This is a genomic window from Caulobacter sp. BE254, from assembly GCF_031457295.1.
GTDB lineage: Bacteria > Pseudomonadota > Alphaproteobacteria > Caulobacterales > Caulobacteraceae > Caulobacter.
On record NZ_JAVDWJ010000004.1, the window covers coordinates 167,687 to 279,876 of the forward strand.

At 68.8% G+C, this 112,190-nt stretch carries 100 protein-coding genes, 2 tRNA genes and 2 pseudogenes (2 of these 104 running past the window's edge); 56 read left to right on the forward strand and 48 right to left on the reverse strand.

The window, feature by feature from the left end:
• Positions 1-811: the 3' portion of an ammonium transporter gene (locus tag J2X41_RS09710; protein ID WP_310081466.1), read on the forward strand. Its footprint begins 713 nt before the window's first position; only the last 811 of its 1,524 coding nucleotides appear in the window; its start codon lies beyond the left edge, outside the window; its stop codon occupies positions 809-811.
• Positions 812-1,015: 204 nt separating this feature from the next.
• Here J2X41_RS09710 and J2X41_RS09715 read toward each other — a convergent pair whose 3' ends face one another.
• The 3 genes from J2X41_RS09715 to J2X41_RS09725 form a co-directional block, all read right to left on the reverse strand.
• A complete protein-coding gene (locus J2X41_RS09715; protein ID WP_310081468.1) occupies positions 1,016-1,897 on the reverse strand; it encodes a 4-(cytidine 5'-diphospho)-2-C-methyl-D-erythritol kinase in 882 nt (293 codons plus the stop codon).
• 61 nt (positions 1,898-1,958) lie between these two features.
• Positions 1,959-3,680: a tetratricopeptide repeat protein gene (locus tag J2X41_RS09720; protein ID WP_310081471.1), complete on the reverse strand. Its 1,722-nt coding sequence runs from the start codon at positions 3,678-3,680 to the stop codon at positions 1,959-1,961.
• 99 nt (positions 3,681-3,779) lie between these two features.
• Positions 3,780-5,453 (reverse strand): electron transfer flavoprotein-ubiquinone oxidoreductase, encoded by a 1,674-nt coding sequence (locus tag J2X41_RS09725; RefSeq protein WP_310081474.1) that lies wholly within the window; start codon positions 5,451-5,453, stop codon positions 3,780-3,782.
• A 162-nt stretch (positions 5,454-5,615) separates the two neighbouring features.
• On the opposite strand from J2X41_RS09725, the gene J2X41_RS09730 reads away from it, so the two are divergent.
• From J2X41_RS09730 to J2X41_RS09740, 3 genes are all read left to right on the forward strand, one after another.
• On the forward strand, positions 5,616-6,437 hold the full coding sequence (locus J2X41_RS09730; RefSeq protein WP_310081477.1) for a uracil-DNA glycosylase: 822 nt from the start codon (positions 5,616-5,618) through the stop codon (positions 6,435-6,437).
• A gap of 69 nt (positions 6,438-6,506) precedes the next feature.
• A complete protein-coding gene (locus J2X41_RS09735) occupies positions 6,507-8,072 on the forward strand; it encodes a lytic transglycosylase domain-containing protein (RefSeq protein ID WP_310081478.1) in 1,566 nt (521 codons plus the stop codon).
• A 142-nt stretch (positions 8,073-8,214) separates the two neighbouring features.
• Entirely contained in the window at positions 8,215-8,880 is a 666-nt protein-coding gene (locus J2X41_RS09740) for a hypothetical protein (RefSeq protein ID WP_310081479.1), read from the forward strand.
• A 39-nt stretch (positions 8,881-8,919) separates the two neighbouring features.
• Here the strand turns inward: J2X41_RS09740 and J2X41_RS09745 are convergent, their stop codons facing one another.
• The gene (locus J2X41_RS09745) at positions 8,920-9,405 is read right to left on the reverse strand and encodes a glycosyltransferase (protein WP_310081482.1); all 486 of its coding nucleotides are present in this window, start codon (positions 9,403-9,405) and stop codon (positions 8,920-8,922) included.
• Between the two features lie 74 nt (positions 9,406-9,479).
• Here J2X41_RS09745 and J2X41_RS09750 point away from each other — a divergent pair, with 74 nt between their 5' ends.
• Complete coding sequence (locus tag J2X41_RS09750; protein WP_310081483.1) at positions 9,480-10,130, forward strand: HAD-IA family hydrolase; 651 nt, start codon at positions 9,480-9,482, stop codon at positions 10,128-10,130.
• Between the two features lie 173 nt (positions 10,131-10,303).
• Here J2X41_RS09750 and J2X41_RS09755 read toward each other — a convergent pair whose 3' ends face one another.
• Positions 10,304-11,395, reverse strand: a complete 1,092-nt coding sequence (locus J2X41_RS09755; protein ID WP_310081485.1) for a PA0069 family radical SAM protein — start codon at positions 11,393-11,395, stop codon at positions 10,304-10,306.
• A 202-nt stretch (positions 11,396-11,597) separates the two neighbouring features.
• Between J2X41_RS09755 and J2X41_RS09760 the strand changes: the two genes are divergently transcribed.
• From J2X41_RS09760 to J2X41_RS09795, 8 genes are all read left to right on the forward strand, one after another.
• Positions 11,598-11,750, forward strand: a complete 153-nt coding sequence (locus J2X41_RS09760) for a hypothetical protein (RefSeq protein WP_155856575.1) — start codon at positions 11,598-11,600, stop codon at positions 11,748-11,750.
• A gap of 311 nt (positions 11,751-12,061) precedes the next feature.
• Complete coding sequence (locus J2X41_RS09765) at positions 12,062-12,610, forward strand: AraC family transcriptional regulator (RefSeq protein ID WP_310081487.1); 549 nt, start codon at positions 12,062-12,064, stop codon at positions 12,608-12,610.
• A gap of 76 nt (positions 12,611-12,686) precedes the next feature.
• Positions 12,687-13,664: a S1C family serine protease gene (locus tag J2X41_RS09770; RefSeq protein ID WP_310081488.1), complete on the forward strand. Its 978-nt coding sequence runs from the start codon at positions 12,687-12,689 to the stop codon at positions 13,662-13,664.
• A gap of 116 nt (positions 13,665-13,780) precedes the next feature.
• Positions 13,781-14,200 carry a DUF2946 family protein gene (locus tag J2X41_RS09775; protein WP_310081489.1) on the forward strand — a complete coding sequence of 140 codons (420 nt, stop codon included), beginning with the start codon at positions 13,781-13,783 and terminating at the stop codon, positions 14,198-14,200.
• Between the two features lie 142 nt (positions 14,201-14,342).
• On the forward strand, positions 14,343-16,394 hold the full coding sequence (locus J2X41_RS09780) for a TonB-dependent receptor domain-containing protein (protein ID WP_310081490.1): 2,052 nt from the start codon (positions 14,343-14,345) through the stop codon (positions 16,392-16,394).
• Between the two features lie 23 nt (positions 16,395-16,417).
• The gene (locus tag J2X41_RS09785; protein ID WP_310081491.1) at positions 16,418-17,755 is read left to right on the forward strand and encodes a PepSY domain-containing protein; all 1,338 of its coding nucleotides are present in this window, start codon (positions 16,418-16,420) and stop codon (positions 17,753-17,755) included.
• Between the two features lie 2 nt (positions 17,756-17,757).
• Positions 17,758-18,222: a copper chaperone PCu(A)C gene (locus tag J2X41_RS09790; protein ID WP_310081492.1), complete on the forward strand. Its 465-nt coding sequence runs from the start codon at positions 17,758-17,760 to the stop codon at positions 18,220-18,222.
• Entirely contained in the window at positions 18,222-18,803 is a 582-nt protein-coding gene (locus tag J2X41_RS09795; RefSeq protein WP_310081493.1) for an SCO family protein, read from the forward strand. The genes J2X41_RS09790 and J2X41_RS09795 overlap by 1 nt, the downstream gene beginning before the upstream one ends.
• A gap of 21 nt (positions 18,804-18,824) precedes the next feature.
• Here the strand turns inward: J2X41_RS09795 and J2X41_RS09800 are convergent.
• The 3 genes from J2X41_RS09800 to J2X41_RS09810 form a co-directional block, all read right to left on the reverse strand.
• A tRNA-Cys gene (locus J2X41_RS09800) sits at positions 18,825-18,898 on the reverse strand.
• 99 nt (positions 18,899-18,997) lie between these two features.
• On the reverse strand, positions 18,998-20,089 hold the full coding sequence (locus tag J2X41_RS09805; RefSeq protein ID WP_310081494.1) for a class I SAM-dependent methyltransferase: 1,092 nt from the start codon (positions 20,087-20,089) through the stop codon (positions 18,998-19,000).
• A gap of 39 nt (positions 20,090-20,128) precedes the next feature.
• Positions 20,129-21,355: a class I SAM-dependent RNA methyltransferase gene (locus J2X41_RS09810; protein ID WP_310081495.1), complete on the reverse strand. Its 1,227-nt coding sequence runs from the start codon at positions 21,353-21,355 to the stop codon at positions 20,129-20,131.
• A 251-nt stretch (positions 21,356-21,606) separates the two neighbouring features.
• Here J2X41_RS09810 and J2X41_RS09815 point away from each other — a divergent pair, with 251 nt between their 5' ends.
• A complete protein-coding gene (locus J2X41_RS09815; protein WP_310081497.1) occupies positions 21,607-22,254 on the forward strand; it encodes a hypothetical protein in 648 nt (215 codons plus the stop codon).
• A gap of 81 nt (positions 22,255-22,335) precedes the next feature.
• Here the strand turns inward: J2X41_RS09815 and J2X41_RS09820 are convergent, their stop codons facing one another.
• Positions 22,336-23,067 carry a TlyA family RNA methyltransferase gene (locus tag J2X41_RS09820; RefSeq protein WP_310081498.1) on the reverse strand — a complete coding sequence of 244 codons (732 nt, stop codon included), beginning with the start codon at positions 23,065-23,067 and terminating at the stop codon, positions 22,336-22,338.
• Between the two features lie 100 nt (positions 23,068-23,167).
• Here J2X41_RS09820 and J2X41_RS09825 point away from each other — a divergent pair, with 100 nt between their 5' ends.
• Positions 23,168-24,619 (forward strand): amidase, encoded by a 1,452-nt coding sequence (locus tag J2X41_RS09825; RefSeq protein ID WP_310081499.1) that lies wholly within the window; start codon positions 23,168-23,170, stop codon positions 24,617-24,619.
• A 159-nt stretch (positions 24,620-24,778) separates the two neighbouring features.
• Here J2X41_RS09825 and J2X41_RS09830 read toward each other — a convergent pair whose 3' ends face one another.
• A complete protein-coding gene (locus J2X41_RS09830) occupies positions 24,779-26,554 on the reverse strand; it encodes a class I adenylate-forming enzyme family protein (RefSeq protein WP_310081500.1) in 1,776 nt (591 codons plus the stop codon).
• Between the two features lie 1,086 nt (positions 26,555-27,640).
• Between J2X41_RS09830 and J2X41_RS09835 the strand changes: the two genes are divergently transcribed.
• Positions 27,641-28,885: a serine hydrolase domain-containing protein gene (locus J2X41_RS09835; protein ID WP_310081501.1), complete on the forward strand. Its 1,245-nt coding sequence runs from the start codon at positions 27,641-27,643 to the stop codon at positions 28,883-28,885.
• A 127-nt stretch (positions 28,886-29,012) separates the two neighbouring features.
• Positions 29,013-29,429, forward strand: a complete 417-nt coding sequence (locus J2X41_RS09840) for a hypothetical protein (RefSeq protein WP_310081502.1) — start codon at positions 29,013-29,015, stop codon at positions 29,427-29,429.
• 228 nt (positions 29,430-29,657) lie between these two features.
• Here the strand turns inward: J2X41_RS09840 and J2X41_RS09845 are convergent, their stop codons facing one another.
• From J2X41_RS09845 to J2X41_RS09885, 9 genes are all read right to left on the reverse strand, one after another.
• A complete protein-coding gene (locus J2X41_RS09845; protein ID WP_310081503.1) occupies positions 29,658-32,381 on the reverse strand; it encodes a valine--tRNA ligase in 2,724 nt (907 codons plus the stop codon).
• 144 nt (positions 32,382-32,525) lie between these two features.
• The gene (locus J2X41_RS09850; RefSeq protein ID WP_310081504.1) at positions 32,526-33,056 is read right to left on the reverse strand and encodes a DUF2497 domain-containing protein; all 531 of its coding nucleotides are present in this window, start codon (positions 33,054-33,056) and stop codon (positions 32,526-32,528) included.
• A 118-nt stretch (positions 33,057-33,174) separates the two neighbouring features.
• Positions 33,175-34,692, reverse strand: coding sequence for a TolC family outer membrane protein (locus tag J2X41_RS09855; RefSeq protein WP_310081505.1), 1,518 nt, complete (start codon positions 34,690-34,692; stop codon positions 33,175-33,177).
• A gap of 145 nt (positions 34,693-34,837) precedes the next feature.
• A complete protein-coding gene (locus tag J2X41_RS09860) occupies positions 34,838-35,410 on the reverse strand; it encodes a protein-L-isoaspartate O-methyltransferase (RefSeq protein ID WP_310081506.1) in 573 nt (190 codons plus the stop codon).
• A gap of 109 nt (positions 35,411-35,519) precedes the next feature.
• On the reverse strand, positions 35,520-36,899 hold the full coding sequence (locus tag J2X41_RS09865) for a DUF6880 family protein (RefSeq protein WP_310081507.1): 1,380 nt from the start codon (positions 36,897-36,899) through the stop codon (positions 35,520-35,522).
• 22 nt (positions 36,900-36,921) lie between these two features.
• Positions 36,922-37,440: a hypothetical protein gene (locus tag J2X41_RS09870; RefSeq protein WP_310081509.1), complete on the reverse strand. Its 519-nt coding sequence runs from the start codon at positions 37,438-37,440 to the stop codon at positions 36,922-36,924.
• Between the two features lie 118 nt (positions 37,441-37,558).
• Positions 37,559-39,073 carry a tryptophan 7-halogenase gene (locus J2X41_RS09875; RefSeq protein ID WP_310081511.1) on the reverse strand — a complete coding sequence of 505 codons (1,515 nt, stop codon included), beginning with the start codon at positions 39,071-39,073 and terminating at the stop codon, positions 37,559-37,561.
• Positions 39,074-39,084: 11 nt separating this feature from the next.
• Positions 39,085-40,623 carry a tryptophan 7-halogenase gene (locus J2X41_RS09880; RefSeq protein WP_310081513.1) on the reverse strand — a complete coding sequence of 513 codons (1,539 nt, stop codon included), beginning with the start codon at positions 40,621-40,623 and terminating at the stop codon, positions 39,085-39,087.
• A 155-nt stretch (positions 40,624-40,778) separates the two neighbouring features.
• On the reverse strand, positions 40,779-43,856 hold the full coding sequence (locus tag J2X41_RS09885) for a TonB-dependent receptor (RefSeq protein ID WP_310081770.1): 3,078 nt from the start codon (positions 43,854-43,856) through the stop codon (positions 40,779-40,781).
• Positions 43,857-44,534: 678 nt separating this feature from the next.
• On the opposite strand from J2X41_RS09885, the gene J2X41_RS09890 reads away from it, so the two are divergent.
• From J2X41_RS09890 to J2X41_RS09915, 6 genes are all read left to right on the forward strand, one after another.
• Positions 44,535-45,557, forward strand: a complete 1,023-nt coding sequence (locus J2X41_RS09890; protein ID WP_310081515.1) for a LacI family DNA-binding transcriptional regulator — start codon at positions 44,535-44,537, stop codon at positions 45,555-45,557.
• 58 nt (positions 45,558-45,615) lie between these two features.
• Positions 45,616-47,865, forward strand: coding sequence for a beta-glucosidase (locus J2X41_RS09895; protein ID WP_310081516.1), 2,250 nt, complete (start codon positions 45,616-45,618; stop codon positions 47,863-47,865).
• Positions 47,866-48,072: 207 nt separating this feature from the next.
• Positions 48,073-48,147: transfer RNA gene (locus tag J2X41_RS09900), tRNA-Asn, on the forward strand.
• A gap of 511 nt (positions 48,148-48,658) precedes the next feature.
• Positions 48,659-51,847, forward strand: coding sequence for an efflux RND transporter permease subunit (locus tag J2X41_RS09905; RefSeq protein ID WP_310081517.1), 3,189 nt, complete (start codon positions 48,659-48,661; stop codon positions 51,845-51,847).
• Positions 51,840-53,018: an efflux RND transporter periplasmic adaptor subunit gene (locus tag J2X41_RS09910; RefSeq protein ID WP_310081519.1), complete on the forward strand. Its 1,179-nt coding sequence runs from the start codon at positions 51,840-51,842 to the stop codon at positions 53,016-53,018. Before J2X41_RS09905 ends, J2X41_RS09910 begins: the two co-directional genes overlap by 8 nt.
• The gene (locus tag J2X41_RS09915; protein WP_310081520.1) at positions 53,005-54,414 is read left to right on the forward strand and encodes an efflux transporter outer membrane subunit; all 1,410 of its coding nucleotides are present in this window, start codon (positions 53,005-53,007) and stop codon (positions 54,412-54,414) included. The genes J2X41_RS09910 and J2X41_RS09915 overlap by 14 nt, the downstream gene beginning before the upstream one ends.
• On the opposite strand, the gene J2X41_RS09920 is transcribed toward J2X41_RS09915, so the two are convergent.
• From J2X41_RS09920 to J2X41_RS09930, 3 genes are all read right to left on the reverse strand, one after another.
• Positions 54,411-55,856, reverse strand: a complete 1,446-nt coding sequence (locus J2X41_RS09920; RefSeq protein ID WP_310081522.1) for a heavy metal sensor histidine kinase — start codon at positions 55,854-55,856, stop codon at positions 54,411-54,413. The two genes, J2X41_RS09915 and J2X41_RS09920, sit on opposite strands and share 4 nt — an antisense overlap.
• On the reverse strand, positions 55,856-56,536 hold the full coding sequence (locus J2X41_RS09925; RefSeq protein ID WP_310081524.1) for a heavy metal response regulator transcription factor: 681 nt from the start codon (positions 56,534-56,536) through the stop codon (positions 55,856-55,858). Before J2X41_RS09925 ends, J2X41_RS09920 begins: the two co-directional genes overlap by 1 nt.
• A 365-nt stretch (positions 56,537-56,901) precedes the next feature.
• Positions 56,902-59,232 carry an acetamidase/formamidase family protein gene (locus J2X41_RS09930; RefSeq protein ID WP_310081527.1) on the reverse strand — a complete coding sequence of 777 codons (2,331 nt, stop codon included), beginning with the start codon at positions 59,230-59,232 and terminating at the stop codon, positions 56,902-56,904.
• A gap of 444 nt (positions 59,233-59,676) precedes the next feature.
• Between J2X41_RS09930 and J2X41_RS09935 the strand changes: the two genes are divergently transcribed.
• From J2X41_RS09935 to J2X41_RS09945, 3 genes are all read left to right on the forward strand, one after another.
• Positions 59,677-62,049, forward strand: coding sequence for a TonB-dependent receptor (locus J2X41_RS09935; RefSeq protein ID WP_310081528.1), 2,373 nt, complete (start codon positions 59,677-59,679; stop codon positions 62,047-62,049).
• A gap of 66 nt (positions 62,050-62,115) precedes the next feature.
• Positions 62,116-63,513: an amidohydrolase family protein gene (locus J2X41_RS09940; protein WP_310081530.1), complete on the forward strand. Its 1,398-nt coding sequence runs from the start codon at positions 62,116-62,118 to the stop codon at positions 63,511-63,513.
• A 207-nt stretch (positions 63,514-63,720) separates the two neighbouring features.
• Positions 63,721-65,010 (forward strand): MFS transporter, encoded by a 1,290-nt coding sequence (locus tag J2X41_RS09945; protein ID WP_310081532.1) that lies wholly within the window; start codon positions 63,721-63,723, stop codon positions 65,008-65,010.
• Positions 65,011-65,038: 28 nt separating this feature from the next.
• Here the strand turns inward: J2X41_RS09945 and J2X41_RS09950 are convergent, their stop codons facing one another.
• Positions 65,039-65,962 carry a helix-turn-helix transcriptional regulator gene (locus J2X41_RS09950; RefSeq protein WP_310081535.1) on the reverse strand — a complete coding sequence of 308 codons (924 nt, stop codon included), beginning with the start codon at positions 65,960-65,962 and terminating at the stop codon, positions 65,039-65,041.
• Between the two features lie 425 nt (positions 65,963-66,387).
• Between J2X41_RS09950 and J2X41_RS09955 the strand changes: the two genes are divergently transcribed.
• On the forward strand, positions 66,388-67,035 hold the full coding sequence (locus J2X41_RS09955) for a DsbA family oxidoreductase (protein WP_310081536.1): 648 nt from the start codon (positions 66,388-66,390) through the stop codon (positions 67,033-67,035).
• Positions 67,036-67,115: 80 nt separating this feature from the next.
• The gene (locus tag J2X41_RS09960) at positions 67,116-67,721 is read left to right on the forward strand and encodes a sigma-70 family RNA polymerase sigma factor (protein ID WP_310081537.1); all 606 of its coding nucleotides are present in this window, start codon (positions 67,116-67,118) and stop codon (positions 67,719-67,721) included.
• Between the two features lie 31 nt (positions 67,722-67,752).
• Here the strand turns inward: J2X41_RS09960 and J2X41_RS09965 are convergent, their stop codons facing one another.
• From J2X41_RS09965 to J2X41_RS09975, 3 genes are all read right to left on the reverse strand, one after another.
• Positions 67,753-68,694: a DUF808 domain-containing protein gene (locus tag J2X41_RS09965; protein WP_310081538.1), complete on the reverse strand. Its 942-nt coding sequence runs from the start codon at positions 68,692-68,694 to the stop codon at positions 67,753-67,755.
• A 66-nt stretch (positions 68,695-68,760) separates the two neighbouring features.
• Complete coding sequence (locus J2X41_RS09970; protein ID WP_310081539.1) at positions 68,761-68,967, reverse strand: hypothetical protein; 207 nt, start codon at positions 68,965-68,967, stop codon at positions 68,761-68,763.
• A gap of 5 nt (positions 68,968-68,972) precedes the next feature.
• Positions 68,973-69,188, reverse strand: coding sequence for a hypothetical protein (locus tag J2X41_RS09975; protein WP_310081540.1), 216 nt, complete (start codon positions 69,186-69,188; stop codon positions 68,973-68,975).
• 187 nt (positions 69,189-69,375) lie between these two features.
• Between J2X41_RS09975 and J2X41_RS09980 the strand changes: the two genes are divergently transcribed.
• Both J2X41_RS09980 and J2X41_RS09985 read left to right on the forward strand, forming a co-directional pair.
• Positions 69,376-70,452: an alkene reductase gene (locus J2X41_RS09980; RefSeq protein ID WP_310081542.1), complete on the forward strand. Its 1,077-nt coding sequence runs from the start codon at positions 69,376-69,378 to the stop codon at positions 70,450-70,452.
• 106 nt (positions 70,453-70,558) lie between these two features.
• On the forward strand, positions 70,559-70,993 hold the full coding sequence (locus J2X41_RS09985; protein WP_310081544.1) for a hypothetical protein: 435 nt from the start codon (positions 70,559-70,561) through the stop codon (positions 70,991-70,993).
• Positions 70,994-71,206: 213 nt separating this feature from the next.
• Here J2X41_RS09985 and J2X41_RS09990 read toward each other — a convergent pair whose 3' ends face one another.
• The 4 genes from J2X41_RS09990 to J2X41_RS10005 form a co-directional block, all read right to left on the reverse strand.
• On the reverse strand, positions 71,207-71,644 hold the full coding sequence (locus J2X41_RS09990; protein WP_310081545.1) for a VOC family protein: 438 nt from the start codon (positions 71,642-71,644) through the stop codon (positions 71,207-71,209).
• A 108-nt stretch (positions 71,645-71,752) separates the two neighbouring features.
• On the reverse strand, positions 71,753-71,935 hold the full coding sequence (locus J2X41_RS09995; RefSeq protein ID WP_310081547.1) for a hypothetical protein: 183 nt from the start codon (positions 71,933-71,935) through the stop codon (positions 71,753-71,755).
• 55 nt (positions 71,936-71,990) lie between these two features.
• Positions 71,991-73,844: an ABCB family ABC transporter ATP-binding protein/permease gene (locus tag J2X41_RS10000; protein WP_404979914.1), complete on the reverse strand. Its 1,854-nt coding sequence runs from the start codon at positions 73,842-73,844 to the stop codon at positions 71,991-71,993.
• Between the two features lie 5 nt (positions 73,845-73,849).
• Positions 73,850-74,668, reverse strand: coding sequence for a hypothetical protein (locus J2X41_RS10005; RefSeq protein ID WP_310081549.1), 819 nt, complete (start codon positions 74,666-74,668; stop codon positions 73,850-73,852).
• A gap of 115 nt (positions 74,669-74,783) precedes the next feature.
• On the opposite strand from J2X41_RS10005, the gene J2X41_RS10010 reads away from it, so the two are divergent.
• From J2X41_RS10010 to J2X41_RS10020, 3 genes and pseudogenes are all read left to right on the forward strand, one after another.
• Positions 74,784-75,413: a TIGR00730 family Rossman fold protein gene (locus J2X41_RS10010; protein WP_310081551.1), complete on the forward strand. Its 630-nt coding sequence runs from the start codon at positions 74,784-74,786 to the stop codon at positions 75,411-75,413.
• Positions 75,414-75,487: 74 nt separating this feature from the next.
• Complete coding sequence (locus J2X41_RS10015; protein ID WP_310081552.1) at positions 75,488-75,802, forward strand: CC_3452 family protein; 315 nt, start codon at positions 75,488-75,490, stop codon at positions 75,800-75,802.
• Between the two features lie 353 nt (positions 75,803-76,155).
• Positions 76,156-77,058 (forward strand): annotated as a pseudogene (locus J2X41_RS10020) (beta-1,6-N-acetylglucosaminyltransferase); the annotation flags it as partial.
• Between the two features lie 40 nt (positions 77,059-77,098).
• Here J2X41_RS10020 and J2X41_RS10025 read toward each other — a convergent pair.
• Positions 77,099-77,221 (reverse strand): hypothetical protein, encoded by a 123-nt coding sequence (locus J2X41_RS10025; protein ID WP_310081553.1) that lies wholly within the window; start codon positions 77,219-77,221, stop codon positions 77,099-77,101.
• A 256-nt stretch (positions 77,222-77,477) separates the two neighbouring features.
• Between J2X41_RS10025 and J2X41_RS10030 the strand changes: the two genes are divergently transcribed.
• Entirely contained in the window at positions 77,478-77,639 is a 162-nt protein-coding gene (locus J2X41_RS10030; RefSeq protein ID WP_310081555.1) for a hypothetical protein, read from the forward strand.
• Positions 77,640-77,865: 226 nt separating this feature from the next.
• Here J2X41_RS10030 and J2X41_RS10035 read toward each other — a convergent pair whose 3' ends face one another.
• The 7 genes and pseudogenes from J2X41_RS10035 to J2X41_RS10065 all read right to left on the reverse strand — a co-directional run bounded on the left by J2X41_RS10035 (position 77,866) and on the right by J2X41_RS10065 (position 82,932).
• Complete coding sequence (locus tag J2X41_RS10035; protein ID WP_310081557.1) at positions 77,866-78,213, reverse strand: hypothetical protein; 348 nt, start codon at positions 78,211-78,213, stop codon at positions 77,866-77,868.
• Positions 78,214-78,510: 297 nt separating this feature from the next.
• Positions 78,511-79,668, reverse strand: coding sequence for an acyl-CoA dehydrogenase family protein (locus J2X41_RS10040; RefSeq protein ID WP_310081558.1), 1,158 nt, complete (start codon positions 79,666-79,668; stop codon positions 78,511-78,513).
• A 14-nt stretch (positions 79,669-79,682) separates the two neighbouring features.
• On the reverse strand, positions 79,683-80,108 hold the full coding sequence (locus tag J2X41_RS10045) for an endonuclease domain-containing protein (protein WP_310081560.1): 426 nt from the start codon (positions 80,106-80,108) through the stop codon (positions 79,683-79,685).
• Between the two features lie 53 nt (positions 80,109-80,161).
• Positions 80,162-81,376, reverse strand: a complete 1,215-nt coding sequence (locus J2X41_RS10050) for an acyl-CoA dehydrogenase family protein (RefSeq protein ID WP_310081561.1) — start codon at positions 81,374-81,376, stop codon at positions 80,162-80,164.
• Between the two features lie 138 nt (positions 81,377-81,514).
• Positions 81,515-81,636, reverse strand: a pseudogene (locus J2X41_RS10055) (hypothetical protein); the annotation flags it as partial.
• On the reverse strand, positions 81,637-82,530 hold the full coding sequence (locus J2X41_RS10060; protein WP_310081563.1) for a nicotinate-nucleotide--dimethylbenzimidazole phosphoribosyltransferase: 894 nt from the start codon (positions 82,528-82,530) through the stop codon (positions 81,637-81,639).
• A gap of 60 nt (positions 82,531-82,590) precedes the next feature.
• Positions 82,591-82,932: a hypothetical protein gene (locus J2X41_RS10065; protein WP_310081565.1), complete on the reverse strand. Its 342-nt coding sequence runs from the start codon at positions 82,930-82,932 to the stop codon at positions 82,591-82,593.
• Between the two features lie 132 nt (positions 82,933-83,064).
• Between J2X41_RS10065 and J2X41_RS10070 the strand changes: the two genes are divergently transcribed.
• Positions 83,065-83,286, forward strand: coding sequence for a DUF1289 domain-containing protein (locus tag J2X41_RS10070; RefSeq protein WP_310081567.1), 222 nt, complete (start codon positions 83,065-83,067; stop codon positions 83,284-83,286).
• 7 nt (positions 83,287-83,293) lie between these two features.
• Here J2X41_RS10070 and J2X41_RS10075 read toward each other — a convergent pair whose 3' ends face one another.
• Complete coding sequence (locus tag J2X41_RS10075) at positions 83,294-83,650, reverse strand: hypothetical protein (protein ID WP_310081569.1); 357 nt, start codon at positions 83,648-83,650, stop codon at positions 83,294-83,296.
• A gap of 276 nt (positions 83,651-83,926) precedes the next feature.
• Here J2X41_RS10075 and J2X41_RS10080 point away from each other — a divergent pair, with 276 nt between their 5' ends.
• Positions 83,927-84,427 (forward strand): TIGR02281 family clan AA aspartic protease, encoded by a 501-nt coding sequence (locus J2X41_RS10080; protein ID WP_028037733.1) that lies wholly within the window; start codon positions 83,927-83,929, stop codon positions 84,425-84,427.
• Positions 84,428-84,434: 7 nt separating this feature from the next.
• On the opposite strand, the gene J2X41_RS10085 is transcribed toward J2X41_RS10080, so the two are convergent.
• Entirely contained in the window at positions 84,435-85,106 is a 672-nt protein-coding gene (locus J2X41_RS10085; RefSeq protein ID WP_310081572.1) for a hypothetical protein, read from the reverse strand.
• A gap of 75 nt (positions 85,107-85,181) precedes the next feature.
• Positions 85,182-86,201: a tRNA dihydrouridine(20/20a) synthase DusA gene (gene dusA, locus J2X41_RS10090; protein ID WP_310081573.1), complete on the reverse strand. Its 1,020-nt coding sequence runs from the start codon at positions 86,199-86,201 to the stop codon at positions 85,182-85,184.
• Between the two features lie 112 nt (positions 86,202-86,313).
• On the opposite strand from dusA, the gene J2X41_RS10095 reads away from it, so the two are divergent.
• Complete coding sequence (locus tag J2X41_RS10095; protein ID WP_310081574.1) at positions 86,314-86,634, forward strand: hypothetical protein; 321 nt, start codon at positions 86,314-86,316, stop codon at positions 86,632-86,634.
• 144 nt (positions 86,635-86,778) lie between these two features.
• Here J2X41_RS10095 and J2X41_RS10100 read toward each other — a convergent pair whose 3' ends face one another.
• The 3 genes from J2X41_RS10100 to J2X41_RS10110 all read right to left on the reverse strand — a co-directional run bounded on the left by J2X41_RS10100 (position 86,779) and on the right by J2X41_RS10110 (position 89,627).
• Positions 86,779-87,804 (reverse strand): alpha/beta hydrolase, encoded by a 1,026-nt coding sequence (locus J2X41_RS10100; protein WP_310081576.1) that lies wholly within the window; start codon positions 87,802-87,804, stop codon positions 86,779-86,781.
• 140 nt (positions 87,805-87,944) lie between these two features.
• The gene (locus J2X41_RS10105) at positions 87,945-88,730 is read right to left on the reverse strand and encodes an alpha/beta hydrolase (RefSeq protein WP_310081578.1); all 786 of its coding nucleotides are present in this window, start codon (positions 88,728-88,730) and stop codon (positions 87,945-87,947) included.
• Between the two features lie 138 nt (positions 88,731-88,868).
• Positions 88,869-89,627, reverse strand: coding sequence for an SDR family oxidoreductase (locus J2X41_RS10110; RefSeq protein ID WP_310081579.1), 759 nt, complete (start codon positions 89,625-89,627; stop codon positions 88,869-88,871).
• A gap of 138 nt (positions 89,628-89,765) precedes the next feature.
• Here J2X41_RS10110 and J2X41_RS10115 point away from each other — a divergent pair, with 138 nt between their 5' ends.
• From J2X41_RS10115 to J2X41_RS10155, 9 genes are all read left to right on the forward strand, one after another.
• Positions 89,766-90,653 (forward strand): LysR substrate-binding domain-containing protein, encoded by an 888-nt coding sequence (locus J2X41_RS10115; RefSeq protein WP_310081580.1) that lies wholly within the window; start codon positions 89,766-89,768, stop codon positions 90,651-90,653.
• Positions 90,654-90,892: 239 nt separating this feature from the next.
• Positions 90,893-91,324: a DUF427 domain-containing protein gene (locus J2X41_RS10120; protein ID WP_310081581.1), complete on the forward strand. Its 432-nt coding sequence runs from the start codon at positions 90,893-90,895 to the stop codon at positions 91,322-91,324.
• 28 nt (positions 91,325-91,352) lie between these two features.
• Positions 91,353-92,246, forward strand: coding sequence for a hypothetical protein (locus J2X41_RS10125; protein ID WP_310081583.1), 894 nt, complete (start codon positions 91,353-91,355; stop codon positions 92,244-92,246).
• Between the two features lie 143 nt (positions 92,247-92,389).
• On the forward strand, positions 92,390-92,848 hold the full coding sequence (locus J2X41_RS10130; RefSeq protein WP_310081584.1) for a response regulator: 459 nt from the start codon (positions 92,390-92,392) through the stop codon (positions 92,846-92,848).
• A gap of 22 nt (positions 92,849-92,870) precedes the next feature.
• Positions 92,871-94,874 (forward strand): ATP-binding protein, encoded by a 2,004-nt coding sequence (locus J2X41_RS10135; RefSeq protein ID WP_310081585.1) that lies wholly within the window; start codon positions 92,871-92,873, stop codon positions 94,872-94,874.
• Between the two features lie 180 nt (positions 94,875-95,054).
• Positions 95,055-95,651, forward strand: a complete 597-nt coding sequence (locus tag J2X41_RS10140) for a glutathione binding-like protein (protein WP_310081586.1) — start codon at positions 95,055-95,057, stop codon at positions 95,649-95,651.
• A 204-nt stretch (positions 95,652-95,855) separates the two neighbouring features.
• On the forward strand, positions 95,856-96,641 hold the full coding sequence (locus tag J2X41_RS10145) for an NAD(P)H-binding protein (RefSeq protein WP_310081588.1): 786 nt from the start codon (positions 95,856-95,858) through the stop codon (positions 96,639-96,641).
• A gap of 5 nt (positions 96,642-96,646) precedes the next feature.
• Positions 96,647-97,432, forward strand: coding sequence for an SDR family oxidoreductase (locus tag J2X41_RS10150; protein ID WP_310081589.1), 786 nt, complete (start codon positions 96,647-96,649; stop codon positions 97,430-97,432).
• Positions 97,429-98,091: a hypothetical protein gene (locus J2X41_RS10155; RefSeq protein ID WP_310081590.1), complete on the forward strand. Its 663-nt coding sequence runs from the start codon at positions 97,429-97,431 to the stop codon at positions 98,089-98,091. The genes J2X41_RS10150 and J2X41_RS10155 overlap by 4 nt, the downstream gene beginning before the upstream one ends.
• Positions 98,092-98,192: 101 nt before the next feature.
• Here the strand turns inward: J2X41_RS10155 and J2X41_RS10160 are convergent, their stop codons facing one another.
• On the reverse strand, positions 98,193-98,948 hold the full coding sequence (locus J2X41_RS10160) for an SDR family oxidoreductase (RefSeq protein ID WP_310081591.1): 756 nt from the start codon (positions 98,946-98,948) through the stop codon (positions 98,193-98,195).
• Positions 98,949-99,328: 380 nt separating this feature from the next.
• Between J2X41_RS10160 and J2X41_RS10165 the strand changes: the two genes are divergently transcribed.
• The 4 genes from J2X41_RS10165 to J2X41_RS10180 all read left to right on the forward strand — a co-directional run bounded on the left by J2X41_RS10165 (position 99,329) and on the right by J2X41_RS10180 (position 101,894).
• On the forward strand, positions 99,329-99,790 hold the full coding sequence (locus J2X41_RS10165; protein WP_310081593.1) for a carboxymuconolactone decarboxylase family protein: 462 nt from the start codon (positions 99,329-99,331) through the stop codon (positions 99,788-99,790).
• Positions 99,791-99,952: 162 nt separating this feature from the next.
• Positions 99,953-100,363, forward strand: a complete 411-nt coding sequence (locus J2X41_RS10170; RefSeq protein WP_310081594.1) for a hypothetical protein — start codon at positions 99,953-99,955, stop codon at positions 100,361-100,363.
• Positions 100,360-100,917: an AraC family transcriptional regulator gene (locus J2X41_RS10175; protein ID WP_310081595.1), complete on the forward strand. Its 558-nt coding sequence runs from the start codon at positions 100,360-100,362 to the stop codon at positions 100,915-100,917. Before J2X41_RS10170 ends, J2X41_RS10175 begins: the two co-directional genes overlap by 4 nt.
• Positions 100,918-101,054: 137 nt before the next feature.
• Positions 101,055-101,894 (forward strand): alpha/beta fold hydrolase, encoded by an 840-nt coding sequence (locus J2X41_RS10180; RefSeq protein WP_404979923.1) that lies wholly within the window; start codon positions 101,055-101,057, stop codon positions 101,892-101,894.
• Positions 101,895-101,936: 42 nt separating this feature from the next.
• Here the strand turns inward: J2X41_RS10180 and J2X41_RS10185 are convergent, their stop codons facing one another.
• Positions 101,937-103,283 (reverse strand): ATP-binding protein, encoded by a 1,347-nt coding sequence (locus tag J2X41_RS10185; protein ID WP_310081597.1) that lies wholly within the window; start codon positions 103,281-103,283, stop codon positions 101,937-101,939.
• Between the two features lie 3 nt (positions 103,284-103,286).
• A complete protein-coding gene (locus J2X41_RS10190; protein ID WP_310081598.1) occupies positions 103,287-103,973 on the reverse strand; it encodes a response regulator transcription factor in 687 nt (228 codons plus the stop codon).
• A gap of 203 nt (positions 103,974-104,176) precedes the next feature.
• Between J2X41_RS10190 and J2X41_RS10195 the strand changes: the two genes are divergently transcribed.
• Both J2X41_RS10195 and J2X41_RS10200 read left to right on the forward strand, forming a co-directional pair.
• The gene (locus tag J2X41_RS10195) at positions 104,177-107,233 is read left to right on the forward strand and encodes a triple tyrosine motif-containing protein (protein WP_310081599.1); all 3,057 of its coding nucleotides are present in this window, start codon (positions 104,177-104,179) and stop codon (positions 107,231-107,233) included.
• A complete protein-coding gene (locus tag J2X41_RS10200) occupies positions 107,226-107,861 on the forward strand; it encodes a response regulator (protein WP_404979916.1) in 636 nt (211 codons plus the stop codon). Before J2X41_RS10195 ends, J2X41_RS10200 begins: the two co-directional genes overlap by 8 nt.
• Positions 107,862-107,925: 64 nt before the next feature.
• Here J2X41_RS10200 and J2X41_RS10205 read toward each other — a convergent pair whose 3' ends face one another.
• Positions 107,926-108,672 carry a FadR/GntR family transcriptional regulator gene (locus J2X41_RS10205; RefSeq protein WP_310081601.1) on the reverse strand — a complete coding sequence of 249 codons (747 nt, stop codon included), beginning with the start codon at positions 108,670-108,672 and terminating at the stop codon, positions 107,926-107,928.
• A 186-nt stretch (positions 108,673-108,858) separates the two neighbouring features.
• On the opposite strand from J2X41_RS10205, the gene J2X41_RS10210 reads away from it, so the two are divergent.
• The 4 genes in view from J2X41_RS10210 to J2X41_RS10225 are tightly spaced (at most 33 nt apart) and all read left to right on the forward strand, a layout consistent with a single transcriptional unit that may run on beyond the window.
• Positions 108,859-110,016 carry a mandelate racemase/muconate lactonizing enzyme family protein gene (locus tag J2X41_RS10210; RefSeq protein WP_310081602.1) on the forward strand — a complete coding sequence of 386 codons (1,158 nt, stop codon included), beginning with the start codon at positions 108,859-108,861 and terminating at the stop codon, positions 110,014-110,016.
• 33 nt (positions 110,017-110,049) lie between these two features.
• On the forward strand, positions 110,050-111,000 hold the full coding sequence (locus J2X41_RS10215) for an aldo/keto reductase (protein ID WP_310081603.1): 951 nt from the start codon (positions 110,050-110,052) through the stop codon (positions 110,998-111,000).
• Entirely contained in the window at positions 110,997-111,878 is an 882-nt protein-coding gene (locus J2X41_RS10220; RefSeq protein WP_310081604.1) for an amidohydrolase family protein, read from the forward strand. Before J2X41_RS10215 ends, J2X41_RS10220 begins: the two co-directional genes overlap by 4 nt.
• On the forward strand, positions 111,875-112,190 hold the beginning of the coding sequence (locus tag J2X41_RS10225) for an MFS transporter (RefSeq protein WP_310081605.1). 944 nt of this gene lie beyond the right edge of the window; the window shows 316 of its 1,260 coding nt (coding positions 1-316); the start codon lies at positions 111,875-111,877; its stop codon lies off the right edge, out of view. The genes J2X41_RS10220 and J2X41_RS10225 overlap by 4 nt, the downstream gene beginning before the upstream one ends.

Sequence of the window (112,190 nt, forward strand, 5' to 3'; positions counted from 1 at the left end):
CTGGAGCTTCGGCGCCCTGGACTTCGCTGGCGGCACAGTGGTCCACATCAACGCCGGCATCGCGGCCCTGGTCGGCGCCATCATCCTGGGCAAGCGCCAGGGCTACGGCAAAGAGCCGATGCCGCCGCACTCCCTGACCCTGACCCTGGTCGGCGCGGGCCTGCTGTGGGTGGGCTGGTTCGGCTTCAACGCCGGCTCCAACCTGGAAGCCAACGGCTACGCCTCGCTGGCGATGATCAACACCTTCGTCGCCACCGCCGCCGCTGGCCTGTCCTGGATCGTGGTCGAGTGGGTCACCAAGAAGAAGCCGTCGGCCCTGGGCCTGGCTTCGGGGATCGTGGCCGGCCTGGTCGCCGTCACCCCGGCCGCCGGTTTCGCCGGCCCGATGGGCGCGCTGATCCTGGGCCTGGTCGTCTCGCCGATCTGCATCTTCTTCTGCTCGGTCGTGAAGAACGCGCTGAAGTACGATGACAGCCTGGACGCCTTCGGCATCCACGGCGTCGGCGGCATCGTCGGCGCCATCGGCACCGGCCTGCTGGTCAACCCCGCCTGGGGCGGCGCCGGCGTCGTCGACTACGCCAGCTGCGCCAAGGACGGCGACATCTCGACCTGCGACACGGCCGTCTACAGCCTGGCCACCCAGGTGATGGCCCAGGTCAAGGCCGTCGGCGTGACCATCATCTGGTCGGCCATCGCCTCGGCCATCGTGTTCTTCGTGATCAAGCTGGTCATCGGTCTCCGCGCTTCGCCGGACTCCGAAGAAGAAGGCCTGGACATCTCCGAACACGGCGAACGCGCCTACCACAGCTAAGGCTGGGGTCAGGTTCGGTCCAAGGAAAGGGCCCGGAAGCTTCGGCTTCCGGGCCCTTTCTCTATATTTCCTCCCCCTGTGGGGAGGTGGCCGAAGGCCGGTTGGGGGAGGATTGGGATCGTCGATCCGGGTCGTGGCCATCTGCCAACCACTCCCCCCTCCGTCGGCTTCGCCGATACCTCCCCATGGGGGAAGGACCGACGCCTAGAACGGCCCGCCCAGCCGGCAGCGCTTGACCCACCAGTCGGGCCGCATCTGCTCGATCCGTTCGGCCAGGCCCTCGGCCTCGATGTCGCCGGCGCACAGGGCGAAACAGGTGGCGCCGGAACCGGACATCCGGGCCAGCAGGGTCTCGGGCTCGCCGGCCAGCAGGTCCAGGACCTGGCCGATGCGCGGCTCCAGGGCCACGGCGGGCGCCTGCAAGTCGTTGCGCGTGAAGCCGGCCAGCCAGGCGCAGACCTCCTCGACGCTGGCCAGCCCGTCCAGCAGCGGCGGCGCGGCTTCGCCTTCGGGCGCCACGGCCGCGTCATAGGCGCGGTAGACGGCGCCGGTCGGCGACGGGACCAGAGGGTTGACCAGCACGGCGTGCAGCTCAGGCAGGGCTTGCGCTGGCGACAGGCGCTCTCCCCGGCCCTGGGCCATCACCGGCGCGCCCCACAGGCAGGCCGCGCCGTCCGCGCCGAGGCTTCCGGCGACGGCTTCCAGGTCGACGTCGGACAGGTCGGGGGCCAGGGCCTCGCGCAGCAGCCTCAGGGCCGCACCGGCGTCGCTGGAGCCCCCGCCCAGGCCCGCAGCGATCGGCAGGGCCTTGTCGAGGACCAGGCGGAACGGCGGAACCGGTCCGCCCAGCCGGGCATGCAGGGCGTTGGCGGCCCGCACCACCAGGTTGCCGTCGTCCAGGGGGACCTCGCCGCCGAACCGCCCTATCGCCTCGAAGCTGGGCGCGTCCGCCGCCTGCAGCCGCACCCGGTCACCGACATCGGCGAACAGCATCAGGCTGGAGATCGGGTGATAGCCGGCCGCGTCGGGTCCGCCGACGTGCAGGAACAGATTGACCTTGGCCGGGGCGAAGGCGTCGAGGCGCATGGCGGGCCCTTGAGCTCTGACAGTCGTGATCGCCGGGTCTATCCGGGGGATCGAAGCGGCGCTAGCCCGCTGAGGCCACCTTGGCCGGCGGACCGTCCAGACCGTCCTTCAGCTTGGCCTCGGCCTCGGCCTTCTGCTTGGCGTCGGGCTCCAGGCTCAGCACGCGCTGCCACTGGTAGCGCGCCTCGACCCGCCGGCCGATGCGCCAGTAGGCGTCGCCCAGGTGGCCGTTGACGTCCGGATCACCCGGTTCCAGCTCGACGGCCTGCTCCAGCTTGGCCACGGCGGTCTTGTAGTCGCCCTGGCGGTAGTAGCCCCAGCCCAAGGAGTCGAGCATGGCCCCCGACTGCGGGCGCGCGTCGACCGCCTTCTGGACCATGACGATGGCTTCGGGCAGGCGCACCCCGCGGTCGATCCACGAATAGCCCAGATAGTTCAGCAGGTCCGGCTCGTCCGGGCTGAGCTTGACCGCCGTCAGCAGGTCGCGCTCGGCGTCGTTCCAGCGTCCGGCCCGCTCCAGGGCGATGCCGCGCATGTAGAGCAGGCGCCAGTCGGGCTTGTCGCCCTGGCTGGCGATCAGCGGATCCAGGGCGGCCGCCGAGTCGGCCCAGCGCTCGTTGGCCCGCAGCAGGTCGGCATAGGTGATCTGGGCGTCGCGATCCTTGGGGGCGGCGACGGCCGCCTGCTGGGCCAGGGCCACGGCCTTGTCTTTTTCGCCGGCGGTCTGGTAGCTCCAGGCCAGCTTGGACTGGGCCGCCACGTAGCGGGTCGAGGTCGGCGCCACCTTGGCGTAGGCGTCGCGCGCGCCGGGCTGGTCGTCGTCCTGGGCCAGCAGGTCGCCGACCAGCAGCCAGGCGTCGTCGCGCTTGGGGTCCAGTCGCAGGGCCAGGCGCAGATAGGCCAGGCCGAACTGGCTCTGGCGCTCGCTGGCGAAGCTGGCGGCGCAGGCGACCAGCATGTGGGCCGCGCCCTGCTTTTCGGTGGGCATGGCCGGCGCCGGGCCGCGCGCCGCCGCCCGGGCCCGGGCCTTCTGCAGACCCTGATCGTCCGGGTCGCGGGCCAGGGCCTCGTCGTACAGCGCCACCGCGTCGGCCTGCCGCTTGCGGCGCTCCAGGAACGCGCCGTAGTCCTCGATGAACAGGGCCCGGGCGTTCTCGATCGCCATCAGCGCCTTGTAGTCGGTCTCGGCCTCGTCGTAGCGCTTGGCGCGCTCAAACAGCCGCGCCTGGCTCAGTTGGCCGAAATACTGCACGAACCGGTCGCCCTGCAGCTCCGGACGGACCACCGCCCCGTTGTTGTCGCCCGCGGCGGCCGCCAGCCAGGGGGCCAGCAGCACCGCGGCCGGGCGATGGGGAAAGCCCAGGGTCTCGGTCTTGAGCAGGGTCTGGGCGTCGCGGCCCTTGCCGCTGGCCATCAGGTCGACCACCCGGGTCAGGACGCCCAGGCGGCGCACCTGTTCGTTGGCGTCGGTCCCGCGCGGCGCGATGGCGGCCGCGCGCTGGACGTCGCCGGCCAGCAAGGCGGCGGTGAAGGCCCTGTCGGCCAGCACGCCCGGATCCACGTCCAGCTGGCGCGCCTCGTCGAAATAGGTCGCCGCCTGGGCGTTCGAGCCGCCCTGCAGCGCCGCCTGCCCGGCGAGGAACTGGCCATAGGCCGAGCGGCTGGAGCCCCAGCCGGGGTCCGTCGCGACGTCGCCGCGCAGGTCCGGACCGGGAGCGGTGGCGGCGCAGGCGGTCAGGGCCGAGGCCGAAACAAGGGCGAGAAGCAGCTGGATACGCGTCATGTCCGCACCCTCATCGGTTTCCGGGCGCGCCGCAACAAAAAGGCGCGGTCCGAGAGTTCGGACCGCGCCCCGCGGCTTTCAAGAGGCTTTGAGAGCCCGCTACATGTTCGGATAGTTCGGCCCGCCGCCGCCTTCGGGCGTGGTCCAGACGATGTTCTGCGACGGGTCCTTGATGTCGCAGGTTTTGCAGTGGACGCAGTTCTGGGCGTTGATCTGGAAGCGCGGATCGGTCCCCTGCTCATTATAGAGCACCTCGTAGACGCCCGCCGGGCAGTACAGCCGGGCCGGTTCGCCGTATTGGGGCAGGTTCACCGCGATCGGGACCGACGGGTCCTTCAGCTTCAGGTGGGCGGGCTGGTCTTCCTCGTGGTTGGTGGCCGAGATGAACACCGAGCTCAGCTTGTCGAAGCTGATCACGCCGTCCGGCTTGGGATAGACCAGCGGCTTGTAGTCCTTGGCCAGGCCGGTCGAGGCCGCGTCGGTCTTGTCGTGGGCGATCGTCCCGAAGAACGAGAAGCCGCCGAACAGGTGCGCCACCCACATGTCGAACATGCCCAGCGCCCCGCCCAGGGCGGTGCCGAACTTGCCCAGCAGCGGCTTGGCGTTGCGGACGACCTTCAGCTCCTTGGCCACCCAGGATTTTTCGTAGAGATCCTGATAGGCGGTGAGCTCGTCGCCGGCGCGTCCGGCGGAGAGCGCCTCGAAGGCGGCGTCCGCGGCCAGCATGCCGGTCTTGACCGCGTTGTGGCTGCCCTTGATGCGCGGCACGTTGACGAAGCCGGCCGAGCAGCCGATCAGCACGCCGCCCGGGAAGGTCAGCTTCGGCACCGACTGGTAGCCGCCCTCGGTGATGGCCCGCGCGCCATAGGCGATGCGCTTGCCGCCTTCCAGGTGCGGCTTGACCGCCGGATGGTGCTTGAAGCGCTGGAACTCGTCGAACGGCGACAGCCAGGGGTTCTTGTAGTTCAGGTGGACCACGTAGCCGATGGACACGTAGTTGTCGCCGAAGTGGTACATGAAGCTGCCGCCGCCGGTCTGGTTGTCCAGCGGCCAGCCGGTGGTGTGCTCGACCAGGCCCGGCTGGTGCTTCTCGGGCGGCACCTGCCACAGCTCCTTGATGCCGAGGCCGAATTTCTGCGGCGACTTGCCGGCGGACAGGTCGAACTTGGCGATCAGCTGCTTGGCCAGCGAGCCGCGCACGCCCTCGGCGATGAACACGTACTTGCCATGCAGTTCCATGCCGGGATTGTAGTCGGGCTTGTGGTGGCCGTCCTTGGCCACGCCGACGACGCCCACCACCACGCCCTTGACCGAGCCGTCCTCGTTCCAGACCAGGTCCGAGGCCGCGAAGCCGGGATAGATCTCCACGCCCAGTTCCTCGGCCTGGGTCGCCAGCCAGCGGCTCACATTGCCCAGCGAGGCGATGTAGCAGCCGTGGTTGTGCATGAACGGCGGCATGGCGAACATCGGCAGGCTGAGATCGCCCGAGGGCCCCAGCAGGCGAAAGACGTCCTTGGTGACCGGGGTCTCCAGCGGCGCGCCGCGGTCCTTCCAGTCGGGGAACAGCTCGGTCAGGCCCCTGGGATCGATCACCGCGCCCGACAGGATGTGGGCGCCGACCTCCGAGCCCTTTTCCAGCACGGCCACCGAGACCTCGGTCCCGGCCTTGGCCGCCAGTTGCTTGAGCCGGATGGCGGCCGACAGGCCGGCCGGTCCGCCGCCGACGATGACGACGTCGTATTCCATCGACTCGCGTTCGAGCTCTTCGCTCATGGCATCTCCCGCCCCGGGCGCACTCAGCCCGCGTTCTCGCTGTTTGAGTCGAAGCTTATCGTGAGCTGACGCACCGGTGGTCAAGAATAAACAGATGTTTTTGCTGCGATGCAGCGCAGGCCCGACGTGGCGACCCGCGAAACTTCGTACTAAGAGAAGCGCATGGACATCGCCGTCGATCCGCGCGCCGTGGAAAGCCTGCTCGCCTTCTGGGCCGATGCGGGCGTGGAGGCGTCGTACGCGGACGATCCGATCGACCGGCTGGCCGAGGGCGCGGCCCTGTTGCGGGCCCGCAAGGACCCCCCCGCCCCGGCCGCCGCCGCTCCCCTGGCCGCGCCGGCCTTCGGGCGCGGCCCCGACCTGGGCGCCGCCGTCGCCGAGGCCAGGGCTTTGGCCGCCGCCTGCGCCGACCTGTCGGCCCTGGCCGCCGCCATCGCCGCCTTCGACGGCTGTCCGCTGAAGACCCAGGGCGCCCGCCAGGCCGTGGTCTCGCGCGGCCCGGCCGACGCCCCGCTGATGATCATCGGCGAGGCTCCCGGCGCCGACGAGGACCTGCAGGGCGCGCCGTTCGTCGGCCGGGCCGGTCAACTGCTCGATCGGACGCTGAAGGCCGCCGGTGTGCTCGACCGCGCCTTCGTGACCAATACCGTCTTCTGGCGCCCGCCCGGCAACCGCACCCCCACCCCGCAGGAGCAGGCGGTCTGCGCGCCGTTCCTGGAGCGGGCGATTCAGTTGGTGCAGCCCAAGATGCTGCTGCTGGTCGGCGGCGCCTCGGCCAAGAGCCTGCTGAAGCGCGAGGAAGGCATATTGTCGCTGCGCGGACGATGGTTCGAATGGACCTCCAGCGACGGCCAAACCGAGCTTCCGGCCTTGCCCACCTTGCATCCGGCGTTCCTGCTGCGCCAGCCGGCGGCCAAGAAGAAGGCCTGGACCGACATGCTTATGCTCAGCGAGAGGCTTGATCGTCCGGAGCGTCCCAATTAGAGATTCGGGCGACCAGTTGGACACGGGACGCGTCGGGGAGCCTCGTCGAGGCAAGGGCGCGCAAACGCATTGCAGCTTTTAGCTCGCCCTCTGGCCGTGTTCTCGGCCTTCGTGCTTTGCCTCACGGTCGCTTTCAGCGTCCCCCTGAGCGCCCGCGCTTCGACGCTTGAGCCGCTGTCGGAAGCCGACGCCCGCTTCTATCGCGCCGCCTTCGCCGCCGCCGACCATGGGGATTTCGACGCCGCCGAAGCCGCCCAGGCCAACGCCCGCGACAAGAGCCTGCGCGGCGCGCTGGACTTTGCCAGGATCATGCATCCGACCGCCCACGCGGCCAGCTATGACGAGCTGACCGATTGGCTGGCGTCCTATGGCGACCAGGCCGGCGCCGAGCGAGTCTATGCCCTGGCCGTCAAGCGCAAGCCGGCCCGCGCGCCCGCCCCGAAGGTCCCAGTCCTGTTCGTCAGCGGGGCCAAGGCCTCGGCCCCGACCGACCGGGCCCGCGCCGCCCGCGAGGCCTATTATTCCGGCGAGGTGAAGAAGGCCCTGACCCTGGCCCAGGCCGCCGGCGAGCCCTGGATCGCCGGTCTCGCCGCCTTCCGCCTGCAGTCGTACGCCCAGGCCCAGACCTATTTCGAGCGCGTCGCCGACGACGAGGGCCAGGACGAATGGCTGCGTTCGGCCGCCGCCTTCTGGGCCGCGCGCTCGGCGGCCTCGGGCGGCCAGTCGCGCGACGTCGAGGACCTGCTCGGCCTGGCCGCCCGCGCGCCCAACACCTTCTACGGCATGATCGCCGCCCGCCAGCTGGCCCTGGCCGGCCAGGCCCTGGCCCAGGACGACCCGATCGCCGCCCTGCTGACCAAGGTCTCCTATGAAGGGCCGGACACCGCCTCGCTGGCCCGCCTGCTGGCCGCCGACCCGCGCGCCCGCCGCGCCGCCGCCCTGGCCCAGATCGGCCGCTGGAGCGAGGCCGGCCAGGAGCTGCGCGCCGGCCTGGCCCTGGCCAGCGACGATCCCAAGGCCCGGGGCGACTGGACCGACCTGGCCCTGGCCCTCAACGAAAAGGCCCCGCTGAACGCCGGCCGCCCGGTCAAGCGGATCGGCGGCGAGGACTATCCCCTGCCCCCGCTGACGCCGAAAGGCGGCTTCACGATCGACAAGGCCATGGTCTACGCCCTGGTGCGCCAGGAAAGCCGCTTCGACCCCTACGCCATGTCGGGCGCCGGCGCGGTGGGCCTGATGCAACTGATGCCGATCGCCGCCGCCCGCGCCGCCGGTGACGACAAGCTGCTGGCCGACACCAGCCCGCTGCTGGATCCCAGCTTCAACCTGCGGGTCGGCCAGGACTACTTCACCTGGCTGATGGACCGGGGCCTGCAGAGTCCCGACCTGTTCCGCGCCGTGGCGGCCTATAACGGCGGCCCGGGGACCCTGATCAAGACCCAGGAACAGCTGGGCGGCGCCGACTGCGACCCGCTGCTGCTGATCGAAAGCCTGCCGGCCCAGGAAACCCGCAACTACGTCGAAAAGGTCATGGCCTCGTACTGGACCTATCGCAAGCTGATGGGCGCGGAGACCAAGACCCTGGACGCCGTGGCCAGCGGCGCGCGGGTGATCGATTTTCGGCTGGATCAGTAGGGCGGCGGTGGGACTCCCCAGGCGCTGAGATCGCTTCCAACGGACTCGCTGAAGCCTCAGCTGTGGGCAGCGGGCCGCCGACCTTCGGTTGTCGCGATGCGAACCGGTTTGCATCGTCGCCCAAGCACCACGGGGTGGATTGATGCACGACGAGTTTCTGAAGCTTGTTCCAGCATATCTTCATGAGCGATCCGGGAGGGTCTTCTACTCCGGCCGCTCAGCCTTCAACGGCAAGCGCCCTCTCTATCTCCTGGGTTTGAATCCCGGCGGTGACCCCGTCAGGCAGGCGGAGGAGACCATCTCCCGATCGATCGTCGCGGCGAAAGCACGGCCCGAACACGATTGGTCCGCCTATACCGACGAGTCTTGGCGTGGACGGGCGCCAGGAACCGCGACCCTTCAGCCGAGGGTCCTCCATTTGCTCAAGCGTGTTGGCCATGATGCGCGCAGCGTTCCGGCCTCAAACGTCGTCTTCGTGCGATCCAGCCGCGAGTCTGATCTCGCACGCGATAAATCCGCTTTGCTCCATGCCAGCTGGCCGGTCCATGACCAGGTCATCCGGACATTGGGCGTGGCGGTGGTCGCTTGCATGGGCGGAACGGCTGGCGCCTGGGCGCGAGAGATGCTTTCCGCCCATGAGCCTGTGGAGCGTTGGTCTGAAGACAACGGCCGTCGCTGGACCAGTTGTACCCATCAGGCGCCATCCGGCATCCAAGTGGTGACGCTGACACACCCGAGCGTCGCCGCTTGGAACTCGTACGGCGCCGATCCGTCAGCGCTTGTCGTCGCGGCGCTGCTTCGAGCTTGATCTCCGAAACGACGAACTCATTTCGAAGAGCGGCGTATTCTAAGTGCGCAATCGCACGGCCTTCGGCTTCAAACGCCGCAGCAGCGCGCTCAGCGGATCGCCGCCAGGCTTGAAGCCGCTCGCCGCCTCGACGGATTCACGCGAAGCCAGCACCGCCAGCGGTCGTCCCGCCAAGCCCAGCATTCCCGGAGCCGCGATCCAGGCCGGCTTGCCGCCGCCGCCCGCCAGGTGCGCCTCGACGGGCGTGCGCCAGGCTTCCGGCAGGACCAGGTCCTCGCCCAGCGCCAGGATCCAGGCGCTCCGCACCGTCGCGACGCCGGCCGCCAGGCGCGTTCCGACATCGCCCTGGACCGTCACCACCCGCGCTCCGCTGTCCTCGGCGATGGCCAGGGTGGCGTCGGTGGAGCCGGCGTCGGCGAACACCACCGCCTTGACCAGGCCGTCGACGGCGGCGGGCACCAACAGGGGCAGGACGTGGACCAGGCGCGCGGCGCTGTCGCGGGTCGGCAGGACGACGGTGATCATGCCCCCTGCTTCCGATCCGACGCGGCGCAGGTCAAGGCGAGACTTGGCCGGGCGAAGCGTGGCATAGGCCGGCCATGATCCCTTCCAAGACCTACGCCGCCTTCCTGTTCGACATGGACGGCACGGTGCTCGACTCCATCGCCGTCGCCGAGCGGGTCTGGGGCGCGTGGGCCCTGCGCCATGGCCTGGAGGTCGAAACCTTCCTGCCGACCATTCACGGGGTGCGCGCCGAAGAGACGATCCGCCGGCAGAACCTGGCGAATCTCGACGTCGCCCTGGAGACCGCGGCGATCCTGCGGGCCGAGGTCGCCGATATCGAGGGGGTGATCCCCGTTCCCGGCGCCGAGGCCTTCCTGCGCGCCCTGCCGCTCGATCGCTGGGCCGTCGTCACCTCGGCCCAGCGCGAGCTGGCCCTGCGCCGCATGGCGGCCGCCGGCCTGCCCATCCCCGCCGTGCTGGTCACCGCCGAGGACGTTTCGCGCGGCAAGCCTGCTCCGGACGGCTATGTCCTGGCCGCCGAGCGCCTGGGCGTGGCGTCCGACGCCTGCCTGGTGTTCGAGGACGCCCCCGCCGGTCTGCTGGCCGGCGAAGCGGCCGGCGCTCAGGTGATCGTCATCACGGCCGCGCACCGTCACCCGTTCGAGACGGAGCATCCGAGCCTGGCCGACTATTCGGACGTCCGGGCCAAGATCGGGCCCGACGGGCTGCGCCTGTCCAAGGCCTAGGGTCTGTGGACAGTTGACGATTTTTGGACCGAATTCCTCGTCCTTCGACAGGCTCAGGATGAGGAATTCTACTGAACCGCCCTATAATTAGCCCTCATCCTGAGCCTGTCGAAGGACGAGGGCGGCGCCCCGACGCCAAACGCCTCCCTGTCCACAGAGCCTAGGGCGCGACATCAGAACAGCGACAGCTGATCGCCCGCCTTGGCCGGCACGGCGAACTGCGAGAGGTCCAGCGGCGCCAGCTTGCGATCCAGCCCGAACCGCGTCCGCGCCAGCCTGAAGCGCTGGCTCATCACCTCGGCCACGGGGCCCTCGCCGGTCATCCGCTTGCCCCATTCGGTGCTGTAGGCCGCCCCGCCGCGCATCTGGCGGACCAGGGACATCACCCGCCGGGCGCGGTCGGGATGCTCGGCCGCCAGCCATTCCTCGAACAGGTCCTTGATCTCCAGCGGCAGGCGCACGGCGACGTAGCCGGCCGTGCTGGCCCCGGCGGCGGCGGCGGCCTCGAGCACCGCCTCCATCTCATGGTCGTTCAGTGACGGAATGGATGGCGCGAACATCACCGTGGTCGGCACCCCCGCCGCCGCCAGCTGGCGCACCGCGTCGAGCCGGCGCTTGGGCGTGGCGGCGCGTGGCTCCATGCTGCGCGACAGCCGGTGGTCCAGGCTGGTGATCGACACTGCCGCCCGGGCCAGTCCCGCCTGGCCCATCGGCCCCAGGATGTCGAGGTCGCGGGTGATCAGGTTCGACTTGGTGATGATCGAGAACGGGTGGCGAAACCGGGCCAGGGTCTCCAGCACCGCCCGCGTCACCCGCAGCTGCTTCTCGTCCGGCTGGTAGGGATCGGTGTCGCCGCCGATATGGATGACCTTGGGGACGTATTTCGGCTTGGACAGTTCGCGCTCCAGCAGCTTGCCGGCCTCGGGCTTGAAATAGATCTTGGTCTCGAAATCCAGGCCGGCCGAATGTCCCAGATAGGTGTGGGCCGGCCGGGCGTAGCAGTAGATGCAGCCGTGGCTGCAGCCGCGATAGGGATTGATCGAGCTCTCGAAGCCGACGTCGGGGCTGTCGTTGCGGGCGATGATGGTCCGCGACTTCATCGGCTGCAGGACGGTGGCGATCTGGGCCGGCTCCTCCTCTTCGCCCCAGCCGTCGTCGAAGGCTTCGCTGACCTGGGACTCGAAGCGGCCTGTGCGATTGGACTTGGCCCCGCGTCCCCGCGCGCTGGACGGCGGATGACCGGGAAGATTGGCGGGAGCGACCATGGATGGATCATGGACCGAGCGCGAGAACAATTCAAGAACACAATACCGACCGGTCTGCGGAGGACCGAGCGATTTCGAGGCGCCTGGCCCGCCATTCCGCCTATCGCAACAGCCTTCGCTGACAGCCGCCCGCGTTCGTGCCAAGCTCGTCCAGAGGCACGTCGGGCGAAGGGCGCCCGGCCCTCGCATCGGGAGGCTCCCCATGACCACCAAGCCGGACGACAAGGTCGAAACCGAAGTCGAAGCTCCGCATGTCGCCAAGGTCGGCGTGATCGACACGGGCCACAACGTCACCAGCTTCAACGACGAACCGATCAACGGCCTCCTGGCCGACATCGCCGACGGCGACGCCTGATCGACGACCAAGCCGCCGCCTCGCGGTCGCGGAGCGGCGGCGCTCGACCCGGAGCCTTTGCTCAAGGCCGTCATGGATTGTCGAAAAACATCGTACTCGACCTTGAATAACCTCGATATTCTACGGAAGTGAAATCCCGGTTGTCACAAAAACCGGCGACAGGTTGAGCAATCTCGAGAGCCTGAAGCTTGGCTTCAACTGATCTCTACCCCACGCCGTTGCGGCGCGGCGCGGCCAATGCTAGCAAAATCGAAACTGGACCTGGCGACAACCGTCGCGGCGGTTTTCGGCGGAAAGGCGGCGAGCTGGACATGACTTCCCCGGACGCGAACCCCACGGCCAGCCTGCCCCGCGACCAGACGCTGATCCTGGCGCGCCTGGTCACCGGCGCCTCGCGCGCCTTCGATCGCGATCCCGACACCGCGCGGGAACTGGTGCATCGCGCCAGCGCCCTGCTGCAGGCCGAGGTCCGTCGCCTGACCCGCCCCCCGCAGACCGGCAAGCTGGCGCCCTGGCAGGCGCGCACGGCCAGGACCTTCATCGACCAGAACCGCGACCGCAACCTGCAGGTCCGCGATGTGGCCGCCGCGGTTCGCCTGAGCCCCAGCTATTTCTCGCACGCTTTCAAGCAGAGCTTCGGCCAGTCGGCCAAGTGCTACATCATCGAGCGGCGGATCGCCCGAGCCAAGCACCTGATGCTGACCACGCGGGACACCCTGGCCCACATCGCGCTGGCCTGCGGCTTCTCCGACCAGGCCCATTTCTGCCGAACCTTCGGGGGTTTGGTCGGTCAGACGCCCAGCCGCTGGCGTCGCAACCATCAGGAACACCCGATCGAGCCGGCCGCCTTGGCAGCCTAGGCGAAGTCCCGAAAGTCTCGCCCTCTTGTTCCCGCGCCGCCGAGCCCCAGATTTGAGTCTCCTAGAGGAGATCGATTTGTCTTCACCGTTCCAAGGGCACGAGGTCGAGGCGCGACTGCGTCCGACCGCCAACGCCTACCCCTTCGACCTCGACAGGGCGCTGTCCTCGGTGGTCGCCCTGGAGGCCCAGGTCCCGGCCGACGCCTTCACGGCCCGGATCCTGGGAACCGAGCGGCTGGGGAACGGCGTGGTGATCAGCGAGAACGGCCTGGTGCTGACCATGGGCTACCTGATCACCGAGGCCAACCAGGTCGTGCTGACCCTGAACGACGGCAGGCGCGTGGAGGCGCACGTGCTGGGCTTCGACAGCCAGACGGGGCTGGGCCTGGTGCAGGCGCTCGAGCCGCTTGGCCTGCCGGCCCTGCGCTTGGGCCCTTCCAAGGCGCTGGAGTCCGGCAGCCCGGTGGTGATCGCCGGCGCCGGCGGACGCGCCCACGCGGCGGCCGGCCAGGTTCTGACGCGCATGCCCTTCGCCGGCTACTGGGAATATCTGCTGGACGAGGCGATCATCACCGAGCCCGCCCATCCGCATTGGAGCGGCGCGGCCCTGATCGGCCCCGAGGGCGAGCTGGTCGGCGTCGGCTCGCTGAGCCTGGCGGGACAGTCGCACGACGGCCGCGCCAAGCCGTTGAACCTGTTCGTGCCCGCCGACCTGCTGCCGCCGATCCTGGACGACCTGGCGCGCGGCAAGCCCGCCCATCCGCCTCGCCCCTGGCTGGGCGTCTTCGCCCAGGAGACCGAATCGCACGTCGTGCTGGTCGGCGTGTCGCCCGGAAGCCCGGCCGCCCGCGCCGAACTTCGGGCCGGCGACCTGATCCTGGCCGTGGCGGGCGATGAGGTCTCCGACCTGGCGGAATTCTATACCGCCCTGTGGGACCAGGGCCCGGCCGGCGTCACGGTCTCGCTGCGGATCCAGCGCGAGCAGGACGTCTTCGAGGTCGAGATCCGCTCGGTCGATCGTAACGCCCTGCTGAAGAAGCCCCGGCTCAACTAGCCGAGCCGGATCGAGGGCCGGTTCGCCGCGCTCGTGCCCTCGCGTGGCATGGCGCGGTGAGGGTCAGGGTCACCCCTTAGTAGCCTTGTCCGCCTGCTTGGCGTAAAGGCCCGGACGTGACTTACTCGCCAAGCTTTGGCCGGACCTGGACACGCGGCGTCTTCCTGGCGCTCGCGATCCTGGCGCTCGCCCTGAAGGTCATGGTCCCGGCGGGCTTCATGACCCAGGCCGAGCCGAACAACGGCCTGCCGTTCGCGCTGGTGCTCTGCACCGGCCAAGGTCCGCTGGTGGTCCAGCCGGGCGACGCCCTGGACCCTCACGACAAGTCGCCCGCCGACAAGCCCGGCCACGACGCCCCTTGCCCGTTCGCCAGCCATGGCGCCACCGCGCCGCCGCCCAGCACGCTGGCGGTGGCCAAAGTCGAGTTCGTCGCCTATCGGCCCATGGCCCTGGCGCGGGCCGTCGAGCCCGTCCCAGGCCGCGGCCTGGCGGCGCCGCCGCTGCCGGCCCGAGGTCCTCCCAGCCTGCTGATCTAGCGTCCGGCCGCCACGGCGGCCGGCCTGCACGCGCCTGCGCCGTCCGGACGATGTCCGGGGGCCGCCTTCGCGCGTTGCGTCCTCGCACACCGTTCAGCCTGCTCCGGCCGCGTCCTGTCGCGCGCCGAAGGACCCAGATCCGATGAAGTCTCTCCTGCTGGCCTCCACGGCCGCTCTTCTCGCCCTGCCCGCCATCGCCCTCGCCGCGCCCGACGACGATCCGTCCGCCCGCCAGGTCAGCTCCGTCATCGTCACCGCCCGCCCCGACCCGGAGGACCCGCCCGTGGTCGCCGCCGCCCGCCGGCGCCTGTCCGAAACCCCTGGCGGCGTCTCGGTGATCTCCCAGGAGTCCTACGCCAGCCGCCAGGCCCTGGCGCTGGACGACATGCTGCGCGACGCCCCCGGCGTCTACGCCCAGCGCAAGTGGGGCGGCGATGTCCGCCTGTCGATCCGCGGCTCGGGCATCGGCAACGCCAGCCACAATCGCGGCCTGCTGCTGGCGCAGGACGGCGTGCCGCTGAACGAGGCCGACGGCTATGGCGACAGCCAGGTGGCCGACCCGCTCAACACCCGCTTCACCGAGGTCTATCGCGGCGGCAACGCCCTGCGCTTCGGCGGCGCCCTGCTGGGGGGCGCGATCAACATGGTCACGCCGACCGGCCGGGACGCCGGGTTCGACGAGCAGGTCCGCCTCGACGGCGGCTCCTACGGCCTGCTGCGCGAGCATGTCGCCGTGGCCCGCCAGTCGGGCGACTGGGACGTCTACGCCGCCGCCACCAACCAAACCGGCCAGGGCTGGCGCTCGCAGAGCCAGCAGAACATCCAGTTCGGGTCGCTGAACATCGGCCGCAGCTTCGGCGAGGACCGCGAGGTGCGCTTGGTCGTCAATGGCTCCAACATCAACCAGGAGATCCCCGGCTCGCTGACCCTGGCCCAGTTCGCCGCCAATCCGCGCCAGACGGCCGCCGCCAGCGTCGCCAACGACCAGGGCCGCAACCAGCGCGGCCTGCGCGGCTCGCTGCGCACCGCCTGGCGGCTGGACGACCACACCGTGTTCGAGGGCGCGGTCTATGCGGTGTGGAAGGACCTGGACCATCCGATCTTTCAGGTCATCGACCAGCAAAGCCGCAACTACGGCGCGTTCGGCCGGCTGGACTGGGAGGGCGAGCTGGGCGGCCTGAAGGCCGACGCCTATCTGGGCGCCTGGTATCGCCAGGGCGACCTGGATTCAGCCTTCTACACCAATCTCAGGGGAGCTCGCGGCGCCCTGCAGTCGCTGTCGCTGCAGAACGCCAAGGCGGCCGACGTCTTCGCCGAGGGCCGGGTGTTCGCCAGGCCGCATCTGGCCCTGGTCGGCGGCCTGACCTGGGGGACCGCCAAGCGCGACTACCGCAGCTTCGCCGTCCCCGGCGTGGCCACGACGTTCAACCTGGCCGCCGACAAGGACTACGCCTGGGTCTCGCCGCGGGTCGGCGTGCTCTGGCAGGGCGACGATGGCTCGCAGGTCTTCGCCAACGTCACCCGCTCGGTCGAGCCGCCGAACTTCGGCGCCCTGACGCCGAGCAATGTCGGTTTCGCGCCGGTGCAGGCCCAGGAAGCCTGGACCGGCGAAGTCGGCGCGCGCGGCCATCGCGGGCCGTTCACCTACGACGTGACGCTGTACCGCGCCCACCTCCAGCACGAGCTGCTGCAGTTCGCGGTCGACAGCCAGCACCCGGCCGCGACCTTCAACGCCGACAGAACGGTCCACCAGGGGATCGAGGCGGCGCTGGACTGGAAGCTGGCCCCGCGCTGGCGGCTGCGCCAGACCTGGACCCTGTCGGACTTCCGCTTCGACGGCGACGCCCAGTACGGCGACAACCGCCTGCCGATCGTGCCCAAGACCTTCTACCGCGCCGAACTGCGCTACGACGACGCCCGGGGGTGGTTCGTGGCGCCGTCGGTGGAATGGTCGGCCTCCGACCAGTGGATCGACTACAGGAACACCAAGGCCGCCCAGTCCTATGCGATCCTCAACCTCAACGCCGGCTGGACGCTGAACGACAAGGTCTCGCTGTTCGTCGACGCCCGGAACCTTGCCGACAAGGCCTATGTGTCCAACGTCCAGGCCGCCACGACCTGGACCCCCGCCACGGCCGCCATCTGGCCGGGCGACGGCCGCTCGGTGTTCGGCGGCGTCACGGTGTCGTTCTGACCGCCATGACGAACCCCGCCCCCTTGGAACGCCCCGCCGGCCAGCTCTACCGCGCCTTCTGGCGCTGGCACTTCTACGCCGGCCTGCTGGTGCTGCCGGTCCTGATGCTGATGGCCCTGACCGGCGGCCTCTACCTGTTCAAGACCGAGATCAGCGAGGTGCTCTACCGCCCGCTGCTGTTCACGCCGCAAAGCGCCGCCCAGGCGCCGCCCTCGGCCTGGATCGCCAGCGCCGAACGCGGCCTGGGCGGCAAGGTCCTGCAACTGGTCCCGCCGGCCCGATCCGACCGCTCCGTGCAGATGCTGGTCCAGCGGCCCGGCGGCGAGACGCTCAGCGCCTATGTCGATCCGCACGACGCCCGCCTGCTGGGCTCGACGCCCCAGGGCGGGGTGATGGGGACGATCAAGCGCCTGCACAGCCTCGACCTGTTCGGAACCGTCGCCAACTGGCTGGTCGAGATCGTCGCCGGCTGGGCCATCGTCCTGGTCGCCACCGGAATCTTCCTGTGGTGGCCGCGCGGCCAGTCAGGCGGCGTGGTCACGGTGCGCGGTCCGCCCCGCAAGCGGGTGTTCTGGCGCGACCTCCATGCGGTGACCGGCCTGTTCGCCGGCGCGGTGATCGTCTTCCTGGCGGCCACCGGCATGCCCTGGTCGGCCTTCTGGGGCCAGGAGGTCCGCAAGATCACCACCGAGGCCGGCCTGGGCCGTCCCACGCCGCCCGGCGGCGGCGGTCACCACGCGGTCAACGCCCAGGCCGTGCCCTGGGCGCTGCAGGGCCGGGAGGCGATGGACATGGCCGACATGCCGGGCATGGCCATGGACCATCCGACGGTCCCGCTGGGCGTCGACGCCATCGTCGCCCGGATCGACGCCGCCGGCCTGCCCAGGCCCTATGCGCTGTCCCTGCCCCAAGCTCCGGGCAAGGCCTGGTCAGCGGCCTACATGCCCGACCGGGTCGAGGCTACGCGGACCCTCTATCTGGACGCCCTGACCGGAAAGCCCCTGGCCGATATCGGCTACCGCGACTTCGGGCCCGCGGCCAAGGCCATCGAGTGGGGCATCGCCGTCCACCAGGGCCAGCAGTTCGGCCTGGCCAACAAGCTGGTCATGCTAGCCGGGTGCGTCGCCGTCTGGCTGCTGGGATTGTCGGCCGTCGTCATGTGGTGGAAACGCCGCCCCAGGGGACGGCTGGCCGCGCCGCCGGCTCCGGTCGACCGCCGCGCCTATGGCGGCCTGGCCCTGGTCGTCGTCCCGCTCGCCCTTTTCTACCCGCTCGTCGGCGCCTCGCTTCTGGTGGTGCTGACCCTCGACATCGCCCTGCGCCGGCTGATCCCGACCGCGCGCCTCAAGACGGAAGTTTGATCATGAAGCCCTTCCTCGCCGCCTTCGTCCTCGCCGCCTTGGCGATCCCGTCGCTCGCCGCCGCCAAGTCGCCGGCCGTCCAGGTCACCGACGCCTGGTGCCGCGCCGCGCCCAAGGGCGCCCTGGCCGGCGGCTGCTACGTCACCCTGACCGCCGGCGCCGACGATCGCCTGGTCGCGGTCGAGACCCCCGCCGCCGGCCGCGCCGAAATCCACACCATGTCGATGGACGGCGGGGTGATGCGGATGCGCAAGCTGGCCGACGGCGTCGCCCTGCCGGCCGGCAGGCCCGTCGCCCTCAAGCCCGGGGCCGAGCACCTGATGCTGATCGGGCCGAAGATCGCCCTGACGTCGGGCGCCAAGGTGGCCCTGACCCTGCGCTTCAAGTCCGCTCCGCCCGTCACCGTGACCGCGCCGGTGAAGGCCGTGCAGATGCCAGCCATGAGCATGCCGATGGGAGGCCACTGATGACGTCGTGGAAAGCCGCCGCCCTCGCCCTGGCCCTGGTCTGCGCGCCCCTCGCCGCCTGCGACAAGCCCGCCGAGACGGCCAGCCAAGGCTCGACGGTCCAGATCGGCGGTCCGTTCCAGCTGGTCGACATGAACGGCCGGCCGGTCACCGAGAAGACGCTGCTGGGCAAGCCCACGGCGATCTTCTTCGGCTTCACCTACTGCCCCGAGGTCTGTCCGACCACCATGGCCGAGATGACCGCCTGGCTGAAGGCGCTGGGGCCGGACGCCGACAAGCTGAACGTGGTCTTCGTCTCGGTCGATCCGGAGCGCGACACGCCCGAGCAGCTGAAGCTCTACCTGTCCAACTTCGACCCTCGCATCCAGGGCTTCACCGGCACGCCGGAGAACATCGCCAAGACCGCCAAGGCCTATCGCGTCTACTACCAGAAGGTAGCGACCGACGGCGGCGGCTACACGCTGGACCATTCCTCGACAATCTACCTGTTCGACGCCCAGGGCCGGTTCGTCGAGCCGATCGGCTATGGCGGCCCGCCGGAACGGGGCCTGGACCAGCTGAAGGCCCTGCTGAAGATCTGAGATCGCGAAAAAGGGGGAAGGTGGAGGCCCGGCCCGGAATCGAACCGGGGTGCACGGATTTGCAATCCGCTGCGTCACCACTCCGCCACCGGGCCATCCGGGTCAACGCAAGGTGCGTCGGCGAAGAGGTCGGTTCGAATACAGGAGCCCGCCGCGCTAGGCAATGGCCATGAACGGGTTGGCTGCAGGGTTTGCTATCGGGGTTTTTCGAGCAGCAGCGCCTTGGTCAGGAAGGCCTGGTCCCGTCCGGCCACGCTTAGGCCCGCCGCGCCGAACAGGGCCGGCAGGTCGGCCTGGGCGTAGGTCGAATAATAGGGCTCGTGGAAATAGGCCGGGAAGGCCTCCAGCAGCCGCGACAGGTCGGGCTCGTCGACCGGTTGCACCGAATCGGCGAAGGCCAGCACGCCGCCGGGCTTGAGCACCCGGGCGATCTCGGCGGCCACCACGGGGCGCACCCGCGGCGGCAGTTCGTGGAACAGGTAGACGCAGGTCACGGCGTCCAGGCTGGCGTCGGCGAACGGCAGGTGCTCGGCGTTGGCCTGCACCCCGCCTCGGCCCGAGCGGCTGCGGGCCGCGGCCAGATAGGCCCGCGACAGGTCAAGGCCGGCGATCGCCGCACGGGGAAAGGCCGCGTCCAGGTCGGCCAGGAAGGCGCCCGAGCCGCAGGCCAGGTCGACCACCTTGAGCCCGCGCTGGTCCTGGCCGCGCCAGCGGCGGGCCAGCAGCGACAGGGCCCGGCGGCGCATGGCCCCGGCCGCGCCGGAGAACAGCGCCTCGACCTGGGCCTCGTAGCGGCGGGCGCTGGCGTCGGTGAACCAGCCGCCGGACTGGTAGTGGAAGTTCTGCCGATAGTAGTTGGGATAGCCCTCGGTTCCGACCTCGTCGCGCACCTCGACCCCGTCGCCCCGGCGGCGGCGCTGGTCGACGGCGCGGGCGTCGGCGATGACGTCAAGCGCCTGGCGGAAAGCATCGGCGGGGTTGCGCGGACCGTCGCCGGTCGGCGGATAGAGGCCGGCGGCGACGTCGGCGGCGTCCTTGTCGAAGGCGGTCAGATAGGCCTTGCGCAGCCGGGCGGCCGAGACGGGCGGGCCCTGCGGCTCGAACCGGGCCTTGGCCTCGCCGCGCGTCGGCTGGGCCAAGGCGCGGGTGACGCCGCCGGCGGCGGTCCACCAGGCGGCCTTGACCGCCGCCCGGGCCCGCTGGCTGGCGCCGTCCAGGGCGAAGGCGCCGCGGCCTTTCGGAATGGCCTCCCGGGGCTCGCCCGACTTGCCGGATCGCTCGTCCATGACCGTCTCCCGGACGGCCCCTCGTGGAAGAGGACCGTCCTACCGCGAAAACACGCCGACCAGCTCAATATGGGGCGACCACAGGAACTGGTCCACCGGCAAGACCCGCTCCAGGCGGAAACCGGCGTCGACCAGGATCTTGGCGTCGCGGGCGAAGGTGGCTGGGTTGCACGAGACGCCGACCACGCGGGCCACCTTGGACTTGGCGATCTCGACGTGCTGCTCGTAGGCCCCGGCCCGGGGCGGGTCGAGCACGGCGACGTCGACCTTGTTCAGCTCGGTCGACAGCACCGGCCGGCGGGTCAGGTCGCGCGCCTCGGCGGTGATCGCCTTCAGCCCGTTGGCCGTGCCCAGCGCGCCCTTCAGGGCGGCGATGGCGGGCGCCGAGCTGTCGGCGGCGTGGACGCTGCCCACCTCGGCCAGGCGGAAGGTGAAGGTGCCCACGCCGCTGAACAGGTCGACGATCCGCGAGGCGCCCTGGGCCGCCTCGACCGCGAACTCGACCATGGCCTTCTCGGCCTGGGGCACGGCCTGCAGGAAACCGCCGGCCGGCAGGGCGACCACGGCCGGACCCAGCTTCACCATCGGTTGGCGGGCCATGTAGATCATCTCGCCGGCCATGGTGACCCGGGCGAAGTCGTGCTCGCCGGCGATCATCGCCGCGCGGACCCGGGCGTCGGCCGACAGCCCGCCGCTCTTGGCCTCGACGCCGGTGACGTCGATGTCCAGCCCCGTGGCGGTCAGGGTGACGTGCAGGGTCGGGGCCGACTTGGGATGCTCCAGGAACGGCGCGGCCAGGCGGGCCAGGGCCGGAAAGGCCGCGACCAGCTTGGGGTTCGACACCGGGCAGGTCTCGATCCGGGCCAGGTTCCACGACCGGCGCTCCTTGAAGCCCAGCCGCGCCCCGCCCTTGCCGCCCCGGGCGTGCAGGGCGACGCGGCGGCGCGAGGCCGGCGGCGAGGCGAAGGTCGGCAGGACCTCGGTCTCCAGCCCCTCGCGGGCCAGCTGGAAACGCACCTGCTCGCGCTTCCATTCCAGGTAGGGCGCGGCGTCCCAGTGCTGGAAGGCGCAGCCGCCGCAGACCCCGAAGTGCGGGCACGGCGGCAGGACGCGGTCGGGGCTGGGCTCCAGCACCTCGACCAGTTCGCCGCGATTGCCGCTCATCTCGGCGGTGACCCGCTCGCCCGGCAGGGTCAGGGGGACGAAAGAGCCCTCGGCGATGCCGTCGCCCTGGGCGCCGACCGCCTGGATCCTCAGTTCACGCATGGACAGTCCAATTCGACAGGCGGAACCTTCACCGGTCCGCGCCATTTTCTGTTATGATGTTCGGGACGGCGCCCGCCATGCCCGCGCCACGATCGACACGGACAAGATTTCGGACGCTCCCATAGCCTATTCGGAGCGAATGCGTGTGAACGAAGATGAACGGGTCGCTCAACGTCCGTTCATCAACGGCTTGGCAATTTAGGTGTTAAGGCGGGTCCGGCTCTCGGCGGCCCTGGTCGGAGGAGTTTCTCATGATGTTCAAGACCGTTCTCGGCGTCGCCGCCGCGGCCGCCCTCGCTGGCGCGCTGGCCCCGACGATGGCCTCGGCCCAGGCCTATGGCGCCTATGGCAACTCCGGCGCCTACGGCGGCGGCGGGAATTACGACAGTAACGGCTATTACTACGATCCCTGCCGCCGCAGCACGACGCAGCGCGGCACGGGCGGCGGCCTGGCCGGGGCCGGCATCGGCGCGGCGATCGGCAGCGGCGTGGCCGCTAAGGGCGCCCGCACCGAGGGTGCGGTGCTGGGCGGCGTGCTGGGCGCGATCGCCGGCTCGGCCATCGGCCGCAACTCGGCGGCCTGTTCGCCCGGCGCCAACCCGCCGCCGCCTCCGCCGCCGTCCTACAACCAGGGCGCCTATAACAGCTACGACCGCCCGGACGACGGCTATTACCGCGACAGCCGCTATGGCGACACCCGCTACGGCGACCGCAGCGACGACCGCCGCGGCGGCTACACCTACGAGTCCGAGCGCTCGTACAGCGTGACCGACAGCCGGACCGACGCCAACGGCTGCACCCTGGCCGAAAGCCCGATCTACCTGCCCGACGGCCGCACCCAGAAGCGTTTCGTCCGCGTCTGCCCGGACGCCTCGGGCCGCTATCAGGTCGTCGACTAGGCGATTTGGGATTTCAGTCGACCTAAGGAGCCGCCGGCGTTCGCGCCGGCGGCTTTCCTTTTGGCCGCGATAGTCTGAAAATCAGCCCTTCACCGCCCACAGCAGGTGCTCGACCTGGCCGTCGCCGCCGGTGATCGGGCTGGGGGCGACACCCTTGACCGTCCAGCCCGCCGCCTCGACGAAGGCCGAGACCGAGGCGATGCAGTCGGCGATGATCTGCGGGTCCTTGACCAGGCCGCCCTTGCCCACCCGGTCGCGCCCGGCCTCGAACTGCGGCTTGATCAGGCTGACCAGGTCCGCGCCCGGCTCGGCCAGGTGCAGGGCCACGGGCAGGCACTTCTCCACCGAGATGAAGCTGACGTCGCAGACCACCAGGTTCGGCGCCGCGTCCAGATGCCCCTCGTCCAGCACCCGGGCGTCGACGCCGGAGCGGTCGACCACGCGCGGATCGGCGGCGATGCGCGGATGCAGCTGCTCGCGGCCCACATCGACGGCGTAGACCCTGGTCGCGCCCTTCGACAGTAGCACCTCGGTGAAGCCTCCGGTCGAGGCCCCGACGTCCAGGGCGACCTTGCCCTCTACGGCGATCGGCCACAGCTCCAGGGCGTGGGCCAGCTTCAGGGCGCCGCGCCCGACCCACGGGAAGGCGGCGACGCCCTCCAGCACCGCGGTCGGCTCCAGTTCCTGCGAGGGCTTGGTCACCAGCTTGCCGTCGGCCTTGACCGCACCGGCCTCGATGGCGGCGCGGGCCTTGGCCCGGCTGTCGAACAGGCCGGTCTCGACCAGCAGGATGTCGGCGCGTTTGCGTTTCATCGCCGGGCTGTAGCACGACTTGCGGCCAGCGCGCCTTCGGGTTCACAGTGATCGCCGTTCACCGACGCGCCGCAGACGTCGGGACGCCCGAGGAAACCCGATGGACACTCGCCATGGCCTAACCGCCGCCGCCCCCGCTTCGGAGACGTCCTGGACGCCGGACGCCATGCAGATCGCCGACCGCATCCGGACCCGGGCGGTCAGCGCCGTGGAGGTCGTCGAGAAGGCCGTGCGCGACGCCGAGGCCCTGGACGGGGCCCTGGGCGTGCTGGTCACCGCCGACTTCGACCGGGCGATCGACAAGGCCCGCCGCCTGGACCAGGGCCAGGGCGACCGCGACGCGCCGTTCGCCGGCGTGCCGTTCCTGGTCAAGGACCTCAACGACTATGCCGGCCTGCCCACCCGGTCGGGTTCGCGGTCGATGCTGGGCCTGCCGCCCGCCGCCGCCCAGGACGGCTATTGCGACGCCTTCGACCGGGCCGGGCTGGTGGTGATCGGCAAGTCGGCGACGCCGGAATACGGCTTCCTGCCGACCACCGAGCCCGTGGCCTTTCCGCCGACCCGCAACCCCTGGAACCTCGCCCACAGCAGCGGCGGCTCGTCCGGCGGGGCGGCGGCGGCCACGGCGGCGGGGATCGTGCCCTTCGCCCACGCCAATGACGGCGGCGGCTCGATCCGCATTCCCGCCTCCTGCTGCGGCCTGTTCGGGCTGAAGCCGTCGCGCCACCGGATGCCGCCCAGCCGGCCGCCGTTGCGGGCCGTGGACCTGGCGGTCGAGCACTGCGTGTCGCGCAGCGTCCGCGACAGCGCCGCCCTTTTCGCGGCCACCGAACAGGCCGCCGGTCCCCTGCCCGCCGTCGGCCTGGTGGCCGGACCGAGCCAAAGGCGGCTGCGGGTCGGGCTGGTCACAGAGACCCAGCTGGGCGTCCAGCCGGACGCCGAGGTCCGCGCCGCCGCCGAGGCCGCGGCCAAGCTGATGGAGTCGCTGGGCCACCAGGTCGAGCCCGCCCGATGGCCGACCAACGGCCCGGTCTTCGCCCTGGACTTCCTGGCCATCTGGGCCAGCGGCGCGGCCGAGCTGGTCGACTTCGTGACCCAGACCCTCGGCCGCCGGCCCGACGAGACCGTGCTGGAGCCGTTCACCCTGGCCCTGGCCGAGCTGTTCGGTGGCCTGCCCGAAGGCGGACTGGCCCAATCGGTGGCCCGCCTCAACGCCGACGCCCAGGCCTATGACCGCTGGTTCGACCGCTATGACGTGATCCTCTCGCCGGTACTGGGCCAGCCGCCCGCGCCGCTGGGCTGGGTGGTGCCGACCGTCTCGATCCCCGACCTGACCGAGCGCCTGAACGCCTATGTGGGCTACACCACGCTGCACAACGTGGCCGGCGCGCCGGCGATGAGCGTGCCGCTGCACTGGACCGCCGACGGCCTACCGGTCGGCGTGCAGTTCGCCGCCCGGGCCGGGGCCGAGCGGACGCTGTTCGAGCTGGCCTACGAGCTGGAAGCGGCCCAGCCGTGGGCCTGGCGGCGGCCGGGGATCAGCGTCGGCTAGTCAGATCCTCCCCCCGTGGGGGAGGTGTCGGCGCAGCCGACGGAGGGGGGAGTAATCGGCAGGCGCCGCGACCGGGATCGTCGATCCCCAAAACTCCCCCCACCGATCGCTGCGCGATCGCCTCCCCCACAGGGGGAGGTTCTTGATTTCGCCCCCTGCTTATCCCTCCACGAACACCTTCTTCAGCTCGTTCTTCATGATCTTGCCGTTGGCGTTGCGCGGCAGGGTCTCGGGCCAGAAAAGCACTTTGATCGGCACCTTGAAGGCGGCCAGGCGGTCGGCGACGAAGGCGCGCAGCTCCGCCTCGGTGGCCTGCGCGCCCGGCTTCAAGGTCACCACGGCGGCCGGCTCCTCGCCCAGGGTCTTGTGCGGGATCCCGACGAGGGCGGCGTCCATGATCGCCGGGTGCTCGTACAGCAGGTTCTCGACCTCGATGCAGTAGATGTTCTCGCCGCCGCGGATCAGCATGTCCTTGGCCCGGTCGATGATGTAGCAGAAGCCCTCCTCGTCCAGCCGCGCTAGGTCGCCGGTGCGCACCCAGCCGTCGATGAAGGTCTGGGCGGTGGCCTCGGGCTTGTTCCAGTAGCCCTTCACCACCTGCGGGCCCTTGCACCACAGCTCGCCGACCTCGCCGGTCGGCAGCTCGCGATATGGGGCCTCCAGGGTCATGATCTTCAGGTCGGTGACCGGCACGGCCGGGCCGCAGCTGTCGGGACGGTTCTCGTAGTCCTCGGCCGAATTGCTGGTGGCGGTGGCCGAGGTCTCGGTCATGCCCCAGCCGTTGCCCGGCAGGGACTTGGGCCAGATCTCCTTGATCTTGCGCACCAGTTCGGGGGCCGAGGGCGCGCCGCCATAGGCCACGGTCTCCAGCGAGGACAGGTCGTAGTTGGGGCGGCTGGGATGCTCGATGATCTGCCAGGCGATGGTCGGCACGCCGCCCATCTGGGTCAGCTTCTCGTCCTGGATCAGCTGCATGGCCTTTTCCGGGTCCCACTTGCGGATCATGGCCAGCTTGGCGCCGGCGAACAGCGAGGGGTTCATCACCGCGAAACAGCCGGTGGCGTGGAAGAACGGCACCGAGATCAGCGACCCCTTCTGCGGGGCGGTCGGATCGGGCTGGGGCGGGACCTCGCCGCGGCGCAGGAACCCGCGAGCGCTGGCGGCGGCGGCGGCGAAGATGTTGCTGTTGACGGCCCGGTGGGTGGCCAGGGCCCCCTTCGGCTTGCCGGTGGTGCCGGAGGTGTAGAAGATCGTCGCGTCGTCCTCGGGGCCCAGTTCGACGGTCGACAGCGGCTTCTCGTCCAGCTTGATCCAGTCGTTGGGGCAGCCGATCACCTTTTCCACCCGCCGCACATAGGGATGGGCGATCTCTTCCTTGCTGCGGCTGACATAGACGGTCTTCAGCGCGGGGCAGTTGTCGAAGTGCTCGGCCAGGCGCTCGAAGCGTTCGACGTCCATCACCGCCACCGAGGCGCCGCTGTCGACCAGGCCGTATTCCAGCTCCTGGCCCGTCCACCAGGCGTTCAGCGGGGTCAGGATCGCGCCGATCGACAGGCCGGCATAGAAGGCCACCGGCCATTCAGGCAGGTTGCGCATGACCAGGGCGATGCGGTCGCCCTTCCTGACGCCGGCCGACTCCAGCTCGGCGGCGAACACCGTCACCGCGCGGTAGAAGGCCTCGAAGCTGACCCGCTCGTCCTCGTGCACCATGTAGATCTTGTCGCCATGGGCGCGGCCGACCAGCAGGGTGTCGCGCAGGGTGGGCGGGCAGTGCTTCCAGACCCGGGTCGGAACGCCGCGGATCTCGATCTCCTCCATCTCGCCGGGCGAGCCGGGGGCGGTGATCAGGGCGTAGGCCTGCTTGACCGACATGGCCGGCCACGGGACGGCGGCGGGGGTCGGGGCGGCGTTGGGCGCGGTGGCGGCCTGGGTCATCGTTACTCTCCCGGTCTATGGTCGCGCTTCGCTGGCCGAGCACGTTTCCCCACGAGAAAGCACAGGCCGAGGCGGGATGCAAACGTCTGTTCGAACCTAAGGGAACAACGATAAGTTAGAGGTGGCGGAAGACGCTTTTCAGACCCTCCCCCGTGGGGGAGGCGATCGCGCAGCGATCGGTGGGGGGAGGTTTGGGGTCGTTGATCCGGGGATCTGGCCATCGGCCGATCATTCCCCCCACCGTCGGCTTCGCCGACACCTCCCCCACAGGGGGAGGATCTTGAGTGCACGGCTTCGCCGCCTCACGCGGACCCCCGCTGAGCGAATGGGAAGGGTGCGAAGCGCCCGGGCCTCGCCCGGAGTAGCTTTGATGTTTTGTACCGTTTCGACGAAGTGCAGGCGCTCCGCGTGGAACCGTTATCCGGAAGCCTTCGGGTCGCGGATTTTTAACCCGCTCCGATGGAGGCCCCCGACGGGCAGGACGTTGGCTCCGTCCTGGACCGCACGGGCGATTTCAGCCCGCGCCTGTGGCGACCGTCTTTCGGCTCCGCGGGGATGGTCCCGCCGTCCGACCGGAAAGCCGAAGGTCCGTCCGGATCCTCCCGCCTTCCGCGCCGGCCCGACGGGCCCCGCGCAACCGGCCGACGGACACGTCCCGCTCGACCACCCCCGAAAGCCGCATCGGTCGCCGTACGTGCGCCCTCCCCATGCCTTCAGGTGAGGTCAGGATACGGCCGGTCTGGAAGGGTGGGGATCAAATCGGGTCGAGAAAGTTCAGGGCGTTGAAATCCTAAGGTTTTATCCGCTATCCGCCGAGCATAACTCGCCGGGGACGTGCTCTCACGGCAAGGCGTCGCGGATCGATCATCGGGTATCGGGTGAGTGCATGTCCCCAACGCCATCCGCGGCGTCATGAGCTTTCCGCACCGGACTCAGCGGATCCGTTGGGGACACGCACTCACAACCGGCGCCCTGCGAACCGGTCGGCGCCTTGCTGTGAGAGCGCGTCCCCGGCCGCGGACGCCCGTACGGCTTGCCGCTCCCCGAGGATCGCCCTACCTCAGGTTCAGCAAAGGGAGTCGTCGCATGCGTCCGTGGATCTCAAGCCTCGCCGTCGCCGCCAGCCTGGTCCTGGCCTCCCCCGGCCTCGCCGCACCGCCCCCAGCGCCCGCCATCGCCGCCGCGCCCGACGCGGCCCTCGACGCGCCCATGGCCGCCCGGCTGGACAAGGTGGTCGACACCGCCCTGGCCGAGCACCGGCTGGTCGGGACCGTGGTGCTGGTCGCCCGCGACGGCAAGCTGGTCTACCACCGCGCCGCCGGCCTGGCCGACCGCGAGGCCGGCCGGCCGATGCGCGAGGACGCCGTCTTCCGCTTCTCCTCGGTGACCAAGCCGTTCGTCAGCGTGGCGGTGATGAAGCTGGTCGAGGACGGCAAGTTGCGGCTCGACGACCCGGTGACCCAGTGGCTGCCCGACTTCCGGCCCAAGCTGGCCGACGGGACCGAGCCGGTGATCACCCTGCGCCAGCTGCTGAACCACACCAGCGGCCTGACCTACGGCCTGGCCGAGGCGCCGTCGCACCCCTACCACCGGCTGGGCGTGTCGGACGGCATCGACCTGTCGGGGATCACCCTGGACGAGAACATGCGCCGCCTGGGCCAGGCGCCCCTGGCCTTCCCGCCCGGCTCGGCCTGGCGCTATTCGCTGGCCATCGACGTGCTGGGCTCGGTGGTCGAGAAGGCGGCTGGCAAGTCCCTGCCCCAGGTCGTGGCCGAGACCGTCACCGGCCCCCTGGGCCTGACCGACGCCGGCTTCGTCGCCCGCGACCCGGCCCGGCTGGCGACGCCCTATGTCAACGCCCAGCCCGAGCCGACCCGGATGACCGACAACCAGGACGTCCCGCTGGGGCCCACGGCCGTCCGCTTCGCGCCCAGCCGGGCCACGGACAAGACCGCCTTCCCGTCCGGCGGCGCGGGCATGGTCGGCACGGCCGGCGACGTGCTGGCCCTGCTGGAGACCGTCCGCAAGGGCGGCGCCCCGATCCTGAAGGCCGCGACCGTCGCCGAGATGATGAAGGACCAGGTCGGCCCGCAGGCGGCGACCCAAGGCCCCGGCTGGGGCTTCGGCTATGGCTGGGCGGTGCTGGACGACCCGGCCGTCGCCAAGACCCCGCAGGCGGCCGGCACGATCGCCTGGGGCGGGGTCTACGGCCACAACTGGTTCGTGGACGCCAAGAACGGCCTGACCGTGGTGATCATGACCAACACCGCCTTCGAGGGCATGAACGGCCCCTTCACGGCCCAGGTCCGCGACGCCGTCTACGGGCGCTGATCGGGGTCGTTGAGCGAACCGCGTTCGAACATGGACCCATTTTGACCGCATCAGCGTCCAGCCGACGCCCCATTGTCACGTCAGCGTAACAGAACGTTGGGGGACATTTCGACAGATGGGAAACCGCATGCGTTCATTTCTGACCCTCGGCGCCGCCGCCGTAGCCCTCGCCATCGCCGCCCCGGCCCTGGCCCAGACCACGTCTCCGACCGCCCCGGCTCAGGACCCGGCCGCGGCGGCCCCCGCCCAGGATTCCACCACAGCCCCGACCGGAACCCCGGCCCCCACCGCTGGGACCGCCACCGCCACCGCCACCGCTCCGGTGACGGCCGGCCAGCCGGTCAAGGACAACACCGGCGCCACGATCGGCACCGTCGCCGAGGTCAAGCCGGACGCTTCCGGCAAGACGATGGCGGCGATCAAGATGGACGACAAGACCTTCGCCGTCGACGTCGCCAACCTGGCCGTCCGCGACGGCGCCACCCTGATCAACGCCAGCAAGGCCGAGATCGAAGGCATGCTGGGCGGCGCGAAGAAGCAATAGCCGGCGCTCCCCTCCCCTTCATGGGGAGGGGCATCGCCTATGATTACAGCCGGAAAAAGCCGTCATCCCGGACAAGCTCGGCAACGCCGAGCGCCGATCCGGGACCGCCGCAAGCGCTTGCGTTCACGCGTCGGTCCCGGATCTTCGCGCTGCGCGCTCGTCCGGGATGACAACCGCTTTTGGTCATAGGCGACGGCCCTCCCCGCGAGGGGAGGGAAATTCTTCGGATCAGCCCACCGCCTGTAACCGAGCCAACGCCGCTTCCAGCTTGGCCTTGGCGGCTTCCGCCTCGGCCAGGCGCTCGCGGTTCTCCTCGACCACCTCTTCCTTGGCGCGGGCCAGGAAGTCGGGGTTGCTGAGCTTCTTGCCGGTCTTCTCGATCTCGCCAACATGGCCGGCGATCTCCTTGGCCAGTCGCGCCTTCTCGGCCGAAAGATCGATGAACTCGGCGATGGCCAGGGCGCCTGTCGCCTCGCCCAGCACGATCGGCACCGAGCCCGCCGGGGCCGCGTCGGCCTCGCGGGCGCTGTCCAGGCGGGCCAGGCTCAGCAGCAGATCGCGGTGGCGGGCCAGGCGGCCCTTGGTCTCGGTGTTGGCGCCGATTACCGACAGCGGCGGCTTGGCGCCCGGCGGCACGTTCATCTCGGCGCGGATCGAGCGGATCTCGCCGACCGTGTCGACCAGCCAGCCGATCTCGGCCTCGGCGTCCGCGTCGATCCAGCTCTCGGGCAGCTCGGGCCATTTTTCGACGATCAGCATGCCCTCGCGGGGCGCGCCGAACTCGGCGGTCTTGTCCCACAGCTCCTCGGTGATAAACGGCATGACCGGGTGCAGCAGCTTGAGAATGACGTCCAGCGCCCAGGCGGCCGTGGCGCGGGTCTCGGCCTTGGCCTCGGCGTCGTCGCCGTTGAGGATCGGCTTGGCCAGTTCGACGTACCAGTCGCAGAACACGTTCCAGATGAACCTGTAGAGCGCATCGGCCGCGTCGCTGAAGGCCGGGGCCTCAAGCGCGCGGGTCACCTCGGCGGCGGTCTTGACCGTCTCGCCGCGGATCCACTTGTTGATCGGCTGCCGGACCGTCGCCGGGTCGAAGCCCTCGACGCGGACGCACTCGTTCATCTGGGCGAAGCGCGAGGCGTTCCACAGCTTGGTGCCGAAGTTGCGATAGCCCTCGATGCGCTGCTTGCTGAGCTTGATGTCGCGGGCCTGGCCCGACATCGCCGTCATGGTGAAGCGCACCGCGTCGCAGCCCAGCTCGTCGATCAGGACCAGCGGGTCCATCACGTTGCCCTTGGACTTGCTCATCTTGGCGCCCTTCTCGTCGCGGACGAGGGCGTTGATGAACACCTGCTTGAACGGGACCTCGCCCATGAAGTGGATGCCCATCATCATCATCCGGGCCACCCAGAAGAAGATGATGTCGAAGCCGGTGACCAGGGTGCTGGTCGGGTAGAACTTGGCCAGGTCCTGCGTCTTCTCCGGCCAGCCCAGGGTCGAGAACGGCCACAGGGCCGAGCTGAACCAGGTGTCGAGGACGTCTTCGTCGCGCTTCAGCACCGGGGCCTCGTCGCCATAGTGCAGGATGGCGGCGGCCAGGGCCTCTTCCTCGGTCTCCTCGACGAAGATGTGGCCGTCGGGTCCGAACCAGGCGGGGATCCGGTGGCCCCACCACAGCTGGCGCGAGACGCACCAGGGCTCGATGTTGCGCAGCCACTCGAAATAGGTCTTTTCCCAGTGCTTCGGCTCGAAGACCGTGGCCCCCTCCTCCACCGCCTTCAGGGCCGGTTGAGCCAGGGTCTTGGCGTCGACGTACCACTGGTCGGTCAGGTAGGGCTCGATGACCACGCCCGAGCGGTCGCCGTGCGGGACCATGTGGCGGGTCTTCTCGATCTCGCGCAGCCAGCCGTCTTCCTCGGCCTTGGCGACGATCGCCTTGCGGGCGGCGAAACGGTCGAGGCCGCGATAGGCTTCGGGGACCTCGTCGTTCAGCCGGGCGTCGGGCGTCAGGATGTTGATCGCCGGCAGGCCGTGGCGCTTGCCCACGCCGAAGTCGTTGAAGTCGTGCGCGGGCGTGATCTTGACCGCGCCCGAGCCCTTGGTCGGGTCGGCGTAGTCGTCGGCGACGATCGGGATGCGGCGGCCGACGATCGGCAGGACCACGTCCTTGCCGACCAGGTCCTTGTAGCGTTCGTCCGACGGATGGACCGCCACGGCGGTGTCGCCCAGCATCGTCTCCGGACGGGTGGTGGCCACGACGATGAAGTCGCGGGTCTCGAATTGCGTGGCCTTGCCCTCGTCGTCGAAGGCGACCGGATATTGGAAGGTCACGCCGTCGGCCAGGGGATAGGCGAAATGCCAGTAATGGCCGTCGACCTCCTTCTGCTCAACCTCGAGGTCGGAGATGGCGGTCTGGAACTGCGGGTCCCAGTTGACCAGGCGCTTGTCACGATACAGCAGGTTCTGCTTGTAGAGCTGGACGAACACCTTGCGGACGGCGGCCGACAGGCCCTCGTCCAGGGTGAAGCGCTCGCGCGACCAGTCGCAGCTGGCGCCCAGGCGGCGCAGCTGGTTGGTGATCGCCCCGCCGCTTTCGGCCTTCCATTCCCAGACCTTCTCGACGAAGGCCTCGCGGCCCATCTCGCGACGGCCGATATTGCCGGCGGCGGCCAGCTGGCGCTCGACGACCATCTGGGTGGCGATGCCGGCGTGGTCGGTGCCCGGCAACCACAGGGCCGACTTGCCGCGCATGCGGTGGAAGCGCGTCAGCACGTCCTGCAGCGTGTTGTTCAGCGCGTGGCCGATGTGCAGCGAGCCCGTGACGTTGGGCGGCGGGATGACGATCGTGAACGCCTCGGCGCCCGGCGCCTCGCTGGGCTTGAAGGCCCCGGAGGCCTCCCAGGCGGCGTACAGGCGGGGTTCGACGGATTTGGGATCGAAGGTCTTTTCAAGCATGGCGCGGTGGGTATGCCATCTGCGGCCGCCGGGCGAAACCTTGGGCCTTGGTTCAATGGGGATTTCAGGACGGAAAAAGGCGGCCGCCGGAGCGACCGCCTTTGAATTTTCGTGCGTCGCCGCCCAGGAGGCGAGGACGCGCCGCTATACCCCGCGGCCGCGGGCGATGCGGTGGACTTCTTCCTCGACCTTGGCCTCGACGATGCGCGGCAGGTTCTGGTCCAGCCACTCCTTGAGCAGCGGGCGCAGCAGTTCGCGCACCACGTCCTCCAGGGTGCGGCCGTCCTTGGGCATCAGCAGGGCCGAGCTCAGGCTGCCGAAGGCGCTGGCGGCCAGGCCGGCGGCGTGGTCGCCCACCAGGTTGTCGGCCACTTCGTCGCGGGAGAACGCCGACGCGGGGGCCGGTTCGGGCGGCGGAGGCGGCGGCGGGGCGGGTTCCGGCTCGGGTTCCGGCGAATAGACGTCGATGTCGCCCATCGATTCGACCGGCGCGGGCGGCTCGATCGGGTCGGTCAGTTCCAGAACGTCGTCCTCGGCCGGGGCCTCCTCGACGGGCGCGGGCTCGGGTTCCGGCGCCGCGGCGGCCTCCGTCGGCGCGTCATCTTCCGAGATGATGCGCCGGATGGAGGCGAGGATTTCCTCCATCGTCGGTTCTTGGGGGCTCTGGTCGGACATGGGTTGGGCGTCTCGAAGAGGGTACGAATCCGGAGACGCCCCGACGGACGCCTACCGCGATGGTGCAGACTTGCGCGCCTTAAGCAAGCTCAAGCATCGAAGGCGCGCCAATTGGTCCCTATTTGGCGCCGGCCTTGGCGGAGGACGCCGGCGCGGCCTTGACCGCCGTCGACGGGGCGCCGACCTTGTCGATCACGCGGACGACGGGCTCCCACGGCACCCAGCCGAAGGCGTGGTTGACCTTGTTGTACGACTTGACCGGGTCGTAGCGCTCGACCTCGGGGGCCAGGTTGGCGACGTTCAGCACGCCCATGGCCTGCAGAACGCTGGCGCTGGCCACGTATTCGTCGCGGTGGGCGACCACCAGGGCGACTTCGGCGTTGGCCAGCTCCAGCTGGGCGTTCAGCACGTCCAGGGTGGTGCGCAGGCCGACCTGCTGCTCCTGGCGCACGCCCTCGAAGGCGATGCGGGTGGCGCGGACCTGCTCCTCGTTCGACACCAGGTTGGCGCGCGAGGCCAGCAGGTTGTTCCAGGCGGTCGAGATCTGCTGCAGGGCCTGGCGCTGGGCGCTCTCGACCGAGATGCGGGCGGCGTTCTCGCGTTCCTTGGCGGCGCGGACCTGCGAGGCGTTCAGGCCGCCGGTGAACAGCGGCACCGAGGCGGTGATCGAACCGCTGAGCGCGCGGTCGTAGTCGCCGTACTGGCGACCGACGCTGTTGATCTCGCTGGCGTCCCAACCCAGGCCGGCGCGGGCCGAGACGGTGGGGCGATAGACGGCCTTGGCGGCGGCGACGCGGGCCGCGGCGGCCTGCTGGGCGTAGCGGGCGGCCTGGATCTGCGGGTTGTTCTTGTCGACCAGGTCGAAGGCCTGTTCGACGCTGGCCGGCAGCAAGGCGGCCAGGGACGGCTCGGGGGCCAGGTCGGTCGGGTTCTGGCCGACCACGGCGGCGAAGGCCGCCCGGCTGGCGGCCAGCAGGGCCTGGGTCGACGACAGGCTGGCGCGGGCCGCGGCCAGCCGCGCCTCCGACTGGGCCACGTCGGTGCGGGTGATCTCGCCGACCTCGAAGCGCGCCTTGGACTCTTCCAGCTGGCGCGTCAGGACGGTGACGTTCTCCTGGGCGATGCGCAGGCGTTCCTGGTCGCGGCGAACGTCGACATAGCTCTGGATGACGTTGCCCAGCACCGACTGCTCGACGCTGCGCAGGTCCTCGCGACCGGCCAGCACGTCGGCCTCGGCGGCGGTCAGGTTGGCGCTGGCCCGGCCGCCGGTATAGAGCGTCTGGCCCAGGTTGACCGAGGCGCCGCTGCCGGCGGAGTCGGCGTGGTCGCGGTTGGGCACCTGGACGATCTGGCCGCCGACCACCGCGGCGGTGGTGCCGGGATCGGCCAGTTCGGTGTGGGTGCCGCTGATGCTGGCCGAACCGGTGACGCTCGGACGGAACGCCGTCTTGGCCTGGACCACGCCCTCGTCGGTGACGCGCTGATTGGCGCGCTGGCCCTGCAGGGTGGGGTTGGTCTGGTAGGCCAGGGCCAGGGCGTCGGCCAGGGTCTCGGCCCGCGCGGCGGAGGCGAGGCCGGCCATCAGGCCCAGGCTGCAGGCTGCGGCCAGCAAAGCGGCCCGACGGCTATTCGACATCAAGTTCATTCCCCACGAAACCTTCGCCAGACCCGGCGCGACGCCCGCGCCCACTATGATCGGCTGTACGGCGAGAGACCATAGGCCGCTAGTTAAGCTTTTTTCACGCAGACGTTGCGCGCCCCAGCTTTCTGGACCCAAGCCGTCAGAACGCAAAGCCCTGTTCGACGGCGAAACCGGCCAGCAGCGGCGGCGTGGCGTCGAAAACCGCGCGACGGCCCACCCCGTCCTCGGCCCGGACATAGATCACCGCGCGGCCGACCGGCCCTTCGCGCTCGATCACCGCCAGGCGGCCGCCCTGGGCCAGGGCCCTGGCCCAGCTGGCGGGAGCCCGCGGCACCGCGCCCTCGCAGATGATCACGTCGTAGTCGGAGCCCGGCGCGGCCGTCAGGTCGTCGCCATCCAGGCGGGTGACCGAAACGCCCATCTGTTCCATCACCGCGGCGGCGTAGGGGGCGGCGATGGCCAGGGCCTTGTCGCCCTCGCGCGGACGCAGGTGCTGCAGCAGCTTGCCCACGTCGCGCGGCCGCAACAGCCAGCGGCCGGGGGCGTACTCGACGTCGGCGTCGGCATAGGCCAGGTAGCCCTTGCCGGCGGGGACCAGGGTCTCGCGCGGCACGACCCTCAGGGCGTCCTGCAGGGGCAGGTCGGTGACGTCGGCCGTGCGGATCTGGCTTTCGACCATGTTCAGGCGCGCGGCGGCGAAATCGGAGCTCATGGAATCCCTCGAAGGGCTGGAATTTTCAGCCCGCTTATAGGTCCGCCGCTCGGTCCTAGGCAATCGAGGGTTTTTATTAGCTAGACTGTAGAACGCCCGTGAAGCCGCCTCACCAGCGCCGATAGCCCGCCACCCGCGCGGCGAACGCGTCGGCGTCCTCGTGGCCGTCCCAGTCGGCGATGGCCGGAGCCAGGGAGGCGGCTTCCAGCAGCTGGTGCTGGGCGTCCTTGTAGCGGGCGGTGCGGGCGTAGCGGGCGGTGTCCAGGATCATCGCCCGCAGCAGCAGGGTGGCGGCCAGCGGGTGGCGGCCCTCGATGGCCCGGGCGGCGGGTTCCAGCAGCTCCGGGCGGTCGCCGTCCAGATCGCCCGGCCGGCGCAACACCAGGCGGGCGGCGCGATCCCAGGCCGGCCAGCGGATCAGGAAATCCAGGGCCGCGTGGACGTCGTGGAAGTCCTCGGCATGGGCCAGGGCCTTGTCCTCGGCCTCGACGTCGTCGAAGTCGGGCAGGCGCTTGAGATAGTCGCGCAGACGCTCGACCGACAGGCCGCGCTCGAAGCTGGCCCAGCGCATGTCCTGGGCAAGGTCGCCCTGCCCGCGCGCCTCCAGCACCTCGATATAGGCGTCCTCCCAGTCCAGGGCCCCGGGACCGGGCGGGCTGGGCCGGCCCAGCACAGTCCCGACCAACTGGACGAACGAGCCGGGCGTCGAGCGGTCCAGCGCCGCGATGGCCTCGTCCAAGCGGCCCGCCGCCGCCAGCCGCCGGGCGATCTGCGCCCCGATCGGCGGCAGAACGGCCTGGGAGTCGGTGAACTGGGCGACGTAGCCGTCGACGTCGCCCTGGGCGTCGGCCAGCACCTGGACGGCGGCCTTCAGCGCGCCGCTGACCCGCTTCTGCGCGGCCATGGTCGTCTCGACCCGGGCCCGCAGCAGGGCCACGCCCTCGGCGCCCAGCGCCGGCAAGGCGTTCTTCAGGACCCGCGGCCCCAGGCCCGCGCGGCCGTGCAGCAGCAGGTCCATCAGCTGGTCGCCCAAGGCCCTCGAGTCGGGCAAGGCCAGGGGCGCGATCGCCGCCACCGCGTCGACCGCCGCGTCGAACACCGCCTCGATCTCGCCCTTGGCGTCGGCGGTGCGGTGGGACACGCCCTCGGCCAAGGCCACGAAGCCCAGCATCATCGGCAAGGCCAGGGTCGGGTCCAGCGCGGCCAACTGGCCGGCGATCAGGCCGCGCAGCATGTCCAGCTCGCGCACGAACTCCTTGTGCTTGCGCCAGTGGATGCGGGCCCGGCTGTCGTTGACCGCCTCCAGGCGCTTGGTCAGTTCGGAGACCAGGTCGTCGGCCCCGATCGCCGCGGCCAGTTCCAGGCGCAGGCGCCGCTTGATCTGGGCGTGGCCCTCGGCGACGTCGATCAGCAGGTCGGCCAGCCGCTCGGCGCCCAGGGCGGCCAGGTTGGCCGTCGTCAGGGTCTTCTTCGAGCCCGTGCGCTTCACCGTCGCCAGCGGAGTTCTCCCGTCACGCGTCAAACCTTCCGCCCAAGCGAGTCGCCAGGTCCGGAAGCGCATCCTCTAGCACGGCGGCATAGGCCAAGGCTGCATGAGGCGCGGCGGCGCCCTGCAGCCGCCGGAAGGCGTCCTCGACCACCATGGCCTGCTGTTCGAGGTTCAGGGTCGCGAACCGCGGCCGATCCGCCAGGTCGTAGGCATAGGCGGCGGGGCCGTCGCCAGCCCGCAGCTTGGCGAAAAGCAGGTTCAAGCCGCGCTGGGCCTGCCAGACATGGACCAGTTCGTGGACGAACATCGCCTGCTCGGCCACCGGCACGTGGGGCGCCGCGAAGTCGGGCCGCATCGCCCGGACCGGCCAGACGATCAACCCGCCGCCGGCCACGAAGGCGCGGTTCCAGAACGGGATGGCCAGCAGCCGCACCCGCCCGGCGTCGAGGTTGGCGCCGAACACCTGGGCGGCCAGGTCGCGCTCGCCGTCGGTCAGGCGTCGCCAACGGCGGGTTCGCGGGGTCGTGCGGCGTGTGAACATCGGCAGACAAACGCCAGTGGTTTCAAGGGGCTCCGCCTGGAACGCGAAGAGGCCGGAGAGTATGGCGCGCCGTGGCGCCGACCGCCATCGCCGTCCCCGATGAGCGGATTGGAGAAGCCTAGGCGCTGCGCTTCAGCGGCGCCGCCGGGCAGTGCTGGCGCAGGAATTCCTCGTGGCTGGGAAGCGTCGCCACGAACTCGGCCAGCATGGGCGCGGACTTGTCCATCAGGTTCATGATCACGCTCAACGGGATGCGGTCGACCAGCTGCTGGTAGCGGTCGGGCCGCACGCCCATGCCTTCCATCACCGACTGCCAGCTGGGGGCGCGGAACATGTCGTCGACGCCGTCGCGCAGCACGCCGGCCGCCTTGAACAGGGCCATGCGCTCGCGCAGGCTCTGCGGCGGGATCACCTGCTGGTAGTCGCGCCAGAACGGCGTGTCGTCGCGCCGGGTGGTCACGTAGTGCAGGACGATGAAGTCGCGGATCTCCTCGTAGTCGGCGACCATCCGGCGATTGTACTCGGCCGCCAGGATCGGATCGGCGTCCATGTCCGGCATGAACCGCAGCAGGTAGTCCATGCCCTTGTAGATCAGGTGCAGGGCCGTGGACTCCAGCGGCTCGATGAAGCCGCACGACAGGCCGATCGAGACCACGTTCCTGACCCACGGCCGCTCGCGCACCCCGGTCTTGAACGGGATGATGTTGGGTCCCAGCACCACCTCGCCCTGGACCTGGCGCATCAGGGTGGCCGTGGCCTCGTCGTCGCTCAGGTACTTGCTGGCGAACACATAGCCGTTGCCCGCTCGATGCTGCAGCGGGATGCGCCAGCGCCAGCCGAAGTCCTGGGCCTGGACCAGGGTGTAGGGATGCGGCGGACCGACGTTTTCGGTCTGGGCCACGACGGCGCGATCGCACAGCAGGACGTCGCCCCAGTCGCGGAACGGCTCGCCCAGGGTCTTGCCGATCAGCAGGGCGCGGAAGCCCGAGCAGTCGATGAAGAAGTCGCCGGTCACTTCGCCGCCGTCCTTCAGGATCACCTTGGCCACGACGCCGTCGGGCCGGGTCGCCACCTCGGTGACGATGCCCTCGGTGCGCTTGACGCCGCGCGCCTCGGCGAACCTGCGCAGGTACAGGGCCACCAGCCGCGCGTCGACATGCAGGGCGTAGTTGGCGTTGGCGATCATCGTCCGCTGGGCCTTGGCCGGCAGCATGAACTTGCCCGTGTCGGCCATCACCGTGGCCGGGGCGAAGTCCTGGAGCTTGGACGGATGGCCGTTCTGCTTGGCCCGCAGCCAGCACTGGTAGAACTCGTTGACCTCCAGCGGCCCGCCGATCTGGCCGAACGGATGGTAGTAGACGTCGCCCTTCTCCAGCCAGTTCTCGAACCGGATGCCCAGCTTGAAGGCGGCTTGGGTTTCCTGGATGAATTCCTGCTCGTTGATGCCCAGGGTGCGGATCAGTTGGAGGAACGGCGGGATGGTGGACTCCCCTACCCCGATCGTGCCGATCTCCTCTGACTCCACCAGCTCGACCTGCGTCGGGCCGTTCTGGAAATAGTGGCTGAGCATGGCCGCGCAGATCCAGCCGGCCGAGCCGCCGCCGACGATGACGATCTTGTTCAGGTGGGCCATGCGAAGGGTTCCTACTCGGCCGCCACCGATTGCGGGCGGGCGTACTGTTCGATGAAGTCGCCGTGGGGGCGCGTGGCCGCCACCGTATCCGCCACCGCCTTGCGCATTTCGGCCAGGGCGGCCGACAGCTGGCCGGCGTCGAAGCCGTCGACGCTGAGGTCATAGGTTTCCGGCAGCAGGCCGAAACCGGCATAAATCGCCAGCCAGCTGGGCGGGGAGAACATCTCCCAGCGGTAGCGGACGAAGTGGCCCTGGGCGCGCCACAGGTCGATCTTCTTCTGAAGGGTGTCGGGGACCGCCATCTCGCGGCAGTGGGTCCAGAAGCCGGTCGGGTCTTCGGAACGCTGGTTGAGCTTGTAGTGCAGGATGATGAAGTCGCGCACGCGCTCCATCTCCAGGCGCGACATTTCGTTGAACTCTTCGACCACCGCCGGGTCGAAGTCGCGGCTGGGGAACAGCGCCTTGATCTTCTCGATGCCGGTCTCGATCAGGGCGATGCTGGTGCTTTCCAGCGGCTCCAGGAAGCCCGAGGCCAGGCCCAGGGCGATGCAGTTCCTGTTCCAGGCCTTCAGGCGGCGGCCGGGATGGAAGCCGATCTTGCGCGGCGCGTGCAGCAGGCGCTCGTCCAGCGAGCCGGTCAGGACCGCCCTGGCCTCGTCGTCGGTGGTGTGGCGGCTGGAATAGACATAGCCGTTGCCCCAGCGATGCTGCAGGGGGATCCGCCACTGCCAACCGGCCGGACGGGCGGTGACGTCGGTATAGGGCGGCGGCGCCCCCTGCCCTTCGCTCTGAACCGCCAGGGCGCTGTCGCACAGCAGCCACTGGCTCCAGTCCTCGTAGCCGGTGTGCAGGGCCTCCTCGATCAGCAGGCCGCGAAAGCCCGAGCAGTCGATGAACAGATCGCCGGCCACGGTCGCGCCGCTGTCCAGCGACACCGACTCGATGAAGCCGTCCTCGCCGCGCAGGTTGACCTTGGCTATCTTGGCGTCGAGGCGGCGCACGCCGTTCTGCTCGGCGACCTGGCGCATCAGCCCGGCGAACAGGCCGGCGTCGAAATGCAGGGCCCAGTCGAACACCGACAGGGTCGAGGGCGGGTTGCGCGAGGGGGTGGTGAACTTGCCGCCGGCGGCCAGGCTGGCGCCCAGCGAATAGTCGCCGATCGGCGCGGCCTCGCCCAGGGCCCGCAGCCGCATCCAGTAGTGGTGGAAGGCCACGCCCTTCAGGTCCTGGCCGTAAAGGCCGAACGGGTGGATGAACGAGGCGCCCAGCGTCGTCCAGTCGTTGAAGCGGATGCCCAGCTTGCAGGTGCCGCCTGTAGCCCGCAGCACGTCGATATCCGACAGGCCCATGGCCTGATAAAAGCGGCGAATGGTCGGGATCGTCGCCTCGCCCACCCCGATCGTGCCGATTTCCGAGGACTCGATCAGGGTGATGGTGACCGGCGCCGCGCCGAAGTGATGCTTCAGGCTGGCGGCCGCCATCCAGCCCGCCGTGCCGCCGCCGACGATGACGATGTCGCGGATCCGCCGGTCGCTGGCGCTGTCCTGCATGGTGGCTCCCTACCCTTGATCGAAGCTCGTGGCGGCTTCTTCTCGCGGGCTTCCAGCGCCCGTCTTGGTGGTCATGCTAGCCGCCCCGCTCGAAAAAAGAAGCCGCCGTGACAGGGGGTCACGGCGGCCCGCAGGGAAAGGGCTCTAAGTCGCGATCACCACTTGGCGCGGATGCCGAGGGTGTAGCGCGGCTCGAACTGGTTCTGGCTGAAGTACTGAGTCTTACCGTCCGCGAACTTCACGTAGTAATTCTCGATCTCGCCGCTGACGTTCGAGCCGTTGAAGTAAACCGTGATGTTGTCGCGAACGTTGTAGCTGACGTTCACGTCGACGAAGCCTGTGGCGTCCTGGAAGACGGCCAGGTTGCCGCCGACACTGCCGGTGACGCTGTTGAGGCGGTCGGTCCGGTAGTTGTAGGCGACGCGAGCCTGCAGCTTGTCGTCCTGGTACCAACCCACGAGGTTGTACTGGTACTTGGAGTTGTCGGTGAACGGCAGCTTCTTGCCGTCATAGCCGACACGCGACTCCGAGCTGGGCGAGTAGGTGGCGTTGGCGTCGACGCCGAAGTTCGAGAAGAAGCCGCCGTCCGGCAGAAGGTCGCTGAAGGCCAGCTTGGTACCCGCTTCCAGACCCTTGACCGAACCGCCGTCGCCCTGGATGGGCTGGCTGACGTTGACTTCGCGCGGCGTGCCGTCCTGGTCCTTGAAGGTGCCGCGGGTCGTGCCGCCGGTGACGAAGCTGTCGATCTTCAGCTTGAACACCGACAGGTTCACCATCGAAGCGCTGCCGAAGTAGTACTCGACCGCGCCGTCGAAGTTCGTGGAACGCCACGGATCCAGTTGCGGGTTGCCCGACGAACTGGCGCCCGTCACGCAGCGGCCCGGCTTGGTGCCGCAGTCGGCGGTGGCGATGCTGAGACCGCCGCCGTAGTTCTGCAAGTCCAGAGGCTGCATCGTCTTGGCGTAGGCGAAGCGCAGCTTCAGGTGCTCGTTGACGTCGTATGTGGCGTTCAACGACGGCAGCCAGTCGGTGTACTTGCGGCTGGTCACCGTATCGCCGACGTCCAGGTTGGTGTCGCCATAGTTCTGGGTGTCGCCGGTCAGGTTCTGCTTCACCAGCAGGTCGGTCTGGATGACGCGAAGGCCGAAGTCGCCCGACAGCTTGCCGATCTCGAAGTTGGCCGCGCCGTAGGCGCTCTGCTCCTTCAAGGTCACGTCATAGGTCACGCCCGGGATCTGATAGCGGACCGCCGCGCCGAACACCTTTTCCTGGAACGATTTGACGTCGTCGAAGTCATGCGGGTCGACCACCCAGAAGCCCGGGATGCCCTGGGTGATGGAGCCCAGATCATCCATCCAGATGACGTTGTTGTAGGCGTCGATCTTGGTCGGACGGTTGACGGTGTAGCCCTGGAAGACCGGGGCGCCGCCGGCCGGGTTGGGCACGAACTCGCCCGCCTGGCATTGGTTCTGGTCCATGACGACGTCGATGGCCTTCCACTGGGCGAAACAGCCCGCGGCTGGCACCGGCGTGCCATTGGCCTGAACGGCCCCCGGCGTGCCGCCGTAGAACGGCGAGAACAGGTGGAAGGCTTCCACGTTGACCGTGCGATCGCTCTGGCGGACGCCGGCGTCGATCTTGGTCACGAAGCCCAGGAACTTGTCGTCGAACTTGTAGTGTCCAGCGGCGCTGAACACGTTCATGTCCGAGTCGATCTCGTTGTTGCCTTCCGAGGAGAACGCGCCGATCGCGTAGCTGTCCTTGTTGGCCATGTAGTCCTTGAGCGTCTTGCCCGCCCCCAGACCACCGGCCAGCGGCCGGTCGAAGCCGCTCCAGATCGCCTTGTTGCCACCGATATTGTAGTGCAGCTGCGGGTTGGCCCCGTAACCTTGCGGGTTGGGGTTCAGGTAGCAGCCGCCGGCGCTGCCGACGACGGCATTGCTACGCTGAGCGGCCGGATACTGGGCGCAGATGGCGGCCGGGTAGAACGGCCCGCGCGTGCGGTCGGCGGCGTTGCGGAACAGGTTGAAGCGGTCCGGAGCATACTGCCAGTTGCTCAGGTCGCCCTGGGCCTGGCCGTTCATGCTGAGACGGTTGCCGTTGGCCCGCACGGCCCGCACTTCGCTCGTGAAGGCGCCGCCGTTGTCGTACTTCAGTTCGAGGTTGTAGTTCTTGGTCTCCGACTTCGTGGTGCGGTTCACCGAGAAGCTGTTCACCCACCACGCATTGATGTCGTACTCGTCGACCGCCAACCAGGGACGGCCGTTGCCGGCGGGCGGGGCCGGGCTGCTGACGCCGGTGTTCTCGAACACCGTCGGGGTGGTCCAGACGCCGAAGGCGCCGCCATCCCAGCGGTTGGAGATGTTGATGCCGGCGGCGCGGTTGTATTCGTCCAGCTTGGCGTAGAAGCCCTCGGCGATCAGGGTGAAGCCCTCGCCCAGATCCGCCTCGAAGGCGACGTTGACGCCCAGACGCTTGCGTTCCTGCTCGCGGTGGAAGCTTTCGAAGCCGTGCGGCGAGATGAAGTTGTTGGCGGCCGAACCACCCCAGTCGTTGTTGCCGGACAGGCCGACGACGCCCGACGAGTTGTTGCCGAGATTGACCTCGCTCTTGGCGGCGGCGACCAGCAGGCCGACGCGTTCATTGCGCCAGCTGAGCAGGCCGTTGACCAGGTAGTCGTTGTCCTTCGTGCGCTCGCCGCGTTGGCCTTCGAGGCCGCCGGCGAAGTGCAGGCCCTGCTCCATCTGGAACGGACGACGGGTGCGCAGGTCAACCGTACCGCTGATGCCCGACAGGGCGTTGCGCGGATCGGTCGACTTGTAGACGACGACCGAGTTCATCAACTGGGCCGGCACGTCCAGTAGGTTCGGCTGGGCCGAGCCCATGTTGCCGGCGCTCAGATACTGCTCGCCGTTCAGCAGGGTGATGACCTGCTTGAGGCCGCGAATGTTGATGGTCGCGCCTTCACCGGCGTCCCGCTGGATCTGGACCCCGGGGATGCGCTGCAGCGAGTCGGCGATGGTGGTGTCGGGCAGCTTGCCGATGTCTTCCGACGAAATCGCGTCGACGATGGCGGTTTCGCGCCGCTTGACGTCGACCGAGCGCATCTGCGAGCCGCGGATGCCGGTGACGACGATTTCGTCGACCTGGGCGGAATCATCCGGCGCGGTCTGGGCGTGGACGCCCGTGGCCAGGGCCATGGACGAGGCGCCCGCCAGCAGCGCCAGGGTCATGCCCCGCGCCCAGGCGGACTGGTTTCGTGGATTGGACAAGGTCTTCGCTCCCCAAACGTTTTTATGGCCGTTCTTGACCCCGCCGGTTTCGGCGCGGCTGCGTAGTGTCTTCCGCCTGCCGTCGAGATCGCCGGCCTGCCCGGCGAGCCCCGTCTCCAAGCGAAAGTTCGTTGGCGACCCCGGCGTCGCTCGACGCCCGCGCTGGCTCACGCCCTCCCCAGCCGTGCCTCAAGATCGACAAATGTCCCGAGCGTGTCAATCGAAATGTCAACGTTGTCATTTTGTGACGAACCGTTGAAAAACGGCCCGACAAGAAGCCTTCCGGTTTGCCTCAAGGCTCGATAATTAGCCTATATATCCTTGTTTTTAATGGCGTTATGCCGATCAACAGCGATCAAGGTCGATCAGTGGGGGTCAAAGAGCATCCAGCCGTGCTACATCCCTCGCGCGAGCGCCTGTCGAATATATATGACCAAGCCTTGCCTTTCGACACATTGATTTCGCCGCTGCAATGTCTCCAGATGGCCCGAAATGTCCGCATGAATGTCTTTTCAGGACAAATAAATGTCCCAGCCGATGACATCGTTGTCGGGCTGAGCTATGGCTTGGCGCGGGGGCGGCGGCGACCAGGACGGTCGGACGCGCGACGACCACTTGAGTCTGGATGCGACAAAGGTCATGGCGACGATCCACGATGTGGCGCTGCGAGCGGGCGTGTCGCCCAAGACCGTCTCGCGGGTGATGAACGACCACGAGAGCGTCACCGCCAAGACCCGCGAGCGGGTGCGGGCCGCCATGCAGGCCCTGGACTACCACCCTAACGCCGTGGCGCGGGGCCTGCGCGCCCAGGCCGCCCCGGCGGTCGGCATCCTGATGGGCGACCCCAGCGGCGGCTACCAGACCCGGATCCACCACGCCCTGATGGTCGCCTGCCTGCAGAACGGCCGCCACTTGTCGGCCGAATTGGTCGAGGGCGACATGGCCGGCTGGCAGGACCGCATCCGCGCCTTCGTCACCGAGGGCGGGATCCGCGAAATGGTGCTGCTGCCGCCCGAATGCGACTTCGCGCCGCTCAAGGCCCTGCTGCGCGAGCATGGCGTGCGCTGCGTGCTGATCTCGCCGACCAGCCCCGATTCCCTGTCGCCCAGCATCGTGATGGACGACAGGGCCGCCGCCCGCGAGGTGGTCGAGCACCTGTTCAGCCTGGGGCACGAGCGAATCGGCCACATCGCCGGCCATCCCGACCACGCCGCCAGCACCCTGCGCCGCAACGGCTTCAACGAGGCCTACGCCGCCGCCGGCAAACCGCGCCCCGATCCCGCCCTGATCGTGCCCGGCGACTTCAGCTTCAAGGGCGGCTTGGCCGGCGCCCAGGCCCTGCTCGACATGGACAACCCGCCGACCGCCATCTTCGCGGCCAATGACGACATGGCCGCCGCCACCTGCATGGAGGCCCAGCGCCGCGGCCTGAAGCTGCCCGACGAGCTGTCGGTGGTCGGTTTCGACGACGCGCCGATCGCCGCGGCCATCTGGCCGTCCCTGACCACCATCCGCCAGCCCTTCGACCAGATGACCCAGCGGGCCATCACCGCCCTCAACGCCTGGAACGCCAACGCGGCGCTCGGCAAGTCGGCGGCGACCATCCTCACCCAGCACAGCCTGGTGATCCGCGAATCCACCGGTCCGGTCCGCGCTAGCTAGGCCGCAATTCCAACACGCGCCGGCGGGTATCGTCGGCGCCGATCAAACGGGAGGTACTATGAACCGACAGTCCTGGCGGGGCCCGGCCCTGGCCCTCATGCTCGGCGTATCCGCCGGCGTCCTGGCCACCACAGCCTGCGCTCAGGCGCCCGCCGCGCCCGCCGCCCGTCCGTGGCTCGACCCCAAGCTGGACGCCGACACCCGCGCCGACCTGGCGGTCAAGGCCATGACCCAGGACGAGAAGCTGACCGTGATCTTCGGCTTCTTCGGCGCCGACATGGGCGACAAGTACAAGCGCATCCCCGAGTCCCTGGCCGGCTCGGCCGGCTATGTGCCGGGGATCGCGCGCCTGGGCATCCCGGCCCAGTTCCAGACCGACGCCGGCGTCGGGGTGGCCACCCAGGGCGGCGAGCCCAACAAGCGCGAGCGCACCGCCCTGCCCTCGGGCATGGCCACCACCGCCACCTGGAATCCGAAGTTGGCCCAGGCCGGCGGCGCGATGATCGGCGCCGAGGCCCGCGCCTCCGGCTTCAACGTCATGCTGGCCGGCGGCGTCAACCTGGTCCGCGAGCCGCGCAACGGCCGCAACTTCGAATATGGCGGCGAGGACCCTTGGCTGGCCGGTAAGATGGTCGGGGCCCAGATCAAGGGCATCCAGTCCAACGCCATCGTCTCGACCATCAAGCACTACGCCCTGAACGGCCAGGAGACCGGCCGCTTCGTGCTGGACGCCAGGATCGGCGAGGCCGACGCCCGCACCTCCGACCTGCTGGCCTTCCAGTTCGCGATGGAGGACTCCGACCCGCACTCGGTGATGTGCGCCTATAACCGCGTCAATGGCGACTACGCCTGCGAGAACGACTTCCTGCTCAACAAGGTCCTCAAGCAGGACTGGGGCTACAAGAACTACGTGATGTCCGACTGGGGCGCGGCGCATTCCAGCGCCAAGGCGGTCAACGCCGGCCTGGACCAGGAATCGGCCGGCGACGCGTTCGACACCCAGCCCTTCTTCAAGGGCCCGCTGAAGAACGCCCTGGCCAAGGGCGAGGTCAGCCAGGCCCGGCTGGACGACATGGCTCGGCGCGTCCTGCGCGGCCTGTTCGCCAGCGGCGTGGTCGAAAAGCCGGTCAAGATCGCGCCGATCGACTACGCCGCCCACGCCAAGGTCACCCGCGCCGACGCCGAGGAAGGCGTGGTGCTGCTGAAGAACGACAAGGGCCTGCTGCCGCTGGTCGCCGGCGCGCGGAAGATCGTCGTGATCGGCGGCCACGCCGACGTCGGCGTGCTGTCGGGCGGCGGCTCGTCGCAGGTCTATCCGATCGGCGGACGCGCCGTGCAGGGCGAAGGCCCCGCCAGCTGGCCCGGCCCGATGATCTACTTCCCCTCCTCGCCCCTGAAGGCGCTGAAGGCCCGGCTGCCGGGCGCGGACATCCAGTTCGCCGATGGCAAGGACAAGGCCGCCGCCGCCAAGCTGGCGGCCGGCGCCGACGTGGTGCTGGTGTTCGCCACCCAGTGGAATGGCGAGTCCTTCGACAGCCCCCTGACGCTGGAGAACGACCAGGACGCCCTGATCGACGCCGTGGCTACGGCCAACGCCAAGACCGTGGTGGTGCTGGAAACCGGCGGGCCGGTGCTGATGCCGTGGCTGTCCAAGGTCGGCGGCGTGGTCGAGGCCTGGTATCCGGGGTCGGAAGGCGGCGAAGCCATCGCCCGCGTGCTGACCGGCCAGGTCGACGCCTCGGGCCGCCTGCCCGTCACCTTCCCGGCCGCCCTGGACCAGCTGCCGCGTCCGGTGCTGGACGGCGACCCGAAGAAGCCCGACGACACCTTCGCGGTCGACTACACGATTGAGGGCGCGGCGGTCGGCTACAAGTGGTTCGACAAGAAGGGCCACCAGCCGCTGTTCGCCTTCGGCCACGGCCTGTCCTACACCACCTTCGCCTATGACAACCTCAAGGCCGAGGCCAAGGGCGGCGCTCTGAGCGTCAGCTTCGACATCCGCAACACCGGGAAGCGGGCCGGCAAGGCCGTGCCGCAGGTCTATGTCTCGCCCAAGGCGGGAGGCTGGGAAGCGCCCCAGCGCCTGGCGGGCTTCAAGAAGGTCGAGCTGGCGCCCGGCGCGACCACCCGGGTCACCCTGACCGTCGATCCGCGCCTGCTGGCCACCTGGGACGACAAGGCCCACGGCTGGTCGGTGGCGGCCGGATCCTACACGGTCGCCCTGGGCGCCTCGTCGCGCGACACGGCCGCCAAGGCCGACGTCACGGTGGCCGCCCGGTCCTTGCCCGTGGGCCTGATCAAGCCCTGAACCGCCGCTCCGGAGGCCATTTGGTCGCAGTCGAAATTAAGACCTGATTAACCATAAAAGCCGAATTTCGGCGGGTCTTTCTTGAAGACACCCCACATCACTGACTTTCCACAGCCCGGTCCTCGACCGGGCTGTTTTTTTGTCCGAATGCGCTTGCACCGAGTCAAACGGGCGGCTATCACCCGGCCTCTTCCTGAGGCGACCTGTTCCGCGGTAGCTCAGTGGTAGAGCAGCCGGCTGTTAACCGGCTGGTCGTAGGTTCGAATCCTACCCGCGGAGCCACCTCTGGTTTTGAGAGAAATCCGGCCCTTCGGCCGGATTTTTCGTATCCGGACCGGCGTTCGTTTCCTTCAGCAGATCAGAGCGTTGTCGGAATTCCGTCGACAGCTCGCCATTGGCCCACGAGCAGTTCGAAAGTACGAGATTCAGCAGGTTCCCCTCCCGGAGCCGCTGAAGCGGGCTCCCTCGTCTCGACGCCAAGGCTCTCCTTGGGCGCGCGCCGCAACACATCGCATGGTGACGCGTCGACTGGTCGTGCATGGCGAGGGGGATGACGCCTTCGCCAACAAGCACGGGCAGGTTGCGCCCCGGCGCGTCGAGCGCGCCCTCGGCCAGAAGCAGAACGAACCCGATCTAGTCTTCGGCGGCCTATCGCCATCCTGGTCCGCGGGCGATGGCCGGGTCGAGTCCGTTCCGCCAGTTGGCTGACAAGCTTGTCAGCCTGGTGTCAGCCTAGCGACCGCATGCGGTCGCTAGGCTGCCCCTCTTCCTTCCGCAACGACGGAAACTTGCCATGACATCCCTCGTGCGGATCGCGCTTTCACGTCCCTACACCTTCGTGGTGGCCGCCATCATGGTGCTCATCGTCGGGACGCTGGCGGTGCTGCGTACACCGACGGACATCTTCCCCAACATCCGGGTGCCGGTCGTGGCGGTGGCCTGGACCTATAACGGCCTGTCGGCGTCGGAGATGTCCGGCCGGGTGCTGACGCCCTATCAGCGGACACTGACCACGACGGTCAACGACATCGAGCACATCGAGGCCAATTCCCTGCCGGGCATCGGGGTCGTGAAGATCTATTTCCAGCCGGGCGCCGACGTGCGGCTGGCCAACGCCCAGATCACCGCCGTCTCCCAGACCCTGCTGCGTCAGATGCCGACCGGCACGACGCCGCCGCTGATCCTCAACTACAACGCCTCCACCGTGCCCATCGTCCAGTTGGCCCTGGCCGGCGAAGGCCTCAGCGAGCAGAGGTTGTTCGACTACGGGCTCAACGTTCTCCGCACGCGCCTGGTCACGGTGCCCGGCGCGGCCCTGCCTTTCCCGTTCGGCGGGCGAACGCGCCAGATCCAGGTCGACATCGATCCGCAGGCCCTGCTCTCGAAGGGACTGTCGGCGACCGACGTCGGCGCCGCCATCGCCGCCCAGACCCAGATCACCCCGGCGGGCTTCGTCAAGATCGGCGAGTTCCAGTACAGCCTCAAGCTCAACAACGCCCCCGGCACGGTCGAGGAATTGAACGACCTGCCGATCCGCACGGTCAATGGCGCCACCGTGCGGATGAGCGACGTCGCCCACGTTCGCGACGGTTCGGCGCCGCAGCAGAACGTCGTGCACGTCGACGGCCAGCGCTCGGTGCTGATGACGGTGCTGAAGTCGGGCGCCACCTCGACGATCTCGATCGTCGACGGCGTTCGCGCGGCCCTGCCCGAGCTGCAGGCGAGCCTGCCCAAGGAACTGACCATCACCCCGCTGAACGACCAGTCCGCCTTCGTGAAGGCCGCGGTGGCGGGCGTGGTCCACGAAGGCGCGCTGGCGGCGATCCTCACCTCGCTGATGATCCTGCTGTTCCTGGGATCCTGGCGCTCGACGACGATCATCGCCATCTCGATCCCGCTGGCGGTGCTGGCCGCCATCGCCGCCCTGGCGGCCTTCGGCCAGACGCTCAACGTCATGACCTTGGGCGGCCTGGCCCTGGCGGTCGGCATCCTGGTCGACGACGCCACGGTGACCATCGAGAACGTCAACTGGCACCTGGAGCAGGGCAAGGACGTCCGCACCGCCATCCTCGACGGCGCGGCCCAGATCGTCACGCCCGCCTTCGTCAGCCTGCTGTGCATCTGCATCGTGTTCGTGCCGATGTTCTTCCTGCCCGGCGTCTCCGGCTTCCTGTTCGTGCCGATGGCGCTGTCGGTGGTGTTCGCGATGATCGCCTCGTTCCTGCTGTCGCGAACCCTGGTGCCGACCATGGCCATGTTCCTGCTGCGGCCGCACGCGGCGCATGGGCCGGAAGGCCCCGCCCCCTCCTCCAAGCCGCTGGCGCGTTTCCAGCAGGGGTTCGAGCGCCGCTTCGGCCGTGTTCGCGACGGCTATGCCGGCGTTCTCGGCTCCGCCCTGGGATCGGGACGGCTGTTCGTCATCGGTTTCGTGGCCTTCGCGATCGTCAGCCTCGCCCTCGTCCCGTTCCTGGGCCGCAACTTCTTCCCGGCCGTGGATTCGGGCGCGATCGCCCTGCACGTCCGGGCGCCGGTGGGGTCGCGGATCGAGGAGTCGGCGGCGCTGTTCGACCGTATCCAGCGCCAGGTGCGCATGATCATCCCGCCGTCCGAGATCGAGACGGTCGTCGACAACATCGGCCTCAGCAGCAGCGGCATCAACACCATCTACAACGCCTCGGGCACGATCGGCTCGCAGGACGGCGACATCCTGATCGGCCTGAAGAAGGGTCATGCGCCGACGGCCGAGCACATCGCCCGGCTGCGGCGGGAGCTGCCGCGCCTGTTCCCGACCGCGACCTTCTCGTTCCTGCCGGCCGACGTCACCAGCCAGATCCTCAACTTCGGCGCCCCGTCCCCGATCGACATCCAGGTGACGGGGAACAACCTGGTCGCCAACCAGGCCTACGCCCAGAAGATCCTGCGCGCGATCCGCGGGGTCGACGGGGTGGCCGATGCGCGGATCCAGCAGCCGACCGGCGCCCCCGAACTGCGCTTCGACGTCGACCGCACCCGGATCAACGCCCTGGGCCTGGACGAGCGCGACGTCACCGCCGGCCTGGCCGGATCGGTGGCCGGCAGCGCCCAGACCGCGCCGGTGTTCTGGCTCAACCCCGCCAACGGCGTGTCCTATCCGGTCGTCGCCCAAACCCCGGAATACATGATCGACAGCCTGCAGAAGCTGGCCGCCATCCCCGTCACCGGTTCCCGGACACCCGGGCAGGGCCCGCAGGTGCTGGGCGGCCTGGGCGTGCTGAGCCGGGGCGCGACCCCCGCCGTCGTCTCGCAATACAACATCCAGCCGATGGTCAACGTCTTCGCCGCCACCCAGGGGCGCGACCTGGGCGGTGTGGCGGACGACATCCAGAAGGTCCTCAAGACCCTGGAGAAGGACAAGCCCGCCGCCGTCAAGGTGACCCTCCGCGGCCAATACCAGACGATGAACACCGCCTTCTCGGGCATGGGCTGGGGCCTGCTGGGCGCGGTCGTGATGATCTATCTGCTGATCGTCATCAACTTCCAGTCCTGGTCCGATCCGTTCGTCATCGTCTCGGCCTTGCCGGCGGCGCTGGCCGGCATCGCCTGGATGCTGTTCGCCACGGGCACGCCGCTGTCGGTGCCGGCCCTGACCGGCGCGATCATGTGCATGGGCGTGGCCACGGCCAACTCCATCCTGGTGGTCAGTTTCGCCCGCGAACGCCTGGCCGAGCACGGCGACGCCGTCCAGGCCGCCTTCGAGGCCGGAGTCACCCGCTTCCGTCCGGTGCTGATGACCGCCCTGGCGATGATCATCGGCATGGCCCCCATGGCCCTGGGCCTGGGGGAAGGCGCCGAGCAGAACGCGCCGCTGGGCCGGGCCGTGGTCGGCGGCCTGCTCTTCGCGACCTGCGCCTCGCTGCTTTTCGTTCCCTGCATCTTCGCTCTCGTCCACGGCCGCCGCGCCTCCCGCCGGGATGCGCCTTCCCAAGGTCTCGCCCATGCCTGACGCTCCCTTGCCCACGACTTCGCCCAAGCGGCTGCGCCGCGCCGCCTATGTGATCACGGCCGTGCTGGCGGTCGTCCTGGTCGCCGGGACCACAACCCGGCTGATGGCCCGGCAGGCCCTGCGCACGGCGACGAACGACAGCGCCGTGCAGTCCGTCAGCGTCGCGCGGCCTTCGCGGGGCGAGGCCGGGACGCTGGTCCTGCCGGGCCGCCTGCAGGCCTGGGCCGAGGCGCCGGTCTACGCCCGGACCAGCGGCTATCTGCGCGGCTGGTACGTCGACATCGGAACGGCGGTGAAGGCCGGCCAGCTGCTGGCCGAGGTCGACGCCCCGGAGGTCGACCAGCAACTGGTCGCCGCCAACGCGGCCCTGGCCACGGCCCAGGCCCAGCGCGACCTGGCGGCCGTGACCTCCGAGCGTTGGGAAAGGCTGGTCGGCGAGAGCGCGGTCTCCCAGCAGGAGGCGGACGAGAAGCGGGGCGACTTCGCCGCCCGCGAGGCCATGCGCAACGAGGCCCAGGCCAATGTCCAGCGCCTGCGCGCCCTGACCGGCTTCCGGCGGATCGTCGCCCCGTTCGACGGCGTGGTGACCAGCCGCGCCACCGATGTCGGCGCCTTCATCGCGGCCGGTGACGGGCGGGCCACGCCGCTGTTCACCGTCGCCGACATCCGCAAGCTGCGCCTCTATGTCAGCGTGCCTCAGAGCCTGGCCGCCGGGGTCCGCCCCGGCCTGACGGCCCGCTTCACCGTGCCCGAGCAGCCGGACCAGGTGTTCCAGGCCCGGATCGTCCGCTCGGCCGACGCGGTCGACGCCCAGACGGGGGCGATGCTCGTGCAACTGGAGTTCGACAACAGCGCCGGTCAGCTCAAGCCGGGCGCCTACGCCCAGGTGACCCTAGACCTGCAAGGCCCGGCGACGGACTCGCGGCCGCTTCGGGTGCCGTCCAACGCCCTGCTCTTCCGCAAGGAAGGCACGGCGGTGGCCCTGGTCGGACCCGACAACCGCGTCCGCATCCGGACCGTGCGGATCGCCCGCGACTTCGGGACCGACCTGGAGCTGGCCGGCGGCGTCGGGGCCGGCGACTGGGTGGTCAACAGCCCGCCCGACTCCATCGCCGACGGCGACGTGGTGCGGGCGGTCCGGCCGAAGGGCGCGCCGAATGCCGCCTCGTAGCTTCGCCGTGCTGGCGCTGGTCGCGCTGCCCGCGGCCGTCGCGGGGGGCTGCACCTTAGCGCCCGCCTACGCCCCGCCGTCCGTCGTTGTCGCGACGCCGGCCTATCGTGAAGCCGGTCCCTGGACCCCGGCCGCCCCGGCCGACGCCCAGGCGCGCGGCGCCTGGTGGCGCGTGTTCGGCGACCCGGTGCTCGACGACTTGGAGCAGCGCCTCGAAGCCGGCGGGCCAGATCTGGCCGCGGCCCTGGCCCGCTACGACCAGGCCAGCGCCCTGGCCCGCCGCGCCCGCGCCGCCCGCTCGCCGAGCGTGGACGCCATCGCCAGCGTCGAGCGATATCGCAACGCCGGCCAGAGCCGACAGGACGACAGCCTGGTCGAGGCGACGGCGGCCTACGAACTGGACCTCTGGGGCCGAGTCCGCAACCTGGTGGCGGCCGGTCGCGCCGAGGCCCAGGCCAGCGGCGCCGACCTGGCGTCGGCGCGGCTGAGCCTGCAGGCCCAGCTGGCCGACACCTATTTCCAGCTGCGCGGCCTGGACGGCCAGATCTTGGTCCTGACCCGCACCGCCGACGCCTATGAAAAGGCCCTGGCCCTGACCGACAAGCGGTTCCGCGGCGGCGCCTCCAGCGCGGTCGACGTCGGCCGGGCCCGCACCCAGTTGGCCGCGACCCAGGCCCAGTACGAACAGGCCCTAGCCGATCGGGCCCTGCTGGAGCACGCCATCGCCGCCCTGGTCGGCGAGTCCGCCTCGCGCTTCACCTTGGCGACCGCGCCCGACCTGGTCGAACCACCGAGGGTCCCGGTCGATGCGCCGTCCAGCCTGCTGCAGCGACGCCCCGACGTCGCCGCCGCCGAACGCCGGATGGCGGCCGCCAACGCCCGGATCGGCGTGGCCCGGGCCGCCGCCTTCCCCAGCCTGACCCTGGCGGCGACCGGCGGCTTCGAGTCCGCGGGCGGGGACCTGCTGTCGGCTTCCAACCGCCAGTGGGCCCTGGGTCCGGTCGCCGTCGGCCTGCCCCTGCTGGACGGCGGGGCGCGCCGCGCCGACGTCGCCGCCAGCCGCGCGGCCTTCGAGGAACAGGCCGCGCTCTATCGCAAGACCGTGCTGGACGCATTCCGCGAGGTCGAGGACCAGTTGGCGCTGGCCAATCGTCTGGCGACCGCCGAAGCGCGCCAGGCCGAGGCGGTGGACGCCGCGATGCGAACGAACGTCCTGGCCACCACGCGCTATCGCGAGGGCGCCACCAGCTACCTGGACGTGGTCATCGCCCAGACGGCCGAACTCGACGCCCGCCGCACGGCCCTGGATCTGCGGACCCGACGGCTGGCCGCCGGCGTCGACCTGATCCGCGCCCTGGGCGGCGGTTGGGACGGAACCCCGGGACCGTCGAGCTAGAGCGGGCGGACGAGTTCCGGCTCGGCCGGCGCACCGGCCGGGCGCCGGGCCGGGGCGTCCGTGCGCCCGTCGATCAGCGGCGACACGCGCCGGCGCAGGAACAGGCCGACCAGGACCTCGCCGTTCTCGCACCGGGCGAAGACGCTGCCGCCGTGCATCGACGCCACGGCCTTGACCACCGCGAGCCCCAGGCCGTGGCTGTCGCCGCTGTTCTCGCGGGCAGGATCCAGGCGGTAGAAGCGGTCGAAAAGCCGGGCCAGATGGACATCCTGTATCGGCGCGCCCTTGTTGCGCACGCCGATACAGACCTCCTCGCCATGGTCCTCGATCGTCACGGTCACCAGGCCAGGCCCGGCGCCGTGGCGAATGGCGTTGTCCAGCAGGTTGGTCAGGGCCCGCGCCAGCAACGACTCCTCGACGGCCAGGGTCGCATCGCCCACCACGCGCAGGGTCACGCCGGCCTCCTCGAACAGCACGTCCAGGAAGTCGGCGGTCTTGCGGACCAGGGCGGCCAGCGAAGCTGTCGCCAGGTTGGCCGCCATCGCGCCCTGGTCGGCCCGGGCCAGGAACAGCATGTCGTTGATGATGGTCCGAAGGCGTTCCACCTCCTCGAGGTTGGAGTGGAGCACCTCCTCCAGCTCGTCGGCCCGGCGAGGGCGCGACAGGGCCACCTGGGTCTGGCCGATCAGGTTGCTGAGCGGCGTGCGCAGCTCGTGCGCCACGTCGGCGTTGAACGCCGACAGGCGGACATAGGCGTGCTGCAGGCGGTCCAGAGCGCCATTGAAGGCGGCCATCAAGCCCTTCAGCTCCGCGGGCAGCGCCTGGGTCGGCATCCGCAGGCTGAGGTCGTCGGGGTTCAAGGCGGCGGCGTGCTGCGACAACCGGTCGACCGGCGCCAGGCCGCTCCTGGCGATGCGGCGACCCAGCAGGCTCACGACGACGACCGTCAGCAGCGAGACGGTCAGGACGCCGACCCCCAGCACCAGCCCGGAGGCGTCGAAAGGCGCGGTGTCGGCGGCGATGGTCAGGCGCACCGCCGGGCGCTCGCGATGGGGGGCCACCACCTTGGACAGGGTCATGAACCGCCGCTGGTCGAAGCGGACATAGCCCAGGCCCTCGTGGCCGCCCTGGATCCTCGCGCCCGCAGGCCAGGCGGCGCCATAGACGAAGCGGGGATCGGGGCTCTCGACCCGATAGCGGATGCTGTCGTTGGCCGGCGTGAAGGAGGTCAGCTTGTCGGCCAGCAATGGCCACTTGGCGGCGTCGCCAAGGCGCAGGACCATGGCCTGGACGATCTCGAAGCGGGCGTTCAGCTCCTCGGCCTGGTGCCGCCGCAGTTCCAGGGTCTGGAACATCAGGATCGCCACGCCGGCCAGGGCGGAGACCAGGCCGGTGGCCACGGCGAACATCAGGGTCAGGCGCCCGGCGATGGAGGTCGGCATCAGGCGGTCTCCTCGGGACGGTGTTCGAGCACGTAGCCCATGCCCCGGATGGTGTGCAGCAGCTTGGTGTCGAACCCGCCGTCGATCTTGGCCCGCAGGCGCTTGATCGCCACCTCGACCACGTTGGTGTTGGTGTCGAAATTGATGTCCCAGACCAGTTCGGTGATCACGGTCTTGGACACGATCTGCGACTGGCGGCGACCCAGCACGCCCAGCAGGGCGAACTCCTTGGCGGTCAGGTTCAGGCGCTTGCCCGCCCGGGTGGCGCGCCTCGCCAGGAGGTCCAGATGCAGGTCGCCGACCGTGATCGAGGTCGACTCGTTGCGGCCGCGGCGCGTGATCGCCTGCAGCCGGGCCAGCAGTTCGAGGAACGAGAACGGCTTGATCAGATAGTCGTCGGCGCCGGCGCCCAGGCCTTGCAGGCGGTCCTCGACGCTGTCGCGGGCGGTCAGCATGATCACCGGCGTCTGGTGGCGCTGGCGCAGGCGTTGCAGCAAGGCGACGCCGTCCAGCCGGGGCAGCATGACGTCCAGGATGACGGCGTCGTAGTCCAGGGTCTGGGCCAGGTGCAGGCCGCTCTCGCCGTCGCTGGCGAAGTCCACGGCGTAGCCCTGTTCGGTCAAACCCTTGCGCAGATAGGCGACGGTCTTGGGTTCGTCCTCGACGATCAGGATCTTCATGTCGGCGGTTCGCGCCTTCAACTCGCGGTCGGTTGGGCGGATGGAAAGTTCCGCGGGTGGGGGCACCTTACAGCTTGGAACCTCGCGCCTGAAGGTTCTGGTGAACGCCCCTGGGGGAGAGGGCGGGACGCGGCGCGAACCGACAGGGCGAGGCGGAGCGATTATGGATGTCGGTTCCGGTCCGGCCGCTGACGCGAAAATGACAAATCGGACCCGATCATCTCCCTCGACCAGGCTCCCGCCACCGGCCTCCGCGCCGGTCGGCACCGCGATCAACGGGTTCGGGAAAAGCCGGCTGGACTTGCTGGAGGCCGCTTACGCCGATCGTAAGTCCTGGACGCTGTCCCCGTAGCGCGAGAGCGCCCCTAACCGGCGAACATGGCCTTGCGGATGATGGCGTGGACGCCCCAATTGCCGTTCGCCACCTGGGTGACGCCGAAATCGACGCCCACCGACAGCAGCGAGATCGCCTCGTCCTCGCTGAGATTTCGCGTGGTCATCAGAAACCGCCGCGCCTTCCTGAACGCGTCGCGCATGGCCAGATCAAGCGAGGATTTCTTGTAGACCTCGCTCTGCGCAGACGGCCCCATTTCCTTCAGATATTCAGGATGGCTAAAGCCGAAGATCACCCATTCATCCTTGGTTTCCAGCATCGGATAGTCGAGATCCTTGAGCGGTTCGCGCGCGGTCTTGGCCGGGTGGAGGATGATCTGGATCACGGCTGTGATCGAACACTCGATGGCCGTGCCGCACAATTCGGAATCGCCTTGCGAGGCATGGGGATCACCCAGCGAAAGCAGGCCGCCAGGCACCGCCACGGGGAGAAAGATGCTGGCGCCCGCGCCCAGCCGCCAGTTGTCGATATTGCCGCCGAAATTGGAGGGCGGCACGGAGTCCACCGGATCGGGGTGATTGGGCGCCATGGCGACGACGCCGAAATGCGGCCTGACGGGCACCTCGACGTCGCGCAGAACGTCGAAATTGCGCACGACCGTGTCGAAGTTCACCGGCACGCCGGGATAGTCGATGCGATCGTGCACCACGCCGAACGGATCGGTCTGCGGCGTCCAGCGGTAGTTGTAGACGGCATGCGCGCAGGCCCGGCCGTGCTGGTGCTCGACCTCATAGATGGTCACCACCTCGCGCGGCTTGGGCTCGGTCAACAGGTCGTTATAGTGAAAGCCCCAATAGGCGGCGGCGTTGCTGCCGAAGGTCCTGCCCAGGAAGCGGCTGTTTTGGCTAGGACGCGGCGTGATTTCCAGGATCTTGACCTCCACCACATCACCGGCCTTGGCGCCGGCGATCGCGATGGGGCCCGTGCAGATGTGCACGCCAAAGCCCTCGCCCGCTCCGCGTCCTAGCGCCGAGCCGTCCACCGGTCCGGCCCCGCGCCGGTCGACCGCCTTGCCCTCCGCTGTCCAGCGAAAGACGCTTTCAGCGCCGGGGTCGCCCTCGATCATCCGCTCATAATCGTCATAGGCGTGATGGGTCAGGGTCTCGATCGTGACGTAGTCGCCGGACTCGACCTCGATCACCGGCTTGAGCGCGCGGCTGAAATAGCCCCAGTGGATGGTCTCGGGCGAGGCCGGCAGATGGTGGTGGCGCACACCGCGTCCCACGGGCGGCGCGACGACGTCCTCCTCCGCCGAGGCTTCGGCGACCTCCACATCGTCTTCCTCGGCGGGCGGGGGCAGCGGTGGGCCCCGCTTGAGTTTACGGGCCGAGGCGGGCGATCCGCGCAGCAAAACCTGGCCGCCCTCGTCATTAGCCGTCGGCGTCTTGCGGTATTCGCGCGGGCTAACGCCATACTGCTCCCGGAACGCCCGACTAAAGGAGGCGGAGTCGTTGAACCCCCATTGGAAGAGGATTTCCGAAATCGATTTTTGTGCGTGCAGCGGACTACCCAGGTCGAGCCGGCAGCGCTCCAGTCGCCGCGCCTTCAGGAAATGGCCGAAGCTCTCATCGATGGAGGCGAACAGCTTCTGCAGATAGCGCGACGATATCCCGTGCTCCTTGGCGACCTGTTGCAGATCCAGATCGGGATCACTGAGCCGCATCTCGATGGTCTGGAACACGCGATCCAACAAAGAGGCCCGCCCGCCGGCCGAGCCGCCCCGGTCCTTCTCGGCGGCGGCGTCTAGCAGGAGGGCGGCGATGAATTCGGGCAAGGCGGCTTCGACGGGGCGCATCTGGTCGGCCCCGACCTCATCGAGGGTCTCGGCGACCGAGGCCAGCAAGCTTGAGAACATGCTTCCCGAGCCGGTAGCGCCGTCCAGGTAGGTGATCGCGGCGGGAGCCGGCGCGCGCGATTTCAGCGCGGGCAAGGATTGTGGAACGCGGGTGATCAAGAGCCGGCTGTCACCGTGCAGGTCCAGGCGCGCTCCGACCAGATCGCTGCCGCAGACCATGTCGCCCTCGGCGAGGGCGCGCACTGTCGATCCGCTCGTCACGGTCAGTTCGCCACTGAGCAGCAGCACCAACCAGATGCAGGGCGTACTCTGACTGAAGTCGATCGCCAGGGCTTGCCGGGTACCGGCGACGCGGATGAACTGCATGTCCAGCGCGGAGCGGAACGAGACCAGTTCGCCATAGATCTCGGCCTGGCTGTCCAGCAGCTCGATCGATAGTCGCTGCAGCGCGAAGCGCCAAGCCTCCTGGCGCTGTTCTTTCGGGTAGGCGTTGGTCGTCAACCGCACGGGAGATGATCTCGAAGCAGATTTCCGACCTACGCGGAACTGACCACCGGCCGGACTTGGATCGACTGTTCCCTTCAAATTCGGGCGGCGCGATGCAGGGGCAATCACAAACCCTGGCGGCGGCGCAATTGTCGAGGATTGCTGCGGCTGGGTCTTCGTTGACGCCGTTTGGAGGCAAAACCCTCGATGGGCTTGCGTCTCGACGCCCTCGGTTCTTGCACGAGCACGCACGCGGCCGGCGTTGAGCGCCGATCCCGGCACGAGAGCCCGGCTCATCGTCCAACTTCCGATCCCCGCGCAAAAAGGGCGTGGGTGACGCAGCGCAAGAAATGGGGCGCCGGACGTCAAGATGAATCCGGTCCTGCGCCCCACCCTCGCAAGGCTGAAGCTTGCTCGTCTGGGCAACACCAAACTGGCTCAGCCTAATGCACAGGGGGCATGGCGATGCGTTTCCAATATCCCAGGATAGCGACCACCAAGGTCGCGTTGCTGCTGTCGGCGTCGGTGTCCGCGCTCGCGATCCTGACGACACCCGCCTCGGCGGCCGAACCGGTCGTCGACGAGCAGCAGGCCGCCCAGTTGGAGGAGGTCGTGGTCACGGCCGAACGGCGGCCGATCGACCTGCAAAAAAGCGCCCTGTCGGTCTCGGCGGTCACGGCCGAGACCTTGGCCCAGGGCAACATCACCGACATCACCGGCCTGAACGGCATGGTGCCCGGCCTGGTCGTCGCCCGCAGCGGCGGCGGCGAGCGCGTCATCTCGATCCGCGGCATCGGCTCCGAAACCCCGGAAAACACCAACACCCAGCCGGGCGTCTCCTACCACGTCGACGGCGTCTACATCTTCAACTCGATCGCCGCCAACGCCGCCTTCATCGACGTGGCCCAGGTCGAGGTGCTGCGGGGACCGCAGGGAACCATGTTCGGCCAGGGCTCGACCGGCGGCACGATCAACGTGGTCAGCAACAAGCCGACACTGGGCGACTATACCGGCTCGGCCAATCTCGGCGGCGGCAACCACGGACTGTTCAAGGGCGACGCGGCGCTCAGCGTCCCGCTCGGCGACGCCATAGCGATCCGCGGCGCGGTCCAGCGCTACAAGCATGACGGCTACGCCAAGGCGACCGGGGTCGCGGGCCAGCCGGACTACGAGCTGGACCAGGCCGACGAGACCGGCTGGAAGCTGTCGGGCCTGTGGAAGCCGACCGACGCCCTCTCGGTCACCCTGAGCACGATCCAATACAAGAGCGACACCAACGGTCCCGCCCAGAAGAACATCCTCGACCCCAATCCCGACCCTCGCGAGTTGACCCAGGACTATCCCGGCCACTCTCTGGTGGACACCAAGCTGTACTCGGCGGTGGTCAAGTACGACCTGGACTGGGCGATCCTGACCTCGATCAGCAGCTACCAGAAGCTGCTCAGCAAGCAGGCCTGGGACGCCGACGCCTTGACGGCGGATCTGTTCTACGCCGAGACCTACAGCCCACTGACCTTCGGCGGCTATCGTTACGACCACGTCCCTCTGTGGCGCAGCCGGGGCAAGTCCTACACCCAGGAATTCAACCTCACCTCAAAGACCGAGGGGCCGTTTCAGTGGATCGCCGGCGCCGTCTATCTGAAGTCGACCAATTCGCAGTACATCGTCGAGTACAACGCCGATGACAACAACCTGGTCACCCCGCCATTGCCGGAGGACACGGCGTGGAATGATCCGCGCGTGGCCGCTGTGTCCTATGCCGAACTGTCATCGATCGTCCGCAAGTCCTGGGCGGCCTATTTTCAGGGCGCCTACCAGATCACCGACACGCTCAGTCTCACCGCGGGCCTGCGCTACAACGACGACCGCTACAGCGGCGAAAGCGCCAGCAACGGCTCAGCCACGTCGGGGGCCTATCTCCAGCCCGCGCCGACCGAAGGCCTGACCACGCAGGAAACCACGGGCAAGATCGCGCTGAACTACCAGTACACCCCGGCCAACATGGTCTATGCCAGCTATACGCGCGGCTACAAGCCGGGCGGCATCAACAGCTCCGCCGCCTCCGGCAACGCCTATTCGATCAAGCCGACCTTCAAGCCCGAGATCGTCGACTCCCTGGAGATCGGTTCGAAGAACCGTTTTCTGGGCAACAGGCTGCAGTTGAACCTCTCTGCCTTTGTCTACGACTACAAGGACATGCAGTTCCTGGAGGAGGACCCGATCCTCTACGGCGAGGGCGCCAGCAACGCGCCAAGCGCCCGCATCTATGGCGTCGAGGCCGAAACCTCGTGGCTGGTGTCCAGGCACTGGCGCATCGAGGGTTCGGTCTCGTTGCTGAAGGGCGAGTTCGACAAGGATTACTATGCGCTGGACCAGGCCAAGGCCGAGGCCGCCCAGAACGCCGCCGGCTATCCCGGCTACCTGTTCTGGAGCAACTTCTTCCCCGCCGTCCTGGCCCGAGACGCCGCCCGTCAGAACATCAACGGCAACGACGTCCCCAAATTGCCCGACGTGCAGGGCTCGGTCAGCGCGACCTACACCAACCGTGCGGGCCCTGGCGTCCTGACGGCCAAGGCCGAGTACACCTACCGCGGCCAGTACCAGTACCGTCTCTTCAACGAAGGGGCGATCGACACCGTGCCCTCCTATGACGTGGTCAACCTGTTCTTCAAATACGAGCCGGACGACAGCAAGTTCAGCGCCTCGCTGTCGGTGACCAACCTGTTCGACTCCACGGGCCTGAACTCGCGCTTCAGCGACCCCTATGGCAGCGCCCAGGTGACGGACACCTTCATCCCACCGCGGCAATGGATCGCCTCGATCGGCTACAAGTTCTGATCGATCGGCGCGGCGTGGGGGCGGCCGTCAGCGGTCGCCCCCACGCCACGTCGCCTAGAGGCGCCCATGACCGAGCCCCCGCCGCGCCAGGCCGCCGACATACTGATTTCCGGCGCCTTGATCGTCACGATGGACGCCGAACGCCGCGTGATCGGCGACGGGGCGGTGGCGATCCTCGGCGACCGAATCGTCGCCATTGGCAAGCGCGAGACAATCGCGTCCCAGGTGGACGCCCATCAGACCGTGGACGGGCGCGGGTTTGTCGTCACGCCAGGCCTGATCAACACTCATGTCCACGTCACCGGCGACCCGCTGATCCGCGGTTTCATCCCCGAAGATCTCGACTTCATGGAGGTCGTGTTCGGCTGGGCGACCAGGCTGCACCAGGCCCAGACCCCGGACGATCAGCGCCTGGCCGCCCAGCTGGCGGCGGTGGAGATGCTGCGCAACGGCGCCACCTGCTTCCTGGAGGCCGGAACCATCCTGGCCCTGGACGAGGTCGCCGACAGCCTGCGCCAGACCGGTATCCGGGGGCTGATCTCGGAATGGGTGATGGACCGCGCCTTCGACCCCGCCGACGACCAGACCGCTCTGACCGACCGCGCCCTTCGCACCCTCGAGGACGAGATCGTCCGCCACCCCTTGCGCGACGACACCCTGATCGCCGCCTGGCCCAGCCTGGTCGGCCACCAGACCAATACCGACACCACATGGCGTTTCGCCAAGCAGTTGGCCGACCAGCATGGCCTGGGCGTATCGGCCCATATGAGCCCCTCGGCCCTGGATGCGGAGTGGTACCTGGCCAACACCGGACGCCGGCCCGTCGAGCATCTGGCCAAGCTCGGTGTGCTGGGGCCCAATGTCAGCCTGACCCACGCGGCGCACCTCGATGCGCACGAAGTCGCGCTGTTGGCGGCGAGCGGCGCCAGTGTCGCGCACTGTCCGATGGCGGCGCTCAAGGGCGGCTATGGCGTCACGGCGGTCGGCCTGTTTCCCGAGATGGCGGCCAGCGGCGTCAACCTGACCCTGGGCACCGACGCCGGGGTCAGCGGGGACCTGATGCGCTGCATGAGCCTGGCGGCCGGCCTCTTTCGCGATGCGCGCCGGGACAATCGCCTGTTTCCCCCTGCCAAGATCCTAGAAATGGCCACCCTCAACGCCGCCCGCACCCTTCAGATGAGCGACCGGATCGGTTCGTTGGAGGTGGGCAAGAAGGCCGATCTGGTGATGCACGACACCGACCGGCCCGAGTGGCGGCCGCTGCTCAATGTCATCGCCCAGCTGGTCTGGTCGGCCGACGGACGCGGCGTGCACAGCGTCTGGGTCGACGGCCGCAGGGTGGTCGAGGACTATCGCGTCACCACCGCGGACGAACACCGCCTCTATGCCGAGGTTCAGATCGCCGCCAAGGCCCTGATCGCCCGCGCGGGCCTCCCCGATCGGCAGGTCTGGCCTGTCCTCTGACGACTTCGCGGGTCGCCAACTGCTTCACTGGCCAACTGCTTCACTGATCGTCAAGCGATGAGGCGCGAAGCGTCAAGCGTGCGCATCCGAGCGAGCGCACCCTTCGGACGCTGGAAAAGGCGCGCCTTGTCGCGTTCGAGACCCTCTCATGCCGACGCCATGTGAGGCGCTCCGAAGCGTCAACGTTGGTGGATAAGGAGTGTAGGCATGTCGCGCGGCGTCCTGATCATGATCGTGGCTTCGCTGGGGTTCTTCTTCGTCACGGCGACGACGTTCACCTCGCTGGGATACGTGCTCTACACGATGGTGGCTGATCTCGGCTGGTCGCAGGCCGCCGCCGGCACGAGCTTCTCGTTTCTGGGCTTGGCCTGCGGGCTGAGCAGTCCCCTGGCTCCCATGATGATGAAGTGGATCGGCACGCGCCTGACGATGTTCCTCGGCGGCGTGGTGCTGGGCGTGGGCTTCCTGCTGGCGGCCGCGGTGCATGGCATCGGCGTGTTCTTCATCGCCACCACCTTCATGGGCGTGGGCTTCTCGCTCGTCGCGCCCTCGCCGGCGGTGTATCTACTGGCCACCTGGTTTCCGAAGACCTCGTCGCGGATGATCGGCTTCTATTTCATGGCCGGCGCCTTCGGCGGCGTGGTCGGCCCCCTGATGGTGGGCGCCATTGTCTCAACCACCGGCAGCTGGCGGGCGCACTGGATGGTGATGTCGATCGCCGCCTTCCTGGTCGGGCTGATCAGCCTGGCGACGATCAAGGACGCCGTCCCCGTCACCGCCGTCTCCGACGTCAAGAACGCGGGCCTGGCCGAGAAGACCGGCGACACCGAGGTCGCTCCCGAAGTGGCCCTGTGGACCGTGCGCCAAGCGCTGATGAGCCGATCCTTCCTCCTGCTGGCCCTGGCGATGATGATCGTTCAGACCGTCGTCACCACCATGCACTCCTCGCTCGTGACGCATGTCGCCAGCCTTGGTCATGGCCCAACGCCCGGCGCCCTGGCCATGAGCCTGCTGGCCTTGATGGGCACCCTGACCAAGGGTGTCACCGGCGCCCTGAGCGAGAAGGTCAATCCCAAGCTGCTCCTGGTCGGGGGCCTGGCCTTGCAGGGCGCGGCCATGGTCCTGCTTTCGGTCGGCGTCGTCCCGGGCTGGGCCTATGTCGCCGCTCTGCTGTTCGGCGTTGGCTGGGGCCTGTCCTGGCTCAGCGCCCACGTGCTGCTGCTGCGCTATTTCGGCGGGACCATCGCCGGCGACATGGTGGCGATGGCCACCATGGCGACGACCTTCGCTGTCGTCGGCCCGCTGGTGGCCGGTTGGAGCGCCGACAACACCGGCAGCTTCGTTCCGGTGTTCCTGATCTTCGCGGGCCTGCTGGCGCTGACCGTCGTGGTCACCGCCCTCTTCTTGCGGCCCCCGACGCCTCGCGCGTCCGCCCGACCGACGAGCGACAGCGAGCGCCCTCCGATAGGCGTCACGTCACTGAGCGCCGCCGAATGACGACGTCCGGCACGGATGCGCGAACGATCTAGAGGCCGATCCTGGCTTGGCGACGCATCTGGCGAGGAGAAGCGCCAAAGCGCTTGCGGAAGGCCCGGCTAAATTGCGTCGATCCCTTGAACCCCCAGCGATTGTAGATCTCCGGGATCGAGCGCGCGGCGTGCTGCGGACTCATCAGGTCCAAGCGGCAGCGTTCAAGCCGTCGCATGCGCACATAGCCGCTGAAGGTCTCGCCGTTCGCCCCGAACAGCCTCTGCACGTAGCGGGGCGAGACCCCTTCGCTGTCGGCAAGCCGGCGCAACGAAAATCCCGGGTCGGGCATCTGGCTTTCAACCGCCTGACGTAATCGGCGAAGGTTGGCGCGGCTCTCCAGGTCATGACCTTCCCGCTCGACGGTCCAAAGGGTGAAGAACTCGGTCAGCGCCATCTCAACGGGCCTGAGCTGCTGGACAGTCAGATCTCGCAGGACGTTGCCTGTCGCTCCCAACAGGCCCGACAAGATGCGGACGCTGCCTCCCGCCGTGGCGAGATGGCTCACACGCGCATCCTCTGTGGCGTCCGCTTGCAGGTCGGTGACGACCTGAGGCGCGCGAACGAACAACAGTCGGCACCCTGCTTCCAGCTTGACCCCAACGGCTTGGTCGCTAGATCCGTGGGCGATGTCGCCGGGTGACATCGCGTCACCTCGCTTATCCGAGACCAGGCTCGCCCGGCCCCTCAGCAAGGTGGCCATCCACGTGGCGCGCGGCTCCAAGCCACACCTACCGGAAATCGACTGGTTCGCCGCGTCGACGAGCATGAACTCGACGCCGAGCGGCGAGGTAAGACACAGTACCGAAGCCCCTAGGGGCTCGACGTCTGGCGGGCCGCTCACCAGCAAGCCCAAACGCTCCATCGTGTCACGCCACTGCCGCGTGCCCGTCTGGCCATCGGTGCTGAACGACCACGCCACAACGGGGGGCGCGCTTCGGTTCCAGGGCTGTCCAGAGCCCGGAGCAGCAGGCTGGTCCCTAGGCTGGGCCTTGAGCCGCTCGAGCCGTTGGACAGACGCCATCTTGAACCGCGCTCCGATCGTTTGATCCACGCTAGGAGCCGCGCTCATCTTCATCTTGCCCAGGCACGTCCAATAAGTTGTCGGCCGCCGGGCGATGAGGCCTGGCGTGCGGCATCAGCGGACTCGAGGATCGCTAGAGTTGGCGCGGAATCGCAGAGCGGTGGCGTGGATGACTTCGGGACTTCTCCGAACTCGAACTCTCGGCTGGGGGGCGCCTCCTTCTTTCCAGGAAACACCGGCCTTCGACGGCGCCGGGCCAACCCGTCGGTGCAATCTGGGCCCCGTCCCCTATATGTCGGGTCTCGCCACCACCGGACCACGCCATGACCAAGCCCCTGAAGATCGATTTCGTCTCCGACGTCTCCTGCCCCTGGTGCGTGGTCGGCCTGGGCGGGCTGGAGGCCGCGCTCGACCGGGTCGGCGACCTGGTCGACGCCGAAATCCAATTCCAGCCCTTCGAACTCAATCCGAACATGCCGCCCGAGGGCCAGAACATCGTCGAGCACATCGCCGAGAAGTATGGCGCCACGCGGGAGCAGTCCGCCGCCAACCGCCAGGCCATCCACGACCGGGCCGCCGCCGTGGGCTTTTCCATGGTCACCGACGAGAACAGCCGAATCTACAACACCTTCGACGCCCACCGCCTGCTGCATTGGGCCGGACTGGTCGGCGACCAGAAGGCCCTGAAGCGCGCCCTGTTCGAGGCCTATTTCACCGACGGCCAAAGCCCGGCCGATCCCGAGGTGCTGGTCGCCGCCGCCATGAAGGCCGGCCTGGACCCGCACGCCGCCCATCAGGTGCTGGCCTCGGGCCAGTACGCCCAGGAGGTCCGCGAGGCCGAGCGCAAGTGGCAGGCGGCGGGGATCAGCTCGGTGCCGGCCGTGGTGATCAACGACCGCTACCTGATCTCGGGCGGCCAGCCGGCCGACTATTTCGAGCAGGCCCTGCGCCAGATCGCCGCCGAGGCCTGAGGCAGATCGTCAAATATATTTACTTCGAAGCGGAGCCTTGGCGGGTCGAGCGCGTTTAATCTCCGAACGGGGAACATCGCATGATCAATCCGACTTCGACCCACATCACCACGGAACAGGCCACCTTCGAGCGCGAGCTCGTCAGCCTGATCCCGCACCTGCGCGCTTTTGGCCGTTCGCTGACCGGCAACGCCAGCCATGGGGACGACCTGGCCCAGGACGCCCTGGCCAAGGCCCTGACCTCCCGCGCCTCCTACCAGCCCGGCACCAACATGAAGGCCTGGACCTTCATGATCCTGCGCAACGTCTTCTATTCGGAAAAGCGCCGCTCGTGGCGTTCGTGCCCCCTCGATCCGGAGGTCGCCGAACGGACCCTGGTGTCCGTGACCAACCCGACGGCCGCCTTGGAACTGGACGAGATGCGCCGGGCGCTGGACATGCTGCCGCCCGACCAGCGCGAGGCCCTCATCCTGATCGGCGCCGCCGGCATGTCCTACGAGGAAGTCAGCGACGTCACCGGCGCGGCCCTGGGCACCATCAAGAGCCGCGTCAGCCGGGCTCGCGACCGCCTGGCCCTGATCTTCGCCGAGGGCAAGATCACCGAGGACCACCAGCCGGCCCACGCCGCCATGGCGGCGATCTTCCGGCGCATCGACGACTACCGGACGGCGTCGCGCGCCGCCTGACCGATCTCGAAACCAAGCGAAGGGCGGCGCCTCAGTGCGCCGCCTTTTTGCGTGGGATCAGGTGCAGCACGCCGACGATCGCGCCGCCGACGACCAGCCCCACCACCGCCGAGCCCGCCGCCGTGGCCAGCCAACCGGTGACCGGCCCGACCACCGGAGCCCCGCCGGCCCAGTGCGACGCGCCCTCGACCCAGTGCGGCACGGGGGTCAGGTGGAAATGCTCCAGGCCGTGGACGATGATGCCGCCGCCGACCCATAGCATGGCCGCCGTGCCGATCACCGTCAGGGCCTCCATCGTCACCGGCATGGCCTTGACCAGCCCGCGCCCGAAGGCCCGCGTCGCGGCGTTGGACCGTTGGGCCATGTGCAGCCCGATGTCGTCCATCTTCACGATCAGCGCGACCACGCCGTAGACGGCGATCGTCAGCGCCACCCCGATCACCGCCAGGGCCGCGGCCTGGATGGCCAGCGGCTTGTCGGCGACGTCGGCCAGGGCGATGGCCATGATCTCGCCCGACAGGATCAGGTCGGTGCGGATGGCGCCGCCGACCTTCTGGGCCTCCAGTTCCGCGCTGCTCAGGGCCAGGTCCTCTATTTCCTCGCCGGCGACCTCATGGTGAGCGAAGGCCTCGATGATCTTCTCCGTGGCCTCGAACGCCAGGTAGGCCCCGCCCACCATCAAGATCGGCGTCACCGCCCAGGGCGCGAAGGCGCTGAGGATCAGGGCGCCGGGCAGCAGGAACAGCAGCTTGTTGCGGAACGAACCGACCGCGATCTTCCAGACGATGGGCAGTTCGCGGTCGGGCGTGAAGCCCATGGCGTAGCCGGGGGTGACGGCGGTGTCGTCGACCACCACGCCCACCGCCTTCGTGCCCGCCTTGCCGGCGGCGGCGCCGACGTCGTCCAGGGACGCGGCGGCCAGCTTGGTGATGCCGGCGATGTCGTCGAGGAGGGCGGCGAGGCCGGAGGGCATGGCGGAGTCTCTGCAGCGAAGGATCAGGCTAGGCGAATAGACCGGACCGCTCGCTTCGGTCGAGCCCTAACCCTTCTTCAGAACCGCGTCGGCCTTCCGGTCGATCCGCCTTTCCTCGGCCTCGGACATCCGGCCCGCCTTCACCGCCTGGCTGGCTCGGGCCTTGGCGTTGCGGGCATGCGCCTTGTCCTCGATCGGATAGGCGCGCTTGTCCGGCTCGGCGAAAGCCTTGTCGGGCAACTTGTCGCGCTTGTCGGTGTCAAGTTCGGCCATGTGGGTCAGTCCTTCGGATGCGCTGTGCCCAGCGCCTCGACGGGCGCGTCGTCGTCGCCGCCATCGCCGTCGGGGGTGACGATCTCGGCCGGCTCGTCCTGCCGGGACAGGTCGCGGGCGCCCACGCCGCCGCCCTGCTGGATGTTGCGATTGGCCTCGACGGTCGAGGGATCGTAGGCGTCGTCGGCTTCGTCGCCGTTGGTGACGTCGGGTTGGGCCATGGAAGCTCTCCAGTCTCGTCCCAAGCCAACGACCGGCGGGCCCGGCCGTTCCCCGTCGCGCTCCCTCAGATTCCCTGCGGTGCGCGTCAGAATAAAATCAGAGCCTGTGGCAGTTGCAGTCTCCAGAGGACGCGCCAGATAAGCGGGACGCCGACGCGGGGTCGGCGCACGCTTCAGGGACTGCTTCATGCCCACTCTGTTCGATCCGCTTCGCCTTGGCGACCTCGAGCTGCCCAACCGCGTCGTCATGGCGCCGCTGACCCGCCTGCGGGCCGGCCCCACCCAGATCCCCAACGCCCTGATGGCCGACTACTACGCCCAGCGCGCCTCGGCCGGCCTGCTGATCACCGAGGGCGTGCCCGTGGTCCCGCAGGGCGTCGGCTACCAGGGCGTGCCCGGCATCTGGTCCCAGGAACAGGTCGAGGGCTGGAAGCAGGTCACCCAGGCCGTGCACGACAAGGGCGGCCGCATCTTCATGCAGATCTGGCATGTGGGGCGGATTTCCGATCCGTCGTTCCACGGCGGCGAACTCCCGGTCGGTCCTAGCGCCATCGCGGCCAAGGGCAATGTCAGCCTGCTGCGCCCCGAACGCCCCTACCCCACGCCTCGCGCCCTGACCGCCGAGGAAGTCGTCGGCGTGGTCGAGGCTTTCCGCAAAGGCGCCGAAAACGCCAAGGCCGCCGGCTTCGACGGCGTCGAGATCCACGGCGCCAACGGCTACCTGATCGACCAGTTCCTGCAGGATGGCTCCAACCAGCGCACTGACCGCTACGGCGGCTCGATCGAGAACCGCGCCCGGCTGATGCTGGAGGTCGCCGCCGCCGCCGCTTCGGTGTTCGGGCCCGGCCGGGTCGGCGTGCACCTGGCGCCGCGCGCCGACAGCCACTCGATGGGCGACAGCGACCTGGCCGCGACCTTCGGCTATGTCGCGAAGGCACTGGGCCAACGCGGTATCGCCTTCCTGTGCGCCCGCGAATATGACGGCCCCGACAGCTTGGCCGCCGAGCTGAAGAAGGCCTTCGGCGGCGTCTACATCGTCAACGAGAAATTCACCGCCGCCACCGCCCAGGCGGCCCTGGACGCGGGCAAGGCCGACGCCGTGGCGTTCGGCAAGGCCTATATCGCCAATCCGGACCTGGTGGAGCGCTTGCGCCTGGGCGCGCCGCTGAACGATCCGGACCCGTCGACCTTCTACGGCGGCGATGGTCGCGGCTATACCGACTACCCCGTCCTGAAGACGCTCGTCGCCGCCGCGGCCGAATAGGCCAAGGCGCTTGCGAAGGCGGGATTTCCGCCCAAGCCTGTATCCGCTGCGCCATTTGCCGCGTTGGGTCTTCACCAGTCGGCGCGTAGCGGATACAGGCTTAACCATGAGCGCGACCAACGATCACTGGAAGACCGTCCTGCAACGCGGCGCCAACGCCCTGGCCTTCCGGATCACCAGCCCGGCCAACGCCGCCAAGCCGGCCATGGTGGCCGAGCCCGCGCCCCAGAAGCGCGTCCTGCCCATCATGGTCTATCACGCGGTGGCCGCCTGCGCCCTGGTCGACGGCTGGGTGGCGGGCGGCGAAGGCGAGATCCTGATCGACCGCCCCGCCGTCCTCACCCGCCAGAAGCTGGTCAACGCCAAGGCCGCCGAACCGCCGGGCAGCGCCGAGTCGCCGTTCTCGACCGGCTACGCGGCCGACTACCGGCTGGAGCTGGCGCGCCTGGCCTGGCTGGCGATCATCGATGACCCGGGCCATCGCCTGGAGGCCCTGGCGGCGGCCTACGAGCCGCCGGAGCCGAGGGTGAAGCTGGTTTAGGGGCTCCGTCCGGGTACTCCTGAAGTTGTCATCCCGGCCTCGGGTCGCGCAAGCGGCCCGCCTCACGGCGGGCGGGCGCAGCGCTTGTCCGGGACCCAGGACAGCCGCACCGCATCAGCCCAGTCCCCTGGGTCCCGGACAGCCTTTGCGAGGCTTCCGGGATGACAACCTTTGAATGCGTTTGGGAACGCGTTTGGGCTGGATCGACGCCGCCTACCACGCCCCCGTATTCGGCATCGAGGCCCACGGCTCGGCCGGGTCCAGGCTGCCGTCCTGCAAGAGCTCGATCGAGATGTTGTCGGGCGAGCGGACGAAGGCCATGTGGCCGTCGCGCGGCGGGCGGTTGATCGTCACGCCCATGTCCATCAGCCGCTGGCAGGTTTCGTAGATGTCGTCGACCCGGTAGGCCAGGTGCCCGAAGTTGCGGCCGCCCTGATAGTCCTCGGGATCCCAGTTGTAGGTCAGCTCGACCAGCGGCGCCTTGCGCTCCTTGGCCAGCTCGACGTCCTCCGGCGCGGCCAGGAACACCAGGGTGAAGCGCCCCTTGTCGTTCTCCATCCGGTACATCTCGGTCAGGCCCAGGCCTTCGCAATAGAACCCCAGCGAGGCGTCGAGGTCCTTCACGCGGACCATGGTGTGCAGATAGCGCATGGGCGGCTCCTGGGGCGGTTCCCGGATCGGATCGGGCGTGGACGCAGGATACAGCCGCGGCCCGCCGCGCCGCACCCCACATTTGTCGGCTTGAACGACCCGGAAGACCTATTCGCCGGCCCGTGCGGCCGGGCCCTGCAACGCCTGCTGGGCCCGCTCGACCGCTTCCATCAGGTGGCCCAGGGCCAGGCCTTCGGGGCTGTCGGCGCGGTAGATCTCGCGCAGGGCCGGCACCCGGTCCTTGCAGGCGGCCATGGCGTCCAGGGCCCGATCGATCTTTCGCGTCAGCATGACAGTCATCGCCGTTGATGTTCTATGTTCGTTCTACAATGGCGATTTTCGGATATCAATCGACGACCGCCCCCGCCTCCACAGGTTTCTCCCGAGTCTGTCGCCGCCACAACGCCGCGTATTCGCCGCCGGCCTCCAGGAGCGTCGCGTGGCCGCCGCGCTCCACGACCTTGCCCCGGCGCAGCACGATGATCTCGTCGGCGTCGGCGATGGTCGACAGGCGGTGGGCGACGACCAGGGTAGTGCGCCCGGCGCGAGCCTTGCGCAGGGTGGCCTGGATGGCCGCCTCGGTGCGGCTGTCCAGGGCGCTGGTGGCCTCGTCCAGGATCAGCACGCGGGGATCGGCCAGCAGGGCCCGGGCGATGCCCACGCGTTGGCGCTCGCCCCCCGACAGCTTCAGGCCGCGCTCGCCGACCTTGGTCTCCATGCCCTCCGGCAGATTTCGGATGAACTCGCCCAGCTCCGCCGCCTCGGCCGCGGCCCAGACGTCCGCCTCGGAGGCGTCGGGACGAGCGAAGGCGATGTTGGCCATCAGGGTGTCGTTGAACAGCGCCACGTCCTGCGGCACCAGGGCCACGGCCCGGCGCAGCGAGGCCTGCTTCAGGGCCCTCAGGTCGTGGCCGTCCAGGGTGACCCGGCCGGCCTGGGGATCGATCATTCGCAAGGCCAGGCGCACCAGGGTGGTCTTGCCCGCGCCCGACGGTCCGACGATGGCCACGGTGGTCCCCGGCTGGGCGGTGAAGGTCACGGCCTGCAGGCCCTCCGAGCGCGCGCCATGGCGGAACGACACGCCCTCGAAGGCCACGGCCCCGCCCCGCCGATCGGCGGGCGGCGGCAGGTCGATCGCGTCGGCGGCGTCGGCCACGTCGGGCTGGGCCCGGCGCAGCTCGAGCATGGCCTCCATGTCGATGAACGACTGGCGGATCTCGCGATAGGCGAAGCCCAGGATGTTCAGCGGCCCGTACAGATTGACCAGGATCAGCACGGCGGCGGTGACGTCGCCGGGCCCGATCCGGCCCGCGGCCGCCTCGCCGCCGGCCAGGATGGCCATCACGCCCAGCCCCAGGCTCATCACCGCCGACTGCACGGTGTTGAGCAGGGTCAGGGAGTTGGTCGCCTTGATGTTGGCCGCGCCATAGGCCGTCAGGGCCGCATCGTAGCCGCCGACGGCGCGGTCCTCGGCCCCGAAGGCCTTGACCGTCTCGTAGTTCAGCAGCGCGTCCACGGCCCGCCCGGCCGCCTCGGCGTCGGCCTCGTTCATCACCCGCCGATGGCCGATCCGCCAGTCGGAGATGGCGAAGGTCACCACACCGTAGATCACCACCGTGACCACCGCCGTCAGGGCGAAGCGCCAGTCATAGGCCTTGGCCAGCACGATGGCGGCCATCACCAGCTCGACCGCGGTCGGGGCGATGTTGAACACCAGGCCACGCAGCAGGAAGTCCATCGACCGCGCGCCGCGATCGATCACCCGCGACAGCGAACCGGTGCGCTTGGTCTGGTGGAAGTCGATCGACAGCGACAGGGCGTGGGCGAAGGTCTCGACGGCCGCGCGGGTCTGGGCCGCCTGGGCCACGGGCGTGAACACCGCGTCGCGCGCCTGGGGCGCGACGGCGGCGACGAAGCGGATCAGGGCCCAGCCGCCGGCCAGGGCGGCGAAGGTCAGGCCGACCTGCACCGTTGCCCCCTGCCCCGCGCTCAGGGCGTTGACCGCCTTGCCCAGCAGCAGCGGCGCGATCACGCCCAGGAACTTGCCCGCGAAGGTGAAGACCAGGGCCAGGGTCACCCGCCAGCGCAGGCCCGGCGCCTTGGAGCGCATCACCAGGCTGAACAGGTCGGCCAGGGCTTTCCAGCCGTTGGCCTTGACCTCGGGAGGCGCGACCGTCCCGCCGCCGGTTCGCGACGCCATGCCCCTCATCGGGCGGCGCCCAGCAGTTGGGTGCTCTGCACGCCGCCGCCTGGCGTCATCCAATCGATCCGCCAGCCCGCGGCCGTGAGCGTCGAGGCCGCCGGACCGGCGGTGGGCGGCAGGGGCGGACCGACATCGACCGCCACCTGCTGCTCGCCCCCCTCGCCCGCCACCTGGATCACGTGGGTTCCGCCGGCCAGCGGCTGGTCGAGCGAGATCGAGAAGCGGCCCTCCCCGTCCACCTTGCCTTCGCCGCGCGTGACCCTGTCGACGCGCACGCCCAGTCCCGCGCCCGGCGCGCCGACGCCGGAGACCACGCTCCCGCCGCTTCGGTCATAGTCGATCGCCAGGATGCGCGGCGACGGCGAGCTCTGCCCCATCACTTCGGCCCCAGCCCCCGCGCGCAGCAGCACCGCGGTCCCGTTCGGCGCGACCATCAGATAGCCCTGGGCCTGGACGATGCGCCCTTCCATGGTCATCGACAGGCCGTAGAGCCGGGGTTCGGCGGCCAGGGGCGCCACCAGCCGCCACGCGCCCGTCGCGTCGGCCTTGCCTAGCAGCGCCTCGCCGGTCGGCGCGCCCAGCCTGACGCTGGCCAGGGGCTCGGCCTGGCCCGATAGCGCCACGGCGTCGCCCTGCCGGACCGCCGCCGCCACGCTGGGCGGCTTCAGATAGCTGTCGCGCAGTGAAACCTGCTCGGTCTTGGCCGTCGCCGGATCGTGGCGCCAGCCCTTGTCCTCGCGACCGCAGGCGCCCAGCGCCAGCATCGCCAGCGCCGCGACGGCCCAGGCCGACTTGAAACCGATCTCGCGAATCCTGATCATGGCGTATCCAACGGCCGACGACGCCCCGACGGCCCGTTTCTTGGCTGTTCACGTGCGGCGCGCCGCCCTTGGGGACAAGGACCGGCGCGCTGTTTATTTTCTGGAGTGGACGACGATGCCCGACCTGTCCAGCGGCCAAGCCGTCGCCGCGGAGGCCGCTCCGGCCGTCTGCGTCTATTGCGGCTCGTCGAACACCGCCGACCCGGCCTTCCTCCAGGCGGCGTTCGAGATCGGCGGCGACTTCGCCCGGGCCGGGCTGAAACTGGTCTATGGCGGCGGCGGCGTCGGGCTGATGGGCGCCACGGCGCGAGGGGCCCACGCGGCCGGCGGGCGGGTCCTGGGCATCATCCCCGAGTTCCTGCGCGGCCGCGAGCAGCCGTTCGACGATGTCGAGACGGTGATCGTCACCTCGATGCACGAGCGCAAGATGATGATGTTCGAGCGTTCGGACGCCTTCGTCGTGCTGCCCGGCGGCATCGGCACCCTGGAGGAGATCATCGAGCTTCTGTCCTGGCGGCGCCTGGACCTGCACCGCAAGCCGATCGTCTTCCACAATCCGGACGGCTTCTGGAATCCGCTGTTCACCCTGCTGCAACATACGATCGACCAGGGCCTGACCCCGCCCTCGCTGGCCAACGCCTGGCGGGTGGTCGAAAAGGCCGGCGACATAACGCCCGCCCTGCTGGCCTGGCTGGCGGAAATCGGCCAGGAAGAGGCCGCGTCAAACGTTCGTTTGTTGACTTAGTTGCGAAACGCAACCAATTTTGTCCCCAGCCGGCCTCCCGATGTCGGCCCTAGGGGATAATAGGAAACAAAAGCATGCGTATCTTCCTGACCGCGCTCGTCGCGGCCTCCGCCCTGTCCACTCTCGGTGTGGCGACCAGCGCGTTCGCGGCCGAAGGCGCGGTTCTCAAGCTGAAGGCGCCCGCCAAGGCGCCCACCCTGATCCAGGACGGCGCCATGTGGCGTTGCAACGGCGACGTCTGCGCCGCCCCGCAGGTCAAGTCGCTGCCGATCGGCCGCGCCTGCCGCAAGGTCGCCGCCGAACTCGGCGCGGTCGACTCCTTCAACTATCGCGGCCAGGAGCTGGACGCCGCCGGCATCGCCGACTGCAACACCGCCGCCAAGTCGTAGGACCGACGACTCGCACGCCGTGTCGAAACGATGCGGCGTGCGTCCCGGCCTGGTCCCTCGGAGCGCCGGCCGAGCGCGTCGATTTATCCGCGCCACACCCCGAGACATGATAGGACTGCCGGCAAGGCGCGCAGACGCGCCATCGGCTCGTGCGCCTCGCAGGCGGAACGGCCCGCCACGCGCCGGACATACGGGCGCTCCTCTTCGACCCTGAAAACACGACGCCGACCGGTGAGCCTCGCCGAACGTGAACATCCGCCGCCGGGCCAGGCCCGCGCGCGATGCTCCGCGCCCGGCGGCTCGCCGTCCCCAATCATTTCTTGGCGCGCATGGCGCCATCCAGGAGCGTCGCCTTGATCGCCTATCTCGTCCTCGTTCACCGCTATCCCGAGCAGTTCAAGCGCCTCTTCAAGGCCATCCACGATCCCGACAACCACTACCTCGTGCACGTCGACAAGAATTCCGGCCCGGTCCTGGAGGCCGACATCCGTGGCTTCCTGGCGGCCTATCCCAACGCCGCCGTCCTGGAGAGCAAGAAGGCCCTGTGGGGCGGCTATAGCCTGGTCGACGCCGAACTGCGCGGCATGGCCAAGCTGCTCGAGATGGGCAAGGACTGGACCCACTTCATCAACCTCAGCGGCCAGGATTTCCCGCTGATGACCCAGAAGCGGATCAAGGCCTTCCTGACGCGTCACCGAGGCCAGGAATTCATCCGGGTGCTCGACCAGGCCAAGGTCCGGCCCGACACCATGGGTCGCGTGTTGCGGCATGTGGAGGAGCTGGGCGGCCGCATCATCGACACCCTGGCCACCCGCCTCTTCCTCGACGGCGCCACGCCCTACATCGGCACCCAGTGGAAGATCGTCAGCCGCAGGTTCTGCGACTTCGTCTGTCACGATCCGTCGGTCGAGCGCTACAAGGCGTTCTATCGCAACACCTTCATCGCCGACGAAGGCTTCTTCCAGACCGTGATCATGAACACCGCCGCCCATGGCGAGGTGATCAATGACGACAAGCGGATGATCGACTGGATTCCGGACGGCGACATCAAGCTGCGCCCCCGGACCTTCACGGCCGTCGACGCCGTGTCGCTGACGACCAGCACGGACCTTTTCGCGCGCAAGTTCGACGCCGAGGTCGACGGCGAAATTCTCGACATCCTCGAGGCCCACCTGCGGACCCAGGACGTCGCCAACAGGGACCAGGCGCCGGCCAAGACCCGGATCGTGGCCGCGAGTGAGCTGCTGACCGCCTAGGACGATCCGGCGGACGGGAAACACCCGTCCGCCCTCTCGCCTACGTCTTCGAGCCCTTCGACGGTTCCGAGACCGTCGGCTTGGGCGTCCGTCTTCCTCCGACCAGCATCCCGCCCATCAGGGCGAAGGACAGCATGGCGTGGCTCATTCTGGATACGTTCATCGGCGGCGCCTCCCAGACAGGTCGTTCGGACCCAGGAGACGCGCGCGGCTTACAGGGGTTCCCCCCTCCTAGTCGTCAGCGCGTCAAGATAAAGCATGCGCCGACGGCGTCCTGACGCAACAGGAACAGTCCGAACCCTGACGAAATCCGCACACGGACGAACGCAATCGCCTTGCCGCAAAGCCCTTGCCCGCAAGGAAAAAAGCGCCCGCGATGGCCTGTCGCGAGCGCTTTCGTCTGCGAGCCTCCGTCGTCCGTGGACGGTGTTCCGCTCGACGACCACGCGCTTGAGAACTCGCTGGAATCCGCTGGCGGGCGCTGGGCTTTCGGTGATCTTGAAAACTCTCTGCGCGGCGACCTCCGCTCCGACGTCCTGGATGCGTCCTCGAACCTGCTCGGCATCGCCGTGCGCCAATAACGAGCTGGCCGGGCGTGGCTTCGCCCTGGCGGACCAAGCGCTGAACGCGGCCTTGGCCCCGCGCTCTTCGACCTGGTTGAGGAAGGCTGACCAAAACTCAGCAAAGTGATGCTCGGTGGTTCGCGGCTGGGGCGAGATCGCGCCCCGTGAAGCCGATTTGCGCCAGAAGCTTATGTTGAACTGCTGCCGGAATGCAGACTTTGCGATCGCTCCAACTGTACCCGTCTCAAGGGGCGAAGCCGTTCGCCATCCAGTCGTCATATATGGCCAACCACGCATTGGACCACGGCTGGTCAGGCGGCATCGAACCCTTTTTCAGCACCGCGAACACGCGCCGCGCGTTGGCATGGTCGGGATGCTCGGGATCGCCGCCGGGATCGGTCATCCAGTCGGGATTGTTCAGCCGAACGCCCATGGGCCGCATGCAGGCGATGTCGTCTGGCCGAAACATCGGCATGATGTCTCTGGCGAAGCTTGGTGAAGGGGGGCGATGGGTCATTTGTCCGGAGTCTCCTTTTTCGGCCCATTGTCGGTCGCTGGCGAGCCCGACGCCGGATGGGGCGAGAGCGGTCATGCCGGTTTCCGGATTCGGGTGGCCTCAGCCTGCGCGATCGGGGAGGACCCGGCCATTATGCGCGTGGTCAGGACATCCTCGACCCTGGCATAGGGCGTCCGCGACCGGACGCGGTTCGACACCCGCGCCATGCGCTCGACACGAAGCCCTCGATCTGGCGAGAGGCGAAGAGGCTCTACGGATGGATAGGGCCGCCTAGACCCCAATCCGGCCGACCTGGCGCTCAAAGGAGCGGACTTTCTTTCCAAGGACCGATCCGGCCAAGGACCAACCCGGCCGATTGGTCTCCAGGGGCCGTCAGGCCGCTTGGCTGTTCGCCGGTCCGAACGACAGCGATTCGTAGCGCTTGAGGTGATGGTCGACCGAGCCGAACAGGCCCTCGATGATCGAGGCGCGCTTGAAGTAGTGGCCGATGGCCAGTTCGTCGGTCATGCCCATGCCGCCGTGAATCTGGATGGCGTTCTGGCCGACGAACTTGCAGGCCCGGCCGATGCGGACCTTGGCGGCCGAGACGGCCTTGGCGCGCTCGTCGTCGCTTTCGTCCAGCTTGATGGTGGCCATGTAGGTCATCGACACGGCCTGCTCGACCTCGATGAACATGTCGACCATCCGGTGCTGCAGCACCTGGAAGTTGCTGATGGCCGTGCCGAACTGCTTGCGCTGCTTGGCGTAGTCCAGCGTGCCCTCGTGCAGCCTGCGCAGCACGCCCACGGCCTCGGCCCCGACGGCGGCGGTGGCCTCGTCGATCACCTTGTCAACCAGGGGCAGGCCGCCGCCCTCCTCGCCCACCAGGGCGTCGGCCGGGATCGAGACGTTCTCGAAATAGACCTCCGAGGCGCGGCCGCCGTCGACGGTGGGATAGTCGCGGGTGACGACGCCCGGCAGGCTCTTGTCGATCAGGAACACCGAAACCCCGCCGGCGTCGCGCTGGGCGCCGCCCGTGCGGGCCGTGACCACCAGGTGGGTGGCGAACGGCGCGCCGACCACCACGGCCTTGTGGCCGTTCAGGACGTAGCCCGCGCCTTCCTTCCTCGCCGTGGTCTTCAGGTCGCGCCAGGTGTAGCGGGCCTGCGGCTCGGCATAGGCGAAGGCGATGGTGGTCGTGCCGGCCACGATGTCCTCGATCACCGACGCCGCGCCGGCGTATCCCGAGTGCTTCATGAAGCCGCCGCCGATCACCACCGTGCCCAGATAGGGCTCGATGACCAGCGCCTTGCCGAACTCCTCCATGATGATCATGTTGTCGACCGCGCCGCCGCCCAGGCCGCCCAGCTCCTCGCTGAACGAGGCCCCCAGGATGCCCAGCTCCTCGGCGAAGGCCTTCCAGTAGTCGGCGCGCCAACCGCTGTCGGACGCCACGATCTTGCGACGGGTCTCGAAGTCGTACTTGTCCTGCAGGAAGCTCGCGACCGTGTCGCGGACCATCGACTGCTCTTCGGTGAAGTTGAAGTCCATGAGGCGGTTTCCTCTTATCGCTCCCCTCCCCCTTGCGGGGAGGGGTTGGGGGTGGGGGAGCCAGCGTCGAGGATCGAGATTACGCGCTGGACGGCGGTATGCGGGTCGTAGATGGCCAGCTCGTTTGGAATACGGATGACCGTATAGCCACGCGATTCAAGCCAGGATTGGCGTTCGGCGCCGCGGGACGCCACGTGGGGCAAGTCGTGAATTCCACCGTCCACCTCGATGATCACACGATGATGGTGGCAGACGAAGTCCACGACGTAGGGACCAAGGGAAGACTGGCGGCGAAAGTGCGATCCGGGAATCTCGACCTTTCGCAACGCCTTCCAGAACAGCTTTTCGGCCAGGGTCGGCTCGCGGCGCATTCGACGGGCTGCTCGATCGGCCCGCTCGGATGTGTGCAAAGGTCCTGGCGTTCGTGCTGACACCCCCACCCCCTACCCCCTCCCCGCAAGGGGGAGGGGAACTGCAAATGCTCAGGCCATGATCAAAGCCCCAGCACCATCTTGGCGATGATGTTGCGCTGGATCTCGTTGGATCCGCCGTAGATCGAGGTCTTGCGGACGTTGAAATAGGTCGGGGCGGCGCGGTGGGCGAAGTCGGGGCCGATCGGGTGGGCGTTGTCGCCGTCGTTCGGGAAGCCGCGGAAATATGGCGCCCCATAGTGGCCGGCCGCTTCCAGCACCAGTTCGGTGATCCGCTGCTGGATCTCCGTGCCCTTGATCTTCAGGACCGAGGATTCCGGACCCGGGCCCTTGCCGGCCGCCTCGCCCGCCAGGGTGCGCAGCTCGGTGTATTCCAGAGCCGTCAGGTCGATCTCCAGGTCGGCGACCTTGCGCTTGAAGGCCGGGTCGGCCAGCAGCGGCTGGCCGTCGTCGCCCAGTTCCGCGGCGGCGATCTGGCGAATACGCTCGATGCCGCGCTTGGAGCGCGCCACGCCGGCGATGCCGCTACGCTCGTGGGCCAGCAGGAACTTGGCGCAGGTCCAGCCCTTGTTCTCCTCGTAGATGCGGTTTTCGACCGGCACCTTGACGTTCTCGAGCCAGACCTCGTTGACCTCGTGCTCGCCGCCCAGGGTGATGATCGGCCGTACGGTCACGCCCGGCGACTTCATGTCGATCAGCAGGAACGAGATGCCCTCCTGGATCTTGGCGGTCGGGTCCGTGCGGACCAGGCAGAAGATCCAGTCGCCGTGCTGGGCCAGGGTGGTCCAGGTCTTCTGGCCGTTGACCAGGTAGTATTCCTTGCCGTCGTCGCCGGTGAAGCGCTCGGCCTTGGTCTTCAGGCTGGCCAGGTCCGACCCCGCGCCGGGCTCGGAATAGCCCTGGGCCCACCAGATGTCGCCCGACAGGGTGGGCGGCAGGAAGCGCTCCTTCTGCTCGGGGGTGGCGAAGGTGTAGATCACCGGCCCGACCATGTTGATGCCGAACGGCAGGATCGGCACGCAGTCGGCGCGGGCGGTCTCCTCCGACCAGATGTAGCGCTGCACCGAGGTCCAGCCCGGACCGCCGTACTTCTCCGGCCAGGCCGGCGCCACCCAGCCCTTCTTGGCCAGGACGCGGTGCCAGGAGAGAAAGTCCTCCTTGGCCATCTCCTCGCCCTCCTCCTGCTTTTCGCGCAGGCCGGCGGGGTAGTTCTCGGCGATGAAGGCGCGGACCTCGTCGCGGAACGCGACGTCTTCGGGCGAGAAATCGAGGTTCATGGCGGACTCCCGGAAATCGGCCCTCTTGGGGGACCGTCTTTGGCTTTCGGGAGTCACCTTAGAGTTCGAACGAACGTTTGGAAAGATGACCTTAGCGTCAACGTAAACAATGTTCAGGTGGCCGCTGGAACGGACAGGTCATGCGTCCTTCGAGGCCCGCGACGCGGGCGCCTCAGGATGAGGGAATCTGTGCGAGCAGCGTCACGGAGTTCCTCATCCTGAGGTGTGAGCCGAAGGCGAGCCTCGAAGGACGCAGGGCGTCACCGGACCTCGCAGGCCAGCCGCACCAGAGCCAAGGCCGTCACCCCGCCGACGCCCTCCTCCTCGGCGATGTCCAGGTTGATCAGCGGCCGCTTGCCCAGCGCCTCCAGCAGGCGGGCATGACCCTTGGCGGTTCCGACATGGCCGGCCTGGCAGTGAGCGACCAGGGCCGGATCGATCGCGTGCAGCACCGCGGCGGCGGCGGCGGCGGCATAGCCGTCCAGCAGAACGGGGACCTTCTGGACCCGGGCGGCCAGGATCGCCCCGACCAGGGCGGCGGTCTCGCGACCGCCCAGTTGGCGCAGAGCCTGCAACGGATCGGACAGGTCATCCTCGCCGGCGGCGCGGGCCACGGCGGCGGCGACCGGTTCGGGCGCGTCGCTCCAGTCCGAGGCCTCGCCGCCGAACAGGGCCAGGGCGATGGCGCCGGCGGCGCGGTCGGTCTCGGCGGCGATCACGCCGGGGATCAGCAGGTCGGGCTGCTTGGCCAGGGCCTCCATGCCGAAGGCCATGGTCGCGGCGCATTCCTTCTCGCTCATCGACGCTTTGATGGCCGCGTCGGGCGTCGGGCGGTCGATGGCCAGGTCGAAGGCTTCCAGGCCCGCGCCCTGAACGCCGGCGATGCGACAGACATTGGCCCCGCCGGCGGCCACGACTTCCAGCCGCTCGCGAGCGTAGCCGCGCGGCCCCACGCCTTGGCGCGCCCCGGCATAGAGCGCGACGACCGGGCGCAGCACCGCCGGCGGGGTCTTGCCGGTCCAGGCCGTCAGCCAGGCCGAGATCGCGGCCAGGCGATCACCGCCCTCGAGGTCCGAGGTCGGAGCGGGCGGCGCGTCGGCGGCCAGCTTGCGGATGTCGTCGAAGGGCGAGGCGGCGGATGAGGAAGCAGTCATGAGGCGCGGGCTTAAGCCAGCCCGCGCCTCATGCAAAGGGTGTCGGCGTCAGTATCGCGATCAGCTCGCGGCGGAGGCCGCAACCACGGCCTTGCAGACACCGTCACGCTCGGCGATCAGGGACGCCTTGGCGTCACCCTCGGCCTTGGCGGCCTGGTTCCTGGCGGTCTGTTCGGCGGTGTTCGCCCGATCGCGGATGAGGGGCTCACGCCCCCGCCGCTGCACCTTGACGAACGCCTCGAGAGCAGAGGCGTCCATGGCGCCCAGGCTCTCGGCCTTGGCCAAACCCAGGCATCGGGAGGCGCGCAGCAAGGCGCCGTCGCTGATGCGCTCCGCCGCCAGGGCGGGCGCCGCAACGGAAACCACGAGGGTCGCGGCGAGGGCGGCGCTCAAGATACGCATGGGGAATTCTCCTTGGCGGGATGGGTTTTCAAGATGGAGGATGGGAGACGCGGAACACATCGAATGGACGAGACGCGCTTGCGCGCCCGACCCGCAGCGGCGACATTCGGGACCATGACTTCACCCCCGCCTATGGCGCCGCCTCCCGGCGTCCGTCCTCCCCGCCCGATCGCGACGCCTTGCGTGAAGGTCTGCGCGGTGGATGGGCAAAGCGGCTTTTGCCTGGGCTGCCGGCGAACCCTTCCGGAGATCGCCGGCTGGGCTCGGCTGAGCGACGAGGAGCGGGCGGCGATCATGGCCGACCTGCCTCGTCGCCCGGACCCGATGGCCAATCTGATGATCGGCCAGGGCTAAACGGTCCCTAGTTCGCGGTGTTCATCGCCGCGCCGGTGCTCGCGCCGCCCAGCCAGGCCGAGCAAGTGGTGGAACGTTCGGCGAGCAGCTTTTCCTTCTTGGCGCCCTCGGCCTTGTCGCCTTCCTTCTGCGCGCCCGAGATCTTGTTGTTGGCCGACGCGCGGACCGGCAGTTCGCGGGCGCCGGTTTCCTGTTTCAGGAACGCATCGATGCCAGCGGTGTCGAGCTTGCCCAGGCCTTCCGAAGCGGCCAGGCCACGGCAGCGGGCGGCTTGCAGGAACTGCGTGTTGCTGATTTCGGCGGCCTGGGCCGCTCCGGCCAGCCCGGAAAGCGCAACGGCGGCGGCGATGATGACCTTCTTCATGGCGTTGTTCCCTCAACAAGCACTGATTTGATGAACAGCCATATGCCGCCGAGGCGTGCCGAATTGAAGTTAAATCGAAGTCATCTTGCACATTACTTAGACGTAACGTTAGCATTGGTAAGTATTACAGCTTTTTAATTTTCCATTCACTCGGCGGTTTGTTAACTTTACCGAACTGTGAACGCTACGATTCACCGATTGCAAACCCATTCGCGACTATTCTCCCCGCAACGGCCGTAGAAACGGCTAGCAAGCCGGTATGGCGGGGTGACTTCGATGTTCAAGTTCGCGGCCATCGCAATCGTAGGGGCGCTCTCGGCGATCGGGGCGGCGAAGGCCGTCGTGTCGCTGGACGCCCCGCGCCAGCCGGATCTGCGCGGCCCCGCTCCCGCCGTGGCGACCGCCGACGACGGCGCAGCCCAGATCGTCAAGGCCGCCGACGGCCATTTCTGGGCCGAGGCCAAGGTCGACGGGCGCGCCGTGCGCTTCCTGATCGACACCGGCGCCACCGCCGTGGCCCTCAGCCAGACCGACGCCAAGCGGCTGGGCATCGACACCAAGGCCCTCGACTACAGCTACAAGGTCATGACCGCCTCGGGCGAGACCCGCGCCGCCTCGGTCAAGCTGGCCAGCGTCTCGGTGGCCGGCGCCCAGGTGCGCGACGTCGAGGCCCTGGTCGTCGAGAAGGGCCTGGAGACCTCGCTGCTGGGCATGAGCTATCTGGGCCGGCTGTCCAGCTTCCAGGCCACGCCGCGCGCGCTGGTCCTGCGCTCCTGAGCCTGGCTTAAAACCGGTAGTTCAACCCGACCTGGACGATCGGGAAGTACTTGAAGCCCTTGGCGTCGTCGCGGACGTCGTCCTCTTCCCGCTGAAGCTCGGCCTGAAAGGTCGGATCGCCAGCCAGCGTGCCGTCGGTGGCCGTGAGGTCGACCTTGGGCTTGTCGCTGAACGAAACGCCGCCCAGCACCCGGAAACCCCAGCGGCTGTTGCGCGTGAAGGTGTTGTCCCAGCCCAGGCCCAGGAACGGCTGGGTCTTGGACATCTCGACATCGCCGCGGATCGTGCCGATCTGCTCGGGCGTGAACGTCAGGTCGCCGATCTGGGTCGGTCCCGTGGGCCGGCCGTCCAGCCGCGCCTTGCGCTCGCCGAAATAGCTGCCGCCCGACAGGAAGAAGCCGCCGCCGCCGGGATGCCAGTCGACGAAGGCGCCGCCCGTGCTGGTCTTCAGCTTGGCCGAATAATCCACGCCGCTGTAGGTGTGGTCATGATCGACGTTCATCCAGTCGCCGCCGCCCCGCACGACGAAATTGTCGCTCAGCTTGTACTGCAACTCGGCCCCCAGGCCGGGCGTGCCGATATTGGCGCCGACGGCCAGGCGGCCGTCCTGAGCCCGCGCCAAGGACGGAACGGCGGCCGTGGCGGCGAGAAACATGGCGACCAGGGGGAGACGTAACATTTCGCGACCTCGCATCAGGCTTCACCCCGACCCTGAGGTTCGTTAACCGCGCAATCGCGTCCGTTGTTCCCAGGGCTAGCTGGCGACCATGTCCAGGGCCCGGGCCTCGCGCGCGTCCATCGCCTGGCGGACGGTGGCCAGAGCGCGGTCGACCACCTCCAGCCCCGCCCCGGCCGCCACGCCCTCGACAGTCAGGATCCGGCGCCAGGCGCGCGCGCCCGGCAGACCGTGGAACAGGCCCAGCATGTGACGGCTCATCGCCGCCAGATGCACGCCCGCCGCCAGCTGGGCGGCGATGTAGGGCTTGTAGAGCTCGACCGCCTCGAACGCGTCAATATCGGCGACGTCCTCGCCGAACACCCGCCGGTCGACCTGCCCCAGCAGGCCCGGCTCATGGTAGGCCGCCCGGCCCAGCATCGCCCCGTCCACGTGCTCCAGCTGGGCCAGCGCCACGTCCAGATCGGGGATGCCGCCATTGATCACGATCGTCAGGTCCGGGCGCTCGCGCTTCAGCCGATGGACCAGCGGATAGTCCAGCGGCGGCACGTCGCGGTTTTCCTTCGGCGACAGCCCCTTCAGCCAGGCCTTGCGTGCGTGGACCACGAAGGTGGTGACGCCGGCCTGGGCCGACAGGTCGGCCAGCTCGAACAGGCTCCGTTCCGGGTCCTGGTCGTCGACGCCGATCCGGCACTTGACGGTCACCGGCACGGACACCGCCGCCGCCATGGCCGCCATGCAGTCGGCCACCAGTTGCGGCTCGCGCATCAGGCAGGCCCCGAACCGGCCACTCTGCACGCGGTCGGACGGACAGCCGACGTTCAGATTGATCTCGTCATAGCCCCAGTCCTCGCCGATCCTGGCGGCGGCGGCCAGGTCGGCGGGTTCGGACCCGCCCAGCTGCAGCGCCACCGGATGCTGGCCCGCGTCGAAGCCCAGCAGCTTGTCGCGGTCGCCGTTCAGCACCGCGCCGCCGGTCACCATCTCGGAATAGAGCAGCGCCCGGCGCGACAGCACCCGGTGCAGCGACCGGCAGTGGCGGTCGCTCCAGTCCATCATCGGGGCAACGGACAATCTATGCGGTTGAAATTTCTTCATTTTTTCGACTAAATTCAAAGCTCCGAAACGCGCCCAAGTTCGCCCCTTGTACGCCTTAGCACGACACTTTTCGCCACCCTACGCCTCTTCACTGAACACGAGGCGCACACGCTTGGCATCTATCCAAAAACTCCCGTCGGGCAAATGGCGAGCCGTCATTCGCCGTGGAGGCCAATATGCCAGCCAGACCTTCATCCACCGCAAAGACGCGGACATGTGGGCTCGACGGATCGAGCGCGAGATAGACATCGGTCGAAAGCCGACATCGAAGGCCGTCCAAGGCATACGAAATTTCGCCGATCTGATCGACTTCATATTGAAGACGCCAAAGCAGTCGGTCGCGCACCAGGACGCTCGAAGGCCGCCAGCCTGGACATGCTTCGGAAGCGGCTGGGCCGTGTTCGCCCACCGGATCTCGACCGTGAAGCCCTGATCAACTTCGGACGCCAGCGCGCGGCAGAGGGCTAGGAATCGCGCGGTTTGCTCTAGACTTTTGTTTCGCATCGCTTTTGCGGAAAACTGGCGTCCATTTTTCCGCGCGATGCTCTAGTCACGGAAGCTGACGTTCGCCGGCGGCTTAGCGACGCTGTTCTTGTCGCGCGACCGATAGAACGGCATCGGCGAAGGCCTTGGGCGCTTCCTGCGGAAGGTTGTGGCCGACGCCGCCGCTGATCAGGCGATGGCTATAGGACCCCGAGAACATCTTGGCGTAGGCTGTTGGCTCTGGATGCGGCGCGCCGTTGGCGTCACCCTCCATGGTGATCGTTGGCACGCTGACGACCGGGGCGGATGCCAGCCGCTGCTCCAGGTCGTCGTACTGCGCCTCGCCGTTCGCCAGCCCCAGACGCCAACGGTAGTTGTGGATGACGATCGCTACGTGGTCGGGATTGTCGAGCGACGCCGCCGATCGATCGAAGGTCGCATCATCGAACCGCCACCGCGGCGAGGCCATCTGCCAGATAAGCTTGGCGAAGTCGCGCCGATTGCGCTCGTAGCCGACGCGGCCACGCTCGGTCGCGAAATAGAACTGGTACCACCAGGCCAGTTCGGCGGTCGGCGGCAAGGGCGACTTGTTGACCTCTTGGTTTCCAATCAGATAACCGCTGACCGACACCAACGCCTTGCATCGTTCGGGCCACAGCGCCGCGACCACATTGGCCGCTCGCGCGCCCCAGTCGAAGCCGCCGATCACCGCCGTTTGAACCTTGAGCGCGTCCATCAAGGCGACGACATCCATGCCCAGGGCGGCCTGCTGCGCGTTGCGCGCGGTATCGTCTGATAGGAACCGGGTCGTACCATAGCCGCGGAGATGCGGCACGACGACCCGATAGCCTGCCTCCGTCAACAAGGGCGTCACCTCGACAAAGGCGTGAATGTCGTACGGCCAGCCGTGCAGAAGAATGATGACCTGGCCGTCGATAGGGCCGGCGTCGATATAGCCGATGTCCAACGCTCCAGCGCGCACCTGCCGCAGGGGGCCGAACGTTACCCCAGCGGACGGGCTCATAGCTCTGGTGACGGCGAACGGCGACATCGTCGCCGCGCCCGCCAGAGCGCCGACCTTATGAATGAAACGCCGGCGGGCGTTGGCTACCAGGGGCATTGATCTCTCCCGGAAAGAGGCGATACGGGTTGGGCGGGTCAGCGGGTCAGATGCGCGGATGCGTCGGAATTCGCTCGGCGAGCGCCTGGCGTTTCGTGGCTTGCGGGAGAATCTCCGCGGGTGACGCCGCGGGCAAGGCTTCACTGGGCCGACGCGGCGTCCTCGATCAGCGCGGCGACCTTGTCGGGGTGGGAGACCATCAGCGCGTGGGAGCCGCCCTCGACCGCGACGGTTTTGCGCGCGTGCGCCCGTTCGGCCATGAACCGCTGGGTTTCGGCGGGGATGTTGCGGTCGGCCGAACCATAGATCACGTATGACGGAAGCCGCTTCCAGGTCGGCGTGGTCGCCATGTCGGCAAGCGCGCGTCCCGTCACCGGACGCTGGGTCGCGGCCATCAGGGCGGCCTTGGCGGCCGGGACGTCGGCGGCGAACTGGGCCTGGAACTTGGCGGGCTGGATGTAGAAGTCCTCGTCGCCGTCGGGCAGCGCCACCGGCGCCAGGGCGGGAGCAAGGGTGGCGCCCGGGAACTTGCCGGACAGCGACAGCGCCGACTCCCCGGCCTCAGGCAGGAAGCCGGCGACATAGACCAGCGCCTCGACGTTGCCATTGCCGTTCGCCGCCTCGGTGATCACCTCGCCGCCGTAGGAATGGCCCACCAGGATGACCGGCCCGGGGATCGACTTGACGAGCGCCGACACCGTCGCGGCGTCCGAACCCAGGGCGCGCAGGGGATTGGCGGCGGCCACCACCCGGTAGCCGTCCCGGTTCAGCCGCGACACCACGTCGTTCCAGCCCGAGGAATCGGCGAAGGCGCCGTGGACGAGGACGATCGTCGGCTTTTCGCCTTGCGGCGCGGCTTGCGCCGCCGCCGCGCCTGACAGGGCGAGGACGGCGGCGAACGACAGGGCTTGGAAGGGCTTGCGCATCGATGTCTCCGTGGCGGCCGGGGTGGCCTCGCGCAAAGGATGCGTCGCCGGGCGGGCCCGCGCCTATCTCGCGAAAGGGCCTGCCCGCCTCCCCCCAAGGTTTAGGACGACCGCGCCGTGGGCGCGGGACCGATGGTGCTAGAGCAGAGTCATGCCGCCATCGACCTTGAGGTTGACGCCGGTAATGAAGCTGCTGGCGTCCGAGGCCAGGAAGAGCGCCGCCTGGGCCAATTCGTCGGGACGACCCAGACGACCCAGACGACCCAGCGGAATACCGGCCGCGACGGCGGTTTCGAACGCTTCGCGTTCGGACGGCGGGACGCCGAGCTTGTCCAGTATCGCGGTGTCGGTCGGGCCCGGGCTCAGGATGTTCACCCGGATCCCGCGGGTCTTGAACTCCAGCGCCCAGCCGCGCGCGAAGCCTCCCAGGGCCGCCTTCGAACCGGCATAGACCGCGTGTCCGTCCAGGGCCTTGTCGCTGGCGATCGAGCTGGTCAGGATGACCGAACCGCCGTCACGCAGAAGCGGCTGCATCTTCTGGACGCCGAAGAACACCGCCCGCGTGTTGATCGCGAACTGAGCGTCGTATTCGGCCTCGGAAACATCCGGCGACCGGGTGATCGTGTTGACCCCGGCATTGGCCATGTAGATGTCCAGGCCGCCGAAACGTGAGCGCACCAGCTCGGCGACGGCGTCGTGGTGCGAGAGATCGGCGACGTCGCCGACCAGGCCGACGGCCCGGGGACCGATCTGCGCGACCGCCGCGTCGACCACCTCGGCTCTGCGCCCCGTGATGATGACCGAAGCGCCTTCGCGCGCGAAGAGCTTGGCCGACGCCAGGCCGATGCCGCTGTTGCCGCCGGTGATCACGGCGACCTTGTCGATGAGGGTGTCCATTTTCGTGCGGCCTCCAAGGGCGTTGCTGTGCGGAGCACCCCAGATAGCCTTGACGGGAATTCAAATAAGGTGGGCCAATGGCAAAGCCTTTGTTCCATTATGGATCAGATCGTGGACCCTCTCGACAACGCCGCCGGCTTGGCGGCCTTCATCAACACCGTGGAAGCGGGATCCTTCAGCGCCGCCGCGCGGGCAGCCGGCGCGACCCCCTCCTCGGTCTCCAAAAGCGTCGCGCGGTTGGAGCGCCGGCTCGGCGTCATCCTGTTCGCGCGCTCGACCCGGACGCTGAACCTGACCCCGGAGGGCGCCGCCTATTTCGAGCGGATCACGCCGCTGCTGCGAGCCCTGGCCGAGGCGCGGGACACCGTCCAGACGGCGGCGGCGGCCGAAGGGCGGCTTCGCGTCTCCCTGCCCACCGATCTGGGTCGCCTGCTGATGGATCCGCTGACGCGGGTCTTCCTTCAGCGACACCCCCGGATCCGCCTGGAGCTGGACATGACCGACCGCCATGTCGATCTCATCCGCGAGGGCTATGACCTGGTCCTGCGCGCCGGCCGGGTGGACGACACCGAGCTGGTGGTTCGTGCGCTCGGCGAGGCGCCGCTGGTCCTGGTCGCCTCCCCCGGCCATCTCGATCACTATGGGCGCCCCCAGACCCTCGAAGCGCTTCGCAGCGCGCGCCACGTCCGCTACCGGCTCGGCGGTCGACCTTTCCCGATCACGTTCGCGGACGGCTCGACGCTTTCACCGGAGGGGGTTCTCGATTGCGACGCGGGGTTCGCGCTGAGAGCCGCGGCGGTCAACGGGGTGGGGATCGCTCAGCTGCTACGCTGGACGGTGGACGATGACCTGCGAGCTGGCCGCCTGGAGATTGTCATGCCCCATGCGCCCCTGCCCACGGCGCCGCTGCAGATCCTCCACGCCTTTGGCCGCTTTCAACCCCTGAGAGCGCGACTGTTCGCCGACTTCGTGGCCGACCAGGTGGCGGCGCTCGGTCGTGCGACCGACGCCCCAAAGGAGGGTTAGTCGGCCTAGACCAAAGTACAGTTCCGTTTAGAGGGTCCTCGCCGATACCAACACTGTCGAGCCGTGTTAATCGGACACGACAGGGATGACGAACGTAAGAGTTTTTCCGATTTCATCTTACGGCCGACGAAGCGGCAGACGAGCGTCCCACCTGTCCGGCTCAATAGCACGGCGCTCGCGGTCCAGGACCTGGGCCGCAGGCGCCGTGCACCGACAGTCGGTCAGTGAGGAGACCCGCCATGACGCCCCCCGACCAAAGCCCTTCGATCACCGTCGCCCGTGAACGTGGTCGCGTCCGCGTGCTGTTCGAAGGCCATGACATCGCCGACAGCGACGACGTGGTCGTGGTGCACGAGGCCGGCCGTCCGCCGGTCCGTTACTTCCCGCGCAAGGACGTGTTCATGGTCTTCCTGAGCCAGACCGACAAGGTCACCCGCACCCCCGACAGGGGCGAGGCGCGCTACTTCACGATCTATCGCGACCAGCACCTGGTCGAGAACATCGCCTGGTCCTACGACACGCCCGGCGCCGTCTTCGCCGAGATCGCCGGCCGCATCGCCTTCCGTCCCGAACATGTCGAGTTCCAGGTCCACGGACACACGCCGGCCGACACGGCGATCGAAGACGAGGCCGTCGAGACCGACGATCGCGGCCGCGAGCCGGCGACCTGACGCGACACCCATGCCAGAGGAGGACAGGATGAGCCCGGCCCCGATCAAGATCCTGCTGCAGACCACCATCGCTCCGACCACGGACGACTGGTCCATCGCCCGCTTCAGCAAGCTGGGTCAATTGCTCGCCGCGCAGGTAACGGCCGACGGCCAGCGGATCTATGAGGTGACCCTGCGCGACCGCGACCCGCTGGGCGCGCCCGACTCGGTGCTCTCGACCTTGGACCACAGCAACTTCGACCAGCTCTGGCTGTTCGCCGTCGACGTCGGCGACGGGCTGACGCACGAGGACTGCGGCGCGATCTCGCGTTTTCGCCAGGCCGGCGGCGGCTTGATGGTGACGCGCGACCACATGGACCTGGGGTCGTCGATCTGCACGCTCGGCGGCGTCGGCGCGGCGCACTATTTCCACACCCGCAACCCACACCCCGACCCGGCCGAGCACAGGCCCGACGATCCCTACACGACCGCGATCTCGTGGCCGAACTTCCATTCCGGGGCCAATGGCGATTACCAGACGATCACGCCGGTCCTGCCGGTGCATCCGGTGCTGAGCGACCCGGCCGCCCCCGCCGGCGCCATCCGCTACCTGCCCTCCCATCCTCACGAGGGCGGCGTCCGCGCGCCGGAAGGAGCGGACGCCCGCGTCATCGCCACGGGGACCAGCAAGGTCACGGGCCGGCCGTTCAACATCGCCGTGGCCTTCGAGGCCGGGTCAACCGGCGGCCGGGCGATCGCTCAGAGCACCTTCCACCATTTCGCCGACTACAATTGGGACATCCGGTCGGGCAGTCCCAGCTTCGTCGTCGAGCCGCCCGGCGACGGCCTGATCACCACGCCGCAAGCCATGGCCGACACCCAACGCTATGTGCTCAACCTGGCCAGCTGGCTCGGCGCCAAGGCATGGACCGGCCGCGGCTGATCGCCCCTACGGCGAACCGCGCGGAAGCCTTCGATGAGGAACGCCCGCGCCTTTCGCCATGTATCTGTTCGCGCCTGACAGTCTCCAGCCCACAGCGGTAGCGAAGACCCATCGGGGCTAGACCTTTGGATAGGTGTCGCCAGATGGGATTTGAGCCGATGAAAGAGGCTCGGGGCTACACCAGCCGCGCAAGGGCCCGTAACTTGTCCATTGTGCCTCTTTTCGCGGTCGTCGACGACGACAAGGCCATGCGCGAAGCCCTGTCGGAACTGATAGAGGTGTTCGACTTTGCTTGCCTGACCTTCGACGGCGGCGAAAGCTTCATGGCCGCTTACGCGCCGGGACGCTTCGCGGGCCTGGTCACCGACCTCAATCTGGCGGGCGAAAGCGGGCTGCAGCTCCAGCAGCGCATGAAGGCGCTCGACCCCGCCCTGCCCGTCATCATCATTTCGGCTCAGACCGATCCCGCCACCCGGGCCCGCGTCCTGGCGTCGGGCGCCCTGGCCTATCTCACCAAGCCGATCAACGACCAGGTTCTGCTCAGACATCTCAACGCGGCTTTGGGCAAGGGCGGCGACTCCCAAAGCTGCGAACCCGGCTGAGATCGCGAGGGAGGACCCAGCGATGGAGCTAGCCGACCACGCCTCCGAGAGCGTGATCCTGTACGACCTGGCCGGGTCGATCAGATACTGCAACCCCGCCTCGGCCGAGCTCTACGGATGGAGCCGGGCTGACGCCCTGGACCGCCGCTTCGACAGCCTGCAAGTGGGCGGCCCGTCCTGGAAATCGATCTTGGACGCGGGCGGCTGGCGCGGAACGCTTCGCCGACGTGCGGAGCGCGGCGACGAGGTGGCGGCGGCGGTCCGCCTGATCGTGCGTGTCGATGCGTCGGGCCAGGCCACGGACGTCGTCGAGTATGGCGACCGCGACGCCGGCGAGCCGCCGGTCGCGCCTTCGGTTTCGTCCAGCGGACCTCGAAACGACCGAACCGCCTGTTGGCAACTCAGCATCGCCAACCTGCACGCGCTTTTCGACACAGGAACCGCGTCCTGGGGCGAGCGCGAATGGAGCGAGGATCAGTTGGACGCCGTATTGGAGGCGGTTCGGATCCTCGACCTCAATCCGGCGGCGATCCGTCTGTTCGGCCTGCCGATGGACCGCGACCATCTGGTGACCCGGCCCATCGCCGCCCTCTGGCCCGAACAGAGCCGCGCCCTCCTGGCGGAGTTGATCCTCGCCCTGGCGCTGAAGACCGACGACGAGGTCGAGAGGCGCGACATCGGCACGGCGGGATGGCTGAACGATGTGGTCCTGACCGGTTGGCGCGCGGGCGACCGGCGTTGCCAGGACACCATCTTCGTGACGATCGGCGGCAAGGTGGACGCGGCGAGCGCGCTGCACGAGCTGGAGGCTCGCCAGGACCGCTATCGCAACATGATCTCGACCATGCCCATCCCCATCTGGCAGGTCGACGCCTCCGCGGCGGACAGGCTGCTCACGCGCCTTGTCCCCGACGGCGCGGGCGGTGTGGGGGACGTGCCGGCTTACCTGGCCGATCATCCCGACCTCATTGATCTGGTTCATGACGTCGTTCTGGTGACCGACGTCAACGAACAGGCGATGGCGCTGATGGGGGCCAAGGATCGATCGCAACTGATCGGGCCGGTCAAATACTTCTTCGCGGCCGCGCCCGACGCGGCCCGTCGCGTGTTCCTGGCCCACTGCGCGGGCGCCACCTCCCATGTCGAGGAAATCAAGATCCCGACCCTGGACGGTCGGCTGCAGGACGTTCTGTACGTCGTGATGTTCCCCGGCGTCGGGCGGCGGTTCGACGAGACGATCGTCGTGATGATCGACAACACCGCGCGGCTCGAGACCGAGACCAAGCTCCGGCGGATCGAAGCCGATTTCGCCCACGCCGCGCGCCTGTCGACCCTTGGCGAACTCACCGCGTCGATCGCGCACGAGGTCAAGCAGCCCCTCTCGGCCATGCTAACCAACGCCGAGACCAGCCTGCGCTGGCTCGCGCGCGACGAACCGAACCTGGCGAAGGTCACCCAGCTCACCGAGCGCATCGCCGAGAGCGCGCGCCGCGCCAGCGACATCATCAACCGGATCCAAGACATGGCCGGCAAGCGCGAGCCGGCCCGTCTGGCGCTCGACCTCAACGACGCCGTCGCCCAGGCGGTCAACTTCGTGCGCCACGACACCGACGAGAAGGACATCACCGTGTCGCTGGACCTGGCCGCCGACCTGCCGCGCACCCTGGGCGATCGCGTCCAACTGCAACAGATCGTGGTCAACCTGCTCGTCAACAGCATCCAGGCGCTGACATCCATCGTCGTGGATCGACCCACGATCCGGATCTCGACCCGGCTGTATGATGGCGGCTCGATCGTCGTGACGTTTCGCGACACTGGACCTGGAATCCCTGACGCCGATCTGGGGCGGGTGTTCGACGGCTTTTTCACCACCAAGTCCGAGGGCATGGGCATCGGTCTGGCGATTTGCCAATCGATCGCCTCCAGCCATGGCGGCGCGATCACCGCCGCCAACCATCCGGACGGCGGAGCGCTGTTCACGATCACGCTGCCGGCCATGCGCGAAGCCCGCAGCGCCTCTTCTTAGAGGCCGGTTCGGCAGCTTCTCCGAAAAAGCGTGGGCGGACCTATGCTTGGGTAGAGGCGACCTCGCCCTTTCGTCCAATCGACCATCGGAGCGCCTCAACCTAGCGTTCGCCCCACGGTTCGGCGGGTTCGCGAGAGCCTCCAGGCCGAATTTCCTCCCCGCCTCGCTAGAGAGCCGACCATGAAACTCTACTATGTCACCGGCGCCTGCAGCCTCGCCGATCGGATCGCGTTGGCTGAGGCCGGCATCGCCTGCGACTTCATCCGCGTGGATCTGCACACCCGCACCACCGAGGACGGCGCCAGCTTCGACGCGGTCAACGCCAAGGGCTACGTCCCTGCCCTGGTGCTCGACAGCGGCGAGATGATCACCGAGAATATCGCCATCCTGTCGTGGATCGCCGAGCAGTCGCCGGGCCTGCGTCCGGAGGGTCCGTTGGGCTGGTTCCGCCTGCTCGAGGCCACGGCCTACATCTCGACCGAGATCCACGGCGGATTCAAACCGTTCTTCCATTCCGGCTCTCCCGACGAGAAGGCCCGCGCCGCCGCAGAGGTCAGCAAGCGCCTGGGCTACCTCGCCGAGAGCATGGACAGCGATTTCCTCCTGGGGCCGAACCTCAGCGTCGCCGACGCCTACCTGTTCGTCATGCTGACCTGGGCGCGCCGCAACGAACTGCAGATCCCGCCCCGCCTGGAGGCCTTCTACCGGCGCATGATTTCGCGCGAGACCGTCCGCACGGCGCTGGCCCAGGAAGGGCTGGAGGCCTTGGCGGCCTGAGGCGCGGGCGGCCAGGAGCCTGCGGGCCGCCCGTCAAACCCCGGACCGGCCGCCACAGCGGGACGGTTCGGGGTCCCTCGTTGAACTGCGGTGGCGCCCTATACGCGAGGATAGCCCGCCCTCGCCCTTTCACCCAATCGACCCACGACCGCTCCCGGTCCTAGCCTTCGATCCTCGGTTCTGGATCAGCTTGAGGTAACGGACATGAAGATCGTGGTGGTTGGCGGCAGCGGCCGGATCGGCGAGAAGCTGGTCTATAATCTTCGCCAGGACGACTACAGGGTTCTCGAAGCCTCGCCGACCTTCGGCGTGAACACCATCACGAAGGCCGGCCTGGAACGGGCGCTGGACGGCGCCACTGTGGTCGTCGACGTGACCCAGTCGCCGTCCCTGGACGGCCCCGACGCCAGGGCGTTCTTCGAGGCCTCGGGCCGCAACCTGCTCGCCGCGGGCCTGGCCGCCGGGGTCCGGCACCACGTCGCCCTGTCGATCGTGGGCACGGACCGGCTACAGGACAGCGGCTACTTCCAGGCCAAGAAGATCCAGGAAGACCTGGTCAGAGCCTCCGGTCTTCCCTTCACGATCCTGCGCTCGACCCAGTTCTTCGAGTTCATCACGGGCGTGGTGCAGAACGGCACGGATCGTGACGTGGTGATCTCGCCCGCCCTGGTCCAGCCGATCGCAGGCGAGGACGTCGCCGAGGCCCTGGCCGACATCGTCCTGAGCCCGCCGCTGAACCGAACCACCGAGGTTGCGGGCCCGGAGCGCCACCATCTGGACGACCTGGCGACCCAGGTCCTCACCGCCTACGAGGACACCCGCCGGGTCACCGCCGACGTCCATGCCCGCTATTTCGGCGCGGAGCTGAACGATCAGTCCCTGCTCCCCGGCGACCAGCCGCGCATCGCCCCGACCCGTTTCTCCGACTGGCTGCGCCAGAGCCTGCAATCGCCGGCGCCGGCGGTCCTTCACCCCAAGCGGAAGGCTTGAATCCCATGAAGATCATAGTCACGGGCGGCACGGGCGTCGTCGGATCCAAGGTCGTCGACATCCTGACGCGCCAGGGCCACCAGGTCACGGCCGCTTCCCAGCGGACGGGCGTCAATGTCATCACCGGCGAGGGCCTGGAGGAGGCGCTGGTCGGCGCCCAGGTCGTCGTCGATGTCGTCAACTCGCCAACCTATGACGAAGCCACAGCCATGCGGTTCTTCGAGACCTCGAGCCGCAACATCCTGGCGGCGGCGGCGTCCAACGACGTGCGCCATTACGTGGCCCTGTCGATCGTCGGCACGGAACGGCTGGCGGAGAATGGCTACTTCCGCGCCAAGCTGATGCAGGAGGCTGTGATCAAGGCGTCCAGCGTGCCATTCACGATCGTCCGTTCCACCCAGTTCTTCGAGTTCCTGGACAGCGTGGTCGAGGCGGCTGCTCGCGGCCAGGAAGTCCGCCTGCCGCCGGCCCGCGTCCAGTTCATCGCCGCCCAGGACGCGGCGGGCGCCCTGGCCGACACCGCCAATCGCACCCCCATGAACGACACCCTCGAGGTCGCCGGTCCGGACCCCTTCCGACTGGACGATCTGGCGCGGCGCTATCTGGCCGCGCGCGGCGACGCGCGACGCGTAACGGCCGATCCGCAGGCGCTGTATTTCGGCACGCTCCTCAACGACGAGACCTTGATCGCGGGCGCTGTCCCGCGGTTTGGCCACACCGAATTCGACAGTTGGCTGCGGGAACGGACCGCGGCCGCCCCCTCGCAATCCATCAGGACATACACGCCGTGACCGACGTCGCTCCCACCACCCAGGCCCAGCTGCGGGCGCATTTTCCGGACCTTCCCCAGTCGCCTCTGATCGACCGGGCCTTCGACTACGCCCGCGACCGCTGCCCCGCCTTCCTGTTCAACCACGCCGCCCGCTCGTGGATGTTCGCCGCCAAGCTCGCCATGCTGGAGGATGTCGCGCACGACGCCGAGATCCTGGCCGTATCGACCCTGCTGCATGACCTGGGCTTGACCGAACACGCCGTGGGCCCCAACCGCTTCGAGGTCAACGGCGCCGGCGTCGCGGCGACCTTCGTGCGCGAACAGGGCTTCGATGACCGGCGCGCGCAGCTGGTCTGGGACAGCATCGCCCTGCATGCGACGCCGTCGATCGGCGTGTTCAAGGAGCCCGAAGTCGCGCTGTGCGCGCGCGGCGTCGGCGCCGACTTCGGGACGCCCGATAACGACCTGCTGGGCGCCTCGGCGATCGCCTTGGCCGTCGCCGCCGCGCCGCGGCTCGACATGAAGCGCAGGTTCACCGCTTGCGTCTGCCACATGGCCGAGACCAAGCCGGAGACCACCTACCCCACCTTCATTCGCGATTTCGGCGAGCGGCTGGTCCCCGGCTACAAGGCTCCGTCCTGGGTCGACGTGATCGCCAACGGCCCCTTCAGCGAATAGGCCCGTACAACCGCCCCGACGGGACAGCCCTAAGCTTGGCGCAAAAATAACCCCGCCCGAAGCCGATCTGGCTTCGGGCGGGGTCTTTGGCGTTCTGAAGGCTAGTCCGCGGCCATGGACTCGTTGAGCCAGTCCTCGAACGTGATTTCCCCAAGGACCGAATCCGGACCAGGCGTCAGGGATCTGTCGTCCAGCGCGGCGCCGAAATAGAGCGCCTGGGGGTCGGCCACGACCTCGCGCGGATCCTGCTGGGCGTCCAGATATTGCTCGGCGAACGTGTCGAGGCGGAAGCTCTCGGGGCCGGCCACCTCGATCGTGCCGTTGACCGGCGGGCTCACCACCACCTTGGCCAAGACGGCGGCGACGTCGTCGGCCGCGATCGGCTGGATCTGGACCGGCGGCAGACGAATGGCGTCGCCGGCGGCCGCCGAGTGGACGATGCCGCCGACGAACTGGAAGAACTGCGTCGAGCGCAGGATCGTGTAGGGCGTCGGCGAGGCCTTGATCAAAGCCTCCTGAGCCAGCTTGGCGCGGAAATAACCGCTGGCCTGCAGGCGTTCGGTTCCCACCACTGACAAGGCGACGTGATGCTTGACCCCGGCGACCTGCTCGGCGGCCAGGAGGTTGCGCCCCGCGGTCTGGAAGAACGCCATGGCCGCGTCGTCCTCGAACGACGGCGAATTGGCGACATCGACGACAACGTCGGCCCCGGCGAGCGCCTCGGCCAAGCCCTCGCCGGTGAGTGTGTTGACGCCGGTGTTGGGCGCGGCGGCGATCACCTCCTGGCCCAAGCGGGACAGGTTGCTGACGGTCTTGGACCCGATAAGTCCGGTCCCGCCGATGACGACGATCTTCATGTCATATCTCCTCGACTATTGTCGCCGAAGAATAATATGGGCATCGAGAAGAGCGCCACGGATCGACTTTAGTCAAAACGTATGGGGCGAAACACCCGCCGGGTCATCCAGTTGTGCGAAAGATGCATCCAGGGCGCCGATAACTATATTTGCGGATCGATTTACGTCCTTTGGCGTAAGGAGAGGCGTACTTCCAGCGATGTTTTCGGTGAAACCTATACTCGCGAGCGACCGGGGCTAGGCAGGACGCCACCCGACCTGTCCCGGCGGCCGGGCCGCCCTATGCCCGAGGCCTAGTCCGGCGGACTTCGCGAACGGTGGTCGCCATCCCGCCGGGCTCGGCATCCTTGGGGCTCTTCAACTCCACCCAAGGACCAGACATGACCCCGCGCTTCGCCCCCTTCAAGATCGTCACGGACCTGACCAACGCCCTGCTGGTCGTCGAAAAGGCCCTGGCCGAGACGAGCATCGAAACCAGCCTCGCCGACCTGGTGAAGATCCGCGCCTCGCAGATCAACGGCTGCGCCTTCTGCGTCCACATGCATGTCACCGCCGCCAAGGCCCACGGCGAAACCGACATGCGCCTGTTCCTGCTCGACACCTGGCGGGAGTCGCCGCTGTTCACCGATCGTGAGCGCGCCGCCCTGACCTGGACCGAGTCGCTGACCAAGATCGCCAAGACCGGCGCCCCCGACGCCGACTACGCGCTGGTCAAGAGCCAGTTCACGGAGGTCGAGATCGCGACCCTCTCGGTGATGATCGGCCAGATCAACACCTGGAACCGTCTGCAGGTGGCCGCTCGCGCCGTCCACCCGGTCCAACCCGCCGTCGCAGCCGCCTAGGCGGCGTCACGAGATCCGAAGCCCGCCGCTTCGGAGATCCGCGGAGACGGCAGTCCTCCCTCCCCCCAGGACGAGACGCCGCTCTCCGTGCGCGCCTGGGCTCGTCGCCCCCGACGAGCCCAGGCGCGGCCGCCGGCCCGCCGGCTCTTGAAAGGGACCATCATGCTGAAATCCACCTGTATCGGCCTGGCCGCCCTGCTCGGTGTCTCCGCCCTGGCCAACGGCGTCTTCATGCTGCTCGCCCCGCAGGCCTGGTATTTCGCCGTGCCAGGCGTGACGACGACGGGGTCGTTCAACCAGCACTTCCTCCGCGACATCGGCCTGATCTTCCTGTTGATCGGCGCGGGCTTCCTGGCTGGCGCGTTCCAGCCTCGCCAGCGCCTCCTCCTCTGGGCCGTCCCGACGATCTGGCTCACGGGCCATGCTCTGTTCCACTTCTGGGAAGTGGCGGTCGGCATCTGCTCGGCTTCGGTCATTCCTCGTGATTTTCCGGCGGTGACCCTGCCGGCGATCCTGGGATGGCTGCTGACGGCCTGGGCGTTCCGCACCCAGACGACGGAGAAGGCGGCATGACCCCGGAGTCAGCAACCTTCACCCATCGGACGCCGTTGCGCGGCGGCGACGCCTCGACCGCCTCCGTGGTCGCCGACCTGATCCAGGCCTCGCTACGGGCCGCCGAGACCCGGAGTTTCGCAAACCAGGACAATGGGTGGACGAACGGCGAACCGGATCCAGACAAGGACCGCCGACGCGCCCTGCCTCGCGGCGCGGTGTTGGCGCCCTGGCGCATGAAGAAGATCGATCGCTTCATCGCGGAAAACCTCGATCGCAAGCTGAGCCTGGAGGTCCTGGCGCCGTTGGTCAGGCTGAGCTGCAGCCATTTCGCGCGCGCCTGCAGGAACACCTTCGGATTGTCGCTGCGCCAGCTGGTCCTGCGCCGCCGCATCGAACGCGCCCAGGCGCTGATGCGCGACACGCTGACGCCGCTCAGCCAGGTCGCCTTGGCCTGCGGCTTCGCCGATCAAGCCCATTTCTCGCGGCTGTTTCGCCAGACCGTCGGGACCACGCCACGCCAATGGCGGCGCGACAATCTCGCCTCCAGCCTCACCTCAAGGGACGCATCATGAACCCGCAAGACCACCACGCCTCGCGCCGCGTCGTCGTGACCGCGGGCCTGGGCCTGGCCGCCGCCGCCCTGACCTCGAACGGCGTCGCCCAGGCCATTCCTCTCCCTCCACCCCAACCAGCATCAGGAACCAAGACCATGGGCAGCGGCTACGTCACCACCAAGGACGGCGTTCAAATCTTCTACAAGGACTGGGGTCCAAAGACCGCCCAGCCGATCGTGTTCCACCACGGCTGGCCGCTGAGCGGCGACGACTGGGACAACCAGATGCTGTTCTTCCTGTCGCAGGGCTTCCGCGTCATCGCCCATGACCGCCGCGGCCACGGACGCTCGACCCAGACCGACGTCGGCAACGACATGGACACCTACGCCGCCGACCTCGCGGTGGTGACGGCGCACCTGGACCTGAAGAACGCCATCCACGTCGGCCACTCGACCGGCGGCGGCGAAGCGGCGCGCTACGTCGCCCGTTATGGCGGCGGGGGCCGGGTGTCCAAGGTCGTACTGATCGGGGCGGTGCCGCCGATCATGGTCAAGACGCCGGCCAATCCGGGCGGCCTGCCGATCGAGGCGTTCGACGCTCTGCGCACGGCCGTGGCCACCAATCGCTCCCAGTTCTACCGGGACCTGCCTTCGGGTCCGTTCTACGGCTTCAACCGCCCCGGCGCCAAGGTCAGCCAGGCCCTGGTCGACAACTGGTGGCGCCAGGCCATGATGGGCGGCGCCAAGGCCCAGTACGACTGCATCGCGGCCTTTTCGGCGACCGATTTCACCGACGATCTCAAGACGATCGAGGCGCCGGTGCTGCTGATGCACGGCGACGACGACCAGATCGTGCCGATCGCCGACGCCGCCCTGGTGGGGATCAAGCTGCTGAAGAAGGGCGCGCTGAAGGTCTACAAGGGCCTGCCGCACGGCATGGCCACGACCCACGCCGAGATCATCAACCCTGACCTGCTGGCCTTCCTCAAGAGCTGACCCCGCAGGTCAGGTTGACGCCTCCCGATCGATCGGGAGGCGTCAACCGCCGAACGGCGCGTCGCGGGCGACCGGCAGGATCACGCGAAAGATCGCGCCGCCCTCGGGGTGGTTCATCACGCCGATCCCGCCGCCGTGCTCGGCGATGATCGACTGGCAGATCGAAAGGCCGATCCCCATGCCCGTGTCCTTGGTGGTGAAGAACCCGTCGAACACGCAGTCCAGGTCCGCCTCGGCGACGCCTGGCCCGGAGTCATGGACCGACAGCGTCACGGCGTCGGCCGTGTCGACATCGATCTTCAGCGCGATGCGGCGCTCGTGAGCGTCGGCCTGCGCGATCGCCTGGATGCTGTTGACCAGCAGATTGACGACCACCTGCTGCAGCTGCACCCGATCTCCGACCACCGGCGGAAGCTGGTCGGCGTCCGCGCGCAGCAGGGTGATCCCCCGCGCGTCGAGGTCGTGGCGCACGAAATGAACGGCCTCGTCGGCCACCTCGGCCAGGTCGAGGACCAGGCGCTCCGGCTCCTGCTTGACCGCCATGCTCCGCACGCGCTGGATGATGTCGTTGGCGCGCCGGGCGCTCGCCGCGATCCGCGCGATCAGCTCGTTCACCTTGGCCAGGTTCGGCTCCTCCCGCACCAACCATCGCAGGCTGGTCTCGGCGTTGGTGACGATGGCCGCCAGCGGCTGCTTGACCTCATGGGCGATCGACGTCGCCAGCTCCCCCAGCATCGAGACGCGCGCGGCGTGCGCGAAGTCCGCCTGCAGACGGCGCAACTGGGCTTCCGTCCGCAGGCGCTCGGTGATGTCCTCGATGGTGATGAAGGTGGTGTCGAGGTGTTCCGGCGGCGCGGGATAGGTGACCGAGAACACCACGTCGCGGACCTGGCCGTCGAAGGTCGCCATCTTGGCCTGTTCGACATAGTTTCGCCGTCCCTCGAAGAGGGCGACCATCACGCGCTTGGCCATCTCCGGAGTCGCGGCGAACAGATATCGGACCGGCCCGATCAGGTCCGTGGCGGTGTCGGCCCCGAACAGGGCGACGGCCGCTCGGTTGATCTCGGTGACCAGGACGATGTCCTGGGCGATCTCCACCAACTCCGGATGGGCGTCGAGATAGGCGGCGATGTCGGTCACGCCCTCGGCCCGAAGGCGCTCGAAGACTTCGCCGGCGCCCCGCGCGTCCACGTACCAGAGGGGCGTGGGCGTATGGTGGATCAGCATCCGGAAACGGTCCTCGCCCGCCTGCCGCGCCGCGATCGTTCCTCGGGCGACCTCATCGCGATCATTGCCGGAAGGGGTCGGGACCGGCTTTTTCCATTCCTGGTTCCAGCCGCCGCGCGCTTCCACAGCGGCGGGATCCGAGCCCGACAGGCGCCACGCCATCGCCTAGGGCCGCCTTTCGCGCAGATCCTCGGGGATCGCTTCCCAGGCGCGGATCAACTCGCCGACCGAGTTCGCCTGCATCTTCCGCATCACATTGCTGCGGTGAAGCTTTACCGTGATCTGGCTGATGCCGAGGTCGAAGGCGATCTGCTTGTTGAGCCGGCCTCGCGCCACCTCGGCCAGCACCTGGCGCTCGCGCGGCGTGAGCATGGCCAGCAGGTCGAGATGGCGCCTGACGGCGGTCGCGTTCGCCCGCTGCGCCAGGTCCCGTTCGATCCCGGTCGTCACCGCGTCGAGCAGCGTCTGGTCCCGCACCGGTTTGGTGAGGAAATCGACGGCGCCGGCCTTCATCGCCTGGACCGTCATGGGAATGTCGCCGTGCCCCGTCAGGAAGATGATCGGCTTGGGATCGCCGCTCCGCGCCAGATGATGCTGCAGATCCAGGCCGCTGGAGCCAGGCATCCGCACGTCAAGGATCAGGCAGCCCGGGCGGTCGACCTCTCCAGACTCCAGCCACTCCCGGGTCGAGGCGAAGGTCGCGGCGTCGATCCCCACCGATTCCAGGAGCTCGGCCAGGGCCATCCGCACATCCGGGTCGTCGTCGACGATCCGGACCAGCGGGCGCTCCGCCGAGCCGGCGTCAGCGGGCGTCGCCGAGCCCGGGGGCTGATGTCGCAGCACCTGATTCATCCTTGTTCCCTCTGGGCTAACACGGCCATTCTCCACGGAAGACTCGTGGGCGGCGCCCCTGAAGCGGTCGGTGGCGCGCCCCGGATCGAGGGATGTTCGCCCCCCTAACTTGGGGCTACCATCACACCCTCTCCCGGCGGCAAATACGTGTTCACCCTCGCGGCTTGGGAGTTCAGGGGGGAACGGCAGGGCCAGCTTTGCGATTGATCAGGGCGATTTTCATCGCGGTGCTGCTGTCGCCGCCCGTCGCGGCGGTAGCGGCCGACCCGCCCCGGCGCCTCGCCCACTACACGCACCAGCGCTGGACCGAGGAAGGCGAAGCGCCGGCTCCGGTGCTGGCGATGGCGCAGGGACGGGACGGCTTCCTCTGGCTCGCGACCGGCGAAGGACTGTTTCGCTTCGACGGGATCAGCTTCGAGCCTATCGTCGCCGAAGACGGCGACGAGCGTCACGATCTGCCGACCGCGCTGCTCGTCGCGCGCAACGGCGACGTCTGGACCAGCTTCGGCCGGTCGCGCCGGTTCGCCGTCTATCGCGGCGGCAAGCTGCGCGTCCTGAGCACGCCGCCCGCGCCCGATCGGGTGGCGGCGCTCGCCGAGGGCAAGGACGGGACGATCTGGGCCTTGACCGCCAAGTTCGACGCCGAGCTGCTGCAGCTTCGCAACGGGCAATGGCGGTTGTTCGACGCCGACCAGGGGCTGCCGCGCGACGACGCCCTCAGCCTGTTGGTGGCGATCGACGGCACGGTCTGGATCTCGCTCTGCAATTCGGTCGTCCGATTGCGTCCGGGGGGCGAGCGGTTCGAAACCGTGCGGATGACCCCGCGCGCGAACGGAATGCTCTCGCAAGACCCCGAGGGCCGGATCTGGCTGTCCGAAAAGGCGGGGAGCTATCCGCTCACCGGGCCCGGCGGGCGCGGTTCGCCGCCGCCTCTCCGCTCGCCCTACCATACCGACGACTCGCTGATCCGCGGCGCGCCCATGTTCGATCGCTCGGGAAACCTCTGGATCGCGATGCGCTATCGGGGCGTGCAGCGTCTGGCGGTAGCCGCCGCAACGGGCTCGCCCTCGTCAGGGCGTCCGGTCGCCCGGGTCGAATCCTTCCGCGGTCGTGACGGCCTGTCGTCGGACGTGACCACCCAGGTCCTGGAGGACCTGGAGGGCAATATCTGGATCGGCACCGAAAAGGGCTTGGACAAGTTCCGGCCCGCGACCTTGCGATCCGAGCCCGAGCTGACCGATCCCGCCGCGTTCGGCGACAAGCTGATGACGGCCTCGGACGGCAGCGTCTATATCGGCCAGGCTCGGACGGTCTATCGCGTCCCGCCAGGCGGCGACCCCGAGCCCATCCTGCGCGACGTCCGCGAACCGCAGAGCCTCTGCGAGGCGCCGGACGGCGCCATCTGGATCGCGTTCGCTACGCGCATCGCCATCTGGAAACGGGACCGTCCCCTCAGGACCTTCGCCCGCCCCGACACCGACAGCATCGTCTACGACTGCGCTTTCGACAGACGGGGCGACTATTGGATCTCCGCGGCGGCCGGCGGCCTGCTCCGCTATCGGCGTGGACAGTGGGCGGCGATGGTCGAACCGCCTGGCGCTGGCCGTCCCCAGCCCATGACCATGGTCCGCGACGCCCAGGGACGCCTGGTCGTCCAGTGGACCGACCGCAAGCTGACCTGGATCGACCAAGCCGCGCGCGCGGTCGCGCCCCTGGATGTCGGCGCCGGTGAGGCCACGGCCCTGACGCTCTATCCGACCTCAGACGGCGACCTCTTCGCGGCCGGCGCCTTCGGCCTCTCCCGCTTCCGCCTCGGGCGCGTGGAGACCATCTGGGCCGACCAGACGTCGCCCTACAGTCGCATCAGCGGGATGGTGCGAACGCCGGAGGGCGATACCTGGATAGCCTATCCCAGGACCCTGGCGCGGATCGGCCCACAGGACCTGGAGCGCGCCTTCGCCGCCAAAGCCTTTCCGCCAGCCGGGCTTTCCCTGGGTTTCGGCGATGGCCTGAGCAGCCGCCCCCATTCGCACACCCAGCGCTCCCTGGTTCAAGGCGGCGACGGACGATTGTGGGTCGCCACCGAGACCGGCGTTCTGTGGATGGATTCCAAGCGCATCGCGCGGACCCACCGGCCGCCGGGCGTCGCGATCAAGTCGCTCACCGGCAACGACCGCCTCCACCGGGATCCCGGCTTCCTCAAGCTCCGAGCCGCGACGTCCAATGTCGAAATCGACTACGCGGTTCTGAACTTCGCCGACCCCAAGCAGGTCAGCGTCCGCTACAGGCTCGAAGGTTTCGACGAGGCGTGGATCGATCCTGGTCCACGCCGACAGGCCTTCTACACCAACCTCGGTCCCGGCAAGTATCGCTTCCGGGTGATCGCCGCCAACAACGAGGGCGTCTGGAACCGGACGGGCGCCGCGGTCGAGTTCGAGATCCCGCCGACCTTCCTGCAATCGCGCGGGTTCCTCGCCCTGTGCCTGGGCCTGGCGTTCGTCCTCCTCTGGCTGCTCTACCGTCTTCGGGTCGCCCAGATCGGGCAGCGCCTCCGGGTCGGGCTCGAGGCGCGGCTGGGCGAGCGCGAGCGCATCGCTCGTGAGCTGCACGACACGCTGTTGCAAAGCGTCCAGGGCCTGGTGCTCCGCTTCCAGTCGGTCGCCAACAAGATGCCTCCCGGGGACCAGTCGCGAGACCTGCTGGAATCCGCGCTCAAGCGGGCCGACGACGTGATCGTCGACGGACGCAACCGGGTGCGCGACCTTAGGATCGCCGAAAGCCCGAGCGACCTGCGCGCTGTCCTCGAGGAGGCCGTGGCCACGGCCGGGTTCGATCCGCCGATCGCCGTCCGCATCGTGTCCGACGGCGCGCCGCGGGCGGTGCATCCGCTAGTCTCGGCCGAGATCGGCCGGATCGCCGGCGAGGCGCTGTTCAACATCGCGCGCCACGCCAAGGCCAGGGCGGTCAAGATCGCGATCAGCTTCGCCGGACACCAGTTGAGCGTCCGGATCCGTGACGACGGCGTCGGCATCCCCGAGGCGGTGATGGCCACGGGGCACAAGCTCGGCCATTTCGGCCTCGTCGGCATGCGGGAACGCGCGCAGAGGATCGGCGGCGTCTTGACCATCGAAAGCCAAGCGGGCGCGGGCACGGAAGTGGCCGTGAAGTTGCCCGCCAGACTGGCCTTCGCGGACAAGACGCCAGGCGGGTGGCGGCTGTCCTCGTTGTTGCGTCGTTTCAGGAGTGCGTCCGTTGTCTGACCCGAGTCCCAATCCGATCCGCGTCCTCGTCGTCGACGACCACCCCATCCTGCGCGAGGGCGTCGCCGCGATCCTCGAAGACCGGGCCGACATGGTGCTGGTCGGCGAGGCCCGGGACGGCGTCGAGGCCATCGTGCGCTTCCGCGAGCTGCTGCCGGACGTCACCCTGATGGACCTGCAGATGCCGGGCATGGGCGGCGTCGAGGCGATCAAGGCGATCCGCGCCGAGCACGCGAGCGCCCGCATCGTTGTGCTCACCACCTATGACGGCGACGCCCAGGCGGTGCGCGCGCTGAAGGCGGGCGCGACGGGCTATCTCCTGAAGAGCAGCCTGCGCACCGAAATGCTGGACGCCATCCACGCCGTGCATCAGGGCCGCCGCTACCTGCATCGCAACATCGCCGACGAGATCGCCATGCACATCGTCGACGACGCTCTCAGCGACCGCGAGGTGGCGGTCCTGCAACTGGTCGCCGTGGGGAAGGCCAACAAGCAGATCGCCTGGGAGCTCGGGATTTCGGAGGAGACCGTGAAGGGGCACCTGAAGGCCATTTTCACCAAGCTGGACGTGTCCGACCGCACCCACGCGGTCACCGTGGCGGCCCGCCGGGGGATCATCGAGCTTTAGCGCCGCAGCTCTGAGCGCCGCTATCTTTGCGAACGCCGGGTCCTGGGCCGCGACATCACCAGGATCAGTCGCTCTTTTCCTCGGGGCCGCCGGGGCGGCGCTTGCGCCAGGACGTCTCGATGTGCTCGCGCATCGCGCGGGCCGCCCCCTCGGAATCGCCGGCCACGATGGCTTCGTAGACCCGCTTGTGCGCTTCGTGGGTCGCCCGCACGTGATCGACGTTGAGCCGTCCGCTATAGCTGTAGGTCTTCACGGCCTTGCTCTGGACGCTGTCGATGATCGCCTTGCTCAGCCGGTCGCCGGACATCCGCATGATGATGTCGTGGAACAGGACGTCCTCGTGGACATAGGCCGCCGGCGTGTCGATCAGCCCCTCCAGCTTCTCGATTTGCCGGCCCAGCTGGGCGGCGGCTTCGGGGGTGATGTTGCGCGCGGCCTTGCCGGCCATGCTGGCCTCCAGCGACGCGCGGATCTCCGACAGGTTGTCCAGATAGCTCAGCCCGTCCTCGCGGCGGAAAAGCGCGCTGAGGATCATCGGGTCGAGCAGGTTCCAGGACGAGGGATCCTGGATAATGGTGCCCCGCCCCTGCTGCGACACCACCAGCCCCTTTTCCGTCAGGGCCGTCGTCGCCTCGCGCACCACCGTGCGGCTGACCTCGTACATGTCGCATAGGACGTTTTCCGGCGGCAGGGCCGAGCCGGACGGATAGATTTCGGTGACGATCGCGTTGACCAGGTCCTCGACCACCGCGGCGGCCAGCCGAGGGCGACGCGCGGTTCTCGGGCCCGGGACGTTCGTCGAAGCTGTCATGACCACCGCTTATCCCGCTGCCCTGTCCTAGGTCGCTATCGTATCACAATGCGAGATTCGAGACGCGCCCTGCCTCTCGTGAGCCCGCCGCCGACCCTCAGTCAAGGGTTGCAATGCGATAATTCATCATACATATTATGTGATCAAGGGGCTCAGGCCCAGACCGATGGGCCAAGAGACCACCCCATGAAGATTACCGGCCACCGCAGCCTGACGACGATCCACGACTGGGGGCGGCCCGTGGGCGACGTCAACGGCGTGGTCGAGGCCGGTGTGACCGAAGTGCCGATCCTGCTGCTCGAGACCGACGGCGGCCTGACCGGGGTGGGCCTGGGCCAGCACGCCGACATCGACCGCGTGTTTCCCGCCGTCGAGGGCGAGGATCCGCGTGCGGTCACCGCCCTGTACGACCGCATGCTGGCCCATGTGTTCAAGAGCGGCCACGCCGGAGCGACCTACGGCGCCATCGCCGCGGTGGACATGGCGCTGTGGGACCTGAAGGCCAAGATGGCCGACGAGCCGCTGTGGCGCACGCTGGGCGCGCGCAGCCGCTTCGTTCCCGGCTACGCCTCGGGCCTGTGCTACGGCCTGGAGGACGACGCGTTCCAGGCGCACTACGCCTTGTGGGCCGAGCGCGGCTTCACCGGCGCCAAGATCAAGGGCGGCCGCGACGTGGAGCGCGACGTTCGCCGCCTGGCGATGGCCCGCGACATCCTCCGCCGCAACACCGAGCGGCCAGCCATGATGCTGGACGTCAACGAGTGCTGGAGCCGTAAGCAGGCCGTGCGCCACATCAGCGAGATCGAGGCGCGCGTCGACCTGACCTGGGTGGAGGAGCCCCTGCGCCGCTGGGACGCCGAAGGCCACGCCATCGTCAGCCGAGCGGTCAGGGCGGCCATCGCGACCGGCGAGAACCTGACCGGCCTCGACCAGTTCACGCCCCTGTTCGAGGCCAGGGCGGTCGACATCGTCCAGACCGGCAGCGTCTGGGGCGTCACCCACTTCAATCGCGTCGCCATGGCGGCCCACGCCCACAACCTGCCGGTCTCGCCGGTCGGCTACGACGCCAATCCGATCGCCCATGCGGCGGCGGCGGCGCCGAACATGGTCGGCATCGAGATCCAGGACTTCAACTTCCCCCTCGGCCTGGACGTGGATCAGCAGATCATGGACGGCGGCCTGGTCCTGGGCGACCGCCCGGGCCTGGGCGTCGTGGTCGACGAAGCGGCGATCGCCGCCAACCGCTTGAGCGGGACATGGTCCAGGCCGGGAGGCCCCCATGTCCGGCCCAGACGCGCCGGCCTGGGCCTGGTCCCCAACGGCCGCGCCGCCACCGAACGATAAGACGTCGCAAGACGCGATCGAGGAACGAACAGGATGATCAGCAACAGGCTCGGCGCGGAAGGGCCACGCGTCTCGGCCCTGGCCCTGGGCGCGGCCTCGCTGGGCGGCGTCTATCAGCCGGTGTCCCAGGCCCAGGCGAACCTGGTGGTGGCCGCGGCGCTGGAGGCCGGGGTCAACCTGATCGACGTGGCGCCCTATTACGGGGCGACGCGGGCCGAAACCGCGCTGGGCGCGGCCCTGCGCGGCGTTCCGCGCGACGACGTCGTGCTGATGACTAAGGTCGGCCGCCAGGGCGACAAGTCGTGGGACTTCTCGCGCGAGGCCGTCCTGCGCAGCCTGGACGAAAGCCGCCGGCGGCTGGGCGTGGACCGGATCGACGTCCTGCAGTGCCACGACATCGAGTACGGCGACCGCCAGCAATTGCTGGACGAGGCGCTGCCGGCATTGCGCGAGCTCAAGGCCCAGGGCGTGATCGGGCGGATCGGCGTCACCGGCTACGACCTGGCCCTGCTGGAAGAGATCGCCCTCGCCGAGGCGGTCGACACGGTGATGGCCTATTGCACCTACACCCTGCAGGACCAGCGCCTGGCGCCGGTCGCCCGACGCCTGGCGGCGCAGGGCGTGGCGGTGTTCAACGCCTCGCCGCTGGGCATGGGGCTGCTGACAGCCGACGGACCGCCCGACTGGCACCCGGCCCACGACCGCGTCCGGGACGCGGCGATGGCGGCGGCGCGGCGCTGCCGGGCGCTGGGCGCGGACCTGTCGTTCGTCGCCCTGCAGTTCGCGCTGCAGACGGCGGCGCAGGCCGGCGTCGTCTCGACCGTGGTCGGCATGTCCAGGCCCGAGACCCTCCGTCAGAACATCGCCGCCCTGACGACGCAGATCGACCCGGCGGCGCTGGCCGCCGTCCAGGACGCCCTCGCGCCGGTGAAGGACCTCGGCTGGGACCTGCTGCCGGGCCATGGCGGCAAGGCGGGCGCATGATCGACGCTCACCTGCATCTGTGGGACCCTGGCCGACTGGACTACGACTGGCTGCAACACGTCCCCTCCATCGCGGGCCGGCAGGACCCGCAGGACTGGGCGGCGCAACGAACCGGTGTGCGCCGGGCCGTCTTCGTCCAGGCCGACTGCACGCCCGGCCAGGCGCTGGACGAGGTCGACTGGGTCGCGGGCCTGGCCCACCCCGACCTGGAGATCCTCGGCATCGTCGCCTTCGCGCCGCTGGAACTGGGCGAGGCGGTCGCACCGCATCTCGACGCCTTGTGTCAGCGCCCGAAGGTTCGCGGCGTGCGGCGCTCGGTCCAGAACGAGACCGACGCCTTCATCGCCGACCGCCGCCACCTCGACGGCCTGGTCGTCGCCGCCCGCCACGGCCTGACGATCGACCTCTGCGCCCGAGACCGCCAGTTGCCGCTGCTGGTCGGCGTTCTGCACAGGCTGTTCGAGCGCCAACCCGACGCCCGCGTGGCGCTCGACCATCTGGGCAAGCCCGACATCGCCGCCCACGCCGGCGACATCGACGGCGCCCGCTGGGCCGACAGCCTGCGGGTCCTGGCCGGCTTTCCGAACCTGTCGGCCAAGATCTCGGGCCTGACGACCCAGCACCGCTGGCCCGGCGGGCGGGACGAGGCCCTGCGCCCCTATATCGACCACGCCCTGACCTGCTTCGGCCCCGAGCGCCTGATGTTCGGCGGCGACTGGCCGGTCGTCGACCTGGCCGGCGGCTACGCCCGCTGGCGCGTTGTTTTCGACGCGGCGACCGCCGCTCTTCCCCCGCGCGACCGGCTTCGGATCGAGTCCGGAACCGCCACCGCCTTCTATGCCCTGGCGCCGGAGCGCCCGCAGGAGACGCTCCCATGACCTTCGACACCGCCGTGCCCGTCGCGACCACGGCCGGCGCCGGCCGCAGGCGCCTGCAGCTGTCGCTGATGGTCAACTTCTTCCTGCTGATGGCGCTCTACAGCGGCGTGCTGGGGGTGCTGCTGCCCAACCAGATCGCCGCCCTGAACCCCGGCCAGAAGGCCAACAACCTGGCCCTGATGTTCGCCGTCACCTCGGTGTTCTCGACCCTGACCACGCCGATCGCCGGGGCCTTGTCGGACCGCACCCGCACCCGCTGGGGTCGGCGCTCGCCCTGGATCGCGATCGCCTCGCTGATCGGGTCGCTGTGCC

What these genes read in the sequence shown, in the direction of transcription:
- J2X41_RS09715 (WP_310081468.1), bottom strand. Translation starts at nt 1,897, where the DNA reads ATGCGCCTCGACGCCTTCGCCCCGGCCAAGGTCAATCTGTTCCTGCAC.
- J2X41_RS09720 (WP_310081471.1), bottom strand. Translation starts at nt 3,680, where the DNA reads ATGACGCGTATCCAGCTGCTTCTCGCCCTTGTTTCGGCCTCGGCCCTG.
- J2X41_RS09725 (WP_310081474.1), bottom strand. Translation starts at nt 5,453, where the DNA reads ATGAGCGAAGAGCTCGAACGCGAGTCGATGGAATACGACGTCGTCATC.
- J2X41_RS09730 (WP_310081477.1), top strand. Translation starts at nt 5,616, where the DNA reads ATGGACATCGCCGTCGATCCGCGCGCCGTGGAAAGCCTGCTCGCCTTC.
- J2X41_RS09740 (WP_310081479.1), top strand. Translation starts at nt 8,215, where the DNA reads ATGCACGACGAGTTTCTGAAGCTTGTTCCAGCATATCTTCATGAGCGA.
- J2X41_RS09745 (WP_310081482.1), bottom strand. Translation starts at nt 9,405, where the DNA reads ATGATCACCGTCGTCCTGCCGACCCGCGACAGCGCCGCGCGCCTGGTC.
- J2X41_RS09750 (WP_310081483.1), top strand. Translation starts at nt 9,480, where the DNA reads ATGATCCCTTCCAAGACCTACGCCGCCTTCCTGTTCGACATGGACGGC.
- J2X41_RS09755 (WP_310081485.1), bottom strand. Translation starts at nt 11,395, where the DNA reads ATGGTCGCTCCCGCCAATCTTCCCGGTCATCCGCCGTCCAGCGCGCGG.
- J2X41_RS09760 (WP_155856575.1), top strand. Translation starts at nt 11,598, where the DNA reads ATGACCACCAAGCCGGACGACAAGGTCGAAACCGAAGTCGAAGCTCCG.
- J2X41_RS09765 (WP_310081487.1), top strand. Translation starts at nt 12,062, where the DNA reads ATGACTTCCCCGGACGCGAACCCCACGGCCAGCCTGCCCCGCGACCAG.
- J2X41_RS09780 (WP_310081490.1), top strand. Translation starts at nt 14,343, where the DNA reads ATGAAGTCTCTCCTGCTGGCCTCCACGGCCGCTCTTCTCGCCCTGCCC.
- J2X41_RS09790 (WP_310081492.1), top strand. Translation starts at nt 17,758, where the DNA reads ATGAAGCCCTTCCTCGCCGCCTTCGTCCTCGCCGCCTTGGCGATCCCG.
- J2X41_RS09795 (WP_310081493.1), top strand. Translation starts at nt 18,222, where the DNA reads ATGACGTCGTGGAAAGCCGCCGCCCTCGCCCTGGCCCTGGTCTGCGCG.
- J2X41_RS09805 (WP_310081494.1), bottom strand. Translation starts at nt 20,089, where the DNA reads ATGGACGAGCGATCCGGCAAGTCGGGCGAGCCCCGGGAGGCCATTCCG.
- J2X41_RS09810 (WP_310081495.1), bottom strand. Translation starts at nt 21,355, where the DNA reads ATGCGTGAACTGAGGATCCAGGCGGTCGGCGCCCAGGGCGACGGCATC.
- J2X41_RS09815 (WP_310081497.1), top strand. Translation starts at nt 21,607, where the DNA reads ATGATGTTCAAGACCGTTCTCGGCGTCGCCGCCGCGGCCGCCCTCGCT.
- J2X41_RS09820 (WP_310081498.1), bottom strand. Translation starts at nt 23,067, where the DNA reads ATGAAACGCAAACGCGCCGACATCCTGCTGGTCGAGACCGGCCTGTTC.
- J2X41_RS09825 (WP_310081499.1), top strand. Translation starts at nt 23,168, where the DNA reads ATGGACACTCGCCATGGCCTAACCGCCGCCGCCCCCGCTTCGGAGACG.
- J2X41_RS09830 (WP_310081500.1), bottom strand. Translation starts at nt 26,554, where the DNA reads ATGACCCAGGCCGCCACCGCGCCCAACGCCGCCCCGACCCCCGCCGCC.
- J2X41_RS09835 (WP_310081501.1), top strand. Translation starts at nt 27,641, where the DNA reads ATGCGTCCGTGGATCTCAAGCCTCGCCGTCGCCGCCAGCCTGGTCCTG.
- J2X41_RS09840 (WP_310081502.1), top strand. Translation starts at nt 29,013, where the DNA reads ATGCGTTCATTTCTGACCCTCGGCGCCGCCGCCGTAGCCCTCGCCATC.
- J2X41_RS09845 (WP_310081503.1), bottom strand. Translation starts at nt 32,381, where the DNA reads ATGCTTGAAAAGACCTTCGATCCCAAATCCGTCGAACCCCGCCTGTAC.
- J2X41_RS09850 (WP_310081504.1), bottom strand. Translation starts at nt 33,056, where the DNA reads ATGTCCGACCAGAGCCCCCAAGAACCGACGATGGAGGAAATCCTCGCC.
- J2X41_RS09855 (WP_310081505.1), bottom strand. Translation starts at nt 34,692, where the DNA reads ATGTCGAATAGCCGTCGGGCCGCTTTGCTGGCCGCAGCCTGCAGCCTG.
- J2X41_RS09860 (WP_310081506.1), bottom strand. Translation starts at nt 35,410, where the DNA reads ATGAGCTCCGATTTCGCCGCCGCGCGCCTGAACATGGTCGAAAGCCAG.
- J2X41_RS09870 (WP_310081509.1), bottom strand. Translation starts at nt 37,440, where the DNA reads ATGTTCACACGCCGCACGACCCCGCGAACCCGCCGTTGGCGACGCCTG.
- J2X41_RS09875 (WP_310081511.1), bottom strand. Translation starts at nt 39,073, where the DNA reads ATGGCCCACCTGAACAAGATCGTCATCGTCGGCGGCGGCTCGGCCGGC.
- J2X41_RS09880 (WP_310081513.1), bottom strand. Translation starts at nt 40,623, where the DNA reads ATGCAGGACAGCGCCAGCGACCGGCGGATCCGCGACATCGTCATCGTC.
- J2X41_RS09885 (WP_310081770.1), bottom strand. Translation starts at nt 43,856, where the DNA reads ATGACCCTGGCGCTGCTGGCGGGCGCCTCGTCCATGGCCCTGGCCACG.
- J2X41_RS09890 (WP_310081515.1), top strand. Translation starts at nt 44,535, where the DNA reads ATGGCGACGATCCACGATGTGGCGCTGCGAGCGGGCGTGTCGCCCAAG.
- J2X41_RS09895 (WP_310081516.1), top strand. Translation starts at nt 45,616, where the DNA reads ATGAACCGACAGTCCTGGCGGGGCCCGGCCCTGGCCCTCATGCTCGGC.
- J2X41_RS09905 (WP_310081517.1), top strand. Translation starts at nt 48,659, where the DNA reads ATGACATCCCTCGTGCGGATCGCGCTTTCACGTCCCTACACCTTCGTG.
- J2X41_RS09910 (WP_310081519.1), top strand. Translation starts at nt 51,840, where the DNA reads ATGCCTGACGCTCCCTTGCCCACGACTTCGCCCAAGCGGCTGCGCCGC.
- J2X41_RS09915 (WP_310081520.1), top strand. Translation starts at nt 53,005, where the DNA reads ATGCCGCCTCGTAGCTTCGCCGTGCTGGCGCTGGTCGCGCTGCCCGCG.
- J2X41_RS09920 (WP_310081522.1), bottom strand. Translation starts at nt 55,856, where the DNA reads ATGCCGACCTCCATCGCCGGGCGCCTGACCCTGATGTTCGCCGTGGCC.
- J2X41_RS09925 (WP_310081524.1), bottom strand. Translation starts at nt 56,536, where the DNA reads ATGAAGATCCTGATCGTCGAGGACGAACCCAAGACCGTCGCCTATCTG.
- J2X41_RS09935 (WP_310081528.1), top strand. Translation starts at nt 59,677, where the DNA reads ATGCGTTTCCAATATCCCAGGATAGCGACCACCAAGGTCGCGTTGCTG.
- J2X41_RS09940 (WP_310081530.1), top strand. Translation starts at nt 62,116, where the DNA reads ATGACCGAGCCCCCGCCGCGCCAGGCCGCCGACATACTGATTTCCGGC.
- J2X41_RS09945 (WP_310081532.1), top strand. Translation starts at nt 63,721, where the DNA reads ATGTCGCGCGGCGTCCTGATCATGATCGTGGCTTCGCTGGGGTTCTTC.
- J2X41_RS09955 (WP_310081536.1), top strand. Translation starts at nt 66,388, where the DNA reads ATGACCAAGCCCCTGAAGATCGATTTCGTCTCCGACGTCTCCTGCCCC.
- J2X41_RS09960 (WP_310081537.1), top strand. Translation starts at nt 67,116, where the DNA reads ATGATCAATCCGACTTCGACCCACATCACCACGGAACAGGCCACCTTC.
- J2X41_RS09965 (WP_310081538.1), bottom strand. Translation starts at nt 68,694, where the DNA reads ATGCCCTCCGGCCTCGCCGCCCTCCTCGACGACATCGCCGGCATCACC.
- J2X41_RS09970 (WP_310081539.1), bottom strand. Translation starts at nt 68,967, where the DNA reads ATGGCCGAACTTGACACCGACAAGCGCGACAAGTTGCCCGACAAGGCT.
- J2X41_RS09975 (WP_310081540.1), bottom strand. Translation starts at nt 69,188, where the DNA reads ATGGCCCAACCCGACGTCACCAACGGCGACGAAGCCGACGACGCCTAC.
- J2X41_RS09980 (WP_310081542.1), top strand. Translation starts at nt 69,376, where the DNA reads ATGCCCACTCTGTTCGATCCGCTTCGCCTTGGCGACCTCGAGCTGCCC.
- J2X41_RS09985 (WP_310081544.1), top strand. Translation starts at nt 70,559, where the DNA reads ATGAGCGCGACCAACGATCACTGGAAGACCGTCCTGCAACGCGGCGCC.
- J2X41_RS09990 (WP_310081545.1), bottom strand. Translation starts at nt 71,644, where the DNA reads ATGCGCTATCTGCACACCATGGTCCGCGTGAAGGACCTCGACGCCTCG.
- J2X41_RS09995 (WP_310081547.1), bottom strand. Translation starts at nt 71,935, where the DNA reads ATGCTGACGCGAAAGATCGATCGGGCCCTGGACGCCATGGCCGCCTGC.
- J2X41_RS10000 (WP_404979914.1), bottom strand. Translation starts at nt 73,844, where the DNA reads ATGGCGTCGCGAACCGGCGGCGGGACGGTCGCGCCTCCCGAGGTCAAG.
- J2X41_RS10005 (WP_310081549.1), bottom strand. Translation starts at nt 74,668, where the DNA reads ATGATCAGGATTCGCGAGATCGGTTTCAAGTCGGCCTGGGCCGTCGCG.
- J2X41_RS10010 (WP_310081551.1), top strand. Translation starts at nt 74,784, where the DNA reads ATGCCCGACCTGTCCAGCGGCCAAGCCGTCGCCGCGGAGGCCGCTCCG.
- J2X41_RS10015 (WP_310081552.1), top strand. Translation starts at nt 75,488, where the DNA reads ATGCGTATCTTCCTGACCGCGCTCGTCGCGGCCTCCGCCCTGTCCACT.
- J2X41_RS10025 (WP_310081553.1), bottom strand. Translation starts at nt 77,221, where the DNA reads ATGAACGTATCCAGAATGAGCCACGCCATGCTGTCCTTCGCCCTGATG.
- J2X41_RS10035 (WP_310081557.1), bottom strand. Translation starts at nt 78,213, where the DNA reads ATGACCGCTCTCGCCCCATCCGGCGTCGGGCTCGCCAGCGACCGACAA.
- J2X41_RS10040 (WP_310081558.1), bottom strand. Translation starts at nt 79,668, where the DNA reads ATGGACTTCAACTTCACCGAAGAGCAGTCGATGGTCCGCGACACGGTC.
- J2X41_RS10050 (WP_310081561.1), bottom strand. Translation starts at nt 81,376, where the DNA reads ATGAACCTCGATTTCTCGCCCGAAGACGTCGCGTTCCGCGACGAGGTC.
- J2X41_RS10060 (WP_310081563.1), bottom strand. Translation starts at nt 82,530, where the DNA reads ATGACTGCTTCCTCATCCGCCGCCTCGCCCTTCGACGACATCCGCAAG.
- J2X41_RS10065 (WP_310081565.1), bottom strand. Translation starts at nt 82,932, where the DNA reads ATGCGTATCTTGAGCGCCGCCCTCGCCGCGACCCTCGTGGTTTCCGTT.
- J2X41_RS10070 (WP_310081567.1), top strand. Translation starts at nt 83,065, where the DNA reads ATGGCGCCGCCTCCCGGCGTCCGTCCTCCCCGCCCGATCGCGACGCCT.
- J2X41_RS10075 (WP_310081569.1), bottom strand. Translation starts at nt 83,650, where the DNA reads ATGAAGAAGGTCATCATCGCCGCCGCCGTTGCGCTTTCCGGGCTGGCC.
- J2X41_RS10080 (WP_028037733.1), top strand. Translation starts at nt 83,927, where the DNA reads ATGTTCAAGTTCGCGGCCATCGCAATCGTAGGGGCGCTCTCGGCGATC.
- J2X41_RS10085 (WP_310081572.1), bottom strand. Translation starts at nt 85,106, where the DNA reads ATGTTACGTCTCCCCCTGGTCGCCATGTTTCTCGCCGCCACGGCCGCC.
- dusA (WP_310081573.1), bottom strand. Translation starts at nt 86,201, where the DNA reads ATGAAGAAATTTCAACCGCATAGATTGTCCGTTGCCCCGATGATGGAC.
- J2X41_RS10100 (WP_310081576.1), bottom strand. Translation starts at nt 87,804, where the DNA reads ATGCCCCTGGTAGCCAACGCCCGCCGGCGTTTCATTCATAAGGTCGGC.
- J2X41_RS10105 (WP_310081578.1), bottom strand. Translation starts at nt 88,730, where the DNA reads ATGCGCAAGCCCTTCCAAGCCCTGTCGTTCGCCGCCGTCCTCGCCCTG.
- J2X41_RS10110 (WP_310081579.1), bottom strand. Translation starts at nt 89,627, where the DNA reads ATGGACACCCTCATCGACAAGGTCGCCGTGATCACCGGCGGCAACAGC.
- J2X41_RS10120 (WP_310081581.1), top strand. Translation starts at nt 90,893, where the DNA reads ATGACGCCCCCCGACCAAAGCCCTTCGATCACCGTCGCCCGTGAACGT.
- J2X41_RS10125 (WP_310081583.1), top strand. Translation starts at nt 91,353, where the DNA reads ATGAGCCCGGCCCCGATCAAGATCCTGCTGCAGACCACCATCGCTCCG.
- J2X41_RS10130 (WP_310081584.1), top strand. Translation starts at nt 92,390, where the DNA reads ATGGGATTTGAGCCGATGAAAGAGGCTCGGGGCTACACCAGCCGCGCA.
- J2X41_RS10135 (WP_310081585.1), top strand. Translation starts at nt 92,871, where the DNA reads ATGGAGCTAGCCGACCACGCCTCCGAGAGCGTGATCCTGTACGACCTG.
- J2X41_RS10140 (WP_310081586.1), top strand. Translation starts at nt 95,055, where the DNA reads ATGAAACTCTACTATGTCACCGGCGCCTGCAGCCTCGCCGATCGGATC.
- J2X41_RS10145 (WP_310081588.1), top strand. Translation starts at nt 95,856, where the DNA reads ATGAAGATCGTGGTGGTTGGCGGCAGCGGCCGGATCGGCGAGAAGCTG.
- J2X41_RS10150 (WP_310081589.1), top strand. Translation starts at nt 96,647, where the DNA reads ATGAAGATCATAGTCACGGGCGGCACGGGCGTCGTCGGATCCAAGGTC.
- J2X41_RS10160 (WP_310081591.1), bottom strand. Translation starts at nt 98,948, where the DNA reads ATGAAGATCGTCGTCATCGGCGGGACCGGACTTATCGGGTCCAAGACC.
- J2X41_RS10165 (WP_310081593.1), top strand. Translation starts at nt 99,329, where the DNA reads ATGACCCCGCGCTTCGCCCCCTTCAAGATCGTCACGGACCTGACCAAC.
- J2X41_RS10170 (WP_310081594.1), top strand. Translation starts at nt 99,953, where the DNA reads ATGCTGAAATCCACCTGTATCGGCCTGGCCGCCCTGCTCGGTGTCTCC.
- J2X41_RS10175 (WP_310081595.1), top strand. Translation starts at nt 100,360, where the DNA reads ATGACCCCGGAGTCAGCAACCTTCACCCATCGGACGCCGTTGCGCGGC.
- J2X41_RS10180 (WP_404979923.1), top strand. Translation starts at nt 101,055, where the DNA reads ATGGGCAGCGGCTACGTCACCACCAAGGACGGCGTTCAAATCTTCTAC.
- J2X41_RS10185 (WP_310081597.1), bottom strand. Translation starts at nt 103,283, where the DNA reads ATGGCGTGGCGCCTGTCGGGCTCGGATCCCGCCGCTGTGGAAGCGCGC.
- J2X41_RS10190 (WP_310081598.1), bottom strand. Translation starts at nt 103,973, where the DNA reads ATGAATCAGGTGCTGCGACATCAGCCCCCGGGCTCGGCGACGCCCGCT.
- J2X41_RS10205 (WP_310081601.1), bottom strand. Translation starts at nt 108,672, where the DNA reads ATGACAGCTTCGACGAACGTCCCGGGCCCGAGAACCGCGCGTCGCCCT.
- J2X41_RS10210 (WP_310081602.1), top strand. Translation starts at nt 108,859, where the DNA reads ATGAAGATTACCGGCCACCGCAGCCTGACGACGATCCACGACTGGGGG.
- J2X41_RS10215 (WP_310081603.1), top strand. Translation starts at nt 110,050, where the DNA reads ATGATCAGCAACAGGCTCGGCGCGGAAGGGCCACGCGTCTCGGCCCTG.
- J2X41_RS10220 (WP_310081604.1), top strand. Translation starts at nt 110,997, where the DNA reads ATGATCGACGCTCACCTGCATCTGTGGGACCCTGGCCGACTGGACTAC.